The organism is Streptomyces malaysiensis subsp. samsunensis (assembly GCF_024519315.1).
GTDB lineage: Bacteria > Actinomycetota > Actinomycetes > Streptomycetales > Streptomycetaceae > Streptomyces > Streptomyces malaysiensis.
The window spans coordinates 171,034-284,117 of record NZ_JANIIC010000004.1; the positions used below are offsets into that span (position 1 = coordinate 171,034).

Consider the following 113,084-nt stretch of genomic DNA (forward strand, 5'->3'; position numbering starts at 1 on the left):
CTTCGACCGCATCGGCGGCTTCGGCTCGGCGGATGTGGAGCGCGACGTCTACCTGGACCTGACCCGTAGGAAGCTCCTGTCCGACTCGAACGCCGACGCCCTCGCGGCGGTCGACGGCAAGGCGATCGGGAGCACCCAGGATCTCGCCGACAACTTCCATGCCCTGGGCGTCTACCCGTCCAAGATCGACGTGGCCGGGTTCCTGCGCGACACCCGCTTCGATTCCATCAGAAAGACGGTGGCCGCCGAACTGGGGAAGTGACCCCGGCACCGATCCCGGACAGTCCACGGCCGCGTAACCCTCAGGCAGGAAGACCCCGATGAACAGCTCCCGGAACCATACGAACCACATGCATCTGGCCGCCTTCGTGACCGCGGGTCCCGGTCGGCCCGGCGGCTGGCGCCACCCGGCCGCGGACCGGAACTGGCTGTCCGCGTCCCATTACCAGCACATCGGCAGGGTGCTCGAAGAGGGCAAGTTCGACCTGATGTTCTTCGCGGACATCCTGTCCGTACCGGACCGCCTCGGCAACAGCATGGACAGCCAGCTCCGGTACGGATCGCTCGGGTCCCTGCGCCTCGACCCGACCCCCATCCTGGCGTCGATCGCGGCCGTCACCGACCACATCGGCCTGGCCGCCACCGTCTCCACCAGTTACCTGGAACCGTTCCCGGTGGCACGTTCGTTCGCGACGACCGATCACATCAGCGACGGCCGTGCCGCTTGGAACGTGGTCACTTCCTTCCAGGATTCCGAAGCGCGCAACTTCGGCAACGATCGTCACATCGACCGGGACAAGCGCTATGAGCGGGCCGACGAGTTCCTCGAAGTGGCCTGCAAGCTGTGGGACAGCTGGGAGGACGACGCTCTCGTCCTCGACCCGGACACCCCGCTGTTCGCCGAACCCGAGCGGGTGCATCACATCGACCACGAGGGGGAGTGGTTCAGCGTCCGAGGCCCGCTCAACGTCGCGCGTCCGCCGCAGGGCTACCCGGTGATCATCCAGGCCGGTGCCTCACCCAAGGGGCGTGACTTCGCGGCCCGTTGGTCGGACGTCATCTTCTGTAGCCACGCCTCGCTCGAGTCGGCCCGTGAGTTCTACCAGGACATCAAGGACCGCGCCGAGCGTCATGGCCGCCGCCCCGAGGACGTCAAGATCCTGCCGATGGCGACTCCCGTCATCGGCCCCACCACCGAGGCGGCACAGCGGTCCGCGGACGAACTGGCCGACCTGGTACCGCCGTTGGCCGGGCTGTCGACTCTGGCCTACCACTTGGACGTCGACCTCTCGGGTCTCCCGCTCGACGAACCGCTGCCCGATGTGGATGTTCCCGGTGTCCAGGGCCACTACAAGGAGGTTGTTGAGATGACTCGGCGCGAGGGCCTGACGCTGCGGGAGCTGGGCAAGCGCTATGGCGGTCGCGTCGAGGGCACTTTCGTCGGCACCGCCGCCGAGGTCGCCGACGGCATGGAGCGTTGGTTCACCGAAGGCGCCTGCGACGGTTTCACCGTGGGTGCCGTCCACACGCCGGGCGCCTTCGAGGACTTCGCTCGTCAGGTGGTGCCGGAACTCCAGCGACGGGGCGTGTTCCGGACCGAGTACGAAGGCGGGACGCTGCGCGACAACCTGGGCCTGGAGCGCCCTGCGGCCGGAGCGTGGCGCAGCCGCCGTCACGGCGTATGACCCACGACCGGTGTGGGCGCGGGCACCGACCTGCGCCCGCTCCGCCTCCTCTCGACGACCATAAGGAAGACCACGGACGATGACGACCGCAGGCCAGAGCACAAGCATCAGCGGCCGGAGCACGGACACCCTGGGCCGGTTCCTGGTGACCGCACGCGGCAACCACTTCGTCTCCGACGCGCGAACCGGGCCGGCGGAGGCGGTTCAGGCGGGAGAGCTGCTGCTGGCGTCTCTCGCGTCCTGCTCCCTGAGCAACATCCAACTCCACGCACAGGAACGGGCATCGGGCCTGACCGGCGGGCAGGCTCACGTCAGCTACGAACGTGATGCCGAGGACCCCACCCGGTATGCCTGGATCCGTCTCGAACTGCGGCTGAGCGGGGTCACCCAGGAGGAGGCCGCCACCTTGACCGAGCTGTTCACCGGCAGCTGTCCCATCTACAACACGCTGCGCCGGGGCGGGAACGTCCTGATCGCCGTCCGCACCGACCTCCCCGCCTGAGCCTCCTCCGTTCCCACGGACCGGACACTGACGGTGTGACCTCGCGGGCAAGCCCTGCCGGGCCCTTCACCGCTGTGTCGGCGGGCCCGCGAGCCCATCATGGGTGAGGGGGCGATTATGGCTTGATGCCGACACCGGCCCACAGGCTGACGTCGGCGTCGCTCGGCGCCGGGCCGTCCTCCCGGTCCGCTCCGCCGTCCTCGGTGGCCGGCCGCCAGCGGTGGCCGACGACGATACCCGGCTCGATCAGGTCGAGACCGGCGAAGAAGTCCGTCACGGCCGCTTTGTCGCGGAACTGCACCGGCGTTCCGGCCTGGTTGTAGATGTCGGTGACCTTCTGCCAGGTCTCGGGGTCGAAGTCCGGTGTGCAGTGGCTCAGCGCGAGGGCGCTGCCCGAGGGCAGCGCGTCCATCAGACGGCGGACGATCCCGTGCGCGTCCTGGGCGTCGGTGACGAAGTGCATGAGCGCGTTCAGGCTGAGGACCACGGGCCTGGTGAGGTCCAGCGTCTCGCTGAGCTCGGGGGACCGGAGTATGGTGTCGGGTTCGTTGACATCCGCCCTGATGTAGTCGGTGCGGCCCTCCGCGGAGCTGTTGAGCAGGGTCTGCGCGTGAACGAGGACGATCGGGTCGTTGTCCACGTAGACGATCCGGGCGTCGGGCGCCACGGATTGCGCCACCTCGTGCAGATTGGGCTTGGTCGGAATGCCGGTGCCGATGTCGAGCCACTGCCGGATGCCGTGGTCCCGGGCGAGCACACGCGTGGCGCGGTGCATGAACGCACGGTTCTCCCTGGCGCATACGAAGATGGCGGGGTAGGAGGCCGCGACCCTGGCGGCGGCCTCCCGGTCCGCCTCGTAATTGTCCTTCCCGCCCAGGTAGAAGTCGTACATGCGGGCGGAGTGCGCCTTGTCCGTTCGCAGGTTCAAGGCATTGGGCAGTTCGTGAGTCATACGGGCTCCGAGGTGGGGGTATCGCGCCCTTGATCGCCAAGTCGCACCGGTCAGGGTAGGCCCTTCCCGGTGGCATATGCGCGAGAGTCGGCCACCGGTGAGCAGGGCAGAACGGTCATCGTCGCGTGACGCCTCGGCGGCTCGCGGCCCGGTCCGCGCGCCGCGGAAGCTCATCTCCCCGCTGCCGCATCGCTTGGTCGCGGGCCGGAGCACCGCTCAGCGAACGGTGAACGTCCAGGTCCCGGAGCCGACACGGTACGCCACCGCCTGCTCGCTGACCTGCGTCTTCCTCGCTTCGGCGGGGGCTTGAACATGATGGCCCCCGGTCGTCAGAGGCACCCGTACCACCGCGCGGCTGTTGGCCGGGATGGTGACGGTCAGCCGCAAGGTGCCCCCAGTCTTCTTCCAACTGCTGGCCACGCGGCCACGCACCGTCTCCTGCGCGGCGGACACCTGGTCCAGGGAGGCGGGGATCCGTGGCGCTACCGCGATCTCGCGGTAGCCGGGCTCGGTGGGCCTGATGCCCGCGAGGACGGTGTAGAGCGAGGTGTTGACGCCGGCGAACATCGCGTGGTCATGGGTCTCCATCGAGGAGCGGTAGAGCCACTGCTCCCAGGTGGTTGTCGCCCCCTGGGCGAGCTGGAAGCCGAAGCCGGGGTAGGTGCGTTGGTGGAGCATGGTCATCGCCAAGTCGATCCGCCCGACGCGGGCCAGCGCGTCGACCAGGTAACGGGTGCCGAGGATGCCGGTGTCCACGTGGCTGTCGTCGTGCTCGACGATGGTGCGGGCGAGCCGGTCGCCGACGTCGGCGACCCTGTCGGCGGGCACCAGCCCGAACGCCAGCGGCAGGACGCTGGTCACCTGGCGTCCGCTGCCGTACGTATCGCCCGCTTCGTTGAGGAAGCGGGCGTTGAACGCGTCCTTGACGCGGTCGGCCAGGGCCGCGAAACGGCGCGCGTCCTGCCGGTGCCCGAGAACTCCCGCGGCCTTCGCCACCGCCTGGGCCTGCTGGTAGGAGAGGGCGGTGTTGACCAGGGAGACCTCGCTGGTGCAGTCCCCGGCGGTCGGGCTGCCCATGCCGTCGTTGGCCTCCGGCCCGTGATCGGGCGGGCACCAGTCGCCGAAGCCCTTGTCCGCGGGCCAGATGAGCCCGGGAACCCCGGTGGCGTTGCGGTCCACGAACCGCTTCATCTCCGGATAGGCCATCCGCAGCGCGTTCCGGTCGCGGTACTGCTCGTACAGGGTCCAGGCCAACGTGACCTGACCGCCGGCCATGTCGGGGTACTGCGCCTTGACGTCGTCGGAGGGCAGCGCGGTGCCCGGCGGCAGGTCCTGAAGATACTTCGCGTAGAAGCCGCCCATGCCGAATTCGCGCGTCGCGGCGTCCCGGTAAGCCTGGACGTCCATGGCCGGAGGGGTGCGCTCGTCGCGCACCGGCGTATCGGTGGGCGTGCTCATGGAGTTGTTGAGGACGCTCCAGCGGTTGTTCCGCCAGATGCTGTTGAGCACCTCACTGGAGGAGCTGAAGGTGCCGGTCGACGGCACATCCGCGTGGACGACGCGCGCCCGTACGTCCCCGAGGCCCGCCCTCCCGGGGAAGCCGGTCACCTCCAGATAGCGGAAGCCGTGGTACGTGAAGCGCGGTTCATAGCTCTCGCGACGGCCCGTCCCCGCGAGGGTGAAGGTGTCGGTCGCCGCGGCATCCCGATTGGTGGCGGTATCCAGCGTGCCGTCGGCGTTGAGCTCCTCGGCGGTACGCATGGTGGTGCGTGTACCGGCCGCACCCTCGGCACCTCAGGCGCGCCCAACCGGCGATGTTCTGGCCGAAGTCGTAGACGTAGGTGCCGGGCCGGATCTCGGTCACCTTCCTCGGCCGCAGGGTGTCCACCACTCGGACCGGCGGCATGGTGTTGGACCGCAGTGCGCCCCGCGGCGCGTCGACCGTGGACACGCTCCGCCAGGAGCGGTCGTCGAAGCCGGACTCGTCCCAGCCGTCCCGCTCCTCCCGGGCGTCATAGGACTCACCGTCGTACAGGTCATCCGCGGTGATCGGCCCGAGGGACCACTTCCAGGACGGGTCGGTGGTGAGGCGGCGCCGGGTGCCGTCGGTGAAGGTGACGTCGAGCAGCGCGATCGCCTGCCGCTGACCATCCCAACGGAAGCCGTATGGGCTGAAGTTCTCCCCGTAGCCGTGGCCCAGCCACAGGCCCACGGGCTGCCGGTGACCAGCGCCGTGGCCAGGAGGAGCGCGGCGGCGCCAAGGGGCGCGAGCACACCTCGGGCAGCTGCGAGTCTGCTGCGTCGGAGCACGCTGGGACCACCTTCGCAGTCGGCATCGCCCGGATGCCACCCTCGGGCGACTAAAACGATTCATAACCGGGTTCGTTATAGCAGCGGCAACGAGACGCGGCTAGTGCGGAGTTGGTTCCCTCCCGCCACTTGGCGCACGACGGTCCTGTGACACCGAACCGTGGGTGTGTGCCGTTGAACCGTGAGCTGCTCCAACCGGCTGCCGCCTCATGTGAGGATGTGGCGATGGCATGGCTGAGGAAACCCAGGAGGCGGACGGTCGGGCTCGTGGCCGTGGCGGGCGTGGCACTGGGGATGTCCGCCTGCGGCACGAGCGGCTTCGACGACGGGGATCCCGGGGATCGCGAGGCGAAGTACAAGCGTGTCATCGAGGACCCCCATCCACGCCCCGCCGATGTCATCGAGGCGGCCGGCGCACCCAGCGGTGTGGTCCGCGCGGACGACGGTTCGCTGCTCCTGACGTACGACGCCGGCAATGTCGAGGACGATGAGGGGCCGGCCGCCACCGCGTGGCGCATCGTCGGCCCCGGCGGCCGTACGGTCGCCGAGCACGCGGAACACACGGACGCGGAGGCGCCGCCGCCGGAGTTCAAGGGGGTGCGCGGGGGCTTCGTGCGGGTGCCGCCGGGGGAGGGGAGCGAGGGGGCGTACGTCCTCGACGTACGCGGCAAGCGGCACGAGGTCACCATCACCGGGACCCCGTCGCGCATCCGCCCCGGCGATGTCCTGCTCGCCGAACTGGAGCCGACCCTCATCTACCGCCCCGCCACGCACACCGTGGCGCCCCCGGCCGGAGTGCCGGACGACGCCATCCGTTTCGCCGTCGATGAGCGGGGCACGGCCTGGGGCCTGGACCAGCCCCTGACCGAGGACCCCAACCGCGTCGTATGGCAGCGCGACGGTCACACCCTTGGCTCCACCGCCGTCCCGAAGCCGTACACGGGAGGCATCCTCGCCGCGCGGGGTGGCACCGCGGCGCTGTCCCTCACCCGGGGCGAGCGGGTGCGGGGTCTGTTGGTGACGACGGACGGCGGCGGGCACTGGCGGACGGTCCTCGGCGGCGGCATTCCCTGGCGGGACCTGGAGCGTGGCCCGGAGTCGCTGGTCCTGGAACCGCTCGCGGACGGGCGGCTGCTCGTCGGCGAGGAAGGCGGCCGCTACTGGCTCGCCGACGACCGCGCCAACAGCGCCTTCCACGAGCTGAAGACGCCGGCGAGATTCACGTCGCTGACCGTCGACGGCACGACGCTCCACGGCATCGCGGACGCGACGACGGCGACGTACGGCCTGGTGAAGGGCGAGGGGCTCTGGATCTCTCGCGACGGCGGACACCAGTGGCACCGCCACGAACAGCGCGGATAGCGGTGGGGGACGGCCGGACGCCGGGGTCCGGCCGCACCACCCCCTCGCCGTGCTCAGCGCGGGCCGGCCCGCTACGGCCTGGGCTTGTCGGCGAACACCCACCGGTTGCCCGCCAGCGCGTCATTCTCCTCGGGCAGTGGCCCGCGTCCGTGCCGATGGGTGAAGTCGAAGGGGGTATGGACCGATGTGGACCAGCCCTTGCCGGCCAGATCACCCGCGGAGTCGGGCCGCGGCTCGCGGGCGAACAGGTTGAGCAGGTCGATGCCGATCTGGTGTTTCGTCGCGGTGTAGAGCGGGCTGTCGCGGTATTCCAGCAGGTCCTTGTCCAGCTTGACCTCGAACGCCAGAGCGCTGCCTCCCGCGCTCAGCCGGTCGATCGCCTCGATGAGGTACGTCTCGGAGGCGTTGGGCAGGTAGAACAGCAACCCCTCGGCCAGCCAGACGCTCGGTGCGGCCGTGTCGAAACCGGCGTCGATCAGCGCGGTGACCCAGTCGGCGCGCAGATCGACCGGGATCGGAACGCGCGCCGCCTTCGGGGCGGCCGACAGTCCGTCGAGCACCTTGTGCTTGAACTCCAGCACACCTTCCCTGTCGATCTCGAAGACCACGCAGCCGGAAGGCCAATCGAGCCGGAACGCCCGCGAGTCCAACCCCGCCCCGAGCAGGACCACTTGGCGTGCGCCCCGCACATGCGCGGACCGGAGGAGAAAGTCGTCGAGGACCCTCGTCCGCAGACCGAAGTAACGCGCGAATCGCCCCCACAGCGGGTTCGCGTCGCCGTCCGGCACCTGCCGCATCCGGACCGGCCAGCCCGCGGACGCCGGTGCGGCCAGCACGAAGTGTTCCGCGTAGACGTCCCGTGCCAGGCTGTCGTGGCGGTGGGTCTCGATCGCCCGTGCCGCGGCGACCATGAGAGCGGTCAGGCCGACACCCCCTTCCACACCTTCCACACCGGTGTTCCGATGCGCTGTGCCGACCATGTGGCCTCCCGTGGGGCGAGTAGAGAGCATGAACAGCGAAGAATGTGCATGAGGGGCATGAGGGGTCCGCGGTGAACGCGGGACGCTCATCGGGCCCTCCCCTCAGGAACCAGGACGGGTTTGACCACGCGGCCCGCCTCACAGTCGCGTTCGGCCTGGTTGATGTCGGCGAGCGGGTACGTACGGATCAACTGGTCGAAGGGAAACCGCCCGGCCTGCCACAGCCCGGTCAGCCGCGGAATCAGCAGTCCCGGCACCGCGTCCCCCTCGCAGATATGGGAGATCCTCCGGCCGCGGTCCAGCGTCCCCGGCTCGAGCGGCAGCGCGGTGTGGAGCCGCGCCACCAGGCCGAGGTGGCCGGTCGGGCGCAAGGCCCGCAGCGCGTCGTTGATCAGCTGGGCGGAGCCCGTGGTGTCCAGCGCGTACTGCGCACCGCCGTCGGTCAGTTGCGCGATGCGGCCGGGCAGGTCGGCCGATGCGGCGTGCAGCGGGATCGCGCTGAGCCGCTCGGCGAGGGCCAGCCGTTCGGGGTGCTGGTCGACGGCCACGGTCACCGCCCCGGCAGCGGTGGCCGCCATCACCGCGGCCAGGCCCACCGCCCCCGCCCCGAAGACCGCGACGCTGTCGCCGGGGCCGGCGCGGAAGGAGTTGAAGACCGCTCCGGAACCGGTGAGGAAGCCGCAGCCGAGCGGTCCGAGGAGTTCGACCGGCAGCGAGGGATCGACCCGGACGGCGTTACGAGCCGGGACCATCGCGTACTCGGCGAAGGAGGACTGGCCGAACCACCGGGGGGCCAATTCGGCTCCGGCCGCGTCGGTGAACCGCGCCGCGTTCTCCTCGCGCCCTCCGAAGAGGTTGAGCGTGGCGAAGGAGTCACAGTAGGCGGGGGCCGCGCCCACGCAGTTCCGGCAACGTCCACAGGAGTCGAAGCTCAGCACCACATGGTCGCCGACGTTCAGGCCGGTGTCCTGGCCGCCCGTCTCCACCACGACCCCGGACCCCTCGTGGCCGAGCACCGCGGGCAGCGGTGAGCGGCCCGCCGAGCGCCGGACCGCGAGATCGGTCCGGCACATCCCGCAGCCCGCGATCCGGACCAGGATCTCGCCGTCGGCCGGTCCCTCGCTCAGGATCACCTCCTCGATGGCGAATCGGCTCTCGTACGAGCGCAGTACCGCCGCACCGAACCTCATCCTCACCTCTTGTCCGGACAGTGCACGACGAACGGCCTGGGATTCCCATAGAGCCCCCACGGCCCGCCCGCGACGCCGACACCGCTGTCCTTGATGCCCGCGAAGGGCCGGGCGGGGGAGGTTTCGGCGTGGTGGTGGATCCACGCCGTGCCGCACTCCAGCCGGTCGGCCCCGGCCGACTCCACGGCGTCGGCCGCCGCGCGCGACGCGGCGGTGCGGGCGACGGGGTCGGCCAGCCGGCCGCGCCAGGCATCGTGGGCCCGGCCGACGACGGCGTCCCACTCGTCCGGCCGCTGGTCGGGAGCCTCGTCGAAGGCTTCGCCCGGTGCCGGATCGAGGACAGCGAAGCACTCGTCGTGGGTTCCCGGGGTGCGACGGATCCGGCGTATCGGCATGCCGGCGGTCATCCCGCGGCGGCGACGGCGGCCGCGTATTCCCGGGCATGCCGGTCCATCTCCGCCCGGAAGGCGGCCACCAGGTGCGGCTGAATCCTGCCGGTGTCCCGGTCGCCCCCCTCGCAGACCGCCCCGCGCACCCCCACGATGTCCGTGCCGATGCGGGTCAGCGCGCCCAGGTCGCCCACCTTGACACTGCCCGCGAGGGCGGCGAGCAGACCGGCGTCGTGGGCCAGCCGGACGAACTCCGCGCAGACGTCGTGCGGAACGTGGTCGAACAGCCGTGTCCCGTCCTTGATCGCGGTGTCGAGCATGGCGGCGTCGGAACCGGAACGGCGGGCGATATCGGGCACCGCGAGCGGATTGACACAGCCGATCCGGTGGGCGTCGGCGTAGCCGGAGGCGACGACGAACGCGTCCGGCCGATAGTCCTTCACCGCCCGAACGACCCCTCGCATGACATCGACGGCCTGCTCGGGCGTGGTGCATCCGTAGAGGCCGACCTTGATATAGGTGGCTCCCGAGACCGCCGCACCGAGCGCCGCCTGGGCCACCGTGCCGGGCTTGTACGGTACGTCTCCCACGGTGGCGGACACCGGCTTGTCCGCCGGGACGACGTCGCGGATCTGCCGGATGACCCATGGGAAGTTCGCGCCGAGTGAGCCCTCGTCGGGCTTCTTGACATCGACGATGTCGAGGTGCTCTGCCGCCCTTTCGCAGCCGAGGGCCTCCTCGACGCTGTCCGGGGAGATGAGAAGCAACAACGTGGATTCCTTCCACTGCATGTCCACCCGCCGAGGGCAGGCATGCGGAGTCGTTTGGATCACGCGCGGTCTGCTCATCATTGCGGCGACCCATGGCCACCGGCAGGGCGCGCGGAGTCCGAAAGGGTCACTGCCAGGAGTGTTCACGCCCCCCCCAGTGCGCCTTTTCCGCCGGTTCGAATCAGCCGCGGGCAAGATGCACGTGGCCGATTCGCCGCTTCCCTCTTTTACGGCACCCTTTTACGGCACCGAGCTGTTGTGCGGCATCCTTCTGTTCGGGTTCGGCCCGTGTGGAGGGCCGGGGCGCCGTCCGCGGGGGTGCTCATGGCGTCGTGCGTCCCGCGGTGACGGGCGTCCGCGTACGACAGAAAGGGACAGCTCGAAGATGAACCACGACGACCTGGCACTGGACGATCCGGTGGGTCAGTCGCTCCGCGGCCGGCACGCGCGTTTCGCCCGCCGACTCGGCCGGGCCGCCGCTTACCAGAGGGAAGTGGCGACCTTCTCCACGGTGTCCGCCGACCCGGACGCGGCGGAATGGGCCGACCTGGCCGGGTTGCTCGGGTCGGGCGAACTCGCCGACCTGTTCAGCTGTCCGGCCACCGCGCCGCCGGACTGGGGGCCGGCCTTCCGCCTCGAGGGCCGCCAGATGATCCGGCCCGGCATGGCCCGGTCCGACCACCGCCATACGGAGACCGGGACCGATACCGGTGTGGTCGAACTTGGCGCGGACAGCGTGCCCGAGATGCTCGGCCTCGTCGCGCGGACCCGGCCGGGTCCGTTCTGGCCGCGCACCCATGAACTCGGCACCTATATCGGCATCCGCGACAACGGCACGCTGGTGGCGATGGCGGGGGAGCGGCTGCGGCCTCCGGGCTGGACCGAGATCAGCGCCGTATGCACCGCTCCCGAGGCACGAGGCCGGGGCCACGCCGCACGTCTGGTCGGTGCGCTCGTCGCCCGGATCGCGGTCCGCGGCGAACGTCCCTTCCTGCACGTGGCCGAGACGAACACCGGCGCGATCGCACTGTATGAGCGGCTCGGCTTCACCACCCGCAAGCAGGTGACCTTTCGGGGGTTCCGCACACCGTGATGGCTCCCGGCCCCCGAGAGCCGCCTGAACCGAGATGCCGGGCGAACGGCCACCAGCCGGATCAGCATGGTCACCGGCTCCGGGGCGCCCGCGGTTCTCATCGTTTCGGTCCTGCCGCGGCGTAGAGGATCGTGCCGACGATGAGCAGGATGAGCGCTGTCCATGTGCCCGCCGCCGTACCGGGGGGCAGCAGCGGCCAGCCGGCGATTCTTCCGGTGATTCCGGTGGGGGCCGGGACGAAGAGGGCGAAGGCGACCCAGCCGAGGAGCGGGACCCAGGCATGGGACGCGCCGCATACCGCAGCACCCAGCCCGGCGAGGCCGGCCATGCCCGCACTGTCGCGGATGATGAACGCGGCCGGAGCGAGTTCGGAGCCTGCCGCTTGGGAGGCCATCAGCCCCGCGCCGATGAGCGTGCCGATCAGGAGTATGTGCGCCGCTCGACGCGGGGCCCACCGGATCGCGGCCGTTCGTTCCAGTGCGACGTCCGGACCCCCGAGTCCGACCGCGGCCGCGGCTACTCCGGCGGCGAGGACCAGGGCGGCGATGCGGGGGCCGGCTGCCAGGCCCTCCTCTCCTCGGGTGAGGGCCCACACCACCAGCAGGATGAGTGTCAGAGCCGCGGCCGAGGCCGGTGCCTGCCGGGACCGCGCGTACAGCATCAGCCATCTCATCGGGCCGTGACCCCCGCCAGCACGTTCATGCCTCGCCCCACCGAGGTCGACCACGTGTTGGCCTCCCTCGCCGCACAGGGCCGGCGGTACGGACTCACCACTGAGCTGCTCGACGCCGCCGTCGTCCGCCTCAGGCTCCATGACCGGCAGGTGCTTGCCGCCCGCGACCAGCAATGAACCTGGGCGGGGCGGCGCCCGTCCGTACCCGCGGCTATGACGAGGACCTCACCATGCTGGAAGGGGTTCATCGTGCCCCGGTCGACGTTCTGGTACGGGGCGAGCTTCTGCATAGTGACCCGCGGGGGCGCGAACGCCCCGGCGGTGATGCGCACCCCCAAGGCAGGCGGCGAGTCGCCCCGTCGGGCATCTCGTGAACGGCGGGCCCAGGTGATGGGTTTATGGGTATATCGGCTGGCTTGTTCGCTCTGTGCTCTCTGGCGGGCGTCGATCAGAGCGCCGTTCCGCGTCCTATCCTGCGGTCGTCCTGCCGGGCTCGTCTCCTGGCGATGCGAAGGGAGACCCCGGGCCAGCCGGTCGAGCATGGGCCCGGAAATCTCCCTCGCGCTTGTCGGAGCCGTTGTCCATCTCGCTGACGACCGAGGAGAACGACCAGCTCATGACATCTGACGACCGTACCCGAGTCGGCGATCCGAGGGGCACACGGATGCTCGGCTGGGTCACAGCACTCACCGGGCTGGTGGCGATCGTGGCCGTCGTCGCCTTGGCGTTCATGGGCCACTCCGAAGCCGCGATCGCGACCGGCGCCGTCGGCACCAGCGCGACCGCTGTCGGCGGTCTCCAGATCACGGTGAACGTCCGCCACTGAGCCGGTTGCTTGACCGCTGAGGTGGAATCGCTCCTCCATGCCGGCCGTTACGCGGTGCGGGCGGGCGTGCCCGAGCGGAATCCATCGCGCCCGGGAACCATTCGAACCGGACTCGCGGGACGGCGGGCATCGGTGCTGCTCAGTCCAGGACGAAGGTGCCGCCCGCGGCCGTCGCCAGGTCGGGCCCGAGGGCGGCCGCCGGCGTCCAGGCGCCGGGGATGCCGACGCCACGGGCCAGCAGTTCGGTGACGGTGGCGGTGACGTCGGCCGTGTAGTCCATGCCGTCGCCGGCGCGGAGCCATCCTTCGCGCCGGGTGCCGTCCGCCCACTCGACGACGGCGTGCCCCCACGAGTGCTCGCGCGGACGGGGTGCGGCCTTCTTGATCCGTACCCGGCCGAGCCGGTCGACGGCGAGGCGTCGCAACGCCGGAACGGACAGCAGGCGGCCCAGCGGCGGGAGCAGGGCACGCATCAGCGGAGAGGTCGGCGCGAGAGCGGAAGTGGCGGTGACGAACGGCGCTCCGCTCACCGCATGCGCCGCGATGAGCTCGCCGGACGCGACCCCCGCCGACTTCGCCGACTCCCCGTCCGGGAAGGCGAGTCGCCGCGGGTCGGCGCCGAGGCGCGACGTCACCAGCCGCCCGTTCTCGTACCGCCGCCCGCCGGTGGTGAGCGCGTCCACGAGGCTTGCCGCAAGTGCGGCGCCGAGCACACCCGCCTCGACGGCCACCGAGGCCACGGAGTCGACCCGCGCCCGGTGCGGCGCGGGCCGCCCTTCGCACAGCTTCGCCACCACCGCCTCCGTCGCCAGCACACCGAATCCGGCGCCGGTGACCAGGGTGCTGCCCGCCCGCACCGCTTCGTCGTGCAGGGCGAGCAGCCCCTCCACGGCGACCACGTCGTTGGCCTGGTCGACGTAGTGGCCGCCGGGCATGCAGGCACGGGCGATCACCGGTGCCGTGGCGGCGTAAGCGCCCATCGTGTTCACCACCACCCGCGGGCGCTCTCGCATGATCTCGTCCGCGATCCGCTCGGCCGAGTCGGCGACGACGACCTTCATGCCCCCGGGCAGACCGGCTTCGGCCCCGGCGGCGACCATCCGCTCCCGGCTGCGCCCGACCGGCACGACCGTCAGCCCCCGCGCGGCCAGCCGCGCGGTCACGCCCCGGCCGACACGGCCGGTCGCCCCGACTATCCATACCTCGTCGTTCGTCCTGCTCTCGTCTGTCGTCCTGCCGGTCCCGCTGATCTCGGTCATGCGAACGTCACCCTGCCTGCTCCGGGCCGCACCGGGGACGGGCGTCCCCAGTGATGACACAGTGTGTCGTGAGTGCAGGCTAACACTGACGACACAGTGGGACATCACCTGTTAGGGTCAACCCATGGCGAGGTGGGATCCGGGCGCCGAGCAGCGCCTGAAGCGGGCGGCTCTTGAGCTGTACCTGGAGCGCGGCTACGACAACGTGACGGTGACCGATATCGCCGAGCGGGCCGGACTCACCCGGCGCTCCTACTTCCGCTACTTCCCGGACAAGCGCGAGGTCCTCTTCGGCGGCTCGGAGCTCCTGCCCCCGGCGTTGGCGGAGGCTGTCCTGGCGGCGGACCCGGACGCGGCTCCGCTCGCCGCCGTCCTCGACGCGCTGGCGCGAGTCGGTGCCCAGCTCGTCGAGCAGGTGGACGGCGTGACGGAGCGCCGGGCGGTGATCGACGCCAGCCCGGAGTTGCAGGAGCGCGAACGGACCAAGACGGCCGCGATCACCGAGGCGATCCGCGATGCCCTGATGCGGCGTCAGGTGAACACCGGGACGGCCGAACTGGTCGCACAGCTCGCCACGGTGGCCTTCGGCAACGCCTTCCGGCGCTGGATCGAGGCCGGGGGACATACGAGTTTCGGCAGCTGCCTGGACGCGGTGACCGATGAACTGCGAGCCGCCTTCGCCGGGATGTGAGCGGGACGCCTGACCGGCGCCATGACCGACGACCGGTCCGCGGCGGCAGGGGCGTGCTGCCGCTACTCGCCGATGCCGGGGTTGCTCGCCAGGATGTCCTCGGTGGTCCGCCAGAGGCGGGGCAGGAAGCGGATGACCTCTTCGGCGCGGTGGAGGATGTCCTCGCTGGAGCTGATGCCCAGGTCGGTGACGGCTGACCGGAACGCGGGGGCGAGGGCGTGGTGCAGCTCGGGGGCGTCCGCGGCCAGGATGGTGTGGCAGCGGGCGAAGGTCGCGATGATCCAGAAGACGGCCTCGTGGTGGTCGCCGCGGTCGATGAGGTCCTGGCTGCCGTTGATCGCGATCGGCCGTGCCGCCGGGGTGATGTCGCTGCTGAAGAAGAACGGGGTCTTGGCGACTTCGGCGGTGGCGTCGAATGTCTTGGTGAGTTCGCGCAGATGGTGCTGGATGCGCCGGGCGGGCAGGTGCCGGCAGCCGAGAAGGTCCAGCAGTTCCGGGTACAGGCCGAGGTGGCCGTAGTCGGCGAGGACCTCGCGTGCGGCCAGGTAGCGCAGCCGCACGGTCGGGTTGCGGAGGGCGGCGACCAGCAGCACGTGGGTGGTCACGCCGGTGGGGAACAGACAGGCCATCACCTGCTCGTGGAACGGCGCCGAGGGGTCGATGGCCGCCAGCCGGGTCTCGATCCTGTGGCGGGCGTCCTGGCATCTGCGGCGGACCCAGTGCCGGGCGGCGAAGCTGCCCGAGATGTGTGCCTGCACTGTGCGCAGGTGGCCGGTGGGGTCATCGATGATCGTGTCGGTGCGGAAGCTGCCGGCCAAGTGATACGAGGCGAGGACGTCGTCGGCGGACTGGAGCTGTGACCAGGGCAGGTAGCTGACCTCCAGCAAGGTGCCGCGATAGCGGAGTTTCCCCGGTTTGGCGGGTGGGTCATCCTCGGCGGTGACAACGACGATGTCGATGTCGGAGGAGGGCGGCAGCTCGGCATCGTCCGGAAGCCCTACGGTTGAGCCGCTGAAGTACGCCCCCCGGAAACCCGCGCCGGGCTGGGCATACCGGGCGACCCATGCGGCCGCGGTGGAACGTCCCGGTCCCACTTTCACCACGCGTCCTCCTCTGCTGACGAGTGCAAGACCTGCGTTGTTCCAGTGTGCTGTGGTCTCGGCCCCTGATGCCCGTGGCCGCGCCCGGCGAAGGCGCCGGGTCTGTGGGGCTTGTAGCATGGTGATGCAAAGTGGGAGGCATTCATGCGCGACGGGGATGACGCAGGCTCCCTCGACCAGGCGATGAAGGACTTCATCGCAGCGCGTCCCCGACTCTTCGGCATCGCCTACCGCGTGCTCGGCACCAGTGCGGATGCCGAGGACATCGTCCAGGAGACGTGGCTGCGGTGGCACAGGACCGACCGCTCCGGCATCCAGGAACCTGCGGCGTTCCTGACGACGGTCACCACCCGCCTGGCGATCAACCTTGCCCAGTCCGCCAGGATGCGGCGTGAGTCCTACGTCGGCCCCTGGCTCCCGGAGCCGGTCGACACCCGCGCGGATCCGCAGTTGGGTGCGGAACGAGCCGAGGCGCTCGACCTGGCCGTGCTCTTCCTCCTGGAGAAGCTCAACCCCGTGGAACGGGCCGCTTACGTGCTGCGGGATGCCTTCGACTACCCGTACAAGCGGATCGCGGACATCCTGGAGACGAGCGAAGCCAATACGCGCCAGTTGGTGAGCCGCGCCAAAAAACACCTGTCGGCCGAGCGCAGGGAGCCGGCCGACCCCGCCGCTCACCGGCGTCTGCTGGAGGTGTTCCTCACCGCGGCCCGGACCGGCGATCTGACGGTGCTCGAGGACGTCCTCACGAAGGACGTGGCCAGCTACTCCGACGGCGGAGGAGCGCGCGGGGCATCCAGGATCCCTGTCATCGGGCGTCCGCGCGTCTCCAAGTACCTTGCCGCCTTCGCCCCACGGTTCTGGCCTCAGGCGGACGTTCGCTGGGTCGAGGCCAACGGCAGGTCAGCCGTCCTCGTCTCGGCCGGTGGGAACGCGGTGGCTCTGCTCTGCGTCGAGGTGTCCGTACGGGGCATCGAACGCATCATGTGGGTCATGAATCCGGCCAAGCTGGCTCCCTATGTGGCTTCGCTGACCGATTGACGCCGCCCCGCAAAGTCCGCGCCGTACATGGACGACGGCCCCCACGCGGGTACCGCGCCCGACGCGCCCGAACGTGCCGCGCTGCCCGAGCGCACCACCGCGTTCACTCAGGACCAGATGTCGGTCTTCTCCTGGGCCGGGCGCGGATACGCCAACGTGCACACGCATCCGGAGAAGGCGGCCGCCTCCGGCCTCGACCGCACCATTGTCCAGGCCCAGCAGCAGACCGGGCTCATCATCGCCAACCTCGTCGATATCTTCGGCAAGACGTTCTTCACCTCCGGTGAGCTGGACCTGCGCTTTGTCTCGCCCGCGTTCGTCGGCGACGAACTGACCACCGGCGGGTCCCGACCACCCATCCGCTGGTGTTCGGCGCGGCCAGCCGCATGGGTACCGCCCTCTCCGACCAGGTTCTCGGTGAGGCCGACCTCGTGCTGGCGCTGGGCAACAGCCTCAACGCGGTGTCCACCACCCGCTGGCGCCGGGAACTCCCCGAGATCGTGCAGGTCGACGTCGACCCGGCGATGATCGGACGCTACTACTCCGAGATCACCCAGGGCGTGGTCGGCGACCTCGGTTCCTTCGCCCGGGACCTGGTCGTCGCGACCGCCGGACGAGCGGAGGACGCGAAGGCCGGACGCGCACACTGGATCGCGACCCTCGACAAGGCACGCGCCGACTGGTGGCAGGGCTCCGTCGTGGCCGACACCACCGCTGACGGGCCGCTGTCCCCGGCCGACATCGTCCGCACACTGCGCGAGGTGGCTCCCGAGAACACCCTGCTCATTCCGGATGCCGGCAACCCGGGAGTGTGGTCGTTCCTCTGGGAGATCCAGCAGCCCAACAGCTACATCAAGCCCGTCGGGTTCGGGAACATGGGATTCGCCCTCCCGTCCGCGATCGCGGCCTCGCTGATCGACCCCGAGCGTCCGGTGCTCGCACTGATCGGTGACGGTTCGCTCGGCATGAGCCTCGGCGAGATCGAGACGCTCGCCCGCGTCGGCGGCAATGTCTGCGTCATCGTCTTCAACGACTCCAGCTATGGCAATATCCGCCAGGAGCAGGAACTGCACTTCAACGGCCGCACGACCGGCGTCGACTTCGGCCGGGTCGACTTCGGCATGGCAGCCCGCGCGATGGGTGTGCACGGCGAGGTCGTCACCCGGCTCGCCGTACTCCGCGAGCGCGTGGCCGAGGCGTTCGCGGCGGGCACGCCGGTGGTGCTCGACGTGCCGATCGACCGTGATGTCAACGCCTGGACGTTCCCCTCGTTCGCGGCGCGGAAGAAGTAGTCCATGGCCCATGCTCGAGAAGAAGGAGGAAGAAGGTGACCGATGCGACACCACGAGCAGCCCAGGCACCTCTGGACGGCGTAAGAGTCCTCGATCTCTCGCGGTTCATCGCGGGCCCGCTCTGTGCGCAGATCCTGGCCGACTTCGGAGCCGAGGTGGTCAAGGTGGAGCGCCCGGCCGGGGAGGACTCCCGGCATCACGGGCCGTATCACCGGGACGAGAGCATCTACATGTTCCTGTACCACCGGAACAAGTACGACGCCTCCTTGGACACCCGCCACCCTGAAGCACTCGGAATACTCGAGCGCCTGATCCAGTGGGCCGACGTCGTCGTCGAGAACTACCGTCCGGGCACCATCGAGAAGATGGGCATCGGATACGAGCGGATGAAGGAGCTCAACCCGGACATCATCCTGGTGTCCATCTCCGGCTTCGGCCAGACCGGCCCGGACTCGCGCCGTGCGCTGTTCGACGCGATCTCCCAGGCGTCCTCGGGCCTGATGAGCATGACCGGTGAGCCCGGCGGCAAGCCGACGCTGAGCGGCACGTACATCGCCGACTACACCACCGGGTACCAGGGGGCGATCGGCGCGCTGATGGCGATCCTGCATCGTGAGCGCACCGGTGAGGGGCAGCTTGTGGACGTCGCGTCCTTCGACACGATGTTCTCCGCGCTCGGCGTCCGCCTCATCTCGCATCTGATGCTCGGTCAGGACATGCCGCGCAGTGGTTCGCGCGACCTGCTCACGGCTCCCGTCAATGTGTACGAGGCCGCTGACGGGCCCATCTACATCCAGGCCGGTACCGCCTCACTGTTCCCCAAGCTGTGCGCCGTGATGGAGCGGCCGGATCTGGCCGCGGACCCGCGGTTCGCCGGAGTCGAAGGCCGCATGGCACACCAGGAGTTTCTGGAGGGCGAGATCGGCGCCTGGGCGGCGGACCGGTCCACCGATGAGATCGCGCGGGTGCTCGAAGAGGTGGGCGTGCCCTACGCCAAGGTCGCCTCGGTCTCGGAGGTGGCCGAGTCACCTCAGATCGCGGCACGCCACATGATCGTGGAGTCGGACCACCCCGAACTCGGTACCATCCGCATGCCCGGCAATCCGATCAAGATGGAGAAGACTCCGCCCACGGTCCGCAAGGCACCGCCTCGGGTTGGCGAGGACAAGCAGGACGTACGAGCCGCGCTGAGGGGAGTGTCGGGAGGCCCGACACCCGCGGCGCTGGCCATCGCCGCTCATATCGGCACGGTCGCCGTCGACGCCGGTCTGCGGCCTGTCGGCCGAAGCGGCGGCTGGGCCGACTCCCGAGGCATACGGCAGCTCACCGCGCTCGGTGACGCCTGGGCGGGATGGCTTCTGGCGGCGGCGGGCCGACCGTGCCTCGCCGGCGGTGCCCTGGCCTGCCTGATGGACCCGGAGGCGGTGGACACAGAGGGGGTCCACGCCGTGCTGTCGCCCAAGGACTTCCTCGTGGCCCGGCTCACCGGCCGCCTCACCGCCGACACGATCAGCGCCGCCTACACCCTGGCCTCCGATGTGCGCCGTCGCGCGTGGAACGTCGATCTGCTCCACGAAGCCAAGGTGGACGTAACGCTGTTGCCGCCGCAGTCGGAGCCGACGTCGGTGGTCGGCACGCTCACCCAGGAGGCCGCGGCGGTCACCGGATTGCCCACCGGGCTTCCCGTCGTGTCAGGCGGCCCGGACGGCTCCGTGGGCATCGGTCTGCTGCTGGGCGGCAGCGAGGACATCATCGCCGACGTCGCGGGCACCACCGACGTCGTGGGCCGGCTGCTGCGCCATCCCGACGCCCTGCCGGACGGCGCCGTGCTCAACCCGTCCGTGCTGCCGGGCCGTTTCGTCGCGGGAGGGGCGACCGGCCTCACCGGGGGCGCCGTCGCGCACCGGCGCTCTCTGGTCGGGACGGTCGAGGACGGACGGCTTGCCGAAGTGCCTCCCGGCGCGGACGGGCTCATCATCCTGCCGAGCATGACCGGTGCGCGCTTCCCCGACTGGCGCCCTGATGCCCGGGGCGCCGTGCTCGGACAGCGCCCCGAGCACGAGGCCGCCCATCTGCTACGAGCCGCCCAAGAGGCCGCGGCTCACACTCTGCGCGATGCGGTGGACCGGCTCGACCCCTCGGGCGAGCTGCCCGTCGCGTTCGCCGGCGGTTCCTCCCGCAGCGCCCATGTCGCGCAACTACGCGCCGATGTTCTGGGCAGGCCGCTTCTGCTGTCCCCGGAGCCGGATGTCACCTTGCTCGGTGCGGCGGCACTGGCCCTCCTCGGCTCGGGCGAGATCACCGACCTGGACGCTCTGCGCTCATGCCTCATCGGCACGCTGCGCCGGGTGGATCCTGACGAGGCCCGCGCGGCGCGGTACGGGGAACTCCACACCCGCTGGCGGACTCTGAAGGACACCACCGACGCCGCGTATGCGGCGGCCACCAGCCTCTAGGCCGGCTCATTATCGGCACCCTGGTCGGCGGGTCTCCGGGGACGAAATGGGTCTTTTCTTGCGGTGCCGCCGTCTGAACCCCGATCCTGATCTGAATAATGAACGCATCCATGGAATGTTCGTACGGTATACCGAACGATGCTCTGTCGAATGCGGTAGGGAAGTAAGGGGAGAGAGTGAGCGTCTCCGAGGGGTCGGTGCGGGGCATGTTGGCTGTCAATCTGCGGCAGGCGAGGCTGGAGCGGGGGCTGTCGATCTCCGAGCTGTCCAGGCGTTCCAAGATCGGCAAGGCGACGCTGTCCCAGCTGGAGTCCGGGGCCGGCAACCCCACCATCGAGACGGTGTTCAGCCTCTCGCGGGTGCTCGAGGTGCCGATCTCGGACCTGCTGGACGCCCGGCCCGCGGGCGAGCTGACCGTGGTGCGCGCGGCGGAGACGGAGGCGCTCAGCGGCGAGGGTGTCGACCTGCGCCCGCTCCAGCGGATCGAGTCCGGCGAAGCCGTCATCGAGGTCTTCGACCAGCGCGTGCGGGCCGGGCGTCGGCAGGATTCCCTCGGCCATGTGGGTACCGAGCACACCATCGTGCAGGCCGGCCGGCTCGGTGTGCGGGTGGAGGGGCGCGAGGTGGAGTTGGGGCAGGGCGACTACGTGCGATTCGACGCGGCGCGGCCGCACAGCTACACGGCTCTCGACGGCGATGTGCGCTCGGTCCTGCTGCTCCAGTACCGGTCGGATCAGCGGCTGCACCTGCCGCACCCGGCGCCCGGCCCCCGCTCGGCGCGGTGATGGGTCCGCGGCGGGGTCCCGGAATCGTTCCGTCGTGACCGTTGACACGCTTCCTGTCCCGCGCATACTTTTTCCGCGTTCGGTTTAACGAACGAGGAGGGTTCGATGTACGGAACGCGAGTGGTGGTACTGGGAGCCGGGATCGTCGGCTGTGCCTGCGCTCGCGAGTTGGCCCTCGCCGGACTCGAGGTCACCGTTGTCGACCGCGGCGCCGCCGCGTCGGCCACCACCGCGCACGGCGAGGGCAACGTACTCGTCTCCGACAAGGGGCCGGGGCCGGAGTTGGAGCTCGCCCAGCTGTCCAGGCGGCTGTGGCCGCAGGTGCTCACGGCCGTCGCCGAGCGGCTCGCGCACGCGGCGCGGGCGGTGGAATGGGAGCCCAAGGGAGGCATCGTCGTCGCGACCACCGACGCCGGTGCCCGCGAGTTGACCCGCTTCGCCGCCGGCCAGCGCACGGCGGGGGTGCACACCGAAGTCCTCGACGCCGACGCACTCGCCGACGCGGAGCCGTACGTCACCCGCGAGCACACCGCCGCCCTGCACTACCCGGAGGACGCCCAGGTGCAGCCGGCGGCCGCGGCCGCCGCCCTGCTCGCCGACGCACTCGCCGCCGGTGCCGTCCTGCGGACGGACTGCGAGGTGCTCGCGGCGGTCACCCGCGGCGGCCGGATCACCGGGGTGCGCACCTCGTCCGGCCTGCTGGAGGCCGACTGGTTCGTCAACGCCGCGGGGCCGTGGTCCGGCGAGCTGTCCACCCGCCTCGGCGCCCCCGTGGACATCCGCCCCCGGCGCGGCGATGTGCTGGTGACCACGCCGCTGCCGCCGACGGTCTTCCACAAGGTCTACGACGCGGACTACGTGGGTGCCGTCGGCAGCAGCGCCGGGGATCTCCAGACCTCGGCGGTGGTGGAGTCCACCCGCGGCGGCAGCGTCCTCGTCGGTTCCTCACGCCGCCGCGTCGGCTTCGACGATCGGCTCCGCCCCGAGGTGCTGTCGGCGATCGCGGTCAAGGCGCTGCGGCTGTTCCCGACGCTGGCGGGAGTCCCGGTGATGCGGGCCTACGGCGGATTCCGCCCCTATGTCCCCGACCATCTGCCGATCATCGGTGCCGACCCGCGGCTGACCGGCCTGTGGCACGTCGGCGGCCACGAGGGTGCCGGAATCGGCTTGTCGGTGGGCAGCGCACGGCTGCTGCGCGAACTGATGCTCGATCAGCCGACGGCGATGGATCCGGCACCGTTCCGGGTGGACCGCCCGGCCGTGCTGGGCGGCGGCGCGGGCACCGTAGTGGAGGAGGCGGTATGAGCCCCAGACGCGTCCACGCCGAGTCCGACGCCGTCGGGCGGCGGGACCGGCCGCTGAGGATCACTGTCGACGGCGAGCCCGTCGACGGCATCGCGGGCCAGACCATCGCGGGCGTCCTGCTCGCCGCCGACCGCCTGGCCTGGCGGCGGCAACGCTCCGGCGCGCCCCGCGGCGTCTTCTGCGGTATCGGCGTCTGTTTCGAGTGTCTGGTGACCGTGGGCGACGAACGAGATGTCCGCGCCTGCCAGCGCCGGGCCCGCGACGGCGACGCGGTGACCACACAGACCCGGGAGCCGAGGACCGGGCACGCTCCGAAGCCGTCCCCCCGGAGGAACAGCGACGCATCGGCGGGGGAGGGGAAGTGACGGGGCGACACGTGGCCGTGGTGGGTGCGGGGCCCGCGGGCCTCGCCGCGGCGGAGACCGCGCTGAGCGCCGGTGCCCGGGTGACACTGATCGACTCGGCGGACCAGCCCGGCGGCCAGTACCACCGCATGCTGCCCGAGGCTTACCGCGCCGTCCGCCCCGAGCGGCCCCAGCACGGTTGGCGGGACTTCGACCGGCGCCGCCGCCGGGTGCTCGCTCACCCGCGGTGCGCATGGTGGCCCGAGACCTCCGTCTGGGCGCTGGAGCGCCCGGACCCGGAAGAGCCCGGAGTCCCGCGGGTGCACCTGCTGCGCGGCCCGGCCGACGGCGGCGGGAGGCGCCGGCTGACGCTTGCCCCCGATGCGCTGGTGCTCGCCGTGGGCGCCCACGACCGCGTCCTGCCGTTCCCCGGCTGGGAGCTGCCCGGTGTCTTCGCCGCCGGTGCGGCACAGGCATTGGCCAAGGGCGAACGGGTCGTGGTCGGTGACCGTGTGGTGATCGCCGGCTCGGGACCGTTCCTGCTCCCGGTGGCCGCGTCGCTGCTGGAGGCCGGCTCGCGCGTGCTGGAGGTGCTGGAGGCCGGTACGGCCGCCACCGTGGCCCGCGGCTGGTCACGGCGCCCCTGGCAGTTGGCGGCGCACGCCGCGAAGAGCGGTGAACTCGCCGAATACGCTGCCTTGTTGATCCGTCACCGGGTGCCCTACCGCGTCGGCCGCACGGTCGTCGAGGCGCGCGGCGACGGCCGTATCGAGGAAGTCGTCACCGCACGGCTGCGCCCCGACTGGTCGGTGGTGCCGGGCAGCGAGCGTACGTCGCCGGTCGACGCGCTGTGCGTCGCCCATGGCTTCAGCCCGAGACTGGAGCTCCCCGTGGCCGCCGGGTGTGCGCTGCGCCGCACACCGGGCGGCGAGTTCGTGGCGGTCGACTACGACCAGCGGACCAGCTGCCCGGGGGTGTACGCGGCTGGTGAGATCACCGGAATCGCGGGCGCCCCGGCCGCACGGGCGGAGGGTGCGCTCGCCGGATGGTTCGCCGGTGGCGGGGACTCGGCCGCGCCCGCCCTGCGCCCCCTGCGACGCGGCCGGGACCGGGGCCGCGCCTTCGCCGAACGGCTGGCCGAGGCGCATCCCATGGGTGAGGCATGGCCCCAGTGGCTGCGTCCGGAGACCATCATCTGCCGCTGCGAGGAAGCCGATTACGCCTCGGTGTGCCGGGCCGTGGGCAATGAGGCGAGCGCCGGTGCGCGGGTCGCCAAGCTGGAAACCCGCGCCGGTCTCGGCCCGTGCCAGGCCCGCGTCTGCGGCCCCACCGTCGCCGAGCTCGGCGCCCGGCTGACCGGCCGGCCCGCTCAGCGGCACGCCGAGGGCGCGCCGACGGCCGGGCCCCACCGCCGGCCGATCGCCCAGCCCATCCGGCTCGGCGAACTCGCCGAACCCGAACCATCCCCCGAGGACCCCACCGCCGGGCCCCACCCCCTTTGACGGCCGTCGGGCCCGCACGGCACACCAACCTCTTCGGAACGGAGTCAAAGTTCATGAGTGAACCCGAGAAGCGGCAGCTCTCCCTCGGTGGCGTCGTGGTCGCCACCGCCTTGCCGTACTACGAGGACGCGTCCGCCCCGGCGGGCCTGGCCGTGGATTACGACCGGTACGCCCAGCACTGCCGCTGGCTGGTCGACAACGGCTGCCACGGCGTCGGCCCGAACGGCTCGCTGGGGGAGTACTCCTCCCTGACCGACGAGGAGCGGCGCCGGGTGGCCCGCACCGCCGTCGAGGCGGTCGGCGACGCGGCCACCGTGGTCGTCGGTGTGCACGGTGTCGGCTCGCACCAGGCCAGGCACTGGGCCGAGATCGCGGCCGAGGACGGCGCCGACGGTGTGCTGTGCCTGCCGCCGACCATGTACCGCGCCAACCGCGGGGAGATCCTCGCGCACTTCGAGGCCGTGGCCTCCGTCGGCCTGCCGGTCATGGTCTACAACAATCCCATCGACACCAAGGTCGATCTGACCCCGGACCTGCTCGCCGAGATCGCCCGCATCGACAACGTCGTCGCGGTCAAGGAGTTCTCCGGCGACGTGCGGCGCGTTCTGGAGATCAGGGAGCGGGCGCCCGGTCTGGACGTGATCAGCGGCGCCGACGACGTGGTACTGGAGAGTCTGCTGATGGGCGCCACCGGCTGGTTCGCCGGCTTCCCGAACGTCTTCCCCGCCGAGTCGGCCCGCCTGTACGACCTGGCCACGGCCGGAAAGCTGGCGGAAGCCCGCGCGCTGTACGAGCCACTGGTGGCGGCCTTCCGCTGGGACTCACGCACCGAGTTCGTCCAGGCCATCAAGCTCGGCATGGAGCAGGTCGGCCGGTTCGGCGGCCCCTGCCGCCCACCACGCGGCCCGCTGACGCCGCGGATGCGCGAGCAGGTCCAGGCCGACATGGCCCGCGCCATCGCCTCCATCGAGGGACAAGCCGCCTGATGCGGTCCGTCCGTACGATCAGCGCCGTCGACTCGCACACCGAGGGCATGCCCACCCGCGTCGTCACCGGTGGCGTCGGGCCGATCCCCGGCGACACCATGGCCGAGCGACGCCACCACGCCGTGGCGAACCTGGACGGGCTGCGCCGGTTCCTGGTCGACGAACCGCGCGGCCACTCCGCCATGAGCGGCGCGATCCTCCAGCCGCCGACCCGCCCGGACGCCGACTGGGGCGTGCTCTACATCGAGGTCAGCGGGTTCCTGCCGATGTGCGGGCACGGCACCATCGGCGTGGCCACCGTCCTGGTGGAAACCGGGATGGTGACGGTCACCGAACCGGAGACCATCGTGCGCCTCGACACGCCCGCCGGGCTGGTCGAGGCACGGGTGGCCGTCCATGACGGCCGCGCCGAGAAGGTCACCCTGCGCAATGTGGACGCCTTCGCGCTCGAACTGGACGCGACGTTGCACGTGCCGGGCCTCGGGGACATCCGCTACGACATGGCCTACGGCGGCAACTTCTACGCCGTCGTCGAACTCGACCGGATCGGCCTGCCGTTCGACCGGGCCCGCAAGGCCGAGATCCTCGCCGCCGGTCTGTCGATCATGCGGGCGGTCAATGAGCGGAACCGGCCGCTGCACCCGGTCGACCCGCTCATCGGTGGCTGCAAACACGTGCAGTTCCTGGCCCCGGACTCGACCGCCCGGCACTCCCGCAACGCCATGGCCATCCACCCCGGCTGGTTCGACCGCTCACCGTGCGGCACCGGCACCTCGGCGCGGATGGCACAGCTGAACGCGCGCGGCGAACTGCCGCTGCACACCGAGTTCGTCAACGAGTCGTTCATCGGCACCCGGTTCACCGGCCGCCTGGTCGGCACCTCCGAAGTGGGCGGACTGCCCGCGGTCGTCCCCGAGTTCTCCGGCCGCGCCTGGATCACCGGCACCGCGAACTACCTGCTCGACCCGGACGATCCCTTCCCGCACGGATTCGTGCTCTAGGAGTACCCCCGACGCGTAAGCCCCGTACGTATCACCGGAGGGACCCCATGTCCCGCTCAACTCCATCCATACCCTCGAACAGCGCGGTGCCCCGCGCCGGGCTGTTCTCCCGGGAGGGAATCTTCCGACTCAAGCCCGTCGATTCCTCCGAGGAAGAGACCACCGGCGGTCTCCGCCGGACCATGGGACTGTGGCAACTGGTCGCCCTCAGCCTCGGGGGCCTGGTCGGCGCGGGCGTCTTCTCACTCGCCGGAGTCGTGGCCCACGAGACGGCCGGACCCGGCGTGATGATCTCCTTCCTCGTCGCGATCATCGCCAGCGCCGCGGCGGCGCTGTGCTACGCGGAGTTCGCCGGCACCATCCCCAAGGCCGGCTCGGCCTACACCTACTCCTACGCCGCCCTCGGCGAGGTCGTCGGGTGGGCGATCGGCTGGGACCTGCTACTCGAATACACGGCCATCGTCGCCGTGGTGGCCATCGCCGTGTCCGGCTACCTCTCCTACATCCTGGAGCGGATCGGCATCGACCTGCCCCACTGGATGCTCGGCGCACCGGGCACCGGGTCGGGCCACCGGGTCGACCTGCTCGCCGCCCTGCTGTGCGTATTACTGGCCTTCGTCCTCTCCCGCGGCACCAGGCAGTCGGCCCGTTTCGAGACCGTCCTGGTGGTCATCAAGCTCGGCATCGTCGCGCTGGTGATCATCGCCGGTGCCTTCCACATCTCCTCCGGCAACTACACACCCTTCCTGCCCTTCGGTATCGGCGGCGCGTTCACCGGCGCCGCGACCACGTTCTTCGCCGTCTACGGCTACGACGCCATGAGCGCGGCCGCCGAGGAGAGCGCCGAGGCGAAGAAGGTGCTGCCGAAGGCCATTGTGATCTCCCTCGCCATCGCCGCGGTCATCTACCTGCTGGTCTGCCTGGTCCTGCTGGGCATGCAGAACTACCAGGAGATCGACGTCAAGAGCCCGTTCTCCAGCGCGCTCGCCTCGGTGGGCCTTGGCGGCCTCGGCATGGTCGTCGCCATCGGCGCCGTCATCGGCATCACCACCTCCGCGTTCGCCAACATGCTGGCGGTGACCAGGGTCTGGTTCTCCATGAGCCGCGACGGGCTGCTGCCGCGGTTCTTCGCGCGCAACCATCCCGAGCGGCACGTCCCCACCCGGGTCATCTGGCCGGTCGGTATCGGCTCGGCGCTGATCGCCGGCTTCCTCCCCATCCGGGAGGCAGCCGATCTGACCAACATCGGCATTCTGATGGCCTTCATCGTGGTGGCCGTCGCGGTCGTGGTGATGCGCAGAACACGCCCCGACCTGCCACGCGCCTTCCGCACCCCGCTGGTCCCCCTGGTACCGGCCGTCGGGGTCGCCTTCTCCATCTGGCTGATCAGCAACCTGGACTGGCTGACCTGGGTGCGCTTCGCCGTATGGATGGCCATCGGAATGATCGTCTACGGTCTGTTCGGCTTCCGGAACTCGGCGGAGAACCGGCCCGCCGGGCATCGGGGAGGAGCAACCTCGTGAGTGGCCATCACACCGCTCAGCGAGGCCGGCGCTTGGGAGCGGGTGGCAGCGGGGCACGGGGGGAATTCGGTGAGTCCTGGTACCAGTACGCGGTGGTACTCAGATCGTCCTGGCGTTCGAAGAGTCCGTGGTCCCATGCGCCGATCTGTTGCAGCGTCACTCTCAGCCGCTCCTCGAAGTAGATCGGGTCCGGGAGGTGCCAGCGATAGAGGCCGTGCATGGGTGGCATATGGGTGGCGAAGGGCGAGGCCCTCGTGGTGTCGCGCGCCGAGTGGTAGGGGTAGCCGGAGTACGGGGCACTGAAGGTGAGCACCTCGGGCTCCGGGTCGTTGCGCAATGCGTCCTGGAACGCCCACGCCCCGCCGGCGTAGTCCTCCAGGCCCGTGCTGCACAGAGTCGGCAGTTCCTCGTCGTCGTCCACGAAGAATTTGACCTCTCCCTCGCCCCACCAGTACCGCTGGAGTGAGGCCAGTGCGATGTATGTGCCGACGTAGGTTCCACGGCCCCGCACTCCGTCGAGCACGACATGGTCCGTGCCCAGTGGCGTGGACCCGTTCGAGCGGCGCCACTGTGCGTGGAAGTAGCCGGTGTCCGCGCCGATCTCGTCGCCCGTGGTGTAGTCGACCTGGTAGAAGACATGGGGCAGATCTGCGTCGTGCTGGCTCTCCAGGGTGAGTCGGGCGTGGGTACGGAAGGGCATGGGGAAGTACGCGTTCATGCCGCCCGTCGGAGCGACGACGATCGGGACGGACGTCACCAGGGCGCGGGTGGCGAACCCGTTGCAGAAGAAGTCGCCCAGCGGTACTTCGACGGCGGGCGTCTCGGAGCCCTCCCAGTACGCGCGCAGCACGAGGTCGCGCAGGACGAACGGTCCACCGTCGGGTGTCCGCTCTGCGACGGTGATCCAGATGTGCCGGATGACGCCCGGCCCATCGATCTCCGCGAGGGTGAGGGACTCACCGGCGGGCAGGGGCAGATAGGCCGACCCCTTGCGGCCGGGGCCGAGCGGCGATGCCGCCCGTCCCGCGCCGCCGGCCGCGCCGGTGCGGTTCTCGGCGTTGATGGACCGGCTGCGAACGCCCCGGTTCGGGCTCAGGGCACTCCACTGGGTGAACACGTATGCTCCTCGGACGGTGTGGATGAGCGGCTGCGACGGCGGATGGCCGGTTCCGCGCGCTCACTTGACGGCTCCTGCGGTGACACCCCGGCTGAGGGTCCGCTGGAACACCAGGAAGAAGACGAGCGTGGGCAGAAGGGACAGCAACGACCCGGCGTTGAGGACGGTGATGTCGATCGAGTGCTGGCCGCGCAGTGTGGCCAGGGCGATCGGTACGGTCTGCGCAGATGGGTCGTTGAGCAGGATGAGGGGGAGGTAGAACTCGTTCCACGTCCAGATGAAGAAGAACACGACGAGGACGGACAGCGTCGGCCGCAGGACGGGGAAGACGACCCGCCACAGGATCTGCCACCGGGACGCGCCGTCGATCACGGCCGCTTCGAGGAGTTCCTTGGGGAGGGTGGTCATGACACTGGCGAGCAGATAGGTGCCGAACGCGGCCTGGAGCACGGTGAAGACGATCACCACGGACCAGACGCTGTTGAGCAGTCCCACCTCTTCCGCGCCATAGAACAGCGGGTAGATGAGTGCCTCCTGCGGCACCATCGTGGCCAGCAGGAGCACAGCGAGGATCGCGCCGTTGCACCGCACCTTGCCGATGCCGATGGCGTAGGCGCTGATGAGGGAGAGCGCGGCGCCCAGGAAGGCGACGGCGCCTGCGATGAACACGGAGTTGCCCAGGGCGACCGGGAAGTCGACGAGCGACAGATAGCGGGAGAAGGCTTGTGGCGTGAACGCGGCCGGCCAGGAGAGGGGCCCGTGCCTCGAGTAATCCGCGCTGGTCTTGAAGGCGTTGAGGACCAGGAGCAGAAACGGCGCGAGCATGACCGTGGCGGCGGTGACGGTCATCAGCAGCATGAGCCATCGCAGGGGGTAGCGATTGCGTCGGCTCTGTTCGGCGGGCTCGGTACCGGGGTGGGGCCGGGTCGCCACGACCGAGGGTGCCGGTGGAAACTCGTCGTTCATGTCAGCCCTCCTGCCGCTCGGAACGGCGCTGCCACACGATGAGCAGGGCCGCGATGGCGAAGATGACCACAGACGTGAAGGTCGCGATCGCGGCGCCGTAGCCGACCCGGGACAGTTCGAAGAAGTTGCGATACGCGTAGTAGGACGGCACCACCGTCGAGTTCTCCGGACCGCCGCCGGTGAGAATGAGGATGGGAGCGAACACCTTCAGCGCACCCACCGTCGCGGTGAGGACCACGAAGAAGACCTCGGGGCGGATCTGGGGCACCGTGATCGCGCGGAACCGCCGCAGCCAACCGGCCCCGTCCAGCTCCGCCGCCTCGTAGAGCTCCGGATCGACCCGTTGCAGCGCGGCCATGAAGACCACCACGGGATAGCCGATCTGGAGCCAGATCAGCATGAGCATCACCGAGTACAGCGCCAGATGGGGATCACCGAGCCAGTCGGGTCCGGACGCGATGCCGATCGAGCGGAGATAGGTGTTGATCGATCCCTGGCGCGGGTCGAGGATCGTGCTCCAGATGAAGCCGGCGACCGCGATCGGCAGGATCTGCGGCAGGTAGTACGTCGCCCGTAGGAAACTCGCGGCCCGGTTGCCGAATGCCTTGCCGATGTAGTCGAAGAGTACTGCCGCGAGGACGATACCGATCAGGGTCGGGACCACGACGATGGCGACAATCATGAACAACGAGTTCCGGAACGAGTGCCAGAATTCCGCGTCGTGCATCAGGTCCAGATAGTTGCCGAGGCCGTACCAGTGCTTCGGCGCCATGCCTCCCTTCCACTGGTAGAGGCTGAGAACTATGTTCATCACGAACGGCGCGGCGACAACGACGGCGAAGCCGGCGGCGATGGGAATCAGGTAGAGCCAGTACGAGCCGGACCTGCTGCGCCCTTTCCTGGGCAGACGCCGGTCAGGGACCAGTGCGGACATGGAGGTCTCTCTTCTGCGGGGGACATGCCGGGGTCGCGCCCTCCGGTCCCGGCACGTCCGGCGTCTACTGCTGGGTGGCGGTCTTCTTGCCGTCGTCGTAGAACTTCTGCAATGCCTTCAGGTATTCGTCCGCCGTCTCGCTCTTGTTGGACATGGCCTGCATATGGTTCTGAATGAAGTCGAGGAAGCCGGGCACCGGGTAGTCGGGGTAGAAGGACATGGCCTTCCGCTTCACCAGATCGTCGAACTGCTCCGTGTACTGGCGGGTTACCTTGTCCTTGATGGCCGAGGCATCACCCGCCAGCGGCAGACCGCCCTGGTTACCGATGTCGTTCTGGACCTCAGCGCTCAGGGTGATGTCGATCCAGTCGTACGCGAGGTCCTTGTCGTTCGATTTCGTCGGCACTCCCCACAGATGTCCTGAGGAACCCATGACCTGCTGGGCGCCCGGCAGCGTGAAGTACCCCCACGGGAAGTCCGCGTCCTTGCGGATACGGGAGAACTGGCTCTGATTCCACATGAGCATGGCGTCGTCGCCGCCGAGGAAGTTGACGATGGCCTGCTCGTAGGAGAGGCCGCCGAGTTTGTCGCCGACGTACCCCTTGTCGATCCAGTCCTGGAACTTCTGTGTTCCTTCCTTCCAAGGGCCGGACCGGAAGTTCACGTTGCCTTTGAGGAACATGAAGTCGTCGATCTGCTGCCGGGATGCCGAGGCGGAGACCAGCGAGTACCACAGCCACATCTGGTTGAAGCCCTGGCTGGTGTTGGCGGAACTGGAGATCGGGACGTGACCCGCGGCCTTCAGTTTGTCCATGTCGGCCTCGAGCTGGGCCAGGGTCGTCGGTGGCTTGGTGATGCCGGCGTCCGTGAACATCTTCTTGTTGTAGTAGAAGGTCACATATTCGCCGACGTTCGGAACGCCGTACCAGTCGCCGGACCCGGCCAGCCCGTTCTGGTCGTACTGGGCGAACGCGGCCATCGGGCCCGTCACCTTCTTGTCCCAGCCCCGTGCCTTCGCCTCATCCGTCAACGGCTGGAGCAGGCCCTGGCCGGCAAGCTGGCCGCCGTCCGCGTTGCCCTTGTTGAACTCGATCACGTCGGGGACGTTGTTTCCGGACAGTGTGATCTTCGCGTTCTGGCGCATCGCGTCGAAACTCGTGGTCTGGAATTTCACCTTCACGCCCGGGTGCCGCTTCTTGAATATCGCCACCGCTTTCTGCCAGCCCTCGGCCTGTGCCGAGGTCTGGTCCTCGTACTGGAGGATCGTGAATGTCCCGTCGGATTTCTCACTCGTGCCGCCTCCGCAGGCGGCGAGGGCCAGGGCCAGCGTGGTGGAAAGACAGACGCTCAGGCAGCGCCGTGTCGTGGGTCGGAGTCTCATGTCGAAGCTCCCTCTCGACTCGTCATTGAACGGAGGTGCTGATGTCGGCCTGCCGTCCTCCGGGCAGGCCCGGCCCGCCGGAGGTACCGGTGGGAAGGTGGTGAGGGCGCCATCGGGGGCCCGGCGGGATCAGACCGCGCGGCCCTACCGGTGTGCCGTTAACTTCTTGGGCGTCCGGCCACTGGGGGCTGCGACCGAGTCCCGGATGACCAAGGGGCAGGAGACGAAGTGGCCGGTCGGGCCATCGCCCCCGTCTTGCAGCCGGGCGATCGCCTTCTCTGCCGCACGGACGCCCATCCGATAGTGCGGAAGCTGGACGGTCGTCAGTCCCGGGAACAAGTTCTCCGCGAAATTCTGCTGGTTGTCGAAGCCCACGATGGACAGGTCCCGCGGGATCTGAAGTCCGAGTTCGGCCGCCACCTGGTAGAAGCCCAGCGCAAGCCGGTCGGAGAAGCAGAAGACCGCCGTGGGCCGGTCACTGCGGCGCAGGAGTCTGCGAGCGGGTTCCCGCGCGGCGGATGCGTTCGGCTCGGACGCCTCCACGACGAGCGACTCGTCGAGGCCCAGTCCAGCCTCCGCCAGCGCACTCTCATAGCCCTCGCGGCGCAGCGACTCGGCGATCGCGAAAGCCGGTGCGATGAGGTTGCAAAAGGCGATCCGCCGGTGCCCGGCGTCGATGAGATGGAGTGTCGCCGCCCTCGCGCCGGCCCTCTCGTCGGGCACGACCCAGTCGGCGTTCCCTCTCCGCGGCCGGCCACCCAGGATCACCTGGGGCACCGGCCGGGGAAGCCGCGGAAGATCCACCTCACGGTGGTAGTCGACGGCCACGATCAGTCCCTCGACGCTGCGTTGCAGCAGGGACCGCACCGCCGGACCCTCCATATCCGGATTGCCGGCCATATCGACGAGGAGGAGAACATATCCCTCCCTCCACGCCTTGGACTGCGCGCCGGCCAGCATCTGCCCCGAAAAGGGAACGCTTGCGACACCGTCGGACAGCAGGCCCAGTGTGCGGGTCTGCCGCGTCCGCAGTCCCCGCGCGGCAAGGTTGGGCAGATACCCGAGATCTTCGGTCGCCTGCCGGATACGCGCGGCGGTTTCGACGCTCACGCGCCCCTCGTGCTGATCGTTGAGCACGAGGGAGACGGCCGAAATGGAGACGCCACAGTGAGCGGCGATGTCTTTCATCGTCACCATGTGCCACCTCCTGCCGGTCGGCCATTCAGGGGACCCTGACAGTAAGAACGTCAAACGTTTGACGCAAGGGCGGAGACCCCGCCTTCTCTGCCGACGTGTCCGCCACGGCGAGCTGGGGTTATGGCCGATGTGATGTTTCGACGACCGGCCGACCGGCGTGGCGGCGACTCCCGCGATGCGGCACGAGGTCGGTATCCGGCCGCCCCCTGCCCGGCGACGACCTCCGCCGGCAAGGCCGCGATCGAGCGCTTCCCGTGCCCGGTGACCTCCCAGGACTGCTGGCAGGAGCTGGTGCCGCCCGCACCGCGGGACGACAGTCCATGGCGGTTCCATGGCTCCACACCATTGCCGGAGCATCGCTGAGCTGGGGAAACCGCTCCACCTGCCGATTGGCCAACACAGTTGTTACCGTCGGCCTCTTTAACTCCAGGTGCGGTGTGACATATTACTGCGCCATAACAGTCAAGCGGAGGCTCTCCGATGAACAGTTTGCGCAGCCGGCTCACCGGCGCCGTGGCCCTGACCACCAGCACTGTCCTTCTCACCGCCTGCGGGATCGCCGACTCGGCCGGTTCCGGCAGCGGCACCTTCAAGGTTGCCGTCCTCGCGGCCTCCAGCCAGAACGGCTACAACCAGGCCGTCTACAAGGGGGTCAAGCAGGCCGCGGCCGCGTCCGGCAAGAAGATCAGCCTGAAGCTCCTCGACGGCCAGTTCGACTCGAACACGCAGCTGTCGCAATTGCAGAACGTCACCAGCACCGGCGACTACGACGGAGTCGTGGTCGTGCCCAATGACGGAGTCGGCCTGGCGGCGGCCTTCCCGCTGGCCAAGAAGATCCCCGTCGTCACGGTGCTCAATCCCGTCGGATCGGACATCAACAAGATGAAACCGCAGGTCGACGGCGTGGTCACCACCGTTGGCGTGCCCCCTGCCACGGCCGCGGCGAAGCAGGCCGAGGGGGTGGTCACCTACTGTGCCGACATCGATCCCTGCAAGGTCGTACTGCTCGTCGGCAATCTGTCCTCGCCGCTCGACGTGGCCCGCCGGGGCGCGTACAAGAAGGTGCTCGGCGGCCACTCCAACATCAAGGTGGTCAGCACGGTCGAGGGCCAGTACGACCGGGACACCTCGCTCAAGGCGATCAGCAACGTGCTCCAGGCGCACAAGGATGTCAACGTCATCCTGTCCAACGCCGACCAGCAGACCGCGGGAGCGCAGATAGCCCTCCAGAACGCCGGTATCAAGCCCAGGAGCATGTACCTCACCGGTGGCGGTGGTACCAAGGACGCCGTGGCCGCTGTCCGCGCGGGCACGTGGCGGGCCGACTACATCAACTTCCCGGTGAGCATGGGCAAGTCCGCGCTGGAGCAGCTCCTCAAGGCGATGGACGGCGGCAAGCCCGAGCCCGTGGTCGACGCGGACAAGATCGGCGGAATCGACCCCTACGCGACCAAGGCGACACTGGTGAAGACGCCGGACTTCACCGGCGAGTGGAACGGCTGAGGCCGATGGCCACCGCCCAACCGGTCATCGAACTGGCCGGCATCACCAAGCGATTCGGCGGAACGGCGGCCCTGGACGGAGTCGACCTGGCCGTGCACCCCGGCAGCGTGCACGCCCTGGTCGGGGAGAACGGGGCCGGAAAGTCCACCCTCGGCAAGATCGCGGCAGGAGTCTACGAGCCCGACGTCGGTCGCATCGTCGTCGAGGGCCGGCCGGTCGGACGCTGGGACACGGTACGCGCACAGCGCCGCGGCATCGTGATGATGGCGCAGGAGCTGTCGCTCGTACGGGATCTGACGGTGGCGCAGAACGTGTTCCTCGGCATCGAGCGGAGCAGCTTCGGCCTCCTGCGCCGCGACCACGGCCGCCGGTTCGCCGAACTCGACGAGATCGCGCGGTTCGGCCTCGATCCGGACACCCGGGTGGGGGACCTGCGCATCGCCGACCAGCAGAAGGTCGAGATCCTGCGCGCCCTGGCCCGGGACGCCAAGGTGATCGTGATGGACGAGCCGACCTCGTCGCTCACCGCACACGAGACCCGGCGGCTGCACGAGATGATCCGCCTGCTCACCGCGCAGGGACGGGCGGTCGTCTATGTGTCGCACTTTCTCGACGCCGTGCTGGAGGTCAGCGACACCGTCACGGTGATGCGCGACGGCCGCAGGATTCGCACCGCGCCCGCGGCGGACCAGACCAAGGCGTCCCTGGTGGAGGCGATGCTCGGCCGGGAGCTTGCCGTCTCCTTCCCGCCGCTGCCGCCCGCGCCCCACCCGGACACCCCACCGCTGCTCGAGGTGGAGGCGCTGGCCGGCGACAACGGGGTGAAACGGGCCTCGTTCACGGTACGGCCGGGCGAGATCGTCGGGCTGCTGGGACTGGTCGGCTCCGGGCGCACGGAATCGCCCGCGCCCTGATCGGCGCGGACCGGGTCAGCGCCGGAACCGTCACGCTGGCCGGCCGCACGCTCGGCCGGACAACCCCGCGGCGCAGCCGTGACCTCGGCCTGGTGCTGGTCCCCGAAGACCGCCACGGACAGGGCCTGGTGCTCCAGCGCAGCGTCACCGAGAACATCACGCTCGCCTCCCTGAGCCGCTTCTCCCGGCTCGGGCTGATCGACCGGCGGGCGGTCGGCAAACAGGTGGACGAGCTCGTCCGCCGCCTGGAGCTGCGCCCGGCCAGGCCCGAACTGCCGGTGCGGAGCTTCTCCGGCGGCAACCAGCAGAAGGCACTGATCGCCAAGTGGCTGGTCGGCGACCCGAAGCTGGTGATTCTCGACGAGCCGACGCGCGGTGTCGACGTCGGCGCCAAGTTCGCCATCTACGAGCTCATCGCCGACCTGGCGGCCCGCGGCGTCGGGGTGCTGCTGATCTCCTCGGAGCACGAGGAGGTGCTCGGCCTCGCCCACCGCGCCCACCTGATCAGCCGTGGCGAGGTGCTCGACGAGGTGGATCCGCGCAGTCTGGCCGTTGAAGACGTCCTTCGGCGGCTCTTCGATGTCGCGGACCGGACCGGAACAGGCGAAGCGGAAAGGACAAAGGAATCCCTCATATGACCGCCACCGAAACCGCACCCGAGGCCGGCGCGGGCGCCGACGTCCGCGGCGGCGTCCCGATCGGCCCGCGCGTCATCGCCTTCGCCCGGGACTACGCCGCACTGATCCTGCTGGTCGCGATCTTCGTGACACTGTCGATCATCTCCTCGTCGTTCCTGTCGTTCACCAACGTCATGAACATCCTCAACCAGAACACCCCGCTCGCGATCATCGCCGTGGCCGGCACCTTCGTCATCGTCTCGGGGGCGTTCGACCTCTCCACGGCGGCGATGTACGCGGTGGTCAGTGTGGTCGCGGCGTCGGTCGCCACATCCACCGGCAGCACCTGGACGGCCCTGCTCGCCGCGCCGGTGCTGGGCCTTGTGATGGGTGTGCTCAACGGGCTCGCCGTGACCCGTCTGAACGTCCACTCCTTCCTCGCCACACTCGCCTCCAGCCTGGTCTACAAGGCGGTCGCGGTACTGATCACCGGCGGCTCGCTGATCACCGTGACCACGAGCGGCTTCTCCGATCTCGGGCGCGGCCAGGTCGCGGGGGTCTTCTACTCGGTCCTCATCCTGCTGGCCGTCTTCGCGCTGGCGTCGCTGCTGCTCAACGGCACGGTCTTCGGCCGCCATGTGTTCGCCGTCGGTGGCAACTCCGACGCGGCCCATCTCTCCGGTGTGCGCGTGGACCGGGTCAAGGTCACCGTGTTCGCGCTCAGCGGCCTGGCCGTCGGCATCGCCGGCGCGATCGGAGTCTCCCGCCTCGCATCCGGCCAGCCACAGGCCGGCAGCGGCCTTGAACTCCAGGCCATCGCGGCGATCATCCTCGGCGGCAGCAGCATCTACGGAGGCATCGGCGCGGTCTGGCGCTCCCTGGTCGGTGTCTACCTGATCGCCCTGATCGGCAACGGCTTCGACATCCTCAATGTCAATCCGCAGATGAAGGACCTGGTCACGGGTGTCATCATCCTGGCCGCGGTGGCACTCGCGGCCGCCGACCGGCGTCGGCGCTGACCCCTCTCCCGAGCGCAGAAAGGTTCGACATGGCTGAAGTACGCGTCGCCATCGACGTCGGCGGCACCTTCACCGATGTGGTGAAACTCGACCCGCACAGCGGGGAGCTGCGGTTCGAGAAGGTGGCCACCACCCCCGCCGAGCCCACCAAGGGGGTGCTCGCGGCCTTCACCGCCGCACAGGCTCCGCTGGGCGAGGTGACCACCTTCAACCACGGCTCCACACTCGGCCTCAACTCCCTGCTGACACGCACCGGAGCCAAGGTGGCGGTGGTGGCCACCGCCGGTTTCCGTGACGTCTACCTGCTGGGGCGCACCGACCGGCGGCCCATGTACGCGCTCACGTACCACAAGCCGGAAGCCCTGCTGAAGCGACGGGACACCTTCGAAGTGGTCGAGCGTTCGCTGTTCGACGGCAGCGTCGTGACCCCGTTCGACGAGTCCGGTGCGCGCTCGGTCGCCGCCGAGATCGCCGCCGGGGGCTATCAGGCGGTCGCGGTCGCCTTCCTGCACTCCTACGCGAACCCGGCGCACGAACGCGCGATGCGGGAGGTGCTCCACGAGGTCGCCCCGGGTGTCGAGGTGACCCTGTCGCACGAGCTGTCCGGTGAGTACCGCGAGTACGAGCGCACCTCCACGGCCGTACTCGACGCGTACATCAAACCCATCATGCGGACGTATCTCGACGCCCTGACGAAGCGGCTGGACGAGGGCGGTTTCACCGGCCGGTTCCTGATGTCGCGCTCCGGCGGCGGCGCGATGACCGCCCGAGCGGCCACCCGCCAGCCGGTCAACCTGATCCTGTCCGGTCCGGCCGGTGGTGTCGTCGGCGCCGCCTCACTGGCCAAGGTGATCGGCACCCCCAACCTGATCACCATCGACATGGGCGGCACCAGTCTGGACGCCTCGCTGGTGGTCGACGGTGAACCGGTGTCGCACCAGAGCGCCGAGTTCGAGGGCCTGCCCATCAACACCACATCGCTCAACATCCACACCATCGGCGCGGGCGGCGGCTCGATCGCCTGGCTGGACGCGGCCGGCGCGCTCCAGGTCGGCCCGCAGAGCGCCGGAGCCACCCCGGGCCCGGCCGCGTACGGGCGGGGCGGCACCCAACCCACCTTCACCGACGCCGCCCTGATGCTCGGCTACATGGGCAGCGACGTACCGCTCGGCGGCTCGCTCGTGCTCGACGACGACCTCGCCGCCAAGGCCCTCCAACACACCGCCGACCAGCTCGGCATGAGCCTGCGCACGCTGGCCCGCGGCATCCTCCGCATCTCCACCACCAAGATCGTCGGCGCGGTCCGGGCGATCACCGTCGAACTCGGCCGCGACCCGAAGGACTTCGCGCTGCTCGCCTTCGGCGGTGGCGGTGGCCTGGTCGCCGTGGACGTGGCCCGCGAACTCGGCATCCCGACCGTCGTCGTGCCGCCGGGGCAGGGCGCGTTCTCGGCGCTGGGCATGCTGATGGCCGACGTGCAGCACGACCACGCCCGCACCGATGTGCTGCCCCTGGCCTCGGCGCCGGAGTCCTCCTTCGAAGAGGCGTTCGCCGCGATGGAGGCCGAGGCGAACGCGGCCCTGGCGGAGGAGGGCTTCGGCCCCGACCACCGCGGTCTGCACCGCTCGGTCGATCTGCGCTACGCCGGCCAGGAACACGCGGCGACCGTCCCCTACCCGGACGGTGACGTCACCGACAGCCTCGCGAAGAGCTTCCGCGCGCTCCACGAACGCCTCTACGGCCACGTCATGGACGACCCGGTCGAGATCGTCACGCTGCGGCTGCGGGCGGTCGGCATCGTCGACAAGCCCGCATGGCCCCGGCACGCCGAGCGCACCGAGGGGGAGCCGTCGGTGCTGGGCGAACGCCAGGTCTTCGCCCGGTCCGACACCGGTGTGCCCTATCAACTCGTCACCCGGGAATCACTCCTGGTCGGCGATGTGATCGAGGGCCCCGCCGTGGTCGCCGAGCACACCGCCACCACCGTGTTGCACGCCGGTGACCGGCTGCGCGTCGCCGAACACGGCGAACTCGTCATCAGTGTCAAGGCCGAGAAATCCGAGAAATCCGAGAAAGCCGAGGAATCCGAGAAAGCCGAGGGAAACGACCGATGACCGACGCGATCACCCTTGAGGTCATTCGACACGCTCTGCTCGCCGCCGCCGAGGAGATGGCCCGCAACCTGTGCCGGACGGCGTACAACACCGTGGTCTACGAGATCCACGACTACGGCATCGGCCTGCACGACGCCAACGGCGACGTGGTCGCCGACGCGCCCGGCATCGCCATCTTCACCCGCGGCAACGACCACGGCATCCACCGGGCGATCGAGCACATCGGCGCCGGGAACATGGCGCCCGGCGACGTGTTCCTGCTGAACTACCCGTACTGGTCATCGGCGCACACCCTGGACACCCTCGTCTTCGCGCCGATCCACGCCGACGAGCGGCTCATCGGCTTCGCCTCGTGCCGCATCCATGTGCTCGACCTGAAGCAGAAGAACCCCGGCTACGTGCTGGACTCCACCGACATGTACCAGGAAGGCATGTTCTTCCCCGGCTCGCGCCTCTACCGTGCCGGCGTGCCCAACCAGGAGATCTTCGACATCATCCGCTTCAACTCGCGGATGCCCGAGCGGACCATCGGCGACCTCCAGGCCCAGGTCTCCGCGTGTGTGACGGGGGTGCGGCGCACCAGGGAACTGGCCGCCAAGCACGGCACCGACACACTGGTCGCCGCGATGCGGTCGATCAACGACCACGGGGAGCGGCTGGCCCGGCTGGCCCTGGCGGACCTGGAGCGCGGCACCTGGAGCGCCACCGACATCGTCGACTCCGACGGCGTCGACATCGATCGCGAGATCCTGCTCAAGGCCACGGTCACGATCACCGAGGACGAATTCGTCGTCGACTGGACCGGAAGCGAACGCGACGTACGCGGCCCCATCAACCTGCCGGTGGGCCAGACGATCGCGCTCTCCAGCCTCGTGTTCAAGGCACTGACCACTCCGGACACCCCGGTGGTGGCCGGCAACTTCGCCCCGCTCAGAGTGATCACCGACCCCGGCAGCGTGATGCACGCCGTGCCGCCGATGCCCACATTCACCCTGTGGACCGGACTGCTCGCAGGCGAAGTGATCCTGAAGGCACTGGCCCAGGGCATGCCGGAGCGCATTCCGGCCTGCTCCGGCGGCGATGTCTCGTCGATGATGGGACTCGGAACGAACCCACGCACCGGCCAGCCCTGGCTGGAGGCGACCAACGAGGCCGTCGGGTTCGGCGGACACGCCGACGGCGACGGGGAGGATGGCATCATGCACATGTCCGAACCGGGCTGCCGCAACAACCCGGTCGAGGTGCTGGAACAGAAGTCGCCCATGTTCATCGAGCACTACGGCTACGTACCGGACACGGCGGGACCGGGCCGCCACCGTGGCGGCGTCGGCGTCCGGCGCGTCTACCGGTTCACCGCCCCGTCCACCGGCATCGCGCTGGTCTACCGCACCAAGTCGGCGCCCTGGCCGATCGGCGGCGGCCGGCCCGCGGCCCCCGCCCGGATCGTGCTCAACCCGGGCACCGAGCGCGAGGTGGTCACCCGGGGCAGCTACAACTCGCTCGCGGCGGGCGATGTGCTCGCCAACATCACCGGCGGCGGGGGCGGCTACGGGTTCGCGTTCGAACGCGAACCGGCGAAGGTGCTGGAGGACGTCATCGACGGCTTCGTATCGGTCGAGGCGGCCCGCTCCGCCTACGGTGTCGTGATCACCGAACAGCCGTGGGCCGTCGACGAGGCCGCCACCGCCCGGTTGCGGGCCGCCTCATGACCACGGCCGACCTCGTCATCACCGACGCTCTGCTGCACGAGGGCGATCCCGTCGAAGCAGACGTGGTCGTGCACGACGGGCGGATCGTGGCAATCGGCCCCGGCGCGCGCCGCGACCACACCGCGTCGCGGACGCTCGCCGCCGCGGGAGCGTCGCTCCTGCCGGGTCTGATCGACGCCCACTTCCACGCCTACGCGACCAGCCTCGACGCCTGGCAGCTGGAGAACACACCGCTCAGCTTCGTGGCGCTGGCCGGTGCCCGCAGGCTGAACCGGGCGCTGCGCCGCGGGTTCACCACGGTCCGCGACGTGGCGGGCGGCGACGCGGGCATGGACCGGGCGATCGCCGCCGGGCTGATCGAGTCCCCGCGCTATCTGTGGACCGGTCCCGCGATGAGCCAGACCGGCGGCCACGGCGATCCGCGCGCCGCCGACACCGACGTCTGCTTCCACTCCGGGCCCATGAACCAGGTGGTCGACGGGGTGGACAACCTGCGGATCGCCGCGCGCGACCGGTTCCGCCGCGGCGCACACGCCCTCAAGATCATGACCTCCGGCGGCGTGGTGTCGCCCACCGATCCGATCCGGGTGCCGCAGTACTCCGCCGAGGAGATCCGGGCGGTCGCCGAGGAGGCCCGGCGCCGTGGCAGCTACGTCGCCGCCCACGCCTACTCGCCCGAGGCGATTCGGCACTCGGTCGCGGGCGGGGTGCGCTCCATCGAGCACGGCAACCTGCTCGACGCGGAGACGGCCACCGCGATGGCCACGGCAGGGGCCTTCCTCGTGCCGACCCTCGCGGCGTACGACGCCATGGCCCGGCGGTGGCAGGAGGTGGCCCTGAACCCGGTGCAGCGCGCCAAGAACGCCGAAGTGCTGGACTCCGGCATGAGGGCGGTGCAACGCGCCCTGGAGGCCGGGGTGCGCGTCGGATTCGGGAGCGACCTGATGGCCGACCTGGAGGACGACCAGCTGCACGGACTGCGGCTCCAGGCCGAGGCGATCGGCTGGCAGGCCACCCTGCGCTCGGCCACCCGGGTGAACGCGGAGCTGATCAACCGGCCCGACCTGGGCCGTGTCGAGGTGGGCGCGACCGCCGACCTGCTGTTGCTGGACGGCCCGCTCACCGAGGACGGGACGCTGCTCTGGGATGAGCGACGGAGCCGCACCGTGGTGCAGGGAGGCGTTCTGAAATGACCGTTCCCGTTCTGTCCTGCCTGATCCTGCCCGACCAGGCGCCGACAGAGTTCCTGGCCCGGGTCCGTGACGCGGAAGCAGCCGGTGTACGGACGGTCTGGACCTACGATCACCTGTCCTGGCGGGACCTGGCCGATGGCCCCTGGTTCGGCACCGTGCCGATGCTGGCGGCGGCGGCCGGGGCGACCTCCACCGTGCGCCTGGGCACGCAGGTGGCGACGCCCAACTTCCGGCATCCGGTGCCGTTCGCGAAAGAGGCCATGACCCTCGACCATGTGACCGCGGGCCGGCTGGAGGTGGGGGTCGGAGCGGGCGCCGAGGACGCGGACGCTCGTGTGCTCGGCCAGGTCGCGATGTCCCGCGGCGAGCGCGCGAGCCGCTTCGAGGAGTGGGTGACGCTGCTCGCCACCCTGTTGGAACAGGACCGCACGGATTTCCACGGGTCCTTCTACCGGGCCGAAGACGCACGCATGATCCCGGGGTGCGTACAGCGGCCCCGGGTGCCGCTGACCGTCGCCGCGGCGGGCCCGCGGAGCATGCGGCTGGCGGCGCTCCTGGGCTCGGCCTGGGTGACCTACGGCCCGTACCGCCGGTCACTGGCGCCGCGGGAGTGGCTGGCGGCGATCGCCGAACAGAACGTGGCCCTGGACAAGGCGATCGCCGAGGTGGCGCCGGGCAAGCGGATCCGCCGCATCGCCCAGGTGGCGCTCGACGAAGCCCGTCCGTTCCAGGACGTGGACACCTATCGGCAGTTCGCCCGCGACGTGGCGGCGGCGGGGTTCGACGAACTCACCGTGCACTGGCCGCGCCCGGACGGCCGGGGTGTGCCGGCCGCCGCCCTCGACATGGTCGTCGCCACACACCGCGGATCATGAGCGGATTCGCCCGATCGACAGCGGGCAGTCCCGTCACCTGCATCTGGGTGCGGCCCGGCTGGAGGAAATGACTGATCGGTAAGATGTGCCATTGTACTGAACGGGACCGGAATTGGCTGTTGATTGGTGATGGGGATACTCATGACGACCGCGGACAACGCTCCTCTGGCTCCCCTCGCGCCCGCGAGCAGTCTGCGTGACCGGGTCGAGGAGGCGATCGCCGCGGCCATCGTCTCGGGTCAGATGCCCGCCGGCGAGGTGTTTTCGGCCCCGACCCTGGCCGCCCGCTTCGGCGTCTCGGCGACGCCGGTCCGCGAGGCGATGCTCAACCTCGCCAAGCGCGGCATGGTGGACATCGTGCGCAACAAGGGCTTCCGCGTCACGGCGGTGAGCGAGGATGAACTGCGCGCGATCGTCGACGTACGCCAGCTACTGGAAGGCCCGGCGGTCAGGCGGCTCGCGGGGACGCTCTCCGGGGCCGACCTGACCCGCCTGCGCGGCCTGGCCGAGGAGATCGTGCGCGGCGCCCGGGACGGCGACCTGGCCCGCTACCTCCAGGCCGACACGACCTTCCACCTCACGCTGTTGAAGCTGGTCGGCAATATGCGGCTGCACAACATCGTGGCCGACCTGCGTGCGCAGACCCGCCTGACGGGGCTGGCGGATCTGGTGGCGACGGAGGAACTCGAGGCGTCCGCCCATGAACACCTGGATCTCCTCGATCTGTTGGAGGCAGGAGCGGCCGATGAGTGCGAGCGGCTGATGAGCAGGCACATCGGGCATGTGCTCGGCTGGTGGGCCGGTCAGGCCGAGACATGACGCCCCGCCGGGCGCTGCCCTCCCGCGCTTGCGGCAAGCTGCCGACGTCCAGCCGGACTCGCTTCACGTGGCCGGGCCGGTGACGGTGATGCCCTCATTGCAGCGAGAGGTCCAAAGGGTCCTCGACGAACTGGTTGATTCCGGAGCCGAAACCGGCTTGCAGGTTGCCGTCTTCCACCAGGGTGCTCTTGTCGTCGACGCGGTCGCCGGCGTCGCGGACAGCCGGACCGGGCGCAGGGCGAATCCGGAGACCCCGTTCTTCAGCTTCTCCGCCGGCAAGGTCATGACGTCGTTGATCGCTCACCTGCTCGTCAGGACCGGTGCTGTCGGATACGACACACCCGTGGTCGACCTGTGGCCGGAGTTCGGGGCCCACGGCAAGGCGACCGCGACTCTCCGGCACGTGCTCACACACTCGGTCGGCGTGCCGGCGATACCGCGTGGCATCGGCCCCGCCGATCTGCCCGACTGGTCACGGGTCTGCACCGCGATCGCGGACGCCGAACCGCGGTGGCGACCTGGGACCGAGACGGGGTACCACTCGTTCACCTTCGGCTTCCTCGTCGGCGAGGTCGCACGCCGGGCCACGGGCAAACCGATGCGGCAACTCCTGCACGAGTGGGTCGCCGTGCCCCTGGGCATCGAGGGTGACGTGTACTTCGGTGTGCCCCGAACCGACCTGGCCCGGCTGGCACGGCTCGAAGACGCCGCACCGCGCCCGGTCGCCCCGCCTGACGGCGATGCCATTCTCGCGCCCTGGGAACTGCTACCGACCGCGGCGATGGGCAACAGCCACGAGATCCTGCAAGCGGACATCCCCTCGGTCGGCACCTTCACCGCGCGGGGCATCGCTGCCGTGAATGCCGCGGTCCTCGACGGTCGGCTCATCGATCCACACCAGCTCAAGGAGTTGACGGCGGTGGCCTTCGAGGGCACCGACCAGGTCTTCGGCAACCATGCGCGGCTGGCCCTGGGCTATCCGCTCGGCCGTATCGGTGCTCGGCCGGACGAAGCACCCACCACCTTCGGCTGGGTCGGTGGCGGCGGCAGCTACGTCTATGCCGACACCGCCACCGGCACCTCCTTCGCCCTGACCAAGAACCGTCTCACCCCCCACTTCGACACCGCGCAACGCATCGCGGACCTGACCGCAGCCGGGATCGACCCACCCGCTTGAGCATCGGCACCGACCCGCCGCCACGGCCAGGCGAGTCCCGCGCGAGGGTGAGCTCGCACCACTTCGCGGCCTGCTCCAGGCGGTCCGCGTAGACCGGCGCGAAGAGCGCGGACGGCAGGGGCTCCACGGGCTCCCGCCCGCTTCGCTCATCCCTCACGATGGCTGGAACCACATGGCTTCGGCAGCCGTGCCCGCTTCGTCACCCCTCGACGTGCTCGTGCTGCGCCGGTGTCCGGTCGGCGGCCGGTTCCAGACGGACGATCACGCTCTTGGACGTGGGGGTGTTGCTGATGTCCGCGACGCTGTCGAGCGGCACAAGGACGTTGGTCTCCGGGTAGTAGGCGGCCGCCGAACCCCGGGGCGTCGGATAGGCGACGACGCGGAAGCCCTCGGCACGGCGTTCCGAGCCATCGGTCCAGATGCTGACGAGATCGACGAGGCCGCCGTCGTCGAGGCCGAGGTCCGCGAGGTCGCCGCGGTTCACCAGGACGACGCGCCGACTGCCCTTGATGCCCCGGTAGCGGTCGTCCATCGCGTACGGAATCGTGTTCCACTGGTCGTGCGAGCGCAGCGTTTGCAGGACCAGGTGCCCCTCGGGCGCCCGGAGCATCGTGAAGTCGTTGACGGTGAGGACGGCCTTCCCGGCAGGTGTGCGGAACACCCTCTCGTTGACCGGGTTGGGCAGGCGGATACCGCCGGGGCGCCGCACCCGCTCGTTGAAGTCCTCGAAGCCGTCGACGACCCGGGCGATACGGTCGCGGACGAGGTCGTAATCGGCCTCGAACTCCGCCCAGGGGATGTCCGGTCCGGGCCCCAGGACCTTGCGGGCGAGGCGGCTGATGATGGACACCTCGCTGAGCAGGTGTGCGGACGCGGGGGCGAGGCGGCCGCGCGTCGCGTGGACCTCGCTCATCGAGTCCTCGACCGTCATGAACTGCTCGCCGCCCGCCTGGATGTCGCGATCGCTGCGCCCGAGCGTGGGCAGGATCAGGGCGGTACGTCCGCACACCGCGTGGGAGCGGTTGAGTTTCGTCGAGATATGCGCGGTCAGACGGCAGTTCCGCAGGGCGCGCTCGGTGGCGTCGCTGTCGGGCGTCGCCCGCACGAAGTTGCCCGCGACACCGACGAAGAGCTTGGCCCGTCCGTCGAGCATGGCACGGATGGAGTCGACGGAGTCCAGACCGTGCTTGGTCGGCGCGGTGAAACGGAACTCCCGTCCCAGCCGGTCGAGGAACGGCTGGGGCATGCGCTCCCAGATGCCCATGGTGCGGTCGCCCTGCACATTGCTGTGACCCCGGACCGGGCACACGCCCGCCCCCGGACGGCCGATGTTTCCGCGCAGCAGGAGGAAGTTGACGATCTCGCGGATGGTGGGCACGCCGTGCTTGTGCTGGGTCAGACCCATCGCCCAGCAGACGATGACACTGCGGCTGGCCAGCACCCGCTCGTGCACCTGCTCGATCTCATCCCTGCTCAGGCCGGTGGCCTCCAGGACGGCGTCCCAGGACGTCTCGCGGATGTGCTCGGCGAAGGCGTCGTAGCCCGTGGTGTGCGACTCGATGAAATCGCGGTCCAGGACGGTGCCCGGCTCCTTGTCCTCGGCCTCGAGCAACAGCAGGTTCAGCGCCTGGAACAGGGCCAGGTCGCCCCCGAGCCGTATCTGGAGGAACTGGTCGGCGATGTCCGTGCCGCGGCCGACGATCCCGCGTGCCTTCTGCGGGTGCTTGAAGCGGAGCAGCCCGGCCTCGGGCAGCGGATTGACGGCGACGATGTGGCCGCCGCGGCGCTTGGTCTCCTCCAGCGCGGACAGCATGCGCGGGTGGTTGGTGCCCGGGTTCTGCCCCACGACGAAGATCAGGTCCGCGTTGTAGAGGTCGTCGAGGCTGACGTTGCCCTTGCCGATGCCCAAGGTCTCGTTCAGCGCCGAGCCGCTGGACTCATGGCACATGTTGGAGCAGTCCGGCAGGTTGTTGGTGCCGAAGGCCCGCACGAACAGTTGCAGCAGGAAGGCCGGTTCGTTCGCCAGCCGCCCGGAGGTGTAGAACAGTGCCTCGTCCGGGTGGTCCAGGGCGCGCAGCTCACCGGCGAGCACGTCCAGCGCCTCGTCCCAGCCGATCGGCTCGTAGTGGGTCGCGCCCTCGCGCAGCACCATCGGTTCGGTCAGTCGGCCCTGCTGATTGAGCCAGTAGTCCGACTTCCGGCTCAGCTCGTCCACCGAGTACCGCCGGAAGAACTCGGCGGTCACCCGACGGGAGGTGGCCTCGTCACTGATGTGCTTGGCGCCGTTCTCGCAGTACTCGTTGCGGTGCCGCTTGCCCGGCGCGGGCTCCGGCCAGGCGCAGCCCGGGCAGTCGAAACCCTTCGCCTGGTTGATGTTGAGCAGGGTCAGCGCGGTGCGCTTCGGCGACGTCTGTCCGAGTGCGTACTGAAGCGCGTGCACGACCGCGGGAGCACCGGTCGCCCATGTCTTGGGGGCCGTCACCGACAGCTCGTTCTCGTCCTCGTCCGGTCCGTCGAAATCCCGCATCTCACACCACGCCCTCTCGTTCTGGACGGCAAGCACGCTCGGCGCCATCCGGCACGTCCAGGAGGGGGCCGCCCGCGCGCCTCGGACGCGCGCGGGCGCCGCATACCCCGCCCATCCTTCGCACCACACTGTTCGTCAGCGCCGTGGGGCAGGTCAAAGCGGCAGTTTCTATCGGCTGACAGGCAGCGCCGATCACTGCCGGGTGGACCGGCACCGAGCGGCCGGGGACGGGGGATCATTGAGGCGTGCTGCTGCGCCAACTCGAATACCTCGTCGCCCTCGCCCGCGCCCGCCACTTCGCGAAGGCGGCCCGGGCCTGCTACGTCTCCCAGCCGGCCCTGTCCGAGGGCATCCGGAAACTGGAGGAGGAGCTCGGCGTCCCACTGGTCCAGCGCGGGCGCCGATTCGACGGCTTCACACCGGAGGGCGAGCGGGTCGTCCTGCGGGCACAGCGCATCCTCGCCGACCGCGACGCGATGCGGGGCGAGATACAGGCACTGCGAGCGGGGCTGAGCGGCCGACTGCGCATCGGCACCGTCCCGACCGCCTCCACCGCGGTCGCGCTGCTGACCCAGCCGTTCTGCGCAGCCAATCCGCTGGCGACCGTCCAGGTCTTCGCCGACCTCCAGGCCGAAGAGATCGTGAACCGGCTGCGGACGTACGAACTCGACGCCGCCGTGACCTACCACAGCTCCATCGCGGCGCACGACTTCAAGTTCGTACCGCTGTACCGGGAGCGCTACGTGCTGCTGACCCAGCGGTCCGCGCCCGACTCCGGGCCCGCCGAGATCTCCTGGGAGGAGGCGGCTCAGTACCCGCTGTGCCTGCTGCACCCCATGATGCAGGGCCGTCAGGTGCTCGACGCGGTGTTCGAGGCCGTGGGCGTATCCGTGACACCGCGGGTCGAGACCGACTCGATCGCCTCCCTGTTCGCACAGGTCAGGGCCGGTCAATGGGCGAGCATCGTGCCGCACGCCTGGCTGCACGTCTTCGGCGTGCCCACCGGCATGCGCGCCGTTCCGCTGGTCCGCCCGGTCCGCACGGAGCACATCGGTCTGGTGCTCCCGGCCCGTGAGCCGGTCTCCGTGATCGGTCAGGCGCTGATCGACGTCGTGGAGCGGGCCGGGATCGTCGACACCCTGGAGCGGCTGCCCCACCAGCCGCCGCACGGCGACACCTCGTTCGGCGCGCAGCCTTAGCTCTCGTCCGCCGGCCGTGCTCGGCCCGCGCCGTCGGCGCGGTCGGGCGTGCCCGATTCCCGGGGCGAGGGGCACCGGCCGCCTGTGCGGGTGGAACGCGAGCGGGACCGCGCCGCGGCGGCCAACCGCACGGTCTCATCACCCGTCGTCGCCGGAGCCGGGCGTGTCGGACCGCGTGGCGGGCAGGATCTCGTCGACGGGCCCGTGCCGTACGCAGCGGCCGCCGTCGAACAGCGTGGCCTCTTCGGTGAGGGCACGGACCGCGGGCAGGTCGTCGCTGATGAGCAGCAGGGCGGTCCCGGCCGGGGCGAGGAGGCCGGGCAGCGCGTCGAGGACCCGCTGTCGGGAGACGGTGTCCAGCGCCGACGTCACTTCGTCGCATACGAGCAGGGACGGCCGTGCCGTCAGCGCCCGTACCAGCGCGCAGCGCTGGAGCTGACCGCCGGAGAGCCGGTCCGGGGTTCGGCGCAACAGCGCCTGGTCCAGCCCCAGGGCGCGGGCGGCCTCTATCGCCTCCGCCGTCGCGTCGTCGTTGCGCAGGCCGCGTGGGCCGTTTTACTCCGGCACGGGAAGCGAACGGCCGCACGGAGAGCGGGGAAACGGGCTCAGCCGGGGCGCGCCGAGTCCACGACCAGAGCGGGTATGGAGGCGAGTGTCTGCGGCAGCTGTCCGGCGGGCAGTCCGCCGCCCTGGGCCAGGTCCGGTGAGCCGCCGCCACGGCCGTGCAGCAGCAGTTCGACCAGGGCGGCGGCGTCCTGACCGGCCGTGCGGGCGGCCGCGTTGACCGCCATGACGACCACGGCCCCGCCGCTGCCCCCGGCCTCCGCTCCGACCGCGACCACACCGGGCCGCCGGGCCGGCAGGAGGTCCCGTACGGCGAGGGCCAGCGCTCGGTGCGCAAGGCGTGCTCCGGGCGGTCGGAGGGGAAGCGGGGCGAACGTGCGGGTGGGGTCGGGGCCGGGGCCGCGGGCCGTCACACAGCACCGGCAGGGCCGCCACCGGGTGCAGCGCCGCGTACTCCAAGGGTGCCGACGGGTCGATCGACACGTCCAGCGGAGCGGGCGCGGCACCGGCTCGTACGAGGAGGTCGCCGATGGCCGCGATCATCGGGCCGTTGTCCGTACACAGGGGCAGCGGCGGGACACACAGAGTGACACCCGCGGCCGGACGCCTCTCCTCGGCGAGTGAACGCACCCGGGAATCGGCGGCCATCCCGCCGACGACCACCAGGGTGCCGACACCGTGTGCACGGCAGGCCGCGACTCCTCCATGCTCGACGCCACCCCCTGGCCCAGCGGACGCCCGTCCCGGGCCAGACCCGTCAGCGGCCCGGCGGGGGGGGGCGGAAGGGGTGGCGGTCTGTGTGCGGGGCGTGGTCGTGGTCGCAGGTTTCGTCGAGGCCGTAGGTGTCCCAGGTGGGGAAGGGGCCGTCCTGGGCCGGTCGGCCCTGGGGTTCCGCGCCTGCTCGGTCCATGAGGAGATCGCTCACCGTGCGCTCGTCGTCCTCGTACTGGTCGAGGCCCCGCTCGACCAGCTCGTCGCCGCCGGTCAGTCCTCGGGGCGCAGCAGCCCGCGCCGGTAAGCGGGGACGAGCCGTCGTGGCACCCGGTGTTCGCGGCCGTCGATGGTGATCGTCACCAGCTCCGGCGCACTGGCCTTCCACTGGGCGCGGCGGTGGCGGGTGTTGCTCCGGGACATCTTCCGCTTGGGCACGGCCATTGATGAACGGGTCCTTTCCGGTCGGGGGTGTCTCGCACACCGTATATGAAAATGGGTACCGTTTCCATGTAGTGTGCGGGGGCCACTGTGAGGTCGTCACTCAGGAGGACACGTGCCGTTGGTGATGGTGCGGGTACGCAGGACCGCCTATGCGCTCGTCACCGCCGTGGGAGGGGTGGTGAAGTGAGAGCCGGGGGAGCGGGCCGGGGGTTGGTGGGCATGGTGTCCGGCAACACCCCGGAAGCCCGTGGCCGCGTCCTGGACCTGCTGCTGCGCGCTTCGCCCGAGGCGCTGGTGCTCTCGGTCTCGGTCCTCGGCGACGCGTCGGAACGGTACCCCTCCGTACAGCGCCTCGCCTCGGGCGGTGACGAAGGACAGCGAGCCTCGCTGACCTCGCTGTCCCAAGCGGCCACCGGCGACCCGGCGGTGATCGTGCGTCAGGACCTTCGGGCCATCGCACGGGCGGCCGCAGGTGCGCATGTCGTGCTCGCGCTGCCCGGCAACGTCGACGCCGTGGCGTTTCTGGCCGAGCTGTGGCGGGCCCGGCCGGGCACGTCCGCGCTGCGGGACTACTACGACCTGGCACCGATCGCGGTCGGCCTCGATCCCGGCCGGCTGTTGAGGGACCTGGGTTGTGTGCACCGTGCCGTCCAGGTCTTCGGCGACCGCCCGCGTGCGGTGCCCCTCACGGTCGCCGAGGCCGCCGCCCGGCAATCGGAGGCCGCCCAGGTGATGGTCCTGGGGAAGGGGCTGGAGGAGGACCGCGGCCGCCGGGAAGGCTCCCGTGCCCTGCTCGCCCATCTCAACCCGTCCGCGATGGTCCTTCTCGACGACGCGGAAGCCGACGACGGCATCTCGCTGATGACCCTGACGCGACCCGATCCTCGATGGGCCGTGGCCGGGCCGGAGGACCGGCTCGACGTCGTCGCTCCGGTCGTGCGCCGCTGCGGCGTCGACCACGGCGTGGCCTCGGTGCTGTGGCGGTCGCGGCGCCCGCTGCATCCCGAGCGGCTGGCGGAGAGCCTGCCCCGGATCATGCCCTCGGTCGTACGAGGCCGAGGGCACCTGTGGGTGGCGACCCGCCCGGACACGGTCATCTCGTGGCGCTCGGCCGGTCGCCATCTGGAACTCCGGGAGGCCGGGCGCTGGCTGGAGGACGGCGATACGGAAGGCTGGCGGGCTGCCTCGGCCCAGCGCCGCACGCTCGCCTCGTGGCACTGGGACGACCGCTACGGCGAGCGGCGCAACGAGATCGTGTTCACCGGCGCCGAGTTGGACCAGGACAGGCTGCGCACGGTGCTGGACGCCGCCGTGCTCGACGACCGCGAACTGGCCCTCGGCGCGGACCACTGGGCACGCCTGCCCGATCCGCTCCTCGGCACCGTGGCGCGGGACCCGGATCGCTGAGCCGTGCGACAGCCGACGGCGTCCGGACGACGCCGAAAGCCACCCGGCCGCGTTGCCTCCACCGAGGTCCTGGGATCAACGAAAGGCACTTGTCGGGCAATTCAACGAGCCCGGCAGACGGGTCGAGGTGCGGTGCCCCGGATCGGTTCGGTGCCGTGTGCGCGGGTCGCACGGAGTCGCTGTCGATGTCGCGTGGGGCATGGTCGAACCGGGCGAGGCCATCCGGTGGCCGGGATTCCCCGAGAAGCGAGGCCGTGGCTGGGCGCGTTGTGCGAATGCGAGTTGGCACGACCGGTCCGGGCGCGTCGTCAGGTACATCCGGCGTCGTCAGGCGCGTCCGGCGTCGTCAGGCGTTGTCAGGCGAGTCCGGCGCGGCTGGGGCGAGTGCCTTGGCCGCTGGCGGTGAAACGGGACGGCGGCAGGCCGAAGGCGCGGGTGAAGGCGGTGGTGAAGGCCGCGGGGGAGGCGTAGCCGAGACGGCCGGCGGCCTCGGTGACGGTAGCGGTGCGCAGCAGGGGGACGGCCGCGAGCAGGCGGGCGCGGGCCCGCCATACGGCGGGGCTGTCTCCGGTCTCCGCGCGGAAGCGCCGGGTGAAGGCCCGTTCACTCTGGGCCGTCCGGCCGGCCCAGACCGCGTTGGTGATGCCGAGGTCCGGTGCGGCCAGATACTCCCGGCACAGTTCCGCCAGGTCGCTGGAGGGCGGAATCGCGACGTGGAAGGGGAGCGGGGTGCGCTCGGCGATCTCGTGCAGCAGGAGCGCGGCGATGCACCCCTCCCGCCCCGACAGGCTGTAGTCGGCCTCGAACTCGACGGCGCTCATGAGGAGTTCGCGCAGCAGTGGTGGCACGTCCACGACCGTGCAGGTGGCGGGCCACCAGGGAACGGCGTCCGGCTCGATGTACAGGCTCCGGGTGCTCACCCCCAGCATCCGGACCCGGTGCCGGGTGGCGGCCGGGATCAGGACGGCGCGCTCGGGCGGGACGGTCCAGGTGCCGGCGCTGGTGTCGACGACCATGACCCCGGTGGCTCCGTAGAGGAACTGCGCGCGGCGATGCTCGTGCCAGTCCAGTACGTGTCCCGGCGGGTAGTCGGTGCCGATCGGCAGGACGACCCGTTCGACGTGGTCGATGGCGTCCAGGGGGACGTTTCTCACCCCACCACCGTACTGGCCGGGACGCGAAGGAATCGTGCCGGTCTTCGCATGCGGGAAGCGTGGCGGCCCTGGTGGGGTGGTCCCGTGGACGTTGCGATGTTGATCGGGATCGGGCTCCTCACCGGAGTGACGACGGTGTTGTTCGGGTTCGGCGGCGGGTTCGCCGCGGTCCCCGTGGTGGTGTGGGCGGACGCCGCGCTCGGCGCGGACGCGATGCGGGTGGCGACGGCCACCTCGGCACTGGTGATGGTGGTGAACGCGGCGTTCGCGACGGCCGTCACACCCCGGCGTGTGCTCGGCGCCCTCCGCGGCAGCACGGGGCTGGTCCTCCTGCTGGCGGCCGGTGCCACGGCCGGTGCGCTCGCCACCCGCCTCGCCCCACCGGCGCTGGTGCTCTGGCTGTTCGTCGGGTATGTGGCGATCACCATCGTCGACCTGCTGCTGCGCCCCGGCTTCCTACGCCCCCGTACACACATCGGGGAGCCGGTGGACGGACCGCGGCCGCTGCCGGCCGTCCTCGGCGCCCCCATCGGCGCGGTCGCGGCCTTCCTCGGTGTCGGGGGCAGCGTCATGACCGTCCCCGCGATGAGGCGCGCCGGGCACACGATGCACGTGGCGAGCGCGCTGGCCAACCCCCTCACCTTGGCCATCGCGCTCCCGGCCACCGCGGTCTCGCTCGGCGGCGCCGCGCTTCCGGCCTCCGCCGGTGCGCATGTCCACCTGGTGGGCCTCGTCGACGCCGGTGCCGCCGCGGCCCTGCTCGCCGGTGCCCTGCCGGTCATCGGGGCGCTGCGGCGGCGCCCACCGCGCATCCCCGACCGGATCTACGCCTGGGCGTACGTGGGTCTGCTCACCGTCGTGATGGCGGCGATGTCGCTGTCGGGTGTCTCACGGTGACGGCGGTGACGGTGCGGGTCACGGGCCGGTCGCAGCCTGCGGTGGCTCCGTGACCGGCAGCAGCAGGGTGAAGGCGGTGGGCTCCGACCGGGCGAGGGTGAGCCTGCCCCCGGCCGCCTCGGCTATCTCCCGCGCCGGCGCCAGACCGATGCCACTGCCACCCCGCGAGGTGGTCGCCCCCCGCTCGAAGACGGTCCGCCGGTCGAGCGTCAGCGAGCCCTCGTCGGACACGTCCACGGCGGCCACACCCGCCCATGTCGCGCGCCGTGACCTCGACCGCGCCGTGGCCGTGGCGCAGGGCGTTGTCCAGCAAGACGTCCAGGACCTGTTCGGTGGTGCGGTCGGGGATCCACAGGCTGGCTCTCCCCGCCGGGCTCGACACCGAAGTCCAGCCGTCGGCCCTCGGCGGCGAACGTGCCGTGCCAGCGGCGCTCCACGCCCTCGACCACCTCGGCGGTGGGCCGGGTGATCGCGGGAACGCCATGCCGTGGCGTGGTTCTGGCCGGCCGGAGCACCTTGTCCACGGTCCGCTGAAGACCGACCCGGACGGAGGGCGCGAAGAAGACCGTGGCCAAGAAGACCGGGCGCCGGCGGGAAGCCGCTCGCCCCTACCGCTGAGGTGTCTCGTTCAATGCCCTGATGGCAGGGCCGGTCAGCGGTGGTCGCTGGGCCGCGAGCCGCGCACCCGTTTGAACGCCACGCTCAACGCGAACGCCCCGGAGTAGCCGACCCGCCGGGCGATGGCGTCGACGGTCAGGTCGGTGTCGCGCAGCAGGTCGGCGGCGAGGGCGATCCGCCAGCTCGTCAGGTAGGTCATCGGGGGCTCGCCGACCAGCGCCGTGAAGCGGCGGGCGAACGCTGCCCGCGACACCCCGGTCTTCGCGGCGAGCTCGGCCACCGTCCACGCGTGCGCCGGGCTGTCGTGCATCAACCGCAGGGCGGTGCCGGCCCACGGGTCGTCCAGGGCGCGGCACCAGCCCGGGGCGTCGTCGAACCACCCACGCAGTGCCGAGACCAGGATCAGGTCCAGCAACCGTTCCAGTACCAGCGTCTGCCCCGGCCGGGTGCGGGTCACTTCCTCGGTCATCGCCTCCGGTGAGGGGATCGCGCTCCCGGCGGCCAGCGTGACGAGGACGGCGGGCAGGGCGTGCAGCAGACGTTCGCTGAGACCGCCTCGGCGTTCGAACGCGCCGCTGAGCAGCACGGGACCGTCGTCGAGGTCGTCGTCCCGCCTGCCGCAGGAGCGCGTGGGCCCCGTGCCGCCGGGGCAGTAGTCGGCCGCGGTGATCGTCCATGTCGGGCCCGATGACAGAGCCGGTGACGGGGCGTCGGCCACGACGTGGGGCACGTCGCCACGCACGACGGCGATGTCGCCCTCGGCGATGCGCACCGGATCCCGCCCGTCGACCGCCACCCAGGCATGGCCGCGCAGCATCATGGCCAGCATCAGTGGGGCGTCGGTGGACATCCTCAGCGCCCAGGGCGGCCGCAGGACCGTCGGCCGGAACACCGCACCGCGGCCCCACACATCCGCCAGCAGCTCGGATACGGCATCCACCGTCCCGAGTGTAGACGTCGTGACATCGGTCGGATCGTCCAGAGCATGGATGATCGCGTCCCGTCCCGGTTGGCTCGGGGCATGAACCCACAACCGATCCTCGTCACCGGGGCCACCGGCAAGTCCGGTCGCCGCGTCGTCGCCCGTCTGCGTGCCCGCGGGATACCGGTGCGCGCGGCGTCCCGCACCGGCGAGCACCCCTTCGACTGGACCGACTCCGGCACCTGGGACGCCGCACTCGACGGCGTACGCGCGCTCTACCTCGTGCAGCTCAACGGCAGCAGGCTCGTTCGCCCGTTCCTCGACAGCGCGGTGCGCCACGGAGTGCGGCGCATCGTCCTGGCCTCGGGCCGCGGCCTCGACGATCCCGACTACATCCAAGGGAGCGGCGACATCCGGGACGCGGCGCTCGACAGCGAGGCCGCCGTACGCGACAGCGGGCTGGAGTGGACGATCAGCCGCCCCGGCTGGTTCGCGCAGACCTTCACCGAAGGCATCTACGCCGACGCCGTCCGCGCCGGTGAGCTGCGCCTGCCCGCCGGTGACGGCGCCGCCAGTTTCCTCGACGCCGACGACGTCGCCGCAGTGGTGGTCACCGCCCTCACCGAGGATGGCCACACGGGCCAGACCTACGAGCTGTCCGGCCCCAGCGCGGTGACGCTCACCGAAGCGGCCGCCATCCTCTCCGAGGCCACGGGCCGCACCATCCGCTACATGCCGCTGTCGAGGCGGGAGTACGTCGCCGAGCTCGTGAAGCAGGACGTACCGGCCACGGACGCCGAAGCGTTCGCCAACGTGGCCGAATCACTCCGTCTGGGAAAGGACGCGCACGTGTCCGACGGTGTGCAACGCGCCCTCGGCCGCCCACCACGGACCTTCGCCGAGGCGATTCAGGGAGCACAGCCCCCCCACAGCGTGACGACGGCGTTGCCTTCGACCCCGCGCGCATCCACGGCGCCGCCGGCTTGACGGACGCGGCACCATGGGCTCCAGAACCTCGCTTCAGGCAGGAAGCGGCCTAACCTCCGTGCGTGGGAGTTGCCAAGACCGCAGCGTCAGGGGCTCCTACGCGAATCGGCCTCTGGTCATCGTGGCTGCCACGCTCGTGACCGCCATCATCGTTGCGCTCAACCTTGTGTTGATCTATCTGACCGCGACCGGTGCCGTCTGACCGGATCGCCGACTGACCAGGGCCGGCCTCCGCTCGGCCTCCGCTTGGGCTCTCGTCGAGGGACGGCCTCCGGGCGTAATCGCGGTACCCGTGATGCCGTCGAACTCGGCCACGGCGGGCGGACGGGCGGCGGCCCGGTCATAGAGCAGTTCGCCCTTGGCCTCCGCCCGCCCGGACGCGGCCGTCAGGAGAAGCCTCGGCCGGCCAGGTCGATCACAAGGTCCCGGACGGCGTGCAGGGCCGGGCTGTCGTCGTTCGCCCGCCAGGCGGCGACGAGTTCGACCGGCGCGCCCTCGACGCCGACCACCGGGCGCAGCACGACGCCGTCCAGCCCGAGCTCCTCGGCTGCCCGGGGTACCAGCGCGAGCCCCAACCCGGCCCGCACCAGTGCCAGGATCGTGTGCACCTGGCTGAGGTGGTGTACGTACCAGGGCGCGATCCCGGCGCCGCGGAAGACGCCGACCAGCACCTCGTAGAAGTAGCGGGCCTCGGCCGGTGAGTACATCACGAACGGCTCGCCGTCGAGGTCGCGCACGTGCGGCACCCGGTCCGGCGCGGCCAGCGGGTGCCCGGCCGGGATCGCGGCCAGCAGGGCTTCCCGGTGCAGCGGGCGGTGCTCGAGCCCGGTGCCGGGGACCGGGGGACGGACGAGGCCCAGGTCCAGTTCCCCGGAGTGCAGCTCCTCCATCTGTCTTCCGGACACCCGTTCACGCAGCACCAGATCGACGCCCGGCAGCCGGGTGTGAATGCCGCCGACGATGTCGTCGAGCACCGAGTGCGCCGAGGACGCCGTGAAACCCAGTGCCACTGTCCCGATCTCGCCCGCGGGCACCCGGCGCACCGACAGCGCCGCCTGCTCGGACAGCCCGAGAATGCGCCGGGCGTCGCTCAGGAACGCCCGTCCGGCCGCGGTGAGCCGGACGGAGCGACCGATCCGGTCGAACAGCTCGACGTCCAGTTCGCGCTCCAGCAGTTGGATCCGCCGGGACAGCGGGGGCTGGGTCATCGACAGCCGTTCCGCCGCGCGACCGTAGTGCAGTGTCTCGGCGACGGCGACGAAGCTCTCAAGCTGGCTCAGCGTAAACATCGATCCATTATAGGTATTGGTTGATCCCAAAGAAGTGTTGGACGTGCATCGTTTTGGTTCCTATGGTTCTCGCAGTCGCTGTCCTGTACTTCCCGGGAGGAAACGTTAATGCGCGCCTTTACCCCGACCGAGCTTGCCGACCGCCTCGGCTCCGGGCTGCTGTCGTTTCCCGTCACCCACTTCACCCGTGACCTGGCGTTCGACGAGGCCGCCTACCGGGAGAACATCGGCCGCCTGGGCAAGTACGAGATCGCCGGTCTGTTCGCCGCCGGCGGGACGGGGGAGTTCTTCTCCCTGACCCCGCAGGAAGTCGGCACCGTGGTCCGAGCCGCCGTCGGCAGCGCGCCCAAGGGCACCCCGATCCTCGCCCCGGCCGGACACGGCACAGCGCAGGCGGTCGAGATGGCCCGCGACGCCGAGGCGGCCGGCGCCGACGGCCTGCTGCTGTTCCCGCCCTACCTCACCGAGGCATCCGCGGACGGCCTCACCGCTCATGTGCGCGCGGTCTGCGAATCCACTTCGCTGGGCGTGGTGCTCTACAGCCGTGCGAATGCCGTGTACACATCGGACACCGTGGCCGCGGTCGCCGACACCTGCCCCAATCTGATCGGATTCAAGGACGGTGTCGGTGATCTGGAGGAGATCACCCGGATCCACTCGCGTCTCGGCGACCGCTTGGTCTACATCGGCGGGCTGCCGACGGCGGAGACGTTCGCGCTGCCGTACCTGGAGTTGGGTGTCACGACCTACAGTTCGGCGATCTTCAACTTCCTGCCCGAGTTCGCCCTGGCCTTCTACGGCGCGGTGCGGGCGGGGGACCGGACGACGGTGCGCCGGCTGCTCGACGAGGTCGTGCTGCCTTACACCACGATTCGTGACCGTAAGGCGGGCTACGCGGTGAGTATCGTCAAGGCCGGTATGGATCTGGCTGGACATCCGGCCGGTCCGGTGCGGCCGCCGCTGACCGATCTGGACGATCCCGAGCGTGAACTGTTGGCCGATGTCATCGAGGCATCGCGCACCGCCGTCGTCTGACGCCACCGATCCGATGAAGCGCAAGGAGCCACTCGTGTCCGCTCTCCCCCGGACCAGCCCTGCCGGTGTCATGGTCATCGGAGCCGAACCCGTCATCGGCACGGGTGAGGAGATCCGGTCCGTCGATCCCCGTACCGGCGAGGCTCTCGATCCTGGCTACCGCGCGGCGTCGGTCGAGCACATCGAGCGGGCATGCGCACTGGCAAAGCAGGCATTCACGGCTTTTCGGGCGACCACTGCCGAGCGGCGTGCCGGATTCCTCGAGCGCATCGCCGATCTGCTCGACGAGCGTCGGGATTCACTGGTCGAGTGCGCCCACACCGAGACCGCGCTGCCTCGTCCGCGGCTCACCGGCGAAGTCGGTCGCACCAGCGGTCAGCTGCGCCTGTTCGCCGCGGAGCTGCGGGCCGGCACCTGGCAGGGTGCCCGCATCGATCCGGCACGGCTCAACCGCGAACCGCTCCCGCGCGCCGATATCCGGCAGCGCCGGATCGCGCTCGGTCCGGTCGCGGTGTTCGGCGCGAGCAACTTCCCACTGGCCTTCTCCACCGCCGGGGGCGACACGGCATCCGCGCTGGCCGCCGGGTGCCCGGTGGTCGTCAAGGCGCATCAGGCGCATCTGGGTACCGCGGAGCTGGTGGCGCGGACGATCGCCGAGGCGGCGGCTGACACGGGTATGCCCGAGGGGGTGTTTTCCCAGCTCGTCGGCGGTGGGACCGAGGTGGGCGCCCGACTCGTCAGAGATCCGAGGATCCGTGCCGTGGGTTTCACCGGGTCCCGCGAAGGCGGGCTGGCGATCGCGGCCATGGCGGCGGATCGGCCGGTGCCGATCCCGGTGTACGCGGAGATGAGCAGCATCAATCCCGTGCTGCTGCTACCCGCGGCGCTCGAATCCCGCGGCGCCGGGCTGGGCGCCGCGTTCGCCGGATCGCTGACGCTCGGCGCCGGGCAGTTCTGCACCAACCCCGGTCTGGTGCTCGCCATCGAAGGACCGGGCCTCGACACGTTCACGAGGGCCGCGGCCGACGCCGTCGCCGCCGACGCCGGAGCCACCATGCTCACCACGGGCATCGCCGACCACTACGCCGCCGCCGGTGACGCCCTCGCGGCCCGGGACGGCGTCGATGAGTTCGCACGTGGCAGCCGGCCCGACAGCGCGGCTTGTGGCCGCGCCCGGCTGCTGACCGTCGACGGTGCTCGGTTCGCCGCCGATCCGGCGCTACAGGCCGAGGTCTTCGGCGCGACATCGCTGCTCGTCCGCTGCGCGGACACCGCGGAGCTGACCGCGGCGGTGGAGACGTTGGAGGGCCAGCTCACCGCGACCGTGCACGCCGATGAGGCCGATCATCCACTCGCCGCGAAGCTGCTGCCGCTCCTGGAGGAGCGAGCGGGCCGGATCCTGTTCGACGGCTGGCCCACCGGAGTGGAGGTCGGACACGCGATGGTGCACGGTGGACCGTTCCCGGCCACGACAGACCCTCGAAGTACTTCCGTCGGAACGCTCGCGATCGAGCGTTTTCTGCGGCCCGTAGCCTATCAGGACGTGCCGACCGCGCTGTTGCCTGCTGAGGTTCGTGACGAAAATCCGCTTGGTGTGTGGCGCCGACTCGACGGTGAACCCAGTCGAGACGCGCTCGCCGTCGACAGCGCCGATTGACCGGTCGGCCGGGTGAGGCGATATCCACCTGGCCAAGGTCCGGCCCCGCCGGCCATGCCCGCGACTGCCCAGTGGCAACCCTTCCAATGTTGTGAGGACGTAATGACACCGCGATGGCTCTCGCCGCCCCCCTCGCCGCGCCGGATACCGGCCGCGTCGCCGCTCCCCGCCACAGGCTCCTGTTGGCGCCCGTACCCCCACCCGGTGGCCACGGCCCTGTCCGCGCACGGCGCGCCCTGTGACGGGAGGTCCCGCCATGGCCTCTCCTGAAGTCAGTGAAGTCGGCTCGGACGGCCTGCGTCAGTCCCCGCCCGAGGCGGCGCTTGGCGGACCGGCGATACCCAAGTCGAAAATGTTCAGCCGTGACTCGATCGTGGTTGGTGCGAAGGCGGTCGCGGGCATCGTCGGCCTCTTCGTCGTGTGGCAGCTGGTGGTGATCATCTTCAGCCCGCCGGAATACCTGGCGGTCGGGCCGATCTCGGCCTTCGACGAGCTGATCAAGCGGCCCGACTACTTCGCGAGCAACACCTGGGTCACGTTGCAGGAGGCGCTTGCCGGGTTCGCGCTCGGCACCGCGCTCGGGATTCTGTGCGGCGCGGTGCTGCATTACTCGCCGACCGTGCGCAGTTTCCTCTACCCCGCGCTCATCGCGATCGACACCATCCCCAAGGTGGCGCTCGCGCCGCTGTTCATCGTGTGGTTCGGGTTCGGCTTCGAGTCGAAGGCGTTCGTCGCGATGGCCATCGCGTTCTTCCCCCTGGTGATCAACACCTATGACGGCCTGAGTTCGGTACCCCACGAACTGCAAGAACTCGCACGGATCAACAAGGCGTCGCCGTGGAAGAAGATGACGAAGATCGATTTCATCTACGCAATCCCGTCGATCTTCTCCGGGGCGAAGATCTCCATCTCGCTCGCTGTGGGTGGGGCGGTCGTCGGTGAGTTCATCGCCGGTTCCAAGGGGTTGGGATATGTCATCCTCCTCGCCAACAGCCAGGTCGACCTCCCGTCGATGTTCGCGGCCTTCATCGTGCTCGCCGCCATCGCCCTGGCGTTGTTCTTCATCGTCGACTTCGCGGGACGAAAGCTGGTCCCGTGGAAGAACCACGCGAAGTGACCGCGGGAATCGGAGACTCGAATGCGTAACTCGATTCGCAGGATCGCCGCGATCGGCGGGGCGGCGCTCCTCCTGTCCGTGTCGGGCTGCGCGGGCAACAGCGGGAAGAATTCGATGACCCTCATGCTCGACGTGGGGTACCTGCCGAAGCACGCGCCGTTCTTCTCGGCTGTCGAGCGGGGTTTCTTCAAGGAGGAAGGCCTCGACGTCACGGTCATGCCGGGGTCCGGTTCGACCAACACGGTCACCTCCGTCGTCACCGGCAAGGTCGACGTCGGCTGGGCGGACTTCGGCGCCACGGTCACGGCCCAGGGCAGGGGCGTCAAGGTCAAGCAGGTCAACCTCCTCCAGGCCAGGTCCGCCTACGCGGTCGTCGGCCTCGCGGGCAGCGGAATCAAGGGGTGGGACGACCTCCGGGGCAAGACAGTCGCCACCGAGGGCGGTGGTGCGATGACCGCGATGTGGCCGTTCGCGATGAGCAAGCTGGGGCTCAAGGAGGGCGATGTCAACGTCGTCTCCGCCTCGAGCGCATCGAAGATCCCCGGACTGTTGGCCGGGCAGTGGGACGCCAACCTCGCCCTGTATGTCTCCGACCAGCCGGCCATTGACGCACTCGGCCGGAAGGCAGTCGTGCTGAAGTGGTCCGATCTCGGCATCAACCTCTACGGCAACGGGATCGTCGTCTCCGACGAGAAACTCAAGAACGATCCCGAGCAGGTGCGGCGGTTCAACCGGGCGATGCAGAAGGGCTATCTGTGGGCGTGCCGGCACCCGGCCGACGCCGCGAAGGATTTCCAGAAAGAGGTCTCGGGCTACGAAGCCAGGACCATCACCCTCGCGATCCGCGCGCAGTGCGGTCTCAACTGGGGCACCGGTAAGTCGGCGAACCAGTTCGGCGTCATGGACGACGCCGGCGCCCAGAAATCGATCGACGTCGCCCGTCGGTTCCTCGGCCTGAACCCGGAGGCCAATCTCACGCCCAAGGACGTGTACAGCAACTCCTACCTGGAGCCGCTGCACGCCAACGAGAAAATCCAGGCGCCGTGACGGCCGGACGGAGAATCACATGAACAACGAGTACGCCATCTCGGTCAACAACGTGGGAAAGACCTACCGATCCCGGGACGGCCAAGACAACACGGTGCTCAAAGGGCTGGACTTCCATGTGAAGCCGGGACAGTTCGTCTCGATCGTCGGACAGTCCGGCAGCGGGAAGACCACACTGCTCAAGACGATCTCCGGCCTCCAGGAGCCCACCGAGGGCGAAATCCTGGTCAAGGGGCGGCCGATCCGTGACGGGATCGAGGACATCGCGATGGTGTTCCAGAGCCCCGTGCTCCTGCCGTGGCGCAACAACATCGACAATGTGCTCCTGCCCCTGGAATTCCGCGGCACCCGCACCGACGAGTCACGGCGCTACGCCCAGGAACTGCTCGAGATGGTGGGTCTTGGCGGCAAGGCCAAGCACTACTCCTACGAGCTCAGCGGCGGGATGCAGCAGCGGGTGGCCATCTGCCGCGCGCTGGTCTCCCGCCCCGAACTGCTGCTCATGGACGAACCCTTCGGCGCGCTCGACGCCATGACCCGCGATTCGATGAACTTCGAGATCCAGCGCATCTGGCAGACCACGGGGTGCAGCGTCCTGTTCGTGACCCACAGCATCTCCGAGGCGGTCTGGCTCGGCGACCGGGTGGTCGTCGTCGGCGACCGCCCCGGCCGGATCGTCGCCGACATCGCGATCGACTTCCCGCGGCCCCGGGGCAAGGAGCACCGGTTCTCCACGGCCTTCTCCGACTACACAACGGAAATCGAATCCCACATCGGAGTCGTGACCGGAATCAGCTGACCGCCGCAGGCCCGGACGCCGACACCGAAATCGACATCATAGGAGCACCGCACCCATGCTGAGCCTCACCGCAGACGCCTCGCAGGTCGAAGCGACCTACGGACTCAACGCACGCAAGAGCCTCCTGTTCTCCGCGATCCGCCTCGACTCCTACCCGCTCGTCGCACCGTTGATCGCACAGACCGACAAGGGCCAGTACCTGCTCGTGCGCCAGCAGGAGCAGGGCAACGCCCTCTCCGCCGGGGTCCCGAAGGACCAGATCAAGTTCTACGCTCCCTGGGTCACGATCGACCCCCGGGTCGTCGCCGACACCCCCGCCTCGGCGTCCCTGACGAGCCTGGTGCAGGAACTCTCCGGCGGCGCCGCGGTGAGCCTCGCCGCCGACGTCGTCTACAGCCACTACCGCGCGCTCTCCGGCTCCGTCGAGCTCGTCGTCGCCGACCAGGACCCCACCGCCGTCACCGCATACGAGCTCGACCTCGAGGAAGTCTTGGCGAGGTTCGCGGGGTGGCGCGAGACGGGCGTCCGCACCGCGCGGCGGCTCATCGAGAACGTCGAACACCTCTCCGGTCTGGCGGAGGAGTTCACCGCCGGTGCGGACAGCCGGTTCTCGGCGCTGAAGACGCTCGTCGGGGACCGCTCTCTCGACGCGCTGCTCCTCGCCGCGCCCCCCAACTTCACCGAGGCGACCGGGTTGGCGCAGCCGGATGGCGCGGTCGGCCTGTGGCTGGCCGGTTCGGACAAGCTGATCGTGCTGGCGCCCGAGGGAACCTCCGGGGTCTCCGGGGCGGCCATCGGCCAGTTCCCGTCCATCGGCGCCGCCGTCCGGGCTCTGGCCGGTGGCGTACGGACCGGGGTCGAGGACGAGTGGATCAGCGTCGGCCTGGCCCGCGAGCTCGAGCGCGAGGGAGCGGAACTGGTTCCGGTCTCGGCAGACCTCGGCCACTGGCGGGACATCCGCGACCACGAGGACCTCGCCTTCCAGGTCGTCGCCGCGCGGGCGAGCGTGTTCGCCATCGAGGAGGCGCTGGCCTGGGCGGAGGAGGGTCTCGACGCCGGCCGTTCGTTCACCGAGCTCGACATCAACGCGGTGTACCTCAAGAAGATCGCCGAGTTCCGCACGGTGAACGAGATCCCCTTCGGTATCGAGCCGTACTTCACCAACCTCCACTCGTCGAACCGGATGCTCTTCCCCGGCCCGCCGGTGGACTACCCGATCAACGACGAGACGACATGCATCCAGCTCGACGCCGGTGTGCGCATCGTGTTCGACGGGGTCAACGTCGCCACCTCCGACATGGCCCGCTCGCTGCCCCGCACCGCGGCCGCGAAGGAGGCGTACGGCTTCTTCTTCGACGTGGTGCGTGAGGGCATCATCGGGCAGCTCAAGCCCGGTGTGGTGTGCGAGGACGTACATGAGGGGACCTTGCGCTACCTGGCGCCGCACCTCGACCGGATGGTCCAGATCGGGATGCTCGGGACGGACGTCGACTTCAACACGGAGTACCGCAAGCGCAACGTCGGCCACCTCATGGGCAAGCAGGAGTCGTTCGCCAACGAGCTCCGGCCCGGCTACAAGCACATCCTCGGGGTCGGTTCGTACGGCGCCGCCGAGATCCCTTGGCGCTACGAGAACGCGGCGATCGGCACCGAGGATCTCTGGTACATCGGACGCGACCGCACCTACATCCTGAGCAAGCGATGACGGCTGTTCACTCGTCCGACTCGTTGAACTGGGATGCGACATGACTGATGTGCAGGAGCGCCTCACGGCGCTGTCCATCGAGCTTCCGGTGCTCGGTGCGCCCCGCTACGCGTACGAGGCGACCTCCCGATGGGGCGATCTGCTCTTCGTGTCCGGCCAGATCTCACGGACCGCCTCGGGCGAGATCCTACGGGGCTGCTTGGGAGCCGATGCCACCGTGGCCGACGGGGTGACCGCCGCGAGAACCGCCGCGCTCAACCTCCTGGCGCGGGTGGACGACGCGGTCGGCCTCGACAATGTGGAGCGGATACTGAAGCTCAACGCGTGGGCCACGAGTTCACCCACCTTCGTGGACCAGCCGTCGGTGATCGACGGGGCTTCGCGGCTGTTGCTCGACGTCCTGGGCGACGCGGGCCGTCACGCTCGAACCGCCTTGCCGGCCCATGTGCTGCCGCAGGGCGCGCTGGTGGAACTCGACGCCACGATCGCCATCCGCGGTTAGGAAGCGTATTTGGTTGTGATCAAGGACCGGCCCGTGGGAGGTCCTTGATCCGATCATCGAGGTGCGGAGACGAAGGCCGGCGAGGCGGCTCCCGATCCGGAGCGTATGCGACGTCCGGTCAGCTGGGCGGAGTATAGCGTCCGTCGATCGCCGTCCAGCCTCCGTCCACGAAGAGCTGGCTCCCCGTGACGAAGGAAGACGCGTCCGACGCGAGGTAGACGACGGCGCCGGCCAACTCGTCCGCCCGGGACCAGCGGCCCAGGGCGCTCTTGTCGGCGTAGGCATCCGACCACTCCGGCACCGCCCTGATCTGCGCGGTCAGTGGTGTCTCCACGACGCCCGGGGCGATGGCGTTCACCCGCACGCCCGACGGACCCAGCTCGGCCGCCGCGGTCCGCAGCAGCTGGACGAGGCCCGCCTTCGTGGCCGCGTACACTCCCTGGCCCGGCTCGACGGCCACCGCGCGGATCGAGCTGAAGCCGATGATGCTTCCCGCGCCGCGTTCGGCCAGCGAAGCGCGATGGGCGACAGGGGAACCGCTCGGGCCCATCGACGGCGTGCCCGTGACGCTCAAGGAGAACGTCGCCCGCAAGGGGGTCCCGATGCCCTCGGGCAACGCGGGGACCGAACCGGTCGTCCCCGAGGCGGACGCGCCCATCACCGCGCGGGTCCTCGAATCCGGCGGTGTGATACTCGGATCGACCGTGATGCCGGACTGGGGCATGCTCTCCTCGGGCGTCTCCAGCCGGCACGGCATTTCGCGCAGCCCCTGGAACCCTGACTGGACGACGGGCGGCTCCAGCTCCGGCGCGGGGGCCGCGGCCGCCGGGGGATACGGTCCGCTCCACGTCGGCACCGACATCGGAGGATCGATCCGGCTGCCGGGCACCTGGCTGGGCCTCGCCACGCTCAAGCCCAGCTACGGGAGGATCCCGCTGGACACCCCGTACCTGGGGCGTGCCGCCGGGCCCGTGACCCGCACCGTGGCGGACGCGGCCCTGTTCATGGGCGTCCTGAGCCGACCGGACCCCCGGGACTGGACGAGCCTGCCGCCGCAGGACATCGACTGGTCGGCGCTGGACGGCGAGGTGCGCGGACTGCGGGTGGGAGTGCACCTGGACGCCGGCTGCGGGGAGTCGTGCGACGCCGAGATCCTCGCCGCGGTGCACCGTGCCGCCGCGGTCTTCGAGGCGGCGGGAGCCGTCGTGGAGCCGGTCGGGCCGTTTATGACCCAAGAGCTCCTGGACGACCTGGATCTGTTCTGGCGGGTGCGGTCCTGGAACGACTTCCGCGCGCTGGAGCCCGAGGCCCGGCTGCGCGTCCACCCCCACATCATCCGATGGTGTCAGGGCGGCGCCGATGTGCCGGGCACCCGGGTTCTCCAGTGCTACCAGCAGGTCATGCGCATCCAGGCGCGGACCGTGGCGGCCACGCTCCCCTACGATCTGGTGCTCTCGCCGGTGGCGCCGGTGGCGGCGTTCCCCGCCGAGCGGCCGATGCCCTTCCCGGAGGACGAGAAGACCATGGCCCACATCGGCTTCACCGCGCCGTACAACATGTCGGGCCAGCCGGCCGCGACCGTCAACTGCGGCTTCACGGCGGACCGCCGGCCCATCGGGGTGCAGATCGCGGGCCGCCGTTTCGACGACCCCGGCGTCTTGAGGGCGGCGGCGTGGTACGAACGGAGCCGGCCTGCCGAGGCGGTCCCGCGCTGGCCGGACCACACCCATGGGGCGCCCACGGGGGAGAAGACGACATCGACCACGCCCGAAGGGGAGAAGCCTTGAGCGACGGGGCACAGTTCCGGCAGGTCTTGCCGGTACGGCTCTACCAGCGCATCGTCGAGCAGATCGAGCAGGCGATCGTGCGCGGTGACCTCAAGCCCGGTCAACGGCTGCCCAGCGAGCGGGAGTTGGTGACGCAGTTCGGGGCCAGCCGTCCCACGGTGCGCGAGGCGTTGCGCGTGCTGGAGAGCGACGGCCTCGTCCGCTCCCGCCCGGGTGACCCGAACGGCCCGGAGATCCTGCCCTTCTCGTCGGCCGGCCTGACCAAGCAGATGACCCGGCTCGTCCAGTTCGACAATGTGTCGATGGCCGAGTTGATCTCGTTCCGCATGATCCTCGACGGGTCGGCGAGCTCGCTGGCGGCCCGGCTGCGGTCCGAGGAGGAACTGTCCGTGATGGAACGGACGATCGCCGTCATGTCGGATGCGATCGAGGCGGGTTACGAGGAGTTCGGCAAGGCCGACGTGGCGTTCCACGAGGCGGTGGCCGTCGCCAGCCGCAACTCCCTCATCGAGGTCTGCAACCAGGTGGTCAGGGGCGCGGTCCTCGCGCTGATCTCGGACAAGGTCGCCCATGCGCACAACAGCGCGGCGCTCATGCGGGAGTCGCTCCGCCACCATCAGGAGGTGCTGGAGGCGATCCGGGCAGGGGACGGCCGGGCGGCGGCGCGCATCTCGCGGCGCAAACTCTACGAGTACTACGCCGGCTACGTCCCGGAGAACGAGCGGGGGCCGCTGCTCGCGCTCGTGGACGACGAGGAGAGCTGACCCCCGGCCCCTCCCGCCTGGCGCGGGAGGCCGCCTCCCTCGGCCCGGTCGTCGGCCGCCGCACTCACCGGTCTTCGCGCCGCCGCGGGTCAGACGTAGAAGCGGGACAGACTCCGCACCACGGCCGCGGGCTTCGTGCCGCCGTCCACCTCGATCGTGCCGTCGACGGTGATCTGGACGCCGCCGGGTACGTCCTCGACCGCGGTGAGCCGGGCCACGAGCCGGATGCGGGATCCGGCCTTCACCGGTGCCGGGAAGCGCGCCTTGTCCAGGCCGTAGTTGACCTTGGTGGTCACGCCCCGTACCTGAAGCAGTTGGCTGAAGAGGGGGATGAACAGGGACAGCGTGAGGTAGCCGTGCGCGATCGGCGCGCCGAAGGGGCCCTGAGCCGCCCGCTCGGGGTCGGTATGGATCCACTGGTGATCGTCGGTGGCATCGGCGAAGGTGTCGACGCGGTCCTGTGTGACCTCGATCCACTCGCTGGTGCCGAGGTCGCCGCCGGCGAGCTTCTTCAGTTCGTCCAGGCCGTTGACGGTGATGCTCATGAATCGGCTTCCTGTTCGGGGGCGGGGGCGCCGTAGCGGTCGCGCACCCGGGACTTGAGGAGTTTTCCGGAGGCGGTGCGCGGAAGGTCGTCCGCGACCACCACCGACTTGGGGATCTTGTACTTGGCGAGCCGCTCTGACAGCGATGCCAGCACCTGCTCCGGGTCGAGTTCGGCGCCCGCCGCCGGGACGACGACCGCGCGGGGCACCTCGCCCCATCTGTCGTCCGGGACTCCGATCACCGCGCATTCGGCGATGCCCGGGTGGGTGAGGAGGAGGTCCTCGATCTCGGCGGGATAGATGTTCTCGCCGCCGGAGATGATCATGTCCTTGAGCCGGTCGACGATATACACATAACCGTCTTCGTCGACCCGGGCCGCGTCCCCGCTGCGGAACCAGCCGTCCGCGAAGGCGGTCTCCGTCTCCTCCGGCAGCCCCCAGTAGCCGGACATCACATGGGGTCCGCGCACCACCACTTCGCCGGTCTCGCCGGGGCCGACCGGGGTGAGGCCGGGCCGTACGACCCGTACGTCACTGAAGAAGTGCGGTACGCCTGCCGAGCCCGCCTTGTCGGCGGCGTGCTCGGCGTCCAGGAAGAGTGCGCCGGGCGCCGCCTCGGTCATGCCGTAGCCCTGGAGGAAGGTGAGCCCGCGCTTCTGGTAAGTGGCGATGAGCGGGGTCGGCACCGGTGATCCGCCGCAGGTGAGGATGCGGAGCGAGGACAGGTCGGCGTTCGCCCACCGGGGATGCCGGGCCACCTGGTCGAACATCGTCGGCACTCCGAACATGAAGGTGATGCGATGCCGTTCGAGCAGGTCGAGGGTGGTCCCCGGATCGAAAGCCTCCACCAGGACACAGACGCCGCCCTTGAGCAGCACCGGCAAGGTGATCATGTTCAGACCGGCGGTGTGGAACAGCGGGGCGGACACCAGGGCGCGTTCGTCGGCGAACAGGTCCTGGTCGACCAGCACATTGACGGCGTTCCAGGTGATGTTGGCGTGGGTGAGCATCGCCCCTTTGGGGCGGCCGGTCGTCCCCGAGGTGTACATGATGAGGCAGACGTCGTCGGGGGCGACCGGTTCGTCGATCGGCTCGGCCGGTGCGGCTGCCAGGATCCGTTCGTATGCGTCGCCGATCTCCACGCGGGTCCGTACATCGCTGTCGGCCGGCAGCCCGGCGACGAGCCCGGCGTGTGCCGCGCCGTGGATGAGGGCCTTGGCGCCTGAGTCGGCGAGCTGGTAGGCGATCTCGGGGCCGGTGAGCCGGGTGTTGAGGGGGACGAAGACGGCACCGAGCAGGCCGGCGGCGAACAAGGTCTCCAGGTAGGCGGGGTGGTTGGGGCCGAGGTGGGCGACGCGGTCGCCACGCCTGATGCCCCGGGCGCGCAGGGCATGGGCGAGGCGGGTGGTGCGTAGGTGCAGGGCGAGGTAGTCGGTCGACTGCTCGCCGTGGATCAGGGCCGTGCGGTGCGGGGTCTTGCGGGCCCGGCGTGCGGGCCATGACCCCAGTCCCTCGTTGCGCATCCGACACCCCTTACGGTTGGGTCAGCCCGAGCAGGCGGGCCGCGTTCTCCTTGAGGATCTTCGGCTTGACCGCGTCCTTGATGGGGAGCTGCTCGAAGTCGGCCAGCCATCGGTCGGGGGTGAGCACCGGGAAGTCGGAACCGAAGAGCACCTTGTCCTTCAGCAGCGTGTTGGCGTACTGCACGAGCTGCGGCGGAAAGTACTTCGGCGACCAGCCGGAGAGGTCGATGTGCACACCGGGCTTGTGGGTCGCCACCGCCAGGGCCTCGTCCTGCCAGGGGAACGACGGGTGCGCCAGGATGATCCTCAGATGTGGGAAGTCGGCGGCGACGTCGTCCACATGGAGCGGGTTGGAGTATTTCAGGCGGATGCCGCCCCCGCCGGGAACACCGGCGCCGATGCCGGTCTGACCGGTGTGGAAGAGAGCGATGGTGCCGGTCTCCTCGATCACCTCGTACAGGCCGTACGCCACCGAGCGGTCGTTGGGGAAGAAGCCCTGGACGCCGGGGTGGAACTTGAAACCCTTCACGCCGTACTCCTCGACCAGCCGCCGGGCCCGCTTCACGCCCGCCTTCCCCCGGAAGGGGTCGATGGAGGCGAAGGGGATGAGGACATCCGCGTTGGCGGCGGCGGCCTCGGCGACCTCCTCGTTCGGGACGGGCTCGGTGCCGGTGGCGGACTCGGCGTCCACCGTGAAGACGACGGCGGCCATCCGCCGCTCGCGGTAGTAGGCGGCCATCTCCTGGAGTGTGGGCTTCCGGTTGCCCTCGACCTTGAAGTAGGCGGAGGAGGCGGTGTGCAGGTCGTCGTCCAGGGAGGAGTGGCCCGTGGCGGACACCTCCGCATGGGTGTGGACGTCGATGGCGACCAGATCGCGGAGGTCCATCACGCCTCCGGAATCCTCGGCGCGGGGATGCCCACCGTCTGCGGCTCGGCGCCGACCGACGTGGGCCAGGCATCGGCGAGGGCCTCGGAGGTCCAGCCGCCGTCGGCGTAGGCGGCCCGGATCTCCTGCGGATGCGACCAGAGCGCCACCTTGTCGCCGCCGATGCCGACGCACTGGCCGGTGATGCCGCGGGCGGCGTCGGAGGCCAGGAAGGGCACGAGGGCGGCGCAGTCCTCCGGGGTGCCGAACCCTTCCCCCTTGCGCAGGAAGTCCGGCAGCGGTTCGCCGTTCCTCAGGGCCTCCACATACGGGGCGAAGGCGGGGATGGTCTCGGTCATCGCGGTGGCGGCCACCGGCACGATCGCGTTGACGGTGATGTCCGCGCGGGCCAGTTCCATGGACCAGGTGCGGGCCATGGCGGCGATTCCGGCCTTGGCGGCGGCGTAGTTGGTCTGGCCGAAGTTGCCGCGCTGCCCGGCCGGGGAGCCGACGAGGACGAGTGTGCCGCCCTCGCCCTGCTCGCGCATGCGCACGGCGGCGGCTCGGGCGCAGGTGAAGGTGGCCCGGAGATGGGTGGTGAGGACCGCGTCGAAGTCCTCGTCGGTCATCTTCCACAGCACCTTGTCACGCAGGATGCCCGCGTTGGTGACCAGGACGTCGAGCCGGCCGAACTCTTCGACGGCACGGCTCACCAGCCGGTCGGCGGCTTCGGCGGAGCCGACCGGGACCACCTCGGCCACGGCGGTGCCACCCGCCTCGGCGATGGACTTGACGGCCTGTTCGGCCACGGCTTCGTCGATGTCGTTGACGACCACGGACGCGCCGCGGGCGGCGAGGGCGTGTGCGTAGGCGAGGCCGAGGCCCCGGCCGCTTCCGGTGACGACGGCGGCCTTGCCGGTCAGATCGATGGTGGGCACGAGCGGGTCCCTTCGCATGGGTGCGCCGGCCCGGCGCGGGGTGTGGCAGCGAGATCGAAGCTAAGCGCAATAATTGGTGTCGTCAACAGTTGTTGTCCACCTCGGGTGCGTCATACTGGACTCCGCACACCAGACCCGCCCCTCCGGGCCGAGCCGACACCGGCGCCCGGGGCCGAGCCCAGGGAGCCCGCCATCGCCCGCCGGCACACCGACACCCCGCTCCCCATCGACGCGGACGAACCGTGGATGCGGGCGCTGCACGCGGACACGGGCTATCTGCTGTACCGCCTCGGTCTGCGCTCCGGTCAGCTGTTCAACACCTTCCTCCAGGAGTCGGGGCTCCGGCTGCGGCACTACGCCGTGCTGCGCTACCTCGCCACCTGCGAGGGCGCCTTGCAGCGGGAGCTCAGCGCCCGGCTCGGCTATGACCCGAGCGCGATCGTCGGCCTGGTGGACGACCTGGAGAAGCTGGGCTTCGCCGAGCGCCGCCCCGCCCCCGACGACCGCCGCAGCCGCGTCGTCGTCCTCACCGAGGATGGCCGTGCGTTCCTCCGTGACACGGATCAGGCGGGCCGGCGCGTGACCGACGAACTGCTCACCCCGCTCGCCCCCGCCGAGCGGGAGACGCTGCACACGCTCCTGGCGCGCGTCGCCGGGGACGAACTCGCCTGACATCCGGCGAGAACCGCCGACCGCTCGCGCCCGACCGGCCCGCGCCCCGACCGGGTGCTGCCTGCCGGGCGTGCCGGGGCTTCGCTGCGGCTAGCCGCCGAAGCTCACGCGGAGGCTGCCGTCCGCGGCGAAGGACCACTTCAGCGCGCCGGTGTAGGACGAGCACCGGGATCCGTTCGTCCCGGACCAGAACTGGTTCGAACCGTCCGCGTCACCGATGATGCGGTCCTTGGTCCCGCTGCTGCCGCCGCGGCACGACACATTGTCCCGAAACACCGAAGTGCCGCCGTCGAACGAGAAGTTGCGCTGCCCGTTGTCGATGCCGACGTTGCCCGACACCGACATATGGCCGGGGTTGCTGTTGTACGTGAACCCGTGCTTGCCGTTGTGATAGGCGATGCTCCGCCGGATGACGTGGTCGACGGCGATGTCCGAGCCGCCGAGCTTGTAGCCGTTGCGGTCGCCGTTGGAGTTCTGGGTGCCGTCCGAGAGGGTGCCGTTGCCGTAGGCGAGGGAGTCCTCGATGGTCACCGGGCCGATGGGGCCGGTGTCCTTCTTGGTGTAGAGGTCCCAGCCGTCGTCGATGTTGTTGTGAGACACGTCATAGCGGAACACGTTCCCGGAGCCGACCGTGAGCTTCGCGGCGAATCCATCGGCGTCCTCACCGTCGGAGTCGGCGTTGTCATGCGACTCCGAGCTCACGACGAGGTTGTTCGACGGCCACTGGTCATGGGGGGTGCTGGAGGCGATGCGGGAGATCTGGAGCCCGGTGTCACGGTTGAAGCGGGTCACCGTGTGCTCGATGACGTTGTTGCTGCCACCGACGGAGATTCCGTTGTCACCGGCGCGTTCGACGGTGATGCCGGAGATGCGCCAGAACGACCCGTTGAGGGCGAGCCCGCGGTTCGCCGGATCCTCGCTCATGGCCGAGAAGTTCAGCACCGGGGTCTCGCCGGGGTAGGCCACCAGCTCCTTGCGGGCGCTGGACGTGCCGTTGTTGCCCGGGGCGATGGTGACCGTCTGCGAGAGGCTGTAGGCCCCGCCGCGCACGTAGATCGTGGCGCCCGGGGTGATGCGGGTGATCGCCGAGGCGAGCGTGGTGGGAGAGGACTCCGTCCCGGGGGCGTCGGCGCTGCCTTTCGGTGACACGAATAAGTCATCCGCGTCGAAGGACGCGGACTGCGCCCGGGAGACGGGCGGATGGGCGGCGAGCAGACCCGCCGAGGCGACCACGGCCGCCGTCGCGGCGGCAAGGGCGCGGGGGAATGTCCGAGAGTGCTTCATGGCGCTCAGACCTCCTGGTGCGGGGGAGCTGCCGTGCATACGGCAGCCATTGAATGAGAGCGATTGCTGACCGTTCCTTGTTGTCAAAGCCCGGAGAGAGCGGCCTCGACATATGACGGTGCGTCATGTGGTCGGGAAAATTAGCAAGCGCTTGCGGGTGCGTCAATGTCGGTCACCAAGACGGCGATCGGCCTTCCGGGCTCGTTGTGCGCCAGCTATGGTGGCGCGTTTGGGAGCGTTCCCATGCTCCTGGGTGGCGCCCCTGTCGTAGGCGCGGTCCAGTGTGCCGGGACATGGACGTGGAGCTTGGGCTGGTCGGCTACATCAACGGAATCGATCTGCGCGTCGACGGGGGCATCGCGTCGGTGCCATGACGGCCGGCGTCCGGGGAGGTCGGGGTGGAGCGCGCGCTGTGCGAAGACCGCCACGGGCGCGCCGCGGGGTGAATGCCGCCGTACGTCTTGCCCAAGTGCGCCCGGGGTCCTACATTCCGATCCATGGGAGCGCTCCCAAACTGCTCCCGGTCATCGAGGAGGGAATGTCGTGATCACTCCCATGAGGTCGGTGAGGCTGGCACTGCTGACCGCGCTGATATCCCTGTGCGGCCTGCTGACCGCGGCGTTACCCGCGCACGCGGACACCGTGCTGTGCGATCAGTACGCCACCACCACCATCCAGGGCCGTTACGTGGTGCAGAACAACCGCTGGGGCACGAGCGCGACCCAATGCATCAACGCCACCAGCAGCGGCTTCACCATCACTCAGGCGGACGGCTCCGTACCCACGAACGGGGCCCCGAAGTCCTATCCATCGGTCTTCTACGGCTGCCACTACACGAACTGCTCGCCGGGAACCAGCCTGCCCAAGCAGCTCAGTTCGATCGGCAGCGCACCCACCGGCACATCCTTCACCTATGTCAGTGGCGCCGTCTTCGACGCCTCGTACGACATATGGCTCGATCCGGCGCCGAAGACCAACGGAGTGAACCAGACGGAGATCATGGTCTGGTACAACAAGGCCGGGCCGATCACCCCCGTGGGTTCCCAGGTCGGCACCGCCAGTGTGGGCGGCAGGTCCTGGCAGGTGTGGACCGGCTGGAACGGCTCCAACAACGTGATCTCGTTCGTGTCGTCGTCCACGCTCTCCAATTGGAACTTCAACGTCATGGACTTCGTCGATCAGGCGATAAACCACGGTCTGGCCACCCGCTCCTGGTACCTGACGAGCATCCAGTCCGGTTTCGAGCCGTGGTCGGGAGGGACGGGCCTCGCGGTGAACTCGTTCTCCGCTTCCGTGAATTGAGATGCGTGTCCCGCGACGCGCGGACCGGCCGCGCCGCCGTCGCCGTGTCAGTAGCGGGCGCCGATGCGGCGCCAGCGGCGTCCGCTGGTGCCCGGCTCGGTGGGGTGCGTGGCCACCCGGCCGCGGTAGACGATGTACGGGCGCCACAGGTACCACAGGGGGATGTTCCAGGCGTGGACCAGACGGGTGAAGGGCCACACCGCGAGGATGGCCCAGGCGGCGGTGGCATGGACCTGGTAGATCAGCGGGGCGTGCGCGATGGCGGCGACGTCGGGGTCGCCGGCGAACAGGCCGCGGAACCACAGCGCCACGCTCTGCCGGTAGTCGTAGCCGGAGCCGAGGAGGTTGACGCCCATGGTGGGGATGATGCCGAGCACGATCACGATGGCCAGCAGGGTCAGGGCGATCCAGTCGACGCCGCTGGTGGTGGCGCGCACCCGCGGTACGGCGGTGCGGCGCAGGGCCAGGAGGCCGACGCCGAGGATCACCGCGAGCGCGGCGACGGTGCCGCCGATGGAGGAGAACCAGCGATAGGTCTGCTCCGGGATGCCCAGCCGGCGGGTGAACGACTCGGGGACGAGGATGCCCAGCACATGCCCGGCGATGGCGGCGAAGGTGCCGTAGTGGAACAGCGGCCCGCCCCATTTGAGCAGTCGGCCTTCTTGGAGTTGGGTGGAGCGGCTGGTCCAGCCGAACTGGTCGTAGCGCCAGCGCCAGACGTGTCCGACGACGAAGACGGTGAGCGCGAGGTAGGGCAGGATGACCCACCACCACAGGTCCCAGGAACTCATCGGCCCTCTCCGCTGGTGAACGCTTCCGGTGTCGTGTGCATGGGCGAGGTCAGGTACTCGGGCGGGGCGAAGGGCTCGAGACCGACCTGTTCGCGCGGCGGCCCTTCGGCGGCCAAGGAGCGCCAGGCGGCGCGTTCTCGCCGGCTGGGCTCGGGCAGGCGGCCGCACAGGGCGTCCAGCACGGGGGCGTAGGGGTCGGACCGCTCGTGGAGCGCTTGGCGGAGCAGTTCGAGGCCGGCCTGGCACTGCCGCAGGACGCCCCGGCCGGGCTCGGGGGCGAGGGCGGCGAACTCCAGCATCAGCGGCAGGAAGTCCGGTAGTTCGGAGTCCGGCGGCTGGTGGCCGGCGCGGCGGTAGGAGTGTTTGAGGGCGAGCAGCGCCATGCCGCGGGCGCGGGTGTCGCCGTGCCGGTAGTAGGTCAGGTGCAGGGTGCGGTGGCGTGTGTGGTCGAAGGTGGCCACGTACGCCTGGGCGGCCTCGGTCGGTGTCAGGCGGCGAAGGTGGTCGGTGACGGTGGCGAGCCGGTCGCGGTCGACGGGGTCGGTGAGCGCCGGAAGGGCGGCCTCGATGTCGTCCAGGCGGGCGAGCACCGCCTGGTCGGGGTAGCGCAGCAGGACCGAAGCGGCGCGGTGCAGCAACGGGGTGTCGGGAGGCCGATGGCGGGCGCCGCGGCGGATCACCGGCCGCTCCCGTCGCCGAAGAGACCGGGGGCGGTGCCGGTGCCGTTCCAGCCGAGGAGGTTGAAGCGCACCTTTCCGTCGCCGTCGCGGAAGTGACTGCCGCCGCCCGGCGTGGACAGGCCCGACGGCGGTGGCGGGGCGGCGGAGAGCTGGTCCGGCTGGTGGGGGCCCGAGTCGGTGAGACCGCCGGGGTGGTCGAGGGAGCAGTGCTGGGCCATCAGGGCGCCGGAGCCCTCGGCGTGGACGCGCGGGATGACGTACCGGTCGTCGTACTTGGCGATGGCCAGCAACCGGTACAGGTCCTCGATGTCCTCGGCGCTCGCGCCCACCGAGTCCAGCAGCTCCGGGTCGGCGGGGTCGCCGAGCTGGGCGCGGCGCATGTGCGTGCGCATCACGGTCAGCTTCCGCAGCACGCCCTCGACCACCGTCGTGTCCCCGGCGGTGAACAGGTTCGCCAGGTACTCGACCGGGATGCGCAGGGAGTCGATGGCGGCGAAGATCCGGTCCGGGTCGTCATGGTGGTGGCCGGTGACGTGGAGGGCCTCGGTGACCGGGGAGAGCGGTGGGATGTACCAGACCATGGGCATGGTGCGGTACTCCGGATGCAGCGGCAGCGCCACGCGGTGCTTCTTGATCATGGCGTAGGCGGGGGAGCGCCGGGCGGCCTGGATCCAGTCGTGGGCGATGCCGTCACGCTCGGCCGCGGCCCGCACCCGCGGATCGTGCGGGTCGAGGAAGACGGACAGCTGGGCCTCGTACAGGTCCTTCTCGTCGGTGACGGAGGCGGCCCGAAGGACCGCGTCGGCGTCGTAGAGCATCACGCCGAGGTGGCGCAGCCGTCCGACGCAGGTCTCGGAGCAGATGGTGGGCTGCCCGGCCTCGATGCGCGGGTAGCAGAAGGTGCACTTCTCGGCCTTGCCGGTGCGGTGGTTGAAGTAGACCTTCTTGTACGGGCAGCCGGAGACGCAGAACCTCCAGCCGCGGCATCGGTCCTGGTCCACCAGCACGATCCCGTCCTCCACCCGCTTGTACATCGCCCCCGATGGGCAGGAGGCGACGCACGAGGGGTTGAGGCAGTGCTCGCAGATCCGCGGCAGATAGAACATGAACGCCTTCTCGAACTCCAGCCGCACCCGCTCGGACATGCCCTCCAGGTTCGGGTCGGCGGCAGCGTAGGAGTCCGCCCCGGCGAGGTCGTCGTCCCAGTTGGGGCCGTGTACCGGGCGCATATCGCGGCCGGTGAGCTGGGACTTGGGCCGGGCGCTGGGGAAGGAGTCGGACAGCGGGGCGGTGGTCAGGGACTGGTAGTCGTACGTCCACGGCTCGTAGAAGTCGTCCAGAGAGGGCAGTTCGGGGTTGTAGAAGAGGGTCGCCAGCTTGCGCAGTCGCCCGCCGGCCTTCAGTTTCAGCTTTCCGCGGCGGTTCAGCGTCCAGCCGCCCTTCCAGCGCTCCTGGTCCTCGTAGCGGCGCGGGTATCCGGTCCCCGGCTTGGTCTCGACGTTGTTGAACCACATGTACTCCGAGCCCGGCCTGTTGGTCCAGGTCTGTTTGCAGGTGACCGAGCAGGTGTGGCAGCCGATGCACTTGTCGAGGTTCATCACCATCGCCACCTGGGCCATCACCCGTCCGATGGCGGCTTCGCCACGGGGGCCGACGGCGGCTCGCCCGCGGGACATCAGAACCGCACCTCCTGGGCGCGGCGGCGGATGACGGTGATCTCGTCGCGCTGGTTGCCGGTGGGGCCGATGTAGTTGAAGCCGTAGGAGAACTGCGCGTATCCGCCGATCAGATGGGTGGGTTTGATCAGCAGCCGGGTGAGGGAGTTGTTGCCGCCGCCGTGCAGGCCGGAGGTCTCGGTGCGCGGGACGTTCAGGTGCCGGTCCATGGTGTGGTACATGAACACCGTTCCCTCGGGCATGCGATGGCTGACCACGGCCCGGCAGGCGACCACGCCATTGCGGTTGTACGCCTCGATCCAGTCGTTGTCCGCGACCCCGATCTTCGCCGCGTCCAGCGGGCTCATCCAGATGACCGGGCCGCCGCGGAAGAGCGTGAGCATGTGCAGGTTCTCCTGGTACTCGGAGTGGATGGACCACTTCGAGTGCGGGGTGAGGTAGCGCACCACGATCTCCGGCCGCGCGCCCGCGGTGCGCTTCGGATCGCCGACGTGGGCGAGCATGTTCAACGGCGGCCGGTAGACGGGCAGCTGCTCGCCGAACTCGGCCATCCAGTCGTGATCGAGGAAGAAGTGCTGACGCCCTGTCAGGGTGTGCCAGGGTTTGAGGCGTTCGACGTTGACGGTGAACGGGGAGTAGCGGCGCCCCCCGGACTCGGTGCCGGACCACTCCGCCGAGGTGATCACGGCCCGCGGCTGGGTGCGGGTGTCCTCGAAGGTGATCCGGTCGCCCGAGCGCTCCTCGGCGAGATCGGCCAGCTCCACTCCGGTGCGCCGTTCCAGGGCGCGCAGCGACGCGGCCGCGAGGCGGCCGTTGGTGGTGCCGGACAGTGCCAGGATCGCCTCGCAGAACTGGTCGTCGCGGGCGATGGACGGTCGTCCGTCGGCCACGCCGCCGCGTACCGTGCCGTTGCGGCGGCGCAGGTCGTCGATCTCCACGTCGGGCTTCCAGGTCACGCCCTTCGTGCTGGTGCCGAGCGTGTCGAGCAGCGGTCCGACCGCGGCCATCTTCTCCGCGACCGCGGTGTAGTCGCGCTCGACCACGATCAGCTTCGGCATGGTGCGGCCGGGGACGGGTTCGCACTCCCCGGCCTTCCAGTCCCGCACCCTGCCGTGCGGCTGGGCCAGCTCGTCCGGGGTGTCGTGGGCCAGCGGGGCGGCGATCACATCGCGCCGCACACCGAGGTGCCGGGTGGCCAGTCGCGAGAATTCGGCGGCGATGGTGTGGAAGATCTCGAAGTCGGTGCGCGTCTGCCAGGGCGGGGCGATCGCCGGGCTGAAGGCGTGCACGAAGGGATGCATATCGGTGGAGGACAGGTCGTACTTCTCGTACCAGGTCGCGGCGGGCAGCACCACGTCGGAGAACAGGCAGGTGCTGGTCATCCGGAAGTCCAGGGCCACTGACAGATCCAGCTTGCCGACCGGCGCCGGGTCGCGCCAGGCCACCTCCGCCGGGCGCAGGCCGGGTGGCGTCTCGGCGGCGGTCACCGCGTCGTCGGTGCCGAGCAGGTGCCGGAGCATGTACTCGTGCCCCTTCATCGACGAGGCGAACAGGTTCGCCCGCCAGATGAGCAGGACCCGGGGGAAGTTGGCCGGGTCGTCCGGGTCCTCGGCGGCGAACCGCAGCCGCCCGGCCTTCAGCTCCTCGACGACGAACGTGGGCACCGCCGTGCCGGCGCGTTCGGCCTCGTCGCACAGATCGAGCGGGTTGCGGTCGAAGGCCGGGTGGGAGGGCATCCAGCCCAGCCGCGCCGCGAGCGCGTTGCAGTCCGGCAGCGTCCGCCCCGCCAGTCGCCCCTCGCCCAGCGGTCCGGCCAGTGTGTCGGCGGGGAAGGTCTCGTAGCGCCACTGGCCGGTGGCCAGCCAGAACAGCGGCGTGCCCACCATGTGCCGGGTCGGGCGCTGCCAGTCCAGGCCGAACGCGAGATGGAACCAGCCGGTCAGCGGGCGTACCTTCTCCTGGCCGACGTAGTGTGCCCAGCCGCCGCCGTTGACGCCCTGGCTGCCCGTGAGCATCAGCAGGGAAAGGAAGGCGCGGTAGATCTGGTCGGAGTGGAACCAGTGGTTGGTCCCCGCCCCCATCGCGATCATGGAACGGCCACCGGTGCGCTCGGCGTTGCGCGCGAACTCCCGGGCCACTCGGGCCGCGGTCTTCGCCGGCACCGAGGTGATCGCCTCCTGCCACGCCGGGGTGTACGGCTGGTCCGCGTCGGCGTATCCGGTCGGCCACACCCCCGGCAGCCCCTCGCGGGCCACCCCGTACTGGGCGAGGACCAGGTCGAACACGGTGGTCACCAGGTGCCCCGCCACCCGCACGGCCGGCACACCGCGCCGCAGGACGGCGCCTCCCTCCGCCGGGCCGGTGTCGAACCGGGGCAGGTCCACCGCCACCGCCTCGGCCCCGGGGCGGTCGTGCAGGGACAGCAGCGGGTCGACCCCCTCCAGACGCAGATTCCACCGCGGACCGGATGACTGCCGCCGCGATGCCCAGCGGAAGCCCAGCGACCCGTTCGGCACGACCGGACGACCGGTCGCCGCGTCCAGCAGCACCGTTTTGAACTCCGCCGCCTCGCCCCCGTCGCCGGGCAGGTCTGCGCGGGGCAGGTCTGCGCGGGGCAGGTCGGCGTCGGGCAGGTCGGCGGCGGTGAGGAACTTGTCCGGGACGAACACTCCCTCACGTTCCCGGAGCGTCACCAGGAACGGCAGGTCGGTGAAGGTCTTGGCGTACTCGGTGAAGTGCGGTACCCGCCGGTCGCGGTGGAACTCGGTGAGAATGACATGGCCCATGGCCATGGCCAGCGCCCCGTCGGTGCCGGGCGCCGCCGCCAGCCAGTCGTCGGCGAACCTGGTGTGGTCGCCGTAGTCCGGGGAGACCACGACGACCTTCTGGCCGCGGTAGCGGGCCTCGGTCATGAAGTGCGCGTCCGGGGTGCGGGTGATGGGCAGGTTGGTGCCCCAGACGATGAGGTAGCCGGCGTTCCACCAGTCGCCGGACTCGGGCACGTCCGTCTGGTCGCCGAAGACCTGTGGGGCGGCCATCGGCAGGTCGGCGTACCAGTCGTAGAAGGACGAGATCGTCCCGCCGATCATCGAGAGGAACCGGGTGCCGGCGGCGTAGGAGGCCATCGACATCGCCGGGATCGGAGAGAACCCGACGATCCGGTCCGGCCCGTGGCGCTTGACCGTGTGCACCTGCGCCGCCGCCACCAACTCGGTGACCTCACGCCAGTCGCAGCGGACGAACCCGCCCTTGCCGCGCGCCCGCTTGTAGGCGGCGCGGCGCTCCGGATCCGAGGTGAGCCACTCCCACGCCTCGACCGGATCCGGGTATCGCTCCTTCGCCCGGCGCCACAGCCGGAGCAGCGGGCCGCGCACATACGGGTAGCGAATGCGGGTCGGGGAGTAGGTGTACCAGGAGAAGGAGGCGCCGCGCGGGCAGCCGCGCGGCTCGTACTCCGGGGAGTCCGGCCCCACCGAGGGGTAGTCGGTCGCCTGCGTCTCCCAGGTGATGATCCCGTCCTTGACGAACACCTTCCACGAGCATGACCCGGTGCAGTTCACCCCGTGGGTCGAGCGCACCTCGCGGTCGTGCCGCCACCGCTCCCGGTAGAACTCCTCCGCCGCCCGACCGCCCTCCCGGTACAGCGTCCGCCGGTCGGGGGACTGCTCACCGGGGAAGAAGTACTGCGCCGTGCGCATCAGTCGCTCCGCCGCGTCGCCCGAGCGGTCGGTGCTCACATCCCTCGCCTCCTGTGACAGGCCATGGTCAGTTTCGATTCCGTACCCCCGGGCCGCAATCGGCCAATCGCGCGAATCGCGGAGATGTCCCATCAAGGCGATCCCGGATCGCCGGTGCGCCGCAGGGCCGTCGCCGCCGCGGCGAGCATGCCGATGAACGTCGCGGCCCAGACCGCGAGGGCCGCCCACGCCTCGGCCGACCCGATCCCGGCCATCCAGCCCCACCGGCCGACGTGCCCCAGTTCCATGGTGGCCACCCCGTACATACCCACCGGGAAGACCAGGCTCCATAGGCTCGCGTCGTACCGCAACGGCACACCGCGCAGCACGTGCCGCCACACCCCCAGGGCCAGCAGCAGCGGGATCAGCCAGGTGCAGAACGACCACTGCACCGCGGACACCCCCAGCACGAACGTCCTGGGCAGCAGCGCGTCGTCGGTGGGCAGCTGGAGGAGCCGCGCGCCCGCCAGTACGGTGATCGCGGCGGCGCCCATGAAGACCCAATAGGGTGGCACCAGCTCCGCCGGTGCCACCGGTTCCAACAGCAGGCCGGCCAGTGCCAGCACGGCGGTCAGCAGATACTGGACCAGTCCGATGGCCCAGCACACCGAGGCCAGGGCACCCAGCATCCGGCCGCCGGTATGGGGGGCGAGGGAGGCGGCCGCGACCGCGATGGACTCGGTGCCCACCACCCAGAGGAACCAGGTGCCGTTCACCTGCCGGAGCGGGAGTGCGCGCCTGGCGCAGATCAGCAGCAGCGGCACGCCGTAGCCGAGCACCAGCCACCCGGCCACGCCGAGGGCGAGCAGTACCTCGGCCGCACCGTACCGCCGGCCGAGGGTCAACCTGGTCGCCAGCACGTCGGACGCGGCGACAAAGGTGAGGAAGGCGAACCCTCGCGAACCGGCGAGGTCCGCGAGGAAGCGCTGCCGCCATCGCACCAGGCGCCACAGGTAGAGCGCCCACAGCACGACGTATCCGACAACCGCGATCAGCGCCAGGACCACCGAGGCGGTCCTCATACCGGGACGGGCGAACGCGGTGGACACGATGCCGGTCGCCATGACGAAGGCGAACGCCCCCGGGCTGAGGTTCTCCACCGCGGACGCCACCGCGGGCCGCCACCCGCCGGACGGCCGGGTGAACGGAGCGGCTCTCGTCACGACACCACCTTTCGTCTCGGCTCGGCAGGGGCCCGCGCGCCGCTGGTCGCTCACTCGACGGTGGCGGGTGACGCGCCGACTGACAGCGTCGCATCGGCGGTGATCATCCGGTGGGCGGCGACACGGTGTGCGGGCGTTCTCTGATCATGCTCCGCGGCTTCGCCGTCTCGGGGGCGGCGTAGGTAGTGTGGGCGTGGCGGGCAACGTGGCAAGAGGGGTATCGACTCCCGACGGGTCGGGAGGTTCTCATATGCCGGAGGATGCGCAGGGCCCGGAAGAAGTGGCCGATCGGGTGGTCGCCGCTTTGGAGGCGATGGGCCGGCCGTCGGAGGGAGAGTCCTTCGAGGAGCTGAGTGACCAGGTGCGGCAGCTGGCGCTCGGCCAGCACCGCCTGCGACGTCTGCTGGACGCGGTGGTGGCCATCAGCGCCGATATGGACACCTATGCCGTGCTACAGCACATCGTGGAGGCGGCCGCCGACCTGGTCGGCGCCCGCTACGGTGCCCTGGGCGTCCTCGGCGAGGGCGGGGAATTCGTCGACCTGATCACCGTCGGCGTGGACGCCGAGCAGCTGATGGCCACCTCGGGCCTCCCCCAGGGCCACGGCCTGCTGATCACGCTGATCAGGGACCGAAAGTCGCTGCACGTCGATGATGTCGCGGCCGATCCCAGTTCGGTCGGCTTCCCGCCCGGCCACCCGGTGATGGCCACGCTGCTGGGCGTGCCGCTGATGGTGCGCGGCACCGTGTACGGCAATCTCTATCTGGCGGACAAGCACGACGGCACGCCGTTCACCGACGGTGACGGGGCCCTGCTGACCGCGCTGGCCAGCGCCGCGAGCGTCAGCATCGAAAACGCCCGTCTGTACCAGAGCCTCAAACACGCGGCCGAGCACTTCCAGCTGCGCATGCTGCCCACCCTTCCGGACCTCGGCCCCCTGGACGTGGAGGGCCGGTACGAGCCGGCCTCCGAGCTCCCGCGGCTCGGCGGGGACTGGTACGACGCCCTGACCTTGCCGGATGGCGCCACCTGTGTCGTGGTCGGCGATGTCACCGGTCACGATGTGGAGGCCGCCCCGCTCATGGGGCAGATCCGCTATATGCTGCGCGCCCTGGTCTACGACCACGGTGGGCCACCCAGCCTGGTCGTCTCGAAGCTGGACCGCGCCTTGACGATGTTCGCGGAGCCTCCCACGGCCACCTTGGTCCTCGGCCGCATCGAGCACGCCGACGGGCGGTACACCCTTCGCTGGAGCAACGCCGGACACCCCCCGCCGCTGCTGATCGGCGCGGATGGCGGATCCCGCTACCTCGCCCCGGCCCACCACGGGATTCCGGTCGGCATCGACCCCGTCGTCCCCCGGTACGACCACGCATACCCGCTGGCCGCGGGAAGCACCCTGCTGTTGTTCACCGACGGACTGGTGGAGCGCCGCGGCCAGGACATCGACGCGAACCTGGCCGCGTTGGCCGATCAGGCCGCCCGCCTGGCCACCGCCCCGCTGCGGGATCTGTGCGCCGAGCTCGTCGCGGGGCGCTGCCAGGCGTTCCATGACGATGTCGCCGTGCTCGCCTTGCGCGTACCGGGCCACCGGGCGGAGTGGCGGTGACGAACTCCGAGACAGGCGGCGGTCACACGCGGTCGTAGACGAGCAGCCCGTCACCGCGCAGCCGGGCCCCCGCCGTCGGACGGTGCTCGGTGAGCCGCCCGTCGTGGGCCAGGTGCAACACCTGCGCGTGGCGGGCGAGAACGGCGAAATCGGCGATGATCCGCCGGTGGCAACGCCACCACACGGACTCACCGCACATCACGGCGGTACGGAGGTCGGCCGCCTGCCGGAGCAATTCGTCCATGGCCGCCAGGAAGTCCGGGTGGCGGGTGTAGCCGGCGTATCCCCGGAAGGAGGCGTTCTCCCAGAAGACGTCGGGGGAGTCCGGGGACGCCTTGCGAAAGCCTCCCAGCCGCTGCTCCCACCGGTAGTCGATCCCCTCCTCCGGCAGCCACCGCCGGAGCGCTTCCCGGCCCACGTCGGCGTTGTGCCGACTGCCGGGTGCGGTCCGTATGTCGACGACGGCCAGGACGTCGGCGCCGTGCAGCAGCGCGGCCAGCCGCTGGTGTCCCGCGGTGCCGTGCCCGAACGTCAGCAGCGTCACCGAGGTCATCCCTGGCGCCGGTCACCGCTTCGCGGACAGCCACTCGGCGAGGACGGCGGCCTGGCTGTGGTCCACGTCCTGGGTGGCGGTCAGCAGCGTGAGCCTGTCATGGGAGGCCAGGTCCCTCAGGCGCTCCGCGGCCTGCTGGTGTCCGGCATCACGCAGTTCGGCGCGGTAGCGGCGGCGGAACTCGGTGAAGCGGGCGGGTTCGTGGCCGTACCACTTCCGCAGTTCGCTGGAGGGAGCCACATCGCGCAGCCACTCGTCCAGGTGCGCGTCCGCCTTGCGCATGCCACGCGGCCAGACACGGTCGACGAGCACCCGTTTGCCGTCCTGGGGAGAGGTCTCTTCGTAGACCCGCCGGTAGGTGATCTGCTTGGCCATTGACGGCACCTCCAGACCGGATCGGCCGCCCCGACCCGAAGCCGGTGGACGGCTCACCGCAACGACACCCGGTGGGCATGTCCGACTCCGACATTCTATCGGCGATGACGGGTGGGAGCCGGTCGAGAGCCGCTCACTCCGGACCGAGCGGTCGGAACAGGGGGCGCGGTACGGCGACCTCCGTGCCCGCCAGCCACCGGCGTCCGCTGGTGTACAGGTGGTCCACCGCTGCACCCCGGAGGCCCGGAAGTCCGTCGAGGACTCGCAGGCCGGCCAGCGTCTGCACGTAGCCGAGATGCCGGTAGCCCATGGGCAGGCTGCCGAGCAGCCGCTCGTCGAGCGTGATCGACGCCGATGGATCGACGACGTCGAGTCGGTCCTTTTCGTAGATCGGCTGGCGCCGGACGATTCCCCATCGCCCGTCACGCCGCTCCAGGAAGTCGTAGAACCGCCCGGTGCACACGACGTCGACCTCCACAGCGTGCGCCCGGATCCGCTGCTCGATCCTCATCTTGGTCTGTGCGACGGCACGGGCGCCGTTGACGGCGCTGGTGTGGCCTCCCAGGAAGTGGTTGACCCGGGCGCCGTCCGCCCACGCCCGCCGGCCGGCCTCGATGAAGTCCAGGTGCGAGCCCTGGAACCATGTGGTGGTGATCCAGGCGCCCTCGTGCCACAGCGCGCCGAACTCGTCCCAGGCCCCGCTGTCGCGGAAGACGGCCCAGGCTTCGGCGATCGCGCGGATCTCGATCGCCGCGGCCCGAGCGTGCGGTATCGGTGTTTCCGGGGTGCTCATGTGTCGAGGAGCTCGTCGAGGAACAGGTCCTCGCACGCGTACCTGCGGTCGGTGATGCCCTGTTCGAACGCGTAGCGCAGGAAGGTGTCGATGGTCTGCCGGTTCGCCTTCATGCCGTGCTTCCAGTGACCGGCCTGGAGGAGCTCGCGATTGGCCTCGTACAGCGGACTCACCCACGGCACCATGACGTCCATGTGGTGATCGGTGCGGCCGTTCTCGTAGCCGGCGAGCGTGGTGTCGACGGACTCGGCGAACGCGTTGAACACCGCTCGGGCGGCATCCGGGTGCCGCCGCAGGAATTCCCGGCGGATCACCACCATGTGCATGATCGGGAAGATCCCGGTGCGCCGGTAGTAGTCCCGCTCGGCCGCCTGGGGGTCGGCGAACAGGGTGGTGACGCGCGGGGACTTGTCCAGTGCGCAGCGCGGGACGACCGCGGAGAAGAGCGCGTCGATCTCACCGGACTCGAGCATGGGGCCGAGGAACTTGCCTTCGGGCGCGTAGCGCGCGTCGACGTTTTCCGGGGTCTTGAGCGGCGCCCAGGACTCCATGTGCATCGGCCAGTCCGGGCCGCCGATGAGCCACCTGTTCGTCTCGGGCCGGAACCCGTGTTCGTCGCTGAGGATCCCCTTCGGCCAGATCCCGGCGTCGTGGCCGTAGACGGCCAGTTCGCCGATGGTCTTACCGACGAGGTCGGCGGGGCCTTTGATGCCGCTGTCGACGTTGACCCAGATCGAGGAGTGCCGGAAGTGGCGGTTGGGGAAGACCGGGATCCCGACGAAGCGGTCGTCGCCGCGGTCGAGGGCGCGCAGGAAGAAGGTCAGCCCCAGTTCCGAGACGTCGTACCGGTCACCGGCGAAGGTCCGGGCGAAGATCTCGGACACGATGGGCGCGTCCTCGTGCCGGATCGTGTAGCCCTTGACGCCGACGCGCCCGTCCAGCAGCGGCTGCACATGGTCGTAGCGGTTGATTCCGAGTCGAAGTTCGTTGTCGCCCATCGCTCGCCTTCCGTTGGGAGATGTTGTTTCCATGAGGAGGGGCCGGTGCCGGCGTTCCTCTCCGCGGGGGTGTCACAGGGGTGTGGTGAGTGCGGACAAAGGTCCATGATCTACGCGACCGGTGGGCCGCGGGCCGTCGGTTTCACTGAATGAACCGTCGGGCCGCGTGTACAGCGGCGCGCCTGCTCAGCGCTTGATGTCGCCGCGCAGCCGCTCCCAGTTGCCCGAGGCGATGAGGCGGCGCTCGTCGTCCGCGAGCCGAGCGTGCTCGAGGAACGTCCGGGCGCCCGCGTGCGCCGCGGGCTCGAAGGGATAGTCGGTCGCGAACAGCACATGCTCGGCGCCCACGATCCGGACCGCCTCCTGAAGGTAGGCGTGGCTGAGCATGCCGCTCGGGGTCACATAGAGGTGGTCCCGTACGTATTCGCCGATCGTGCGGGGCAGCCCGGCGATCCGGGCCAGCGGTTCCAGGCGGTCGAGGTAGAACAGGACCAGCTCGCCCCAGTGCCCGAGGACGAGCCGCAGGCCGGGGAAGCGGTCGAACACCCCGGCGAGGATCAGGCGCAGATACGCCACGCCGGTGTCGTAGTGCCAGCCGAGGCGGTGGGATGCCAGTGCCGCGCTCACCTCGGGTGCGAACCCGTCGTAGTAGGCGTGTCGCACGGCCGCCGGTGGCGTCATGGGGTGCAGATGAAGCGGGACGGCCAGTGCCTCCGCCGCCTCGAAGACCGGCCAGAAGGCGTGGTCGTCGAGGTGGCGGCCGCCGACCCGGCTGAAGATCATCGCGCCGTCGAGCCCCAGGTCGCCGATCGAGCGGCCCAACTCGGCGGCGGCCCGTGCGGGCCGTTGCAGCGCCAGGGTCGCCAGCCCCTGGACCTGGCGGGTCGCGTCGGCGGCCAGGGCGGCGATCCGGTCGTTGCAGTCGCTCTGCAGCGCGGCCGCGTCGGCGGCGCCGAGGTTCTGGAGGCCGGGGGTGCTCAGGGAGAGGACCTGGGTGTCCAGCCCCGTCGACCGCATCGACGCCCGGCGTTCGTCGCCGACCTCGGCGAGGCGCCGCCCGGTCTCGCCGGTGGTCGAGGCCATGAACGCCAGGTCGTCCTCCGCGGTGCCCGCTCGGCGCCAGGCGTCGACGACCTCGGGGAACATGATGTGTTCTTCGAGGCCGACGATACGGAGGCCGGTGTCGCCGCCGGTGTCCTGGGCGGTTTCGTTGAGATGTGTCACGGAGTCCGTCTCAGCTCGAGTGGGAACCGGTCATGAGGGCGGCGAGGTCCTCCGGGCGCAGGAAGGACGCGGGTGGCGGCGGCCCCCAGTTGAACAGCCCCTGCGCGCCCTGGAAGGTCTCCGGTGTCCATAGCTGGTCCTCGACGACGCAGTCCATGTCGGCGTAGTACTCGCTGAAGTTCCCGGCCGGGTCCTTGAGGTACCAGAAGAAGTTCGAGCCGGCGTGATGCCGTCCCAGGCCCCATACGTGCCGGTCCGGATCGGCTTCGAGCATCGCGCTCGCCCCGCGGCCCACCTCGTCGATGTCGTCCACCTGCCACGAGGTGTGGTGGAGGAAGGCGACCGGCGCCCGCAGGACCAGCACGTTGTGGTGGTCGGTCGAGCAGCGCAGGAAGGCGCCTTCGTCACGGATGTAGTCGCTCGGGAGGAAACCCAGCCCGTCGGTGAAGAAGGACGTCGTGGCCGCGAAATCGGTCGTGCCGAGGACGGCGTGGCCGAGTTTGCGCGGCCGCACCGGGGTCGTGCGGAGGACACCGGGCGCGCGGGCGCCGACGCGGTCGTAACGGCCCGGCCCGTTCGCGGCGACGGGCGCGACCGGCGCCTGGGACAGCCGGGGGGCCGTCCGCACCGTGACGCGGACGCCCGTGGCCGGTTCGACGGCGGTCAGCCCGCCGTTGACCCACGCGGACGCGATGTCCATCCGGCGCAGGGCGGCTTCGATCCGTCGGAGGTCGTCGATGTCGTCGGCGCCGACGCAGAGGTCCAGCAGACGGCGGGCCGGCGCCGGGACGATCCGCAGTTGTGCTCCGCCGTCGCGAGTGGCGAACCAGCCGTCCGGCAGTGGGTCGAGGCCGAAGTCCGCGTAGTACGCGGCCGTCTCGTCGACGTTGGGCACGCCGATCGTGACGGATGTCAGGGAGTGCAGGGCCATGCCGGTCTCCTCTCGCTCGCGCGGTGGTGGGTCAGGGGTGCGGGGCCGGCACGAACGTCTGCCGGAGTTCGCCGATGCCTTCGATCCGGCTCACCAGCTCGTCGCCGGGCCGCAGCCACCTCTCGGGTGTCCGGCCGAGCCCGACCCCGGCGGGGGTGCCGGTGAACACGAGGTCGCCCGGCAGCAGCGGGAGGAGGGCGGACAGGGAGGCGACCAGGCGCGCCACCGGGAACACCAGGTCCCGGGTCCGGCCGTCCTGCATCGTCTCGCCGTTGAGGACGCACTGAAGACGCACGTCATCGCGGTCGGGCAGTTCGTCGGGGGTGACGACCCACGGGCCGGTCGGCCCGAAGCCGGGAAGGGACTTCCCCAGGCCGAACTGCGGTGCCGGGCCGGACCGTTGCAGCTTCCGCTCGGACAGGTCCTGGCCCACGGTGACGCCGGCGATGTGGTCCCACGCCTCCGGCGCGGTGATGTTCCGCGCCGTCCGGCCGATCACCGCGACCAGTTCGACCTCCCAGTCGGTGTGGCCGTCCGCGGGCAGGACGACCTCGGTGACCGGCCCGGTCAGACAGCTGGGCCACTTGGTGAACAGCGTCGTCGGCGTCTTTGGCACCGAGAAGCCGGACTCGGACGCGTGGTCGCGGTAGTTGAGGCCGATCGCGAACACCTGGCGGGGCGCGGGGACCGGCGCCCGCAGGTCCCGGACGTCGAAGGGCAGACCGTTCCGCGGGGACACCGTCCTCGCCCACGCGACGAAGTCGTCCCAGCGGTCGTACAGCGCCTGGGGGTCCGGGCCGAACGAACCGTCGCTGGCGTGCTCGACGTCGATGGCCCGGTGCGGTGTGCCGCTCACGAGGGCGGCGCGCCCCTGAATGCTTGCGATGCGCATGAGTGTGTCCCTGGACGGTGGTGACGGGCGGTCGGGTGACGGGGAGGGGTGCGACTCAGGCGATGTGCGTGGTGAGCGAGCCGAGCCCGGAGATCTCCGCGCGCACGACGTCGCCGCTTCGGAGGTAGTCCTGCCTGGGCAAGCCGACGCCCGCGGGCGTGCCGGTCGCGATGACGTCGCCGGGGCGCAGGGTGAGCTGGTGGCTGAGCCAGGCGATCTGCTCGTACACATCGTGGATGAGGTTCGCGGTGGTCGAGTTCTGCTTGACCGTGCCGTTCACCGACAGACGGATCGCGAGGTCATGGCAGTCGGGCACATACGCGGCCGGGGTGATCCAGGGACCGAGCGGGGCGGCGCCGTCGAAGCACTTCTGCCCGACCCAGTCGTAGGCCATCGCGGGCGGACGGTCCGGCCGCTTCATCAGGTCGCGTGCGGACAGGTCGTTGACGATCGTGTAGCCGGCGATGACGCCGAGCGCCTCCCGCGCCGGGACATCCCGCGCCGAGCGGCCGATCACCACCGCGAGTTCGGCCTCGTAGTCCAGGGCTTCACTGCCGCGGGGGCGGTGGACGGTCGCCTGGTCCTCGACGACCGAGTGGGCCGACGTCTTCACGAAGAACCACGGATCGCGCGGTCGCCGGGCGCGGTCGGCCGAGCCCTCCATCTCCTCGACGTGGTCCCAGTAGTTCGCGCCCGCGCAGAAGATGGCCCCGGGGTGGAGGATCGGGGCGAGCAGCCTGACCTCCGCGAGCGGTACGCCGCCCGTGGACACCGGCAGTACGGACCGGATCGCCTCGTGCGTGCGGTCCCAGTCCTGGAGCAGCTCGACGACCGTCCCGCGGCGGTCGGGCAACAGGTCCTCGACGGCGTGCACACGGCCGCCCGTGAGTACCCCCGGTGTGGGGACGCCGTTCACGTCCATGGTCAGCAGGCGGTAGCCGTTCACTCGGGCACCTCTTGTCGGTCTGCGGCGGTCGGCGGGACGAGGACGTTGTGTCCGGTCAGGACGCCGTCGGCGATCTTGGTGTGGACGGTGGCCGCGTCGGACAGCGGATGCGCGCGCACCGTTTCCACGTCGAGCCGGAACCCGTCGCGCACGAGCTGCCAGAACTCGGTGGCCACGGCGGCCGAGTGGCTGCGCACGCCGAGCAGTGACAGATTGCGGCTGTACAGCTCGCGAGCCGGCACGTTCAGCACCGGCAGGGCCGGGTATCCGATCGCGCCGGAGACCACGATCCGCGCGCCGCCCGCCAGGACGGGGAAGTAGCGTTCGAACGTGTCCGGCGCGCAGACGTTGTCGATGGCCGCGGCCGGCGGGCCGCCCGCGGCGGCGAGGACCGCGTCGGCCAGGTCCTCGCGTCCGGCGTCGAGCACGACGAGGTTCTCCGCGCGGCCGGTCACGCTCCGGCTCAGGCCGATGACGCGCACGTCCAGCTTCCGGGTGAGCGCGATGATCGTCCGCGCGAGCGCGCCGGTCGCGCCCGGCAGCACGATCGAGTCCCCGGCCTGGAGCCGGGCCCGGCGCAGCTGGGTCAGGCCCACCGGGCCGGTCGCGGCCATCGCCGCGGCGTCGTACAGGTCCAGGTCGTCGGGCACCGGGTGGACGCATTCCTGGGGCATCGACGTGTACTGCGCGTACGAGCCCCAGCGGTGGATGCCCAGCAGCCGCAGTCCTCCGCACGCCTCGTCGGCGCCCGACCGGCAGGAGGCGCAGTGTCCGCAGGTGTGGTGCCCCATGACGGCGACCCGCCGCCCGACGAGGTCCCGGGGCACGCCGTCCCCGGCCCCGACCACGGTTCCCGAGCAGTGTCCGCCCAGCACATGCGGCAGCCGGACGGCCTGGGAGAAGGGGTGTTTCCCGCTACGGGTGCCGAGGTCGCGGGTGCGGGACACCTCGACCGCCGCCACGCGGACCACGACCTCGCCGGGCGCGGGCACGGGCGTGGGGACGTCACGGAGGCGGAGCATCTCCGGTGCGCCGAACTCGTCGAGGACGACGGCCCGCATCGAGCGGGGCACGGTTTCCGGGCGTGGCACGGTGATCCCCCTTCAGTGGTCCAGCTGCTGCGGGACGATGGGGCCGCCCCAGCTGTTGATGGCCGCGATGTCCGCCTCCCAGGTCTTCGGGCGCTGGGGGAAGTCCTGGTGCCACGGGCGCGGCTCGAAGTAGCCGAGGGCCTCGTCGGCCATCTGGTCGAGCTGCGTGAACAGTTCGATGTTGTTGCCGTCCGGGTCCCGGTGGTAGGTGAAGACGTTGTGGCCGGGGCCGTGCCGGCCCGGCCCCCATTCGAGCCGGGTGTCGCGCGAGGCGAGATGGTCGAGCAGGCTCTGGAGGTGGTCGAGGTCGCGGGTCTCGTAGGCGACGTGGTGCATGCCGCTGTACTTCGTGGACGCCATGAAGTTCGCCGCGTGGTGATCGGTGTTGCAGCGCAGGAAGACGAAGAAGTCGGCGACGGTGTCGGACCACTTGAAGCCCAGCAGGTCCTGGTAGAAGCTCTGCTGGCGCCTGAGGTCCGGGGTGAAGGCCGCGACGTGCCCCAGCTTCGTCGGCCGCAGCGGGGTGTACCCGGTGGCGCCGGTGCCCGACTGGGCGTCGTACAGGTGCAGGGGGGTGCCGCTCATCGGCTCCGCCACGATCAGGACGTCCGGTGTCGACGGCGCGATGTCGGAGCGGCGCCGCACCTCGTAGCCGCTGTCCCTGAGCCTGCGCTCGGCCGAGTCCAGGTCCTCCTCGATCTGGTAGCCGACGAAGCTGCGCGCGCGCTTGGTCTCCGCCCGCTCGAGCACGACCGAGTGGTGGTCGAACGTCGTGGTCAGGTACGCCTGGTCGGGAGACCTGTCGACGAGCACGAAGTCGAGCACGTTGGTGTAGTAGTCGACCAGCCGGTCGAGATCCGGTGTCTCGAACCCGACGTACCCGACCTTCGATACGTTGACCGCAGAGTGGGTGGGATGTGTCATGAGTACCTCCACGAGGTCAGGAGAAGAGCCCGGCCCAGACCTGTTCGATCCGGGGCCTGGGCAACTGGTGGTGGCGGGCGCGCACGCCCGCGGCCGCGGCCGCGATCCGCTGCTGGAGTGCGCCGAGGTCGCCGCGGCACACGACCCCGTCCCGCTTGACGACCTCACCCGCCACGAGCACGGTGTCGATCTCCGCCGGTGAGGTGGTGAACAGGACAGCCGCGGCGGGGTCGGTGTAGGGCTGCGCGCCGAGCGGGTCCGGCCTGACGAGGACGACGTCGGCACGTTTGCCGACGCTCAGACTGCCGATCGTGCCGGCGAGCCCGAGCGCCTCGGCGCCGTCCAGCGTGGCGAGGGCGAGCGCGTCCCGCACGCCGTACCCGACCGAACGGGGTGGCTGCGGGGATCCCTGGGCGAGGGTGAACCGCTCGACCTGGAGCAGGAGCCGGGCCTGCTGTAGCACGTCGGCGCGGGCATAGTTCGACAGGTCGGTGCCGATCGCGGCGGCGCCGCCGGCCGCGCGGAAGCGCCGGGCCGCGAGCGGGCCGATGCCCATCCCGCACTCGATGTCCGGCGTCGTGCACAGGGAGACCCCCGCCTCGGCCAGCCGCGCGAGGTCATCGGCCTCGATGTGGTTCCCGTGCGACAGACATGTGCGGTCCGGCCAGGCGCCCTCCGCGCACAGCTCGGCGAGGACGCCGTGCGGACCGGAGTCCACCCAGTGGCCCGTCACGAGGAACGGCGACAAGGCGTCCGCGCGCGCCAGCAGTTGGCGTACCAGGCTTCCCGGCAGATACGGCGTGGCCTCCGGCAGCGCCACACCGAACCGGAGCCGCGCCCGGTCGTCGGCGAAGTAGGTGTCCCTGATCCGCGCCGCGTTGGTGTCGTGCCACGCGTCCGGCATCCGGGTGAGCACGTCCTTGATCTCACCGGGGTCGACGTCGCCGTCGTACACGGGGACGTTCTGTAGCGCGTAGCAGAAGACGCCGCCGACACCGCTGTCCAGGAGGCCGCGGGCGAGCGCGTCGCTGATGCGCGGACCGCTTTGCAGGTGGCAGTGGTCCACGACGGTCGTGATGCCCGCCGAGAGCGATTCCAGCCCGCCCAGCAGGTTGCCGAGGTAGGCGCTGTCCTCGTCGTAGCAGCCGGCGTACAGCGCGCGGGCCTGGAGCATGTAGTCCGACAGGGACCAGTCCGCCGCGACGCCTCGCAGCAGGCTCTGCCACACGTGCCGGTGGCCGTCGACGAAACCGGGGACGACGATCGTGCCCGAGGCGTCGATGACCTCCGCGCCGGGAGCGTCGACGGTGCCGTGCCCGGCGACCGCGGTGATGGTCCCGTCCTCCACGAGGACGTCTCCGCGGGGCAGGTCGCCGATGGCCGGGTCCATCGACAGGACGTGGCCGCCGCTGATCAGGGTGGTCATGCGCCGAGTTCCTCCGCGGCCGTGCGGATGTTCTTGTTGTAGGCGAGGCGGTTGTCCGGGTCCCATGCCTTCTTGAGCTCGACGAGCCGGCGCCACTTCTCATCGGTGCCGTACGCCTGGCGCAGCCACTCCGCCCCTCGGTGCGTGGTGAGGTTGACGTAGGCGTTCGGTGTCGCCCAGCGGCGCAGCAGCGCGTCGGTCTCGTGGACCCAGTCCAGATGGGCGCTGTCGTCGGCCGGGTCGTCCCAGTGGGCCGACACCTCGTACAGCCACTCCGCGCCGGTGCGGGAGAACGCGGTGGCGTCCTCCGGGCGGTCGAAGATCGCGCCGCCGAGGATCGGCAGGGTGACGAGACAGTTCGGGGAGGGCGGTTCGGTGCGCGGGCAGGACGCCACCTGGTGGAGCGCGACGGCCGCCAGGTCGGCGTCGATGCCGGACATGTACCCGCCGCGCAGATATTGGGCGCGGCCCGGGGGTTCGAAGGGGTCGGCGATGCTGTTGGCCTGCGCCCACGTCGTCTCGGTGACGTCGTCGACCAGCGGGCGGGCCAGCGACCGCAGCCCCGCGGTCGCCTCCTCGTACCGCGCGAGGTCGCCGGTGTAGATGACGAGCACGGCGATGACGGGCGTGCCCACGACGGAGTCGGCAAGGCCCGGCAGCGGCGGCGCGTTCAGCAGGATCAACGCGATGGACAGCTCGCGCGGGGCCTCGGCCATGACCGCGTCCAGGTTTCCGAAGAGCTTCGGGGCGTCGTCCGCCGAGTAGAACATCATCCCGCTCATCACCCTCGGGCCCACCGGGTGCGCCCTGAAGGTGATCGACGTGACGACCGCCAGGTTGTGGCCGGCGCCGCACAGGCCCCAGAACAAGTCGGGATGGGACTCGGCCGAGGCGGTGACCGTCGCGCCGTCCGCGGTGATGCCCTCGATGGAGACGATGTTGTCCACGGTCGCGCCGAACCGCCGGGTCAGATGGCCGATCCCGCCGCCGAGCGCGAGCCCGGTGGCGCCGGTGTCGCTGACCACTCCGGCGGGCACGACGAGGCCGTGTTCCTGACCGGCCGCGTCCAGCTCACCGAGCAGGACACCCGGCTCGATGGTGACCAGCCGGCGTTCGGGGTCGACCTCGATGTTCTTGAGCTTCGACAGGTCGAGCACGAGCGCGGCGCCGGGCATGGCCATGCCGTCGATGCCATGGCCGCCGGAGTGGATCGCGAGCGGCACGCCCGTCTCGTTCGCGTACGCCACGGCGATGGCGACGTCCTCGCGGTCGGCCGCCTGGGCGATGACCGCGGGGTTCTCATCGCGGCGCAGCATGTTCCAGATCAGCCGTGCGGAGGCGAAATCGGACTCGCCCGCACGCAGCACCCGGCCTTTGAACGCGGCGGGGAAGTCGGCGAAGCGAGGATCCGTGACCGTGTCAGGCACTGTTGCTCCTGTTCCACCGATGACGAATCGGTGCGCATCGTGGGCATGATGAACAAAGGGGGGTCCGCGCGGCGTGTTCTCGATCGGCCGTGCGCGGTGATGCTCAGTCTTGACGTGATGCGAAGCGGCCGGAGCCGCGATTTCAATGGTTGAAACGCGTCAGAGCGCACGGGACACGGCACGGCCCGCGGCGATGACGGGCTGCTTGAGCGCCGCCATGGAAATGGCGCCGGTGGGCACCACCACGGCCAGCGCGGCCACGACGGAGCGCTGTCGTCCGGTGATGGGAACGGCCACCGAGGACATCGGCTCGGGCCGGTCGAGCGAGGCGATGGCGACGCCCTCGCGGTAGACATTGGCCAGGCGCCCGCGCAGTTCGGCCTCGGAGAGGGGACGGCCGCCGTCCGGGCGTCGGTGATCGCCGGCCAGCACCGACTGCCGTACGTCGTGCGGCGCGTGCGCCAGCAGCACCAGCCCGACACTGGTGGCGTGCAGCGGAAGCCGTCCACCGACACGGAACAGGACCTTGCCCGCCCGCGGCGAGGAGAGCCGCTCCACCAGGACGGCCTCGTTGCCGTCGGGCACCGCGAGCAGGACGTGCTGGCCCGTCAACCGGTGGAGTTCCCCCATGGCCGGGAGCGCCGCGGAGCGGATGCCGTGCCCGCGCGGTGACAGCGTGGCCACTTCGAGCAGGCGCAGACCGATCACGAACCGGCCGTCCTCGTGGCGTTCCAGCGCACCCCAGTCGATGAGCCTGCGCGCCAGGCGCAAGGCCGTCGCCTTCGGCAGATCCGCCCGCGCGCTCAACTGCTCGAGCGTCAGCGCCTCGTGCCCCGGGCCGAACGCGGCCAGCAGCCGCAGCCCGCGGTCGATGACGGGCTCGCCCTGGGCCGGCTTCTGTCCCCGAGCCGGACTCGGCGCGACATCGGTCATGCGATGCTCCCGTTCGCGCACCGGAGCCGCCCGGATCGCTGAATGAAATCCCCCTGGTGTCGCCAGGACCCGCGACCGAGGCTTGGGACATGCCTGTACCCGCACATACGTATGCGAACGACGATGCCGAACTCGACACCGACGTCCTCGTGGTCGGCGCCGGACCGGTCGGTCTGACCCTGGCGCATGAACTCGGCAGCCGCGGGATCCGCGTCGCGCTCGTCGACCCCAACGACCGGCCGGACGAGACCTCGCCCCGCTGCAAGCAGCTCAACCCGCGCTCGATGGAGCACTTCCGCAGGCTCGGCCTGGCCGACGCGATCCGTGACGCCTCGCTGCTGCCCTTCGGCTGGTCCGACTCCGCCGTGTTCTGCACCAGCCTCATGGGCCCGCTCGTCCAGCGCTTCGACGGCGTCTTCGCCACCTCGGACGTCCCGTGGTCGACGCTGCCCGAACCGGCCCAGTGGACCGCCCAGTTCTCCGTCGAACGCGCGCTGCGCGCCGAACTCGCCACCAGGCCCACGGTCACACCCCACTGGGGCCACACCCTGGTGGACGTCGACCAGGACGCCGACTCGGTGACCGCCACCCTGCGCGACGGTGGCGACGGCATCCGCCGGCTGCGCGCCCGCTACCTTGCCGCCGCGGACGGCGGACGCAGCACCACCAGGCAGCGACTCGGCATCGAACTGAGCGGCAGCAGCCACGGCGTGGAGAACTTGCAGGTCATCTTTGACGCGCCGGAGCTCGCCGCCCGGCACCGGCACGGGCCGGCACTCCAGTACTGGATCCTCAACGACGAGATCAGCGGGCTGATGGGGCAGCTCGACACCACCGGGATGTGGTGGGCGATCGTCATCGACGCCCCGAGCTGGTCGTCCCACGCGTCGACGCGGCAAGCGGTGCAGACGATGATCGGCGCGGATGTGCCGCTGGAGATCGTCACGCAGGCGCCGTGGACGGCCCGCATGCTGGTCGCGGACCACTACCGCCGAGGGCGCTGCTTCCTCCTCGGCGACGCCGCGCACCTCAACCCGCCGTGGGGCGGCTTCGGCGCCAACACCGGCATCGGCGACGCCGTCGACCTGGGCTGGAAGATCGCGGCGACGCTGGACGGCTGGGGCGGTGAGGCGCTGCTGGCCTCGTTCGAGACCGAGCGGCGCCCGTTCGCCACGTCCGCGATCGCCGCCGCCACGCACAACATGGCCGTGCTGACCCCCGAACTCAGCACACCGGAACTCGCCGACCGCGGGGAGAAGGGCGAGGAGGCCCGGAGGCACGCCGCGGAGGCCATCGCCCGGAGCAAGTCGGCCGAGACGTACACGCTGGGGTTCACGCTGGGCACGGGCTGCCCCGACTCGCCGCTCGTCCTGCCGGACACCCGGCACGCGCCGCTCTCGGTCGGCTCCATGTACCAGCCCTCTGCCTGCCCCGGCATGCGGCTGCCGCACCTCTGGCTCGGCCCGGGGGAGTCGCTCTACGACCGCCTGGGTCCGGGATTCACCCTGATCGAGTGCGGCCTCCCGGCCACGTCGGACGGGCTGAGGGCCGAGGCGGGCCGGCGAGGCGTGCCGTTGACCGTGGTGCCCCTCAACCGCCCGGACGCGGTAGCCCTGTTCGACGCGTGGTACGTGCTGGTCCGGCCGGATCAGCTGGTCGCCTGGCGGGGCGATGAGCTGCCCGAGGATGCCGGCTCGCTGCTCGACCATGTCCGCGGAGTGGTCTAGGCGGCTGCGCACGTGAGACCTCCCGTTCGTTTCGGCGACATTGCTAACATATTAACGTTAGCACCGACGTCGATAGGCGCGCCGCTGAAGACTTCGCGTGACCGGGGACGCCGGTGAGGTCCGGTTCCGGGTGATCGCGCGAGGCGCGCATGGTCGGCTGTGCCGGGAGCCGGGAGCCGGGAGCCGGGAGCCGGGAGCCGGGAGCCGGGAGCCGGGAGCCGGGAGCCGGGAGCCGGGTGCCGCGTCTCGGGGCGGCGGCCCCATCGCGGGTGGGGCCGGTGAGTCCTCGCGGGGGGCAGGTGGGCGCGGCCGCCGGGGCGGGCTCCCGCCATGCGTGACGAGCCCCGCGGCGGGACGGCTCAGCCGGTCTGGGCGATCCGGGTCAGCCAGGCGCGCATAAGCGCGGACTCTTCGCTGGTCAGTGCGTCTGTTGTGTCGAGCATCGCGCGCAGCGCGATTGCGGTGCTCGCGATGCCCGGCTGGATCGGTCGCGGTGTGCCGACGGTGATCGCGGCGAGCACCGCCTCCCGGGCGGCGTCCGAGAGCGTCAGGTCGCGCTCGTCCTCCGGGGTCGCGAGCAGGGTCAGTACGGTCCCGCAGCCCGAGGCGAACACCATCTCCACGGCGAGGTGTTCGCTGACCCGGAGCTTGCCCGCCTGGGCGATGTTGTGGATCCGTGCGGCGAGCGGCGCGACGGTGGCGCGGGCCGTGGGGGAGGGGCGGTGGGAGCGGGGCGTGCCGAAGACGACCACGTAGAGCGCCGCGTTGGCCAGACCGAAGCCGACGTGTTCGTCCCAGCCGAGCCGGAGCGCTTCGATCGGGTCGGCGTCCGCGTCCGGTTCGGGCCTGCCCGCGAGGTAGACCTCCATGCCGTGCGCGGCGACCGCGTCGATGAGGCCCTGCTTGTCGCCGAACAGGCGGTAGATCGTCGGTGGTTGCACACCTGCCGCCGCGCAGATCGCGCGCGTGGAGAGCGCCTCCGGGCCACCCTCGGTGAGCAGGGCGGATGTCGCCTCGATGATGCGCTGACGTGTTTGCGCCGCTTGAGCGGGAGACCTGGGTGCCACCCCGCAATGCTAACCAGACTCCGTTAGCACTTGTAGCGCGGCGGTGAGCGGGTCTGTCGGTTCACGCATCGGTCATGTTGACAACGTCCGCCAGGTGACGTACACGTGTCTATGCATCGCTAACGAATGAACAGCGTCACTGCTAACAAGCCTCAGGAGGGCTCGATGACCACCAAGACCGGACTTCCCCGTCGGAGGAGCCACCGGGGCGCCGGATGCCCGGCCGCCGTCGCGAGCCGAGGGGAGAACTGAGCCATGGCCGGACGATTGGCGGACAAGGTTGCCCTGATCACCGGAATCGGCTCCGGCATCGGCAGGGCCGCGGCACAGCTCTTCGCGGCCGAGGGGGCGCGGGTCGCAGGCTGCGGCATGCGGCCCGAAGGCGTGGACGAGACGGTTCGGCTCGTCACCGAGGCCGGTGGCAGCATCGTCGGCGCCGCGCCCGTTGACCTGGGGGAGCCCGCCGCGGTCACGGCGTGGGTGGACGAGGTCGTCCAGCGGTTCGGCCGCGTCGACGTGCTCTACAACAACGCCGGCAGTCACGCGATGGGCCCCTTCGGCGCGGCGCCGGAAGAGGACTGGCGCATGACGATGCGGAACGACTTGGACCCCACGTACCTCACGACCCGCGCCGTGTGGCCCACGATGTGCGCCCAGGGCGGCGGCGGGGTGATCATCAACACCGCCTCGATCATCGCCTCGCGGGCCACGGCCGCGGCGATGAGCGCGCACGGCGCGGCGAAGGGCGCGGTGGCCGCGCTCACCCCGCACCTGGCCGTCGAGGGCGGGCCGTACGGCATCCGCGTCAATACGCTCAGCCCCGGCATCACCCGCACCGGCCAGACCGAGGGGCTGCTGAGCGATCCCGACAACCCGCTGGTGCGCAACCAGATCAGGCTCTCGCCGCTGGGACGGGTCGGGGCGCCGGAGGACGTCGCGAACCTCGCGCTGTTCCTCGCGTCGGACGAGTCCTCCTACATCACGGGTACCACCATCGTGATCGACGGCGGCCAGACGCTGAGCATGGGGATGTCCTTCGAGCCGGCGACCGCCGGAGCCGGGCGATGACCGAGACGTACCGGCGCGGTGACGACGGGTACGAGGCGGCGCGGCAAAGCGCCGTGTGGAACGACCGCAAGCCCGACCGGTTCCCGGACGTCATCGTCGTGGCGGAGACCGAACAGGACGTCGTCGACGCCGTGGTATCGGCCCGCGAGCGGGGGCTACGGGTCAAGGTCCGTTCGGGCGGCCACAGTTGGACCGCCTCCGGGATACGCGACGGCGGGATGCTGATCGACATGTCCCGGCTGCGGGAGATCACCTACGATCCGCGGAGCCGCACGGCGACGGCCCAGCCCGGTGCCTACGGCGGTGATCTGCTGAAGGCGCTCGAACCGCACGGCCGCTTCTTCCCGAGCGGGCACTGCCCGACCGTCGGACTCGGCGGGTACCTCCTGCAAGGCGGCCTGGGGTGGCAGTCGCGCCTGCTCGGCCCGGCGTGCGCGAGCGTCCTCGCGGTCGACGTCCTGACGGCGGACGGCGAGATCATCCACGCCGACGAGCACGAGAACAGCGATCTGTACTGGGCCGCGCGTGGCTCCGGGCCGGGTTTCTTCGGCATCGTCATGCGCTTCCACCTGCGGACCCACCCCAGACCGCCGGTGACCATGGCCAGTGTCCAGGTCTTTCCGCTCGAGGTGTACGAGGAAGTGCTCACCTGGGCGATCGAAACGGGGCCCGACCTCGATCCGCGAGTGGAGATCCTCTTCGTCGCGACCAACCCCCGGCTGGAGGACGGCAGCGCCGCTCCCGGGCCGACCGCCATTCAGATCATCGCCTGCGCCATGGCCGACACCGAGGCCGAGGCACGGGACATCCTGTCGGCGCTCGACACCAACCCGGTGTTCGACACCGCCGTCACCCGCACGACGTTCCCGGCCACCATGGACCAGATGTACGCCGCCGTCGACGCGCTGGAGCCGTCCGGGCACCGCTGGCTGGCCGACAACATGTGGACCGATGCCGGTGCCGATGTGCTCGTCCCGCAACTGCGCGAGCTGTTCACCACGGTGCCGAACGACATCTCGCACGTCCTGTGGTACCCGTGGCGCGACCACCCGGTCGACGCCGCGTTCTCCAACACGGGCCGCTCCTACATCGCCGCGTACGCCGGTTGGGACGACCCGGCACAGGACGACGCGTACGTCGGCTGGGTGACCGGCCAGATGCGGCGGCTCGAACCCCTTTCCAAGGGCATCCAGCTCGGCGACGAGAACCTCGTCAACCGGCCCTGGCGCTACCTCGCCGAGGACAACGAGCGACGCCTTGAGGAACTGCGCGAACAGTACGACCCCGACGGCCGGTTCTTCGGATACCTGGGGTTGTGACGGGCCGGTCCGGCAGCGGCACCGCACGGCGCGAGCGGCGTGCGGATGCCGGGCCGCACACAGCCGAGGCCCGAGTAAGAGCTGATGAAGGTGACAAGCCCATGACGGCGACGACCAGCGCACCCGGGAGAAGTCCGACCGGGCGGTATATGACGATGTACGGCCCCGCGTTCGTGGCGGCCATCGCCTATGTGGACCCCGGGAACTTCGCCACCAACTTCGCCGCCGGTTCCCAGTTCGGGTACCTCCTGCTCTGGGTGATCATCTCGGCCAATCTCATGGCCGTTCTGGTGCAGTTGCTCTCCGCCAAACTCGGCCTGGCCACCGGCTGCGACCTTCCACAGCTGTGCCGCCGCCGGTTTCCCCGCCCGGTGGTGTGGGGACTGTGGCTCCAGGCCGAACTGGTCGCCGTCGCCACGGACTTGGCAGAGGTGATCGGCGGGGCCATCGCCCTCAACCTGCTCTTCGGCATCCCCCTGCCCGGGGGAGGGCTGATCACCGGCATCGTCGCGTTCGCCCTGCTGGGCCTGGAGACACGAGGCCACCGTCGCTTCGAACTGGCGGTGGCGGGCCTGCTCCTGGTCATCGTCCTGGGCTTCTTCGCCGACGTCGCGTTCGCCGGCGTCGACATGCCCGGCATAGCCGGTGGAGTCGTTCCCGACTTCTCGGGTGCGCGGAGCGTGCTGCTCGCGACCGGGATCCTCGGTGCCACCGTCATGCCCCATGTGATCTACCTGCACTCCAGCCTGACCAGTGCGCACGTCCGGGGCCTCGACCCCGCCGGCTCCACCGGTTCACGGAAGCCGCTGCTGCGCTCCGTACGCCGCGATGTCCTGTTCGGCCTGGGCCTGGCCGGGCTCGTGAACGCGGCGATGCTCATCGTCGCCGCCAAGGTCTTCCACGCTTCGGACCTGTCCACGGAATCGATCGACGAGGTCCACACCGGACTGGGCGAGATACTGGGCGCTCACGCGGCGCTCGCCTTCGCGCTCGCGCTGCTCGCCTCGGGCTTCGCCTCCTCGTCGGTCGGCACCTATGCCGGACAGGTGATCATGGCGGGCTTCCTCGGCAGATCCCTGCCGCTCACCCTGCGACGAGCCATCACCCTCGCCCCGGCTTTGATCATCCTATGGGCGGGCGTCAGCCCCACGGACGCCCTCGTATGGTCACAGGTCGTCCTGTCGTTCGGAATTCCGTTCGCTCTCGTCCCGTTGATCCTGCTCACCCGCCGACGAGACCTGATGGGGCCGCTGGCCAACCGGCCCGTGACCACGCTCACGGCCTCCGCCGTCGCGGCCCTGGTGATCGGCCTGAACCTGTATCTCATCGGCCAGGTGATCTTCGCCTGAGTGCGAGGGCCCACCGCCGCGGGAAGCGGCGCATGGGAGCCGCGTCCACCTGGGTGCGCGCGGCCTCCACCGCGGCCGTCCGCTCGGCGTCGAACGCGCGCATCCCCGCTCCACCGTGCCGAACGTGCAGCCGGCCGGAACGGGCGCCTCCAGCGACCCCGCGGCGTAAGCCGCCAGGAGCGCCTCGGGCACCCGCGAGCGGGCGCGGGCCGGACCGTCGTCCTCGGCGCGCCGCTTCACCGGCCGTCTCCGGCATCCGTCGGCTCGAACTCGGTCCGGAGGGATTGCGAGATGCGGTGCCGCAGTTCGCGGAACGGGGCGGAGAAGCGCACATCGTCGATCGACCGCGGGCGTGGGATGTCGACCTGGAACTCCTCCTTGACGCGGCCGGGGCCCGCTGTCATGACCGCGACCCGGTCCGCGAGCAGGATCGCCTCGTCCACGTCGTGGGTGACGAAGACGACCGTCTTGCCGACCTGCTCCCACAGGGCCAGGAAGTCCGCGCTGATCCGGGCCCGTGTCTGGGCGTCCAGCGGTCCGAACGGCTCGTCCATCAGGAAGACGTCGGGGTCCGCGGCCAGGATGCGGGCGAGCGCGACCCGTTTGCGCATGCCTCCGGACAGCTGCCGGGGGTAGTACGCGCCGAAACCGTCGAGCCCCACCGCCGAGATCAGCCGCTTCACCCGCTCGCGCTGCTCGGGCAGCGGTGTGCCGCCGATGGCCAGGGGGAAGCGGATGTTGTCCTCGACGGTGCGCCACGGCAGCAGGGCGTCGTTCTGGAAGAGCAGTCCGACGCGTTCAGGAGTGCCCCGGGTCGGCTGTCCGTCGATGGCGACCGTACCGGCGGTGGCCGCCACCAGACCCGAGACGATCTTCAGCAGGGTGGACTTGCCGCATCCGCTCGGGCCGACCAGGGCGAGGAACTCACCGTCGGCGACGTCCAGGTTCACATCGCGCAGGGCGAGGTTGCGCCGCCTGCCGGAGCGGTAGCTCAGCCGCAGGTCGCGCACCGAGAGCTTCGGGGGAGCGGTGGTCCCCGTCGCCGTACTCATGAGCTCTTCAGCAGGGAGAAGTCGAAGGCGTCCGCGAAGTCCGGGACGCGGTCCGCCGGGATACGGCCGGTCTGGACGAGCACGTCGATGGTCTTCCGGTAGACGCCACCGTCGATCTTCAGCCCCTTGGGGGTGTTGGCGATGGCCTGGGCGGTGGCTTCGTCGAGTACACCGGGGCTCACCGCGAACTTCTCCTTGGCGAGGGCCTTGACCGCGAAGGACCGGTCGGCGCGCGACTTGTCCTCCGCCGTGGTGAGCCCGCGCAGGTAGTCGGTCATCAGAGCGCGGTGTTTGTCCACCCACGAGGTGTTGGCGAGCGCCACCAGGGACACGTAGTCGAAGTCCGGCTTCCATACGACGCGGTACTTGCCGGAGTGGACCAGCTGGGTCAGCTGGGGATCGCTGACCATGCCCGCCGCCGCGCCCTTGTCGATGGCCGCGACGATGCTCGCGCCGACCCCGCCGTTGATGACCTTCAGGCCCTTGTACGGGATGTCCGCGTCGGCGGCGGCTTTGAGCAGTTCGGTGTCCGACAGGCTGCCCACGGAGGTGACGGCGACGGTCTTGTCACGCAGGTCCTTGACGCCGCGGATGCCGGAATCGGCCTTGGTGACCAGGGAGTACGGCACCCGCCGGCTCAGCGCCGCGTAGCCGCGCACCGGCAGGTCCTTGGAGCGGGCCGACACGATGTGCTCCGGCGAGCCGATGAACACGTCGATGCTGCCGCCGATGAGCGCCTGGAGCGCCTCGGCGCCACCGTCGAAGCAGATCTTCTTGACCTTGGTCCCGGAGGGGAAGGTCTTCGCGTCGGTGGCGATGGTCGAGGGGTTGATGCCGCCGCAGACGTTGCCGACGCGGACGGTCGTGGCGTCGCCGCCCGACCCGGTGGCCGCGGAGCACGCGGTCAGGAGGGTCAGCAGGGTGGTGGCGAGGGCGATCGGGACGAGCGGACGACGGCGTGCGGGGCGAGGGGAGGAGGTGGCGGATGCGCGGGGCACCCGTGGTGCGCGATGGAGCATGGAGTCCTCATTCGTGGGTTCAGCGGTAGCGCAGCAGACGGCGTTCGAGACGGCCGACGAGGAAATCGAAGATCATGGCGATGGTGGTGATGACGGCGAGCCCGGCGAAGACACCGGTGATGTCCAGCAGGTTGGACGACGTCTTGATGTAGTAGCCGAGTCCGGCGCTGGAGCCGACGATCTCGGCGATCACCGCTCCGATCAGCGCCAGCCCGACCGCCAGGCGCAGGCCGGTCAGCAGCCACGGTGTGAGCGCGGGGAAGACCACCCAGCGCAAGGTCTGGCGGCGTGTGGCCCGGTGGCCGCGCGCCATGTCCAGGAGGTCCGGATCGATGCTCCGCACGCCCTCGTGGACGTTGTAGAAGACCACGAACACGACCATCGTGATGATCATGGTGATCTTCGAGGCGAGCCCGATGCCGAACCAGACGATGAACAGCGGCGCGAGGGCCACCCGGGGCAGGCTGTAGAGGGCCATGACGTAGGGGTGGAACCACTGGCCGACGATTCCGGAGTAGACGATGGCCAGGCCCAGCGCGACGCCGAGCGCCGTACCGGCGGCGATGCCGACCGCGAACTCCTCCATGGTCACCGTGAGATGGGGCCAGAGCTCGCCAGTGGTGACCAGATCGACCAGCCTGCCGCCGACAGCGGTGGGCGAGCTGATGAAGAAGGCCCGGACCCAGCGCCCGGACGCGAGCTGCCACAGGGCCAGCGTGAGGAGGCCCACCAGGACCCGGCCGCCGTACAGGATGACGCGGTGGCGCCGGTCCGCCCGCCGGTCGGCCTCGTCGTACGGGAGATCGGCGCGGTCCGCCGACGTATCGGCACGGTCCGCCGATACACCGGCCCGGTCGTCCCGCCCGTGCCCGGCGGCCGTGGGGCCGGTGGCGGACGGCGTCCGGCCGGCCGCGTCGGGTCCGGGTGCCCCGGGCGACGGCGCTCGGCTCGTCGCCTCGCGGCGGCCGGAGAGACCGCGCGCGGCGCGAGTGAAGGACGGCATGGCTCATCCCCCGCTCTCGAGGTCCGCCGGATCGAGGCCGGGGCCAGGGCCGAGAGCGGCTTCCCGCCGCGGGTCGGCGCTCCAGGCGGACCAGGACCCCGGGTAGAGCGCGACGGGGATGTCCAGCGCGGCCAGAACCGAGACCTGGAAGGCGGCGGCCACTCCACTGCCGCAGTAGACGGCGAACGGCGCGGGACCGGGCGGTCGCTGTGGCTGTCCGCCGGGAAGCAGCGCCGCGTACCGTGCGCGCAGCGCCTCCCGGTCGAGCAGGGTCCCGGCCTCGCCGAGATTGGCCGCGGCGGGGAGGCTGAGCGCGCCGGGGATGTGGCCTCGTTCGTACGCGTCGCTGCCGCGGGCGTCGAACAGCAGCCCTCGCCGGGCGTACTCCGCTGCCTGGTCGGCGTCGATGACGGGCAGGCGGCCCGGTGTGAGGACGACGTCGCCCGGGAGCGGAGCGGATGGCTCCAGGCTCAGGGGATGGCCTGCCGCGGTCCAGGCTCCCAGGCCGCCGTCGAGGATACGCACCGATTCCAGCCCCGCCCAGCGCAGCAGCCACCAGGCACGTCCCGCGCTCAGCCCGGCCCGGGTGTCGTAGACGACGATGTCGCTGTCCTCGTTGATGCCCCACCGGCGTGCCGATGCCTGAAGATCGCCGGGTTCGGGCAGCGGGTGACGGCCTTCCCCGGGACGTCCCGGGCGGGCCAGCTCGCCGGGCAGATCGACATGGACGGCGCCCGGGATGTGCCCCTGTGCGAAGGCCGCGTGGCCCGAACCCTCCCGCTGCGGGTCGTAGCGCACATCCAGCAGCACCGGGCGGCGGCCGTCGGCTATCCGGTCGGCCAACTCCGCGACGCCGATGGTGATGTGGGATGTCTCCGGCACCGCGCTCACCGCTCGGCTACGGCGTCGTGCCGCGCGCGCTCGGCCGCGAAACGGTTCTCGGGCCGGGCCAGCCCCAGGTGGTCGCGGAGCGTATGGCCCTCGTATTCGGTACGGAACAGCCCACGGCGCTGGAGCTCGGGCACCACCAGGTCGACGAAGGCGTCGAGACCGTCGGGCGTATGCGGCGGGAAGATCATGAACCCGTCCGCCGCCCGCTTGTCGAACCACTCCTCGAGCACATCCGCGATCCCGGTCGGCGACCCGACGATCTCCTTGAACCAACCCCGGCGCTGGAACGAGGAGTTGACCTCGCGGAGTGTGATGTCGTCCTTGCCCCACAGCTCCCGGGCCTCTGCCACGATGAGCGTGCCCTCCTCGGACGCCGCGGTGAGATCGGCGACATCGCCGAGCACGGCGTCCGGGTCCGCCCCCGCCAGGTCGAGTCCCAGCGCGCCGGAGAGCTTCCCCAGGTCGACGGTTCGGTGCGCCAGGCCGTGCAGCCGGGCGTAGAGTTCGTGCGCCTCCTGGCTGGTCGGCGCCGTGTAGACCGCGATACCGGGGATGACCAACTGCTCCTCGGGCGAACGGCCGACCGCGGCGAGCCGGCTCTTGAGGTCGCTGTAGTACTCGATCGCACCGGCCAGCCCGAGTACCGAGGAGTTGGTGAACCTCAGATCGGAGTAGCGCGCGCCCAGTTCCCGAGAGCGTTCCGAGGCGCCCGCGTTGATGAGGGGTATCTGCCCCTGAACCGGCCGCTCGACGTTCAGCGGCCCGGTGACGGAGAAGAACTCGCCCTTGTAGTCGATGCGGTGGACCCGGTTCTCGTCCACGAACCGGCCGGTCTCCGTGTCGGAGATCCGTGCGTCGTCCTCCCAGCTGTCCCACAGCCGCTGGAGCACCTCGATGAACTCCGTGGCCCAGTCATAGCGGCGCGTGTTGTCCCAGTGCTCGTTGCGGCCGAAGTTGCGGGCGGCCTCCTCGTTCTTGCCCGTGACGACGTTCAGCCCGATCCGGCCACCACTGAGGTGGTCGATCGTCGCGAGCGCCCGAGCCACGTTGTAGGGCTCGGCGTAGGTGGTGTTGACGGTCGTGATGAGCCCGATCCGTTCGGTCACCGCGGCCACGTTGGCGGCGAACGTCAGTGCCTCGGGGCGCAGTACCTCGTTGGGCGCCGCGTACTGCGAGGCGGTGAGGCCCACGACCCGGTCGCCGATGAAGAAGAAGTCGAACTTGCCGCGCTCCGCGGTGCGCGCCGCGGCCTGGAGGAGCCGCGGGTTGGAGTTGCCGTCCGGCGCCGAGCCCGGCAGACGCCAGGCACCGGGGAGGAAACCGGTCGGCCAGATGGTGAAGCCCAGATGCATACGTCGTCTTGTCGTAGCCATGGACGATCGCCTTTCCGAGGGTGAGCACATATCGCATATGTCGGGAGAGCGTGCGACACCGCACGACCCCGACATGTCTCATGTGGAACCGAGAACGGAGCTGAAGTGGGGGAGAGAGCGAAGCAAACGGACGGCACCCGGAGGCGTCACGGTGTGCGGGACCGCCGGAGGGGGATGCGCGTGGCCGGTGCCGACGGGGGTGCTGAGCCGAGGCGCTGGACCGGGCCGCTGGACCGAAGCGGCCCGACGGACCCGAGCCGCGATGGACCCGAGCGTGACGCGATGACCGCGCGCACCGGGGAAGGCCCGGTCAACAGAGGCTGGAGCTGATGTCCATCTGGTCGACGTAACGACGGGCCACGCCGTGCAATACGCACCGGGTCAGGGCCGCGTCGGTCGTCACGGAGACGGGGACCGACGCCATGACGCGCCGCCCGTCCACTGTGCCGACTCCCATGGCTTCCCCTGTCGTGCTGACATGCTCAGGCGATTACGTATACGTAGCGTATACACTAGTTGCGCGTGTTCGCAAGGGGGCATCGAGGGAGATGGTGATGGGTGCGTACAGGCGGCCGATGAAGCGGAACCCCCTGCGGCGCGAGCCATAGGAATCCCCCTCCTTCAGAAGGGGGAGGAAGTCAAGAACTTAGGGAGTGCACATGGCCGATGCGGGATCGCGGGTCAGCGGGGGGCGAGCCGCCTCCGGCAGTCCGAGCGACGCGCACTACAACCGCATCAAGGACGACCTCGTCCGGGGTTCGTACCCACCTGGCACCGTCCTGCTGGAGACGGTGCTCGGCGAGCGCTACGGGGTCTCGCGCACTCCCGTACGCGAGGCGCTGGGCAGGCTCGCACAGGACGGGTTCATCGACCGCGGCTCACGCGGTTTCGTGGTGCGGAGGCGCAGCCCCGAGGAGATCCTGGCGATCTACGAAGCGCGGATCTCACTGGAGTCGACGGCCGCCGGGCTCGCCGCGGAGCGGCGCACTCCGTTCGACCTGTCCCGGCTCGATCATCTGGCTGAACAGCGCCGCAGCGCACCGGAGTCGGCGGACCGAGCGACCCTGACGGCGATGAACGAGGACTGGCACCGGGCGTTGCGCGCCGCCGCCCGCAACGACATCGTCTCCGGCTTCCTCGACCGGCTCGACAGTCTCCTGGCCATCTACCGGCCCGCGACCGCGACCCCTGTCGACGCCGACCGGACCGTCGTCGAACACGACGCGATCCTGGACGCGGTGCACGCAAGCGACGGGGCTCGCGCGCAGGAGACGATGACAACTCACCTCACACGCATGAGGGACCTGCGGATCCAGGGCCTCGCCAGAGAACTGAGCTAGGGACCGTCTGTCCCGTGGTCATGTGACGGGGCCTTGGGGCCGGATGGGTGCCGTGCGGTGCGGGCATGCGCACCCGGCGTCGATGTTCCCGTACAGGACCTGATCGTCTAGTGGAGGCGGGCCAGCACATGGGCGTCGAGGAAGCCCCGCTCGGAGGCCGGATCGTGGAGCAGCCGGGCGAACGGGACGAGCCCGGCCCCGGCCAGCAACTCGGCGAACCGGTCCACCGGCCAGCTATAGGCGGGTGTCACCTTGTGGTCGAAGCGGACCGGTTCCGGCCCCTCGGTCGCGAAGAACGAGGCCAGGAGCAGGCCCCCTGGTGCCAGGACACGTACCTGCTCCGCGAGCAGCGCGGGCAATTCCCCGGGCGGGGTGTGGATCATCGAATAGTGGGCCAGCACCCCGCCGAGCGCGCCGTCCCCGACCGGCAGGGCCTCCATCCGCGCCTCGTCGAACCGCAGCGCCGGATGGGCCCGCCGGGCGTGGTCGACCATGGCCGGGGAGAGGTCGAGCCCGAAGGCGTCCAGCCCCAGCTCGTGCAGCATGGCCGTCAGATGTCCGGGCCCGCACCCGACATCGGCCGCCCGCGGGTTCCCCGTCCCGCGCACCAGCTCGGCGAAGGTGCCGATCATGTTCCGCGAGAACGGATGTGTCTCCAGCCGATCAGCGAACAGCGACGCGTACAGCTCGACGACCCCGTCGTAGGCCGCCCTGGTCTCGTCATGGTGCTCCATCACGGGAAAGGAAGGTAGCAGCCGCGTACGGCCGCGGCTCCTTCGGCCCTGTGCCGCCCCACCCCTCAGGGCCGACTTCCGGTCACATGATCACGGGACGGGCCCCAGGAGCGGGCAGCACCTCGGGCAGGGGGATCGGTTACCCACCCCCACCAGCCCGGACACATGCGAACAACCGGGTGGACACCATGGGGCCCGGTCATCCGAACACCGCGTCGTGGAACGCGATTTCCGCCTCCAGCATGCCGGTGAACCAGCGGGTCAGCTGCTCCTGGGGGAGGGTGTCCGGCAGGGCGTCTACCTCCGCCGCGAGAGCCCGCACCCCGTCCCGGAACGCCTGGTCGGCGTGGAGCGCCACCCAGGCCCGTATCGCGCCGTCGGGGACGGCGCCGCGCTCGTGTGCCCGGGTGCACCAGGTGAGATAGAGGCTCTCCGCGGCGAACAGCATGGTCATGACCGCCGGGTAGCCGCCTTCCCGCGCCGCGTCGAGTGCGTACCGCGACAGCACCTCGGCCCGCCGGGCGGCGTCCGGCCGGGCGGGGACGGGCCAGGCGGCGCGGGCGTCGCGGAAGTAGTCCGCCTGGGTGGTGGTCAGCGCGTGGACCGCACGGGCGTTGCGCTCCAGCGCCGTCCGGTCCGGGGCGCCCCATACGGCCAGTCCGTGCAGCCGGGTGGCCGTCTCCACGAACGCGGCCTCGATCTCCAGGTAGTCGGCGTAGTCGGTGTCGCTGATCGTGCCGGCCGTGACCTCGGTGACGAAGCGCATGCGCAGCGCCTGTTCCATGACCGGAGCGGCGGCCTTCAGGAGCCGCTCGGACCGGCTCAACGGGAGAGCCATTCGACGAGGCCGCCGAAGACCCGGGCGTAGCCGTCCCACTGCTCGCAGAACGCCGCGGGCGCCCAGTGCGGGGAGCAGTCGGAGGTGAAGACGGCCGACCGCCCCGCGCCGTACTCGGCCACCGCCACCAGGGGGTCGCCGCCCAGGGTGGCCAGGACCTCGGTGCCCGGACGTGGCCGGACGCGGTTGTAGCCGAGCAGCGGCGGCCATTCGCCGGTCACCCCGCCGAGTGCGGGATGGCCGGTACCGATGGCCGACGGGCGGCCACCCGCGGGGAGTTCGACGCGGTCGTCCTCGGGCAGCAGCTCGACCGGCAGCACCTC

The 113,084-nt window shown here is 70.4% G+C and carries 103 protein-coding genes and 6 pseudogenes (2 of these 109 only partly in view); 50 read left to right on the forward strand and 59 right to left on the reverse strand.

Annotated features, from left to right (window positions below; translation table 11 throughout):
* The 3 genes from NQU54_RS05110 to NQU54_RS05120 all read left to right on the forward strand — a co-directional run.
* A protein-coding gene (locus NQU54_RS05110) for an NrtA/SsuA/CpmA family ABC transporter substrate-binding protein (protein WP_257629966.1) crosses the window boundary here: on the forward strand, positions 1-262 show its 3' end. 863 nt of this gene lie to the left of the window's left edge; only the last 262 of its 1,125 coding nucleotides appear in the window; its start codon lies beyond the left edge, outside the window; its stop codon occupies positions 260-262.
* A gap of 58 nt (positions 263-320) precedes the next feature.
* Positions 321-1,685, forward strand: coding sequence for an LLM class flavin-dependent oxidoreductase (locus NQU54_RS05115; protein ID WP_257629967.1), 1,365 nt, complete (start codon positions 321-323; stop codon positions 1,683-1,685).
* Positions 1,686-1,764: 79 nt separating this feature from the next.
* Positions 1,765-2,187: an OsmC family protein gene (locus NQU54_RS05120; RefSeq protein ID WP_257629968.1), complete on the forward strand. Its 423-nt coding sequence runs from the start codon at positions 1,765-1,767 to the stop codon at positions 2,185-2,187.
* Positions 2,188-2,302: 115 nt separating this feature from the next.
* On the opposite strand, the gene NQU54_RS05125 is transcribed toward NQU54_RS05120, so the two are convergent.
* Both NQU54_RS05125 and NQU54_RS05130 read right to left on the reverse strand, forming a co-directional pair.
* Positions 2,303-3,139: an SAM-dependent methyltransferase gene (locus NQU54_RS05125; RefSeq protein WP_257629969.1), complete on the reverse strand. Its 837-nt coding sequence runs from the start codon at positions 3,137-3,139 to the stop codon at positions 2,303-2,305.
* 216 nt (positions 3,140-3,355) lie between these two features.
* Positions 3,356-5,351, reverse strand: a pseudogene (locus tag NQU54_RS05130) (family 78 glycoside hydrolase catalytic domain); the annotation flags it as partial.
* 323 nt (positions 5,352-5,674) lie between these two features.
* On the opposite strand from NQU54_RS05130, the gene NQU54_RS05140 reads away from it, so the two are divergent.
* Positions 5,675-6,811 (forward strand): hypothetical protein, encoded by a 1,137-nt coding sequence (locus NQU54_RS05140; RefSeq protein WP_257629972.1) that lies wholly within the window; start codon positions 5,675-5,677, stop codon positions 6,809-6,811.
* A gap of 71 nt (positions 6,812-6,882) precedes the next feature.
* Here NQU54_RS05140 and NQU54_RS05145 read toward each other — a convergent pair whose 3' ends face one another.
* The 4 genes and pseudogenes from NQU54_RS05145 to NQU54_RS05160 form a co-directional block, all read right to left on the reverse strand.
* A complete protein-coding gene (locus NQU54_RS05145; RefSeq protein ID WP_257629973.1) occupies positions 6,883-7,791 on the reverse strand; it encodes a class I SAM-dependent methyltransferase in 909 nt (302 codons plus the stop codon).
* An 86-nt stretch (positions 7,792-7,877) separates the two neighbouring features.
* Positions 7,878-8,981, reverse strand: a complete 1,104-nt coding sequence (locus tag NQU54_RS05150) for an NAD(P)-dependent alcohol dehydrogenase (RefSeq protein ID WP_257629974.1) — start codon at positions 8,979-8,981, stop codon at positions 7,878-7,880.
* A gap of 2 nt (positions 8,982-8,983) precedes the next feature.
* A pseudogene (locus NQU54_RS05155) lies at positions 8,984-9,157 on the reverse strand (aldehyde dehydrogenase family protein); the annotation flags it as partial.
* 227 nt (positions 9,158-9,384) lie between these two features.
* Positions 9,385-10,140 (reverse strand): (5-formylfuran-3-yl)methyl phosphate synthase, encoded by a 756-nt coding sequence (locus NQU54_RS05160; RefSeq protein ID WP_257629975.1) that lies wholly within the window; start codon positions 10,138-10,140, stop codon positions 9,385-9,387.
* Between the two features lie 385 nt (positions 10,141-10,525).
* Here NQU54_RS05160 and NQU54_RS05165 point away from each other — a divergent pair, with 385 nt between their 5' ends.
* Positions 10,526-11,233, forward strand: a complete 708-nt coding sequence (locus NQU54_RS05165; protein WP_257629976.1) for a GNAT family N-acetyltransferase — start codon at positions 10,526-10,528, stop codon at positions 11,231-11,233.
* A 97-nt stretch (positions 11,234-11,330) separates the two neighbouring features.
* On the opposite strand, the gene NQU54_RS05170 is transcribed toward NQU54_RS05165, so the two are convergent.
* Positions 11,331-11,906, reverse strand: coding sequence for a hypothetical protein (locus NQU54_RS05170; protein ID WP_257629977.1), 576 nt, complete (start codon positions 11,904-11,906; stop codon positions 11,331-11,333).
* A 6-nt stretch (positions 11,907-11,912) separates the two neighbouring features.
* On the opposite strand from NQU54_RS05170, the gene NQU54_RS49975 reads away from it, so the two are divergent.
* On the forward strand, positions 11,913-12,083 hold the full coding sequence (locus NQU54_RS49975) for a hypothetical protein (RefSeq protein WP_257630095.1): 171 nt from the start codon (positions 11,913-11,915) through the stop codon (positions 12,081-12,083).
* A 34-nt stretch (positions 12,084-12,117) separates the two neighbouring features.
* Here the strand turns inward: NQU54_RS49975 and NQU54_RS49980 are convergent.
* Positions 12,118-12,205: pseudogene (locus NQU54_RS49980) on the reverse strand (hypothetical protein); the annotation flags it as partial.
* Positions 12,206-12,522: 317 nt separating this feature from the next.
* Here NQU54_RS49980 and NQU54_RS05185 point away from each other — a divergent pair.
* Positions 12,523-12,732, forward strand: a complete 210-nt coding sequence (locus NQU54_RS05185; RefSeq protein ID WP_257629978.1) for a hypothetical protein — start codon at positions 12,523-12,525, stop codon at positions 12,730-12,732.
* 139 nt (positions 12,733-12,871) lie between these two features.
* Here NQU54_RS05185 and NQU54_RS05190 read toward each other — a convergent pair whose 3' ends face one another.
* Positions 12,872-13,990, reverse strand: a complete 1,119-nt coding sequence (locus tag NQU54_RS05190) for a saccharopine dehydrogenase NADP-binding domain-containing protein (RefSeq protein ID WP_257629979.1) — start codon at positions 13,988-13,990, stop codon at positions 12,872-12,874.
* Positions 13,991-14,114: 124 nt separating this feature from the next.
* Between NQU54_RS05190 and NQU54_RS05195 the strand changes: the two genes are divergently transcribed.
* Positions 14,115-14,681, forward strand: coding sequence for a TetR/AcrR family transcriptional regulator (locus tag NQU54_RS05195; RefSeq protein WP_069868263.1), 567 nt, complete (start codon positions 14,115-14,117; stop codon positions 14,679-14,681).
* 62 nt (positions 14,682-14,743) lie between these two features.
* Here NQU54_RS05195 and NQU54_RS05200 read toward each other — a convergent pair whose 3' ends face one another.
* A complete protein-coding gene (locus NQU54_RS05200) occupies positions 14,744-15,781 on the reverse strand; it encodes a hypothetical protein (RefSeq protein WP_257630085.1) in 1,038 nt (345 codons plus the stop codon).
* A gap of 144 nt (positions 15,782-15,925) precedes the next feature.
* Here NQU54_RS05200 and NQU54_RS05205 point away from each other — a divergent pair, with 144 nt between their 5' ends.
* The 11 genes and pseudogenes from NQU54_RS05205 to NQU54_RS05260 all read left to right on the forward strand — a co-directional run bounded on the left by NQU54_RS05205 (position 15,926) and on the right by NQU54_RS05260 (position 28,016).
* Positions 15,926-16,822, forward strand: a complete 897-nt coding sequence (locus tag NQU54_RS05205; RefSeq protein ID WP_257629980.1) for an RNA polymerase sigma-70 factor — start codon at positions 15,926-15,928, stop codon at positions 16,820-16,822.
* A 27-nt stretch (positions 16,823-16,849) separates the two neighbouring features.
* Positions 16,850-17,149, forward strand: a pseudogene (locus NQU54_RS05210) (MaoC/PaaZ C-terminal domain-containing protein); the annotation flags it as partial.
* A gap of 38 nt (positions 17,150-17,187) precedes the next feature.
* Positions 17,188-18,114: a thiamine pyrophosphate-binding protein gene (locus NQU54_RS49985; RefSeq protein ID WP_372505786.1), complete on the forward strand. Its 927-nt coding sequence runs from the start codon at positions 17,188-17,190 to the stop codon at positions 18,112-18,114.
* Positions 18,115-18,149: 35 nt separating this feature from the next.
* Entirely contained in the window at positions 18,150-20,570 is a 2,421-nt protein-coding gene (locus tag NQU54_RS05225; protein WP_257629981.1) for a CoA transferase, read from the forward strand.
* Positions 20,571-20,746: 176 nt separating this feature from the next.
* Positions 20,747-21,355 carry a helix-turn-helix domain-containing protein gene (locus NQU54_RS05230; RefSeq protein WP_257629982.1) on the forward strand — a complete coding sequence of 203 codons (609 nt, stop codon included), beginning with the start codon at positions 20,747-20,749 and terminating at the stop codon, positions 21,353-21,355.
* 105 nt (positions 21,356-21,460) lie between these two features.
* Complete coding sequence (locus NQU54_RS05235; RefSeq protein WP_257629983.1) at positions 21,461-22,660, forward strand: NAD(P)/FAD-dependent oxidoreductase; 1,200 nt, start codon at positions 21,461-21,463, stop codon at positions 22,658-22,660.
* Positions 22,657-23,025 carry a (2Fe-2S)-binding protein gene (locus tag NQU54_RS05240; protein ID WP_257629984.1) on the forward strand — a complete coding sequence of 123 codons (369 nt, stop codon included), beginning with the start codon at positions 22,657-22,659 and terminating at the stop codon, positions 23,023-23,025. Before NQU54_RS05235 ends, NQU54_RS05240 begins: the two co-directional genes overlap by 4 nt.
* On the forward strand, positions 23,022-24,506 hold the full coding sequence (locus NQU54_RS05245; RefSeq protein WP_257629985.1) for an FAD-dependent oxidoreductase: 1,485 nt from the start codon (positions 23,022-23,024) through the stop codon (positions 24,504-24,506). The genes NQU54_RS05240 and NQU54_RS05245 overlap by 4 nt, the downstream gene beginning before the upstream one ends.
* A 53-nt stretch (positions 24,507-24,559) precedes the next feature.
* Positions 24,560-25,492 (forward strand): dihydrodipicolinate synthase family protein, encoded by a 933-nt coding sequence (locus tag NQU54_RS05250; RefSeq protein ID WP_257629986.1) that lies wholly within the window; start codon positions 24,560-24,562, stop codon positions 25,490-25,492.
* Positions 25,492-26,493 carry a proline racemase family protein gene (locus NQU54_RS05255; protein WP_257629987.1) on the forward strand — a complete coding sequence of 334 codons (1,002 nt, stop codon included), beginning with the start codon at positions 25,492-25,494 and terminating at the stop codon, positions 26,491-26,493. The genes NQU54_RS05250 and NQU54_RS05255 overlap by 1 nt, the downstream gene beginning before the upstream one ends.
* A gap of 47 nt (positions 26,494-26,540) precedes the next feature.
* Positions 26,541-28,016, forward strand: coding sequence for an amino acid permease (locus tag NQU54_RS05260; protein WP_257629988.1), 1,476 nt, complete (start codon positions 26,541-26,543; stop codon positions 28,014-28,016).
* A gap of 16 nt (positions 28,017-28,032) precedes the next feature.
* Here the strand turns inward: NQU54_RS05260 and NQU54_RS05265 are convergent, their stop codons facing one another.
* From NQU54_RS05265 to NQU54_RS05285, 5 genes are all read right to left on the reverse strand, one after another.
* Positions 28,033-29,133: a glycoside hydrolase family 172 protein gene (locus NQU54_RS05265; RefSeq protein ID WP_257629989.1), complete on the reverse strand. Its 1,101-nt coding sequence runs from the start codon at positions 29,131-29,133 to the stop codon at positions 28,033-28,035.
* A 60-nt stretch (positions 29,134-29,193) separates the two neighbouring features.
* Positions 29,194-29,991 (reverse strand): carbohydrate ABC transporter permease, encoded by a 798-nt coding sequence (locus NQU54_RS05270; RefSeq protein ID WP_257630087.1) that lies wholly within the window; start codon positions 29,989-29,991, stop codon positions 29,194-29,196.
* A gap of 109 nt (positions 29,992-30,100) precedes the next feature.
* On the reverse strand, positions 30,101-31,033 hold the full coding sequence (locus NQU54_RS05275; protein WP_079153334.1) for a carbohydrate ABC transporter permease: 933 nt from the start codon (positions 31,031-31,033) through the stop codon (positions 30,101-30,103).
* 64 nt (positions 31,034-31,097) lie between these two features.
* On the reverse strand, positions 31,098-32,414 hold the full coding sequence (locus NQU54_RS05280) for an ABC transporter substrate-binding protein (RefSeq protein ID WP_257629990.1): 1,317 nt from the start codon (positions 32,412-32,414) through the stop codon (positions 31,098-31,100).
* Positions 32,415-32,558: 144 nt separating this feature from the next.
* The gene (locus NQU54_RS05285; protein WP_257629991.1) at positions 32,559-33,611 is read right to left on the reverse strand and encodes a LacI family DNA-binding transcriptional regulator; all 1,053 of its coding nucleotides are present in this window, start codon (positions 33,609-33,611) and stop codon (positions 32,559-32,561) included.
* A gap of 480 nt (positions 33,612-34,091) precedes the next feature.
* Here NQU54_RS05285 and NQU54_RS05290 point away from each other — a divergent pair, with 480 nt between their 5' ends.
* The 10 genes from NQU54_RS05290 to NQU54_RS05335 all read left to right on the forward strand — a co-directional run bounded on the left by NQU54_RS05290 (position 34,092) and on the right by NQU54_RS05335 (position 45,551).
* The gene (locus NQU54_RS05290) at positions 34,092-35,114 is read left to right on the forward strand and encodes a sugar ABC transporter substrate-binding protein (RefSeq protein WP_257629992.1); all 1,023 of its coding nucleotides are present in this window, start codon (positions 34,092-34,094) and stop codon (positions 35,112-35,114) included.
* 5 nt (positions 35,115-35,119) lie between these two features.
* Entirely contained in the window at positions 35,120-36,028 is a 909-nt protein-coding gene (locus NQU54_RS05295; protein WP_257629993.1) for an ATP-binding cassette domain-containing protein, read from the forward strand.
* Between the two features lie 35 nt (positions 36,029-36,063).
* The gene (locus NQU54_RS05300; RefSeq protein WP_257630088.1) at positions 36,064-36,666 is read left to right on the forward strand and encodes an ATP-binding cassette domain-containing protein; all 603 of its coding nucleotides are present in this window, start codon (positions 36,064-36,066) and stop codon (positions 36,664-36,666) included.
* A complete protein-coding gene (locus NQU54_RS05305) occupies positions 36,663-37,664 on the forward strand; it encodes an ABC transporter permease (protein WP_099016395.1) in 1,002 nt (333 codons plus the stop codon). Before NQU54_RS05300 ends, NQU54_RS05305 begins: the two co-directional genes overlap by 4 nt.
* 29 nt (positions 37,665-37,693) lie before the next feature.
* The gene (locus NQU54_RS05310) at positions 37,694-39,778 is read left to right on the forward strand and encodes a hydantoinase/oxoprolinase family protein (protein ID WP_257629994.1); all 2,085 of its coding nucleotides are present in this window, start codon (positions 37,694-37,696) and stop codon (positions 39,776-39,778) included.
* A complete protein-coding gene (locus tag NQU54_RS05315; protein WP_257629995.1) occupies positions 39,775-41,487 on the forward strand; it encodes a hydantoinase B/oxoprolinase family protein in 1,713 nt (570 codons plus the stop codon). The genes NQU54_RS05310 and NQU54_RS05315 overlap by 4 nt, the downstream gene beginning before the upstream one ends.
* Positions 41,484-42,680 carry a metal-dependent hydrolase family protein gene (locus NQU54_RS05320; protein ID WP_257629996.1) on the forward strand — a complete coding sequence of 399 codons (1,197 nt, stop codon included), beginning with the start codon at positions 41,484-41,486 and terminating at the stop codon, positions 42,678-42,680. The genes NQU54_RS05315 and NQU54_RS05320 overlap by 4 nt, the downstream gene beginning before the upstream one ends.
* Positions 42,677-43,555, forward strand: coding sequence for an LLM class flavin-dependent oxidoreductase (locus NQU54_RS05325; protein WP_257629997.1), 879 nt, complete (start codon positions 42,677-42,679; stop codon positions 43,553-43,555). Before NQU54_RS05320 ends, NQU54_RS05325 begins: the two co-directional genes overlap by 4 nt.
* Positions 43,556-43,696: 141 nt before the next feature.
* Complete coding sequence (locus NQU54_RS05330; protein WP_257629998.1) at positions 43,697-44,374, forward strand: GntR family transcriptional regulator; 678 nt, start codon at positions 43,697-43,699, stop codon at positions 44,372-44,374.
* Between the two features lie 79 nt (positions 44,375-44,453).
* Entirely contained in the window at positions 44,454-45,551 is a 1,098-nt protein-coding gene (locus tag NQU54_RS05335) for a serine hydrolase domain-containing protein (protein WP_372505798.1), read from the forward strand.
* 199 nt (positions 45,552-45,750) lie between these two features.
* Here NQU54_RS05335 and NQU54_RS05340 read toward each other — a convergent pair whose 3' ends face one another.
* Positions 45,751-48,078 (reverse strand): FdhF/YdeP family oxidoreductase, encoded by a 2,328-nt coding sequence (locus tag NQU54_RS05340; RefSeq protein ID WP_257629999.1) that lies wholly within the window; start codon positions 48,076-48,078, stop codon positions 45,751-45,753.
* 245 nt (positions 48,079-48,323) lie between these two features.
* Here NQU54_RS05340 and NQU54_RS05345 point away from each other — a divergent pair, with 245 nt between their 5' ends.
* Positions 48,324-49,277 carry a LysR family transcriptional regulator gene (locus NQU54_RS05345; RefSeq protein WP_257630000.1) on the forward strand — a complete coding sequence of 318 codons (954 nt, stop codon included), beginning with the start codon at positions 48,324-48,326 and terminating at the stop codon, positions 49,275-49,277.
* A 138-nt stretch (positions 49,278-49,415) separates the two neighbouring features.
* Here the strand turns inward: NQU54_RS05345 and NQU54_RS05350 are convergent, their stop codons facing one another.
* The 5 genes and pseudogenes from NQU54_RS05350 to rpmF form a co-directional block, all read right to left on the reverse strand.
* Complete coding sequence (locus NQU54_RS05350; RefSeq protein WP_306278397.1) at positions 49,416-49,817, reverse strand: ATP-binding cassette domain-containing protein; 402 nt, start codon at positions 49,815-49,817, stop codon at positions 49,416-49,418.
* Between the two features lie 65 nt (positions 49,818-49,882).
* Positions 49,883-50,254: a hypothetical protein gene (locus tag NQU54_RS05355; protein WP_306278369.1), complete on the reverse strand. Its 372-nt coding sequence runs from the start codon at positions 50,252-50,254 to the stop codon at positions 49,883-49,885.
* 13 nt (positions 50,255-50,267) lie between these two features.
* Positions 50,268-50,543: pseudogene (locus NQU54_RS05360) on the reverse strand (tRNA (adenosine(37)-N6)-threonylcarbamoyltransferase complex transferase subunit TsaD); the annotation flags it as partial.
* A gap of 55 nt (positions 50,544-50,598) precedes the next feature.
* The gene (locus tag NQU54_RS05365; protein ID WP_257630096.1) at positions 50,599-50,766 is read right to left on the reverse strand and encodes a hypothetical protein; all 168 of its coding nucleotides are present in this window, start codon (positions 50,764-50,766) and stop codon (positions 50,599-50,601) included.
* A 59-nt stretch (positions 50,767-50,825) separates the two neighbouring features.
* On the reverse strand, positions 50,826-50,996 hold the full coding sequence (gene rpmF, locus NQU54_RS05370; protein ID WP_257630002.1) for a 50S ribosomal protein L32: 171 nt from the start codon (positions 50,994-50,996) through the stop codon (positions 50,826-50,828).
* A 219-nt stretch (positions 50,997-51,215) separates the two neighbouring features.
* Here rpmF and NQU54_RS05375 point away from each other — a divergent pair, with 219 nt between their 5' ends.
* Entirely contained in the window at positions 51,216-52,403 is a 1,188-nt protein-coding gene (locus NQU54_RS05375; RefSeq protein ID WP_257630003.1) for a GTP-binding protein, read from the forward strand.
* A gap of 356 nt (positions 52,404-52,759) precedes the next feature.
* Here NQU54_RS05375 and NQU54_RS05380 read toward each other — a convergent pair whose 3' ends face one another.
* Entirely contained in the window at positions 52,760-53,557 is a 798-nt protein-coding gene (locus tag NQU54_RS05380) for an AraC family transcriptional regulator (protein ID WP_257630004.1), read from the reverse strand.
* Positions 53,558-53,653: 96 nt separating this feature from the next.
* Here NQU54_RS05380 and NQU54_RS05385 point away from each other — a divergent pair, with 96 nt between their 5' ends.
* Positions 53,654-54,454 (forward strand): TSUP family transporter, encoded by an 801-nt coding sequence (locus NQU54_RS05385; RefSeq protein WP_372505800.1) that lies wholly within the window; start codon positions 53,654-53,656, stop codon positions 54,452-54,454.
* 18 nt (positions 54,455-54,472) lie between these two features.
* Here the strand turns inward: NQU54_RS05385 and NQU54_RS05390 are convergent, their stop codons facing one another.
* Both NQU54_RS05390 and NQU54_RS05395 read right to left on the reverse strand, forming a co-directional pair.
* Positions 54,473-54,691 (reverse strand): ATP-binding protein, encoded by a 219-nt coding sequence (locus NQU54_RS05390; protein WP_257630006.1) that lies wholly within the window; start codon positions 54,689-54,691, stop codon positions 54,473-54,475.
* A gap of 415 nt (positions 54,692-55,106) precedes the next feature.
* On the reverse strand, positions 55,107-56,012 hold the full coding sequence (locus NQU54_RS05395) for an AraC family transcriptional regulator (RefSeq protein WP_257630007.1): 906 nt from the start codon (positions 56,010-56,012) through the stop codon (positions 55,107-55,109).
* 81 nt (positions 56,013-56,093) lie between these two features.
* On the opposite strand from NQU54_RS05395, the gene NQU54_RS05400 reads away from it, so the two are divergent.
* Entirely contained in the window at positions 56,094-56,981 is an 888-nt protein-coding gene (locus NQU54_RS05400) for an NAD(P)H-binding protein (protein WP_257630008.1), read from the forward strand.
* 386 nt (positions 56,982-57,367) lie between these two features.
* Here NQU54_RS05400 and NQU54_RS05405 read toward each other — a convergent pair whose 3' ends face one another.
* A complete protein-coding gene (locus tag NQU54_RS05405) occupies positions 57,368-58,270 on the reverse strand; it encodes a LysR family transcriptional regulator (RefSeq protein ID WP_257630009.1) in 903 nt (300 codons plus the stop codon).
* Between the two features lie 108 nt (positions 58,271-58,378).
* On the opposite strand from NQU54_RS05405, the gene kdgD reads away from it, so the two are divergent.
* The 7 genes from kdgD to NQU54_RS05440 all read left to right on the forward strand — a co-directional run bounded on the left by kdgD (position 58,379) and on the right by NQU54_RS05440 (position 66,132).
* The gene (gene kdgD, locus NQU54_RS05410; RefSeq protein ID WP_257630010.1) at positions 58,379-59,305 is read left to right on the forward strand and encodes a 5-dehydro-4-deoxyglucarate dehydratase; all 927 of its coding nucleotides are present in this window, start codon (positions 58,379-58,381) and stop codon (positions 59,303-59,305) included.
* Positions 59,306-59,339: 34 nt separating this feature from the next.
* A complete protein-coding gene (locus NQU54_RS05415; RefSeq protein ID WP_257630011.1) occupies positions 59,340-60,962 on the forward strand; it encodes an aldehyde dehydrogenase (NADP(+)) in 1,623 nt (540 codons plus the stop codon).
* A 256-nt stretch (positions 60,963-61,218) separates the two neighbouring features.
* Complete coding sequence (locus NQU54_RS05420; RefSeq protein WP_257630012.1) at positions 61,219-62,079, forward strand: ABC transporter permease; 861 nt, start codon at positions 61,219-61,221, stop codon at positions 62,077-62,079.
* Between the two features lie 21 nt (positions 62,080-62,100).
* Entirely contained in the window at positions 62,101-63,126 is a 1,026-nt protein-coding gene (locus tag NQU54_RS05425) for an ABC transporter substrate-binding protein (RefSeq protein WP_257630013.1), read from the forward strand.
* A gap of 19 nt (positions 63,127-63,145) precedes the next feature.
* Positions 63,146-63,925, forward strand: coding sequence for an ABC transporter ATP-binding protein (locus tag NQU54_RS05430; protein WP_257630014.1), 780 nt, complete (start codon positions 63,146-63,148; stop codon positions 63,923-63,925).
* 55 nt (positions 63,926-63,980) lie between these two features.
* Positions 63,981-65,630: a M24 family metallopeptidase gene (locus tag NQU54_RS05435; RefSeq protein ID WP_257630015.1), complete on the forward strand. Its 1,650-nt coding sequence runs from the start codon at positions 63,981-63,983 to the stop codon at positions 65,628-65,630.
* Positions 65,631-65,670: 40 nt separating this feature from the next.
* The gene (locus NQU54_RS05440) at positions 65,671-66,132 is read left to right on the forward strand and encodes a RidA family protein (protein WP_257630016.1); all 462 of its coding nucleotides are present in this window, start codon (positions 65,671-65,673) and stop codon (positions 66,130-66,132) included.
* Positions 66,133-66,250: 118 nt separating this feature from the next.
* Here the strand turns inward: NQU54_RS05440 and NQU54_RS05445 are convergent, their stop codons facing one another.
* Positions 66,251-66,706, reverse strand: a complete 456-nt coding sequence (locus NQU54_RS05445; protein ID WP_257630017.1) for an SDR family NAD(P)-dependent oxidoreductase — start codon at positions 66,704-66,706, stop codon at positions 66,251-66,253.
* Between NQU54_RS05445 and NQU54_RS05450 the strand changes: the two genes are divergently transcribed.
* Complete coding sequence (locus NQU54_RS05450) at positions 66,618-67,919, forward strand: amidase (RefSeq protein WP_257630090.1); 1,302 nt, start codon at positions 66,618-66,620, stop codon at positions 67,917-67,919. The genes NQU54_RS05445 and NQU54_RS05450 overlap by 89 nt on opposite strands.
* Complete coding sequence (locus NQU54_RS05455) at positions 67,916-68,683, forward strand: FadR/GntR family transcriptional regulator (RefSeq protein WP_257630018.1); 768 nt, start codon at positions 67,916-67,918, stop codon at positions 68,681-68,683. Before NQU54_RS05450 ends, NQU54_RS05455 begins: the two co-directional genes overlap by 4 nt.
* A gap of 89 nt (positions 68,684-68,772) precedes the next feature.
* Here NQU54_RS05455 and NQU54_RS05460 read toward each other — a convergent pair whose 3' ends face one another.
* The 4 genes from NQU54_RS05460 to NQU54_RS05475 are packed head-to-tail and all read right to left on the reverse strand — an operon-like array spanning position 68,773 to position 72,554.
* Positions 68,773-69,228, reverse strand: coding sequence for a MaoC family dehydratase (locus NQU54_RS05460; protein WP_257630019.1), 456 nt, complete (start codon positions 69,226-69,228; stop codon positions 68,773-68,775).
* Positions 69,225-70,751, reverse strand: a complete 1,527-nt coding sequence (gene menE, locus NQU54_RS05465; RefSeq protein ID WP_257630020.1) for an o-succinylbenzoate--CoA ligase — start codon at positions 70,749-70,751, stop codon at positions 69,225-69,227. Before menE ends, NQU54_RS05460 begins: the two co-directional genes overlap by 4 nt.
* A 10-nt stretch (positions 70,752-70,761) precedes the next feature.
* On the reverse strand, positions 70,762-71,637 hold the full coding sequence (locus tag NQU54_RS05470; RefSeq protein WP_257630021.1) for an amidohydrolase family protein: 876 nt from the start codon (positions 71,635-71,637) through the stop codon (positions 70,762-70,764).
* A complete protein-coding gene (locus tag NQU54_RS05475; RefSeq protein ID WP_308408467.1) occupies positions 71,637-72,554 on the reverse strand; it encodes an SDR family NAD(P)-dependent oxidoreductase in 918 nt (305 codons plus the stop codon). Before NQU54_RS05475 ends, NQU54_RS05470 begins: the two co-directional genes overlap by 1 nt.
* A gap of 246 nt (positions 72,555-72,800) precedes the next feature.
* Between NQU54_RS05475 and NQU54_RS05480 the strand changes: the two genes are divergently transcribed.
* Positions 72,801-73,226 (forward strand): MarR family winged helix-turn-helix transcriptional regulator, encoded by a 426-nt coding sequence (locus NQU54_RS05480; protein WP_257630092.1) that lies wholly within the window; start codon positions 72,801-72,803, stop codon positions 73,224-73,226.
* Between the two features lie 90 nt (positions 73,227-73,316).
* Here the strand turns inward: NQU54_RS05480 and NQU54_RS05485 are convergent, their stop codons facing one another.
* Positions 73,317-74,510 carry a right-handed parallel beta-helix repeat-containing protein gene (locus tag NQU54_RS05485; protein WP_257630022.1) on the reverse strand — a complete coding sequence of 398 codons (1,194 nt, stop codon included), beginning with the start codon at positions 74,508-74,510 and terminating at the stop codon, positions 73,317-73,319.
* Positions 74,511-75,065: 555 nt separating this feature from the next.
* On the opposite strand from NQU54_RS05485, the pseudogene NQU54_RS05490 reads away from it, so the two are divergent.
* A pseudogene (locus NQU54_RS05490) lies at positions 75,066-75,809 on the forward strand (GH12 family glycosyl hydrolase domain-containing protein); the annotation flags it as partial.
* A 50-nt stretch (positions 75,810-75,859) separates the two neighbouring features.
* Here the strand turns inward: NQU54_RS05490 and narI are convergent.
* The 5 genes from narI to NQU54_RS05515 form a co-directional block, all read right to left on the reverse strand.
* Positions 75,860-76,603, reverse strand: coding sequence for a respiratory nitrate reductase subunit gamma (narI, locus tag NQU54_RS05495; protein ID WP_257630023.1), 744 nt, complete (start codon positions 76,601-76,603; stop codon positions 75,860-75,862).
* Positions 76,600-77,283, reverse strand: coding sequence for a nitrate reductase molybdenum cofactor assembly chaperone (narJ, locus tag NQU54_RS05500; protein ID WP_257630024.1), 684 nt, complete (start codon positions 77,281-77,283; stop codon positions 76,600-76,602). The genes narI and narJ overlap by 4 nt, the downstream gene beginning before the upstream one ends.
* Positions 77,280-78,959, reverse strand: coding sequence for a nitrate reductase subunit beta (gene narH / locus NQU54_RS05505; RefSeq protein ID WP_257630025.1), 1,680 nt, complete (start codon positions 78,957-78,959; stop codon positions 77,280-77,282). The genes narJ and narH overlap by 4 nt, the downstream gene beginning before the upstream one ends.
* Entirely contained in the window at positions 78,959-82,657 is a 3,699-nt protein-coding gene (locus tag NQU54_RS05510; protein WP_257630093.1) for a nitrate reductase subunit alpha, read from the reverse strand. The genes narH and NQU54_RS05510 overlap by 1 nt, the downstream gene beginning before the upstream one ends.
* Before the next feature lie 131 nt (positions 82,658-82,788).
* On the reverse strand, positions 82,789-83,859 hold the full coding sequence (locus NQU54_RS05515; RefSeq protein ID WP_257630026.1) for a tellurite resistance/C4-dicarboxylate transporter family protein: 1,071 nt from the start codon (positions 83,857-83,859) through the stop codon (positions 82,789-82,791).
* Positions 83,860-84,109: 250 nt separating this feature from the next.
* Here NQU54_RS05515 and NQU54_RS05520 point away from each other — a divergent pair, with 250 nt between their 5' ends.
* Entirely contained in the window at positions 84,110-85,468 is a 1,359-nt protein-coding gene (locus NQU54_RS05520; RefSeq protein ID WP_257630027.1) for a PP2C family protein-serine/threonine phosphatase, read from the forward strand.
* A 22-nt stretch (positions 85,469-85,490) separates the two neighbouring features.
* Here NQU54_RS05520 and NQU54_RS05525 read toward each other — a convergent pair whose 3' ends face one another.
* The 13 genes from NQU54_RS05525 to NQU54_RS05585 all read right to left on the reverse strand — a co-directional run bounded on the left by NQU54_RS05525 (position 85,491) and on the right by NQU54_RS05585 (position 97,981).
* The gene (locus tag NQU54_RS05525) at positions 85,491-86,021 is read right to left on the reverse strand and encodes a DUF488 domain-containing protein (RefSeq protein WP_257630028.1); all 531 of its coding nucleotides are present in this window, start codon (positions 86,019-86,021) and stop codon (positions 85,491-85,493) included.
* Between the two features lie 12 nt (positions 86,022-86,033).
* Positions 86,034-86,396, reverse strand: coding sequence for a DUF488 domain-containing protein (locus NQU54_RS05530; RefSeq protein ID WP_257630029.1), 363 nt, complete (start codon positions 86,394-86,396; stop codon positions 86,034-86,036).
* A gap of 133 nt (positions 86,397-86,529) precedes the next feature.
* The gene (locus NQU54_RS05535) at positions 86,530-87,189 is read right to left on the reverse strand and encodes a nuclear transport factor 2 family protein (protein WP_257630030.1); all 660 of its coding nucleotides are present in this window, start codon (positions 87,187-87,189) and stop codon (positions 86,530-86,532) included.
* Positions 87,186-88,187, reverse strand: coding sequence for a substrate-binding domain-containing protein (locus NQU54_RS05540; RefSeq protein WP_257630031.1), 1,002 nt, complete (start codon positions 88,185-88,187; stop codon positions 87,186-87,188). Before NQU54_RS05540 ends, NQU54_RS05535 begins: the two co-directional genes overlap by 4 nt.
* Positions 88,188-88,373: 186 nt before the next feature.
* Positions 88,374-89,411: an amidohydrolase family protein gene (locus NQU54_RS05545; protein WP_257630032.1), complete on the reverse strand. Its 1,038-nt coding sequence runs from the start codon at positions 89,409-89,411 to the stop codon at positions 88,374-88,376.
* 10 nt (positions 89,412-89,421) lie between these two features.
* Complete coding sequence (locus NQU54_RS05550) at positions 89,422-90,342, reverse strand: VOC family protein (RefSeq protein WP_257630033.1); 921 nt, start codon at positions 90,340-90,342, stop codon at positions 89,422-89,424.
* A gap of 31 nt (positions 90,343-90,373) precedes the next feature.
* Positions 90,374-91,234: a fumarylacetoacetate hydrolase family protein gene (locus tag NQU54_RS05555; RefSeq protein ID WP_257630034.1), complete on the reverse strand. Its 861-nt coding sequence runs from the start codon at positions 91,232-91,234 to the stop codon at positions 90,374-90,376.
* 55 nt (positions 91,235-91,289) lie between these two features.
* A complete protein-coding gene (locus NQU54_RS05560) occupies positions 91,290-92,180 on the reverse strand; it encodes a fumarylacetoacetate hydrolase family protein (RefSeq protein ID WP_257630035.1) in 891 nt (296 codons plus the stop codon).
* Complete coding sequence (locus NQU54_RS05565; protein WP_257630036.1) at positions 92,177-93,271, reverse strand: alcohol dehydrogenase catalytic domain-containing protein; 1,095 nt, start codon at positions 93,269-93,271, stop codon at positions 92,177-92,179. Before NQU54_RS05565 ends, NQU54_RS05560 begins: the two co-directional genes overlap by 4 nt.
* Before the next feature lie 12 nt (positions 93,272-93,283).
* A complete protein-coding gene (locus NQU54_RS05570; RefSeq protein ID WP_257630037.1) occupies positions 93,284-94,195 on the reverse strand; it encodes a VOC family protein in 912 nt (303 codons plus the stop codon).
* Between the two features lie 16 nt (positions 94,196-94,211).
* On the reverse strand, positions 94,212-95,621 hold the full coding sequence (locus NQU54_RS05575) for an amidohydrolase family protein (RefSeq protein WP_257630038.1): 1,410 nt from the start codon (positions 95,619-95,621) through the stop codon (positions 94,212-94,214).
* Positions 95,618-97,048: an FAD-binding oxidoreductase gene (locus NQU54_RS05580; protein ID WP_257630039.1), complete on the reverse strand. Its 1,431-nt coding sequence runs from the start codon at positions 97,046-97,048 to the stop codon at positions 95,618-95,620. The genes NQU54_RS05575 and NQU54_RS05580 overlap by 4 nt, the downstream gene beginning before the upstream one ends.
* A 159-nt stretch (positions 97,049-97,207) precedes the next feature.
* Complete coding sequence (locus tag NQU54_RS05585; protein ID WP_257630040.1) at positions 97,208-97,981, reverse strand: IclR family transcriptional regulator; 774 nt, start codon at positions 97,979-97,981, stop codon at positions 97,208-97,210.
* Positions 97,982-98,070: 89 nt separating this feature from the next.
* On the opposite strand from NQU54_RS05585, the gene NQU54_RS05590 reads away from it, so the two are divergent.
* The gene (locus NQU54_RS05590) at positions 98,071-99,708 is read left to right on the forward strand and encodes an FAD-dependent oxidoreductase (protein ID WP_257630041.1); all 1,638 of its coding nucleotides are present in this window, start codon (positions 98,071-98,073) and stop codon (positions 99,706-99,708) included.
* 359 nt (positions 99,709-100,067) lie between these two features.
* On the opposite strand, the gene NQU54_RS05595 is transcribed toward NQU54_RS05590, so the two are convergent.
* The gene (locus tag NQU54_RS05595) at positions 100,068-100,775 is read right to left on the reverse strand and encodes a TetR/AcrR family transcriptional regulator (RefSeq protein ID WP_257630042.1); all 708 of its coding nucleotides are present in this window, start codon (positions 100,773-100,775) and stop codon (positions 100,068-100,070) included.
* Positions 100,776-101,030: 255 nt separating this feature from the next.
* Here NQU54_RS05595 and NQU54_RS05600 point away from each other — a divergent pair, with 255 nt between their 5' ends.
* The 3 genes from NQU54_RS05600 to NQU54_RS05610 all read left to right on the forward strand — a co-directional run bounded on the left by NQU54_RS05600 (position 101,031) and on the right by NQU54_RS05610 (position 104,511).
* Positions 101,031-101,843 (forward strand): SDR family NAD(P)-dependent oxidoreductase, encoded by an 813-nt coding sequence (locus NQU54_RS05600; protein ID WP_174883711.1) that lies wholly within the window; start codon positions 101,031-101,033, stop codon positions 101,841-101,843.
* Positions 101,840-103,162 carry an FAD-binding oxidoreductase gene (locus NQU54_RS05605; protein ID WP_257630043.1) on the forward strand — a complete coding sequence of 441 codons (1,323 nt, stop codon included), beginning with the start codon at positions 101,840-101,842 and terminating at the stop codon, positions 103,160-103,162. The genes NQU54_RS05600 and NQU54_RS05605 overlap by 4 nt, the downstream gene beginning before the upstream one ends.
* 101 nt (positions 103,163-103,263) lie before the next feature.
* Positions 103,264-104,511 (forward strand): Nramp family divalent metal transporter, encoded by a 1,248-nt coding sequence (locus tag NQU54_RS05610; RefSeq protein WP_257630044.1) that lies wholly within the window; start codon positions 103,264-103,266, stop codon positions 104,509-104,511.
* Positions 104,512-104,747: 236 nt separating this feature from the next.
* On the opposite strand, the gene NQU54_RS05615 is transcribed toward NQU54_RS05610, so the two are convergent.
* The 6 genes from NQU54_RS05615 to NQU54_RS05640 form a co-directional block, all read right to left on the reverse strand.
* A complete protein-coding gene (locus tag NQU54_RS05615; RefSeq protein WP_257630045.1) occupies positions 104,748-105,563 on the reverse strand; it encodes an ABC transporter ATP-binding protein in 816 nt (271 codons plus the stop codon).
* Positions 105,560-106,582 (reverse strand): ABC transporter substrate-binding protein, encoded by a 1,023-nt coding sequence (locus NQU54_RS05620; RefSeq protein WP_257630046.1) that lies wholly within the window; start codon positions 106,580-106,582, stop codon positions 105,560-105,562. Before NQU54_RS05620 ends, NQU54_RS05615 begins: the two co-directional genes overlap by 4 nt.
* A 19-nt stretch (positions 106,583-106,601) precedes the next feature.
* Positions 106,602-107,585: an ABC transporter permease gene (locus NQU54_RS05625; protein WP_257630047.1), complete on the reverse strand. Its 984-nt coding sequence runs from the start codon at positions 107,583-107,585 to the stop codon at positions 106,602-106,604.
* Positions 107,586-107,588: 3 nt separating this feature from the next.
* Positions 107,589-108,467, reverse strand: a complete 879-nt coding sequence (locus tag NQU54_RS05630) for a sulfurtransferase (protein ID WP_257630048.1) — start codon at positions 108,465-108,467, stop codon at positions 107,589-107,591.
* 5 nt (positions 108,468-108,472) lie between these two features.
* The gene (locus NQU54_RS05635; RefSeq protein WP_257630049.1) at positions 108,473-109,849 is read right to left on the reverse strand and encodes an NtaA/DmoA family FMN-dependent monooxygenase; all 1,377 of its coding nucleotides are present in this window, start codon (positions 109,847-109,849) and stop codon (positions 108,473-108,475) included.
* 310 nt (positions 109,850-110,159) lie between these two features.
* Positions 110,160-110,306: a hypothetical protein gene (locus NQU54_RS05640; RefSeq protein WP_159398840.1), complete on the reverse strand. Its 147-nt coding sequence runs from the start codon at positions 110,304-110,306 to the stop codon at positions 110,160-110,162.
* 202 nt (positions 110,307-110,508) lie between these two features.
* Between NQU54_RS05640 and NQU54_RS05645 the strand changes: the two genes are divergently transcribed.
* The gene (locus tag NQU54_RS05645) at positions 110,509-111,189 is read left to right on the forward strand and encodes a GntR family transcriptional regulator (RefSeq protein WP_099016442.1); all 681 of its coding nucleotides are present in this window, start codon (positions 110,509-110,511) and stop codon (positions 111,187-111,189) included.
* Positions 111,190-111,296: 107 nt separating this feature from the next.
* On the opposite strand, the gene NQU54_RS05650 is transcribed toward NQU54_RS05645, so the two are convergent.
* From NQU54_RS05650 to NQU54_RS05660, 3 genes are all read right to left on the reverse strand, one after another.
* Positions 111,297-111,926, reverse strand: a complete 630-nt coding sequence (locus NQU54_RS05650) for a class I SAM-dependent methyltransferase (protein ID WP_257630050.1) — start codon at positions 111,924-111,926, stop codon at positions 111,297-111,299.
* A gap of 196 nt (positions 111,927-112,122) precedes the next feature.
* Entirely contained in the window at positions 112,123-112,761 is a 639-nt protein-coding gene (locus tag NQU54_RS05655; RefSeq protein ID WP_257630051.1) for a TenA family protein, read from the reverse strand.
* A protein-coding gene (locus NQU54_RS05660) for a glutamine amidotransferase (protein WP_257630052.1) crosses the window boundary here: on the reverse strand, positions 112,746-113,084 show its 3' end. Its footprint extends 408 nt past the window's final position; only the last 339 of its 747 coding nucleotides appear in the window; its start codon lies off the right edge, out of view — the gene reads right to left on this strand; it ends in the stop codon at positions 112,746-112,748. Before NQU54_RS05660 ends, NQU54_RS05655 begins: the two co-directional genes overlap by 16 nt.

Excerpts from the sequence above, each read along its gene's own strand:
- NQU54_RS05195 (WP_069868263.1), top strand. The coding sequence starts at position 14,115 with ATGGCGAGGTGGGATCCGGGCGCCGAGCAGCGCCTGAAGCGGGCGGCT.
- NQU54_RS05425 (WP_257630013.1), top strand. The coding sequence starts at position 62,101 with ATGCGTAACTCGATTCGCAGGATCGCCGCGATCGGCGGGGCGGCGCTC.
- NQU54_RS05555 (WP_257630034.1), bottom strand. The coding sequence starts at position 91,234 with ATGCGCATCGCAAGCATTCAGGGGCGCGCCGCCCTCGTGAGCGGCACA.
- NQU54_RS05590 (WP_257630041.1), top strand. The coding sequence starts at position 98,071 with ATGCCTGTACCCGCACATACGTATGCGAACGACGATGCCGAACTCGAC.
- NQU54_RS05255 (WP_257629987.1), top strand. The coding sequence starts at position 25,492 with ATGCGGTCCGTCCGTACGATCAGCGCCGTCGACTCGCACACCGAGGGC.
- NQU54_RS05625 (WP_257630047.1), bottom strand. The coding sequence starts at position 107,585 with ATGCCGTCCTTCACTCGCGCCGCGCGCGGTCTCTCCGGCCGCCGCGAG.
- NQU54_RS05330 (WP_257629998.1), top strand. The coding sequence starts at position 43,697 with ATGACGACCGCGGACAACGCTCCTCTGGCTCCCCTCGCGCCCGCGAGC.
- menE (WP_257630020.1), bottom strand. The coding sequence starts at position 70,751 with ATGCGCAACGAGGGACTGGGGTCATGGCCCGCACGCCGGGCCCGCAAG.
- NQU54_RS05310 (WP_257629994.1), top strand. The coding sequence starts at position 37,694 with ATGGCTGAAGTACGCGTCGCCATCGACGTCGGCGGCACCTTCACCGAT.
- NQU54_RS05320 (WP_257629996.1), top strand. The coding sequence starts at position 41,484 with ATGACCACGGCCGACCTCGTCATCACCGACGCTCTGCTGCACGAGGGC.
- NQU54_RS05205 (WP_257629980.1), top strand. The coding sequence starts at position 15,926 with ATGCGCGACGGGGATGACGCAGGCTCCCTCGACCAGGCGATGAAGGAC.
- NQU54_RS05570 (WP_257630037.1), bottom strand. The coding sequence starts at position 94,195 with ATGACACATCCCACCCACTCTGCGGTCAACGTATCGAAGGTCGGGTAC.
- NQU54_RS05535 (WP_257630030.1), bottom strand. The coding sequence starts at position 87,189 with ATGAGCACCCCGGAAACACCGATACCGCACGCTCGGGCCGCGGCGATC.
- NQU54_RS05435 (WP_257630015.1), top strand. The coding sequence starts at position 63,981 with ATGCTGAGCCTCACCGCAGACGCCTCGCAGGTCGAAGCGACCTACGGA.
- NQU54_RS05525 (WP_257630028.1), bottom strand. The coding sequence starts at position 86,021 with ATGACCTCGGTGACGCTGCTGACGTTCGGGCACGGCACCGCGGGACAC.
- NQU54_RS05420 (WP_257630012.1), top strand. The coding sequence starts at position 61,219 with ATGGCCTCTCCTGAAGTCAGTGAAGTCGGCTCGGACGGCCTGCGTCAG.
- NQU54_RS05280 (WP_257629990.1), bottom strand. The coding sequence starts at position 32,414 with ATGAGACTCCGACCCACGACACGGCGCTGCCTGAGCGTCTGTCTTTCC.
- NQU54_RS05120 (WP_257629968.1), top strand. The coding sequence starts at position 1,765 with ATGACGACCGCAGGCCAGAGCACAAGCATCAGCGGCCGGAGCACGGAC.
- NQU54_RS05615 (WP_257630045.1), bottom strand. The coding sequence starts at position 105,563 with ATGAGTACGGCGACGGGGACCACCGCTCCCCCGAAGCTCTCGGTGCGC.
- NQU54_RS05325 (WP_257629997.1), top strand. The coding sequence starts at position 42,677 with ATGACCGTTCCCGTTCTGTCCTGCCTGATCCTGCCCGACCAGGCGCCG.
- NQU54_RS05600 (WP_174883711.1), top strand. The coding sequence starts at position 101,031 with ATGGCCGGACGATTGGCGGACAAGGTTGCCCTGATCACCGGAATCGGC.
- NQU54_RS05140 (WP_257629972.1), top strand. The coding sequence starts at position 5,675 with ATGGCATGGCTGAGGAAACCCAGGAGGCGGACGGTCGGGCTCGTGGCC.
- NQU54_RS05290 (WP_257629992.1), top strand. The coding sequence starts at position 34,092 with ATGAACAGTTTGCGCAGCCGGCTCACCGGCGCCGTGGCCCTGACCACC.
- NQU54_RS05190 (WP_257629979.1), bottom strand. The coding sequence starts at position 13,990 with ATGACCGAGATCAGCGGGACCGGCAGGACGACAGACGAGAGCAGGACG.
- NQU54_RS05165 (WP_257629976.1), top strand. The coding sequence starts at position 10,526 with ATGAACCACGACGACCTGGCACTGGACGATCCGGTGGGTCAGTCGCTC.
- NQU54_RS05540 (WP_257630031.1), bottom strand. The coding sequence starts at position 88,187 with ATGGGCGACAACGAACTTCGACTCGGAATCAACCGCTACGACCATGTG.
- NQU54_RS05400 (WP_257630008.1), top strand. The coding sequence starts at position 56,094 with ATGAACCCACAACCGATCCTCGTCACCGGGGCCACCGGCAAGTCCGGT.
- NQU54_RS05530 (WP_257630029.1), bottom strand. The coding sequence starts at position 86,396 with ATGGCCAAGCAGATCACCTACCGGCGGGTCTACGAAGAGACCTCTCCC.
- NQU54_RS05405 (WP_257630009.1), bottom strand. The coding sequence starts at position 58,270 with ATGTTTACGCTGAGCCAGCTTGAGAGCTTCGTCGCCGTCGCCGAGACA.
- NQU54_RS05460 (WP_257630019.1), bottom strand. The coding sequence starts at position 69,228 with ATGAGCATCACCGTCAACGGCCTGGACGAACTGAAGAAGCTCGCCGGC.
- NQU54_RS05125 (WP_257629969.1), bottom strand. The coding sequence starts at position 3,139 with ATGACTCACGAACTGCCCAATGCCTTGAACCTGCGAACGGACAAGGCG.
- NQU54_RS05385 (WP_372505800.1), top strand. The coding sequence starts at position 53,654 with ATGTTGATCGGGATCGGGCTCCTCACCGGAGTGACGACGGTGTTGTTC.
- NQU54_RS05305 (WP_099016395.1), top strand. The coding sequence starts at position 36,663 with ATGACCGCCACCGAAACCGCACCCGAGGCCGGCGCGGGCGCCGACGTC.
- NQU54_RS05235 (WP_257629983.1), top strand. The coding sequence starts at position 21,461 with ATGTACGGAACGCGAGTGGTGGTACTGGGAGCCGGGATCGTCGGCTGT.
- NQU54_RS05115 (WP_257629967.1), top strand. The coding sequence starts at position 321 with ATGAACAGCTCCCGGAACCATACGAACCACATGCATCTGGCCGCCTTC.
- NQU54_RS05295 (WP_257629993.1), top strand. The coding sequence starts at position 35,120 with ATGGCCACCGCCCAACCGGTCATCGAACTGGCCGGCATCACCAAGCGA.
- NQU54_RS05610 (WP_257630044.1), top strand. The coding sequence starts at position 103,264 with ATGACGGCGACGACCAGCGCACCCGGGAGAAGTCCGACCGGGCGGTAT.
- NQU54_RS05285 (WP_257629991.1), bottom strand. The coding sequence starts at position 33,611 with ATGGTGACGATGAAAGACATCGCCGCTCACTGTGGCGTCTCCATTTCG.
- NQU54_RS05430 (WP_257630014.1), top strand. The coding sequence starts at position 63,146 with ATGAACAACGAGTACGCCATCTCGGTCAACAACGTGGGAAAGACCTAC.
- NQU54_RS05315 (WP_257629995.1), top strand. The coding sequence starts at position 39,775 with ATGACCGACGCGATCACCCTTGAGGTCATTCGACACGCTCTGCTCGCC.
- NQU54_RS05145 (WP_257629973.1), bottom strand. The coding sequence starts at position 7,791 with ATGGTCGGCACAGCGCATCGGAACACCGGTGTGGAAGGTGTGGAAGGG.
- narH (WP_257630025.1), bottom strand. The coding sequence starts at position 78,959 with ATGTCCCGCGGGCGAGCCGCCGTCGGCCCCCGTGGCGAAGCCGCCATC.
- NQU54_RS05250 (WP_257629986.1), top strand. The coding sequence starts at position 24,560 with ATGAGTGAACCCGAGAAGCGGCAGCTCTCCCTCGGTGGCGTCGTGGTC.
- NQU54_RS05510 (WP_257630093.1), bottom strand. The coding sequence starts at position 82,657 with ATGCGCACGGCGCAGTACTTCTTCCCCGGTGAGCAGTCCCCCGACCGG.
- NQU54_RS05450 (WP_257630090.1), top strand. The coding sequence starts at position 66,618 with ATGCTTCCCGCGCCGCGTTCGGCCAGCGAAGCGCGATGGGCGACAGGG.
- NQU54_RS05440 (WP_257630016.1), top strand. The coding sequence starts at position 65,671 with ATGACTGATGTGCAGGAGCGCCTCACGGCGCTGTCCATCGAGCTTCCG.
- NQU54_RS05655 (WP_257630051.1), bottom strand. The coding sequence starts at position 112,761 with ATGGCTCTCCCGTTGAGCCGGTCCGAGCGGCTCCTGAAGGCCGCCGCT.
- NQU54_RS05550 (WP_257630033.1), bottom strand. The coding sequence starts at position 90,342 with ATGGCCCTGCACTCCCTGACATCCGTCACGATCGGCGTGCCCAACGTC.
- NQU54_RS05375 (WP_257630003.1), top strand. The coding sequence starts at position 51,216 with ATGGTGTCCGGCAACACCCCGGAAGCCCGTGGCCGCGTCCTGGACCTG.
- rpmF (WP_257630002.1), bottom strand. The coding sequence starts at position 50,996 with ATGGCCGTGCCCAAGCGGAAGATGTCCCGGAGCAACACCCGCCACCGC.
- NQU54_RS05470 (WP_257630021.1), bottom strand. The coding sequence starts at position 71,637 with ATGGACCTCCGCGATCTGGTCGCCATCGACGTCCACACCCATGCGGAG.
- NQU54_RS05480 (WP_257630092.1), top strand. The coding sequence starts at position 72,801 with ATGCGGGCGCTGCACGCGGACACGGGCTATCTGCTGTACCGCCTCGGT.
- NQU54_RS05585 (WP_257630040.1), bottom strand. The coding sequence starts at position 97,981 with ATGACCGATGTCGCGCCGAGTCCGGCTCGGGGACAGAAGCCGGCCCAG.
- NQU54_RS05150 (WP_257629974.1), bottom strand. The coding sequence starts at position 8,981 with ATGAGGTTCGGTGCGGCGGTACTGCGCTCGTACGAGAGCCGATTCGCC.
- NQU54_RS05485 (WP_257630022.1), bottom strand. The coding sequence starts at position 74,510 with ATGAAGCACTCTCGGACATTCCCCCGCGCCCTTGCCGCCGCGACGGCG.
- NQU54_RS05275 (WP_079153334.1), bottom strand. The coding sequence starts at position 31,033 with ATGTCCGCACTGGTCCCTGACCGGCGTCTGCCCAGGAAAGGGCGCAGC.
- NQU54_RS05520 (WP_257630027.1), top strand. The coding sequence starts at position 84,110 with ATGCCGGAGGATGCGCAGGGCCCGGAAGAAGTGGCCGATCGGGTGGTC.
- NQU54_RS05640 (WP_159398840.1), bottom strand. The coding sequence starts at position 110,306 with ATGGGAGTCGGCACAGTGGACGGGCGGCGCGTCATGGCGTCGGTCCCC.
- NQU54_RS05605 (WP_257630043.1), top strand. The coding sequence starts at position 101,840 with ATGACCGAGACGTACCGGCGCGGTGACGACGGGTACGAGGCGGCGCGG.
- NQU54_RS05340 (WP_257629999.1), bottom strand. The coding sequence starts at position 48,078 with ATGCGGGATTTCGACGGACCGGACGAGGACGAGAACGAGCTGTCGGTG.
- NQU54_RS05645 (WP_099016442.1), top strand. The coding sequence starts at position 110,509 with ATGGCCGATGCGGGATCGCGGGTCAGCGGGGGGCGAGCCGCCTCCGGC.
- NQU54_RS05635 (WP_257630049.1), bottom strand. The coding sequence starts at position 109,849 with ATGGCTACGACAAGACGACGTATGCATCTGGGCTTCACCATCTGGCCG.
- narI (WP_257630023.1), bottom strand. The coding sequence starts at position 76,603 with ATGAGTTCCTGGGACCTGTGGTGGTGGGTCATCCTGCCCTACCTCGCG.
- NQU54_RS05185 (WP_257629978.1), top strand. The coding sequence starts at position 12,523 with ATGACATCTGACGACCGTACCCGAGTCGGCGATCCGAGGGGCACACGG.
- NQU54_RS05260 (WP_257629988.1), top strand. The coding sequence starts at position 26,541 with ATGTCCCGCTCAACTCCATCCATACCCTCGAACAGCGCGGTGCCCCGC.
- NQU54_RS05270 (WP_257630087.1), bottom strand. The coding sequence starts at position 29,991 with ATGCTGCTGATGACCGTCACCGCCGCCACGGTCATGCTCGCGCCGTTT.
- NQU54_RS05240 (WP_257629984.1), top strand. The coding sequence starts at position 22,657 with ATGAGCCCCAGACGCGTCCACGCCGAGTCCGACGCCGTCGGGCGGCGG.
- NQU54_RS05620 (WP_257630046.1), bottom strand. The coding sequence starts at position 106,582 with ATGCTCCATCGCGCACCACGGGTGCCCCGCGCATCCGCCACCTCCTCC.
- NQU54_RS05170 (WP_257629977.1), bottom strand. The coding sequence starts at position 11,906 with ATGAGATGGCTGATGCTGTACGCGCGGTCCCGGCAGGCACCGGCCTCG.
- kdgD (WP_257630010.1), top strand. The coding sequence starts at position 58,379 with ATGCGCGCCTTTACCCCGACCGAGCTTGCCGACCGCCTCGGCTCCGGG.
- NQU54_RS05575 (WP_257630038.1), bottom strand. The coding sequence starts at position 95,621 with ATGACCACCCTGATCAGCGGCGGCCACGTCCTGTCGATGGACCCGGCC.